Origin of the sequence: Metabacillus schmidteae (genome assembly GCF_903166545.1) — a bacterium.
GTDB lineage: Bacteria > Bacillota > Bacilli > Bacillales > Bacillaceae > Metabacillus > Metabacillus schmidteae.
The window spans coordinates 888,871-1,004,213 of record NZ_CAESCH010000001.1 but is presented as its reverse complement, the minus strand read 5'-3'; the positions used below and the strand labels follow the sequence as shown (position 1 = coordinate 1,004,213).

94 protein-coding genes, 1 tRNA gene, 6 rRNA genes and 2 pseudogenes (1 of these 103 running past the window's edge) are annotated in these 115,343 nt (G+C 37.1%); 28 read left to right on the top strand and 75 right to left on the bottom strand.

Going from position 1 to position 115,343, the window contains the following annotated elements; translation table 11 throughout:
* Positions 1 to 863, top strand: partial view of a Cof-type HAD-IIB family hydrolase gene (locus HWV59_RS04885; protein ID WP_407941537.1) — the 3' portion only. It extends 4 nt beyond the left edge of the window; the window shows 863 of its 867 coding nt (coding positions 5-867); its start codon lies off the left edge, out of view; its stop codon occupies positions 861 to 863.
* A 56-nt stretch (positions 864 to 919) separates the two neighbouring features.
* Here HWV59_RS04885 and HWV59_RS04880 read toward each other — a convergent pair whose 3' ends face one another.
* The 7 genes from HWV59_RS04880 to wrbA form a co-directional block, all read right to left on the bottom strand.
* Positions 920 to 1,789: a cation diffusion facilitator family transporter gene (locus tag HWV59_RS04880; protein WP_102228236.1), complete on the bottom strand. Its 870-nt coding sequence runs from the start codon at positions 1,787 to 1,789 to the stop codon at positions 920 to 922.
* A 416-nt stretch (positions 1,790 to 2,205) separates the two neighbouring features.
* Positions 2,206 to 2,949, bottom strand: coding sequence for a tryptophan-rich sensory protein (locus HWV59_RS04875; RefSeq protein WP_102228235.1), 744 nt, complete (start codon positions 2,947 to 2,949; stop codon positions 2,206 to 2,208).
* A 68-nt stretch (positions 2,950 to 3,017) separates the two neighbouring features.
* Positions 3,018 to 3,212: an IDEAL domain-containing protein gene (locus HWV59_RS04870; RefSeq protein WP_102228234.1), complete on the bottom strand. Its 195-nt coding sequence runs from the start codon at positions 3,210 to 3,212 to the stop codon at positions 3,018 to 3,020.
* A 127-nt stretch (positions 3,213 to 3,339) separates the two neighbouring features.
* Positions 3,340 to 3,825, bottom strand: coding sequence for a PCYCGC motif-containing (lipo)protein (locus HWV59_RS04865; protein ID WP_102228233.1), 486 nt, complete (start codon positions 3,823 to 3,825; stop codon positions 3,340 to 3,342).
* Between the two features lie 89 nt (positions 3,826 to 3,914).
* A complete protein-coding gene (locus HWV59_RS04860; RefSeq protein ID WP_102228232.1) occupies positions 3,915 to 4,670 on the bottom strand; it encodes a GTP cyclohydrolase II in 756 nt (251 codons plus the stop codon).
* A 57-nt stretch (positions 4,671 to 4,727) separates the two neighbouring features.
* Positions 4,728 to 5,579 (bottom strand): VOC family protein, encoded by an 852-nt coding sequence (locus HWV59_RS04855; protein ID WP_102228231.1) that lies wholly within the window; start codon positions 5,577 to 5,579, stop codon positions 4,728 to 4,730.
* A gap of 73 nt (positions 5,580 to 5,652) precedes the next feature.
* Positions 5,653 to 6,318, bottom strand: a complete 666-nt coding sequence (gene wrbA, locus HWV59_RS04850) for an NAD(P)H:quinone oxidoreductase (RefSeq protein ID WP_102228230.1) — start codon at positions 6,316 to 6,318, stop codon at positions 5,653 to 5,655.
* 225 nt (positions 6,319 to 6,543) lie between these two features.
* Here wrbA and crcB point away from each other — a divergent pair, with 225 nt between their 5' ends.
* From crcB to HWV59_RS04820, 6 genes are all read left to right on the top strand, one after another.
* Positions 6,544 to 6,918: a fluoride efflux transporter CrcB gene (gene crcB / locus HWV59_RS04845; protein WP_102228229.1), complete on the top strand. Its 375-nt coding sequence runs from the start codon at positions 6,544 to 6,546 to the stop codon at positions 6,916 to 6,918.
* Positions 6,915 to 7,283, top strand: coding sequence for a fluoride efflux transporter FluC (locus tag HWV59_RS04840; protein ID WP_102228228.1), 369 nt, complete (start codon positions 6,915 to 6,917; stop codon positions 7,281 to 7,283). The genes crcB and HWV59_RS04840 overlap by 4 nt, the downstream gene beginning before the upstream one ends.
* A gap of 157 nt (positions 7,284 to 7,440) precedes the next feature.
* A complete protein-coding gene (locus HWV59_RS04835) occupies positions 7,441 to 7,770 on the top strand; it encodes a four-helix bundle copper-binding protein (protein ID WP_102228227.1) in 330 nt (109 codons plus the stop codon).
* 187 nt (positions 7,771 to 7,957) lie between these two features.
* Entirely contained in the window at positions 7,958 to 8,281 is a 324-nt protein-coding gene (locus HWV59_RS04830; protein ID WP_102228226.1) for an ArsR/SmtB family transcription factor, read from the top strand.
* 72 nt (positions 8,282 to 8,353) lie between these two features.
* Positions 8,354 to 8,521, top strand: a complete 168-nt coding sequence (locus HWV59_RS04825) for a hypothetical protein (protein WP_175638211.1) — start codon at positions 8,354 to 8,356, stop codon at positions 8,519 to 8,521.
* A gap of 44 nt (positions 8,522 to 8,565) precedes the next feature.
* Entirely contained in the window at positions 8,566 to 8,961 is a 396-nt protein-coding gene (locus HWV59_RS04820) for an ArsI/CadI family heavy metal resistance metalloenzyme (protein ID WP_175638210.1), read from the top strand.
* Between the two features lie 60 nt (positions 8,962 to 9,021).
* Here the strand turns inward: HWV59_RS04820 and arsC are convergent, their stop codons facing one another.
* The 4 genes and pseudogenes from arsC to HWV59_RS04800 form a co-directional block, all read right to left on the bottom strand.
* Positions 9,022 to 9,441, bottom strand: coding sequence for an arsenate reductase (thioredoxin) (arsC, locus tag HWV59_RS04815; protein WP_102228224.1), 420 nt, complete (start codon positions 9,439 to 9,441; stop codon positions 9,022 to 9,024).
* Between the two features lie 24 nt (positions 9,442 to 9,465).
* Positions 9,466 to 10,764: an arsenic transporter gene (locus tag HWV59_RS04810; protein WP_175638209.1), complete on the bottom strand. Its 1,299-nt coding sequence runs from the start codon at positions 10,762 to 10,764 to the stop codon at positions 9,466 to 9,468.
* Positions 10,765 to 10,779: 15 nt separating this feature from the next.
* Entirely contained in the window at positions 10,780 to 11,112 is a 333-nt protein-coding gene (locus HWV59_RS04805) for an ArsR/SmtB family transcription factor (RefSeq protein ID WP_102228222.1), read from the bottom strand.
* A 119-nt stretch (positions 11,113 to 11,231) separates the two neighbouring features.
* Positions 11,232 to 11,870, bottom strand: a pseudogene (locus HWV59_RS04800) (SpoVR family protein); the annotation flags it as partial.
* 132 nt (positions 11,871 to 12,002) lie between these two features.
* Here HWV59_RS04800 and HWV59_RS04795 point away from each other — a divergent pair.
* Both HWV59_RS04795 and HWV59_RS04790 read left to right on the top strand, forming a co-directional pair.
* The gene (locus HWV59_RS04795; protein WP_175638208.1) at positions 12,003 to 12,332 is read left to right on the top strand and encodes a four-helix bundle copper-binding protein; all 330 of its coding nucleotides are present in this window, start codon (positions 12,003 to 12,005) and stop codon (positions 12,330 to 12,332) included.
* Positions 12,333 to 12,452: 120 nt separating this feature from the next.
* Entirely contained in the window at positions 12,453 to 12,905 is a 453-nt protein-coding gene (locus HWV59_RS04790; protein WP_217708436.1) for a DUF305 domain-containing protein, read from the top strand.
* Here HWV59_RS04790 and HWV59_RS27495 read toward each other — a convergent pair.
* Positions 12,835 to 13,167 carry an AbrB/MazE/SpoVT family DNA-binding domain-containing protein gene (locus HWV59_RS27495; RefSeq protein WP_175638207.1) on the bottom strand — a complete coding sequence of 111 codons (333 nt, stop codon included), beginning with the start codon at positions 13,165 to 13,167 and terminating at the stop codon, positions 12,835 to 12,837. The two genes, HWV59_RS04790 and HWV59_RS27495, sit on opposite strands and share 71 nt — an antisense overlap.
* Positions 13,168 to 13,322: 155 nt before the next feature.
* On the opposite strand from HWV59_RS27495, the gene HWV59_RS04780 reads away from it, so the two are divergent.
* Genes HWV59_RS04780 through HWV59_RS04770 form a run of 3 tightly spaced genes read left to right on the top strand, consistent with a single transcriptional unit; the run spans position 13,323 to position 16,342 of the window.
* The gene (locus HWV59_RS04780; protein WP_175638206.1) at positions 13,323 to 14,699 is read left to right on the top strand and encodes a sensor histidine kinase; all 1,377 of its coding nucleotides are present in this window, start codon (positions 13,323 to 13,325) and stop codon (positions 14,697 to 14,699) included.
* Complete coding sequence (locus HWV59_RS04775) at positions 14,699 to 15,385, top strand: response regulator transcription factor (RefSeq protein WP_175638205.1); 687 nt, start codon at positions 14,699 to 14,701, stop codon at positions 15,383 to 15,385. The genes HWV59_RS04780 and HWV59_RS04775 overlap by 1 nt, the downstream gene beginning before the upstream one ends.
* 21 nt (positions 15,386 to 15,406) lie before the next feature.
* The gene (locus tag HWV59_RS04770) at positions 15,407 to 16,342 is read left to right on the top strand and encodes a F510_1955 family glycosylhydrolase (RefSeq protein WP_175638204.1); all 936 of its coding nucleotides are present in this window, start codon (positions 15,407 to 15,409) and stop codon (positions 16,340 to 16,342) included.
* Positions 16,343 to 16,399: 57 nt separating this feature from the next.
* On the opposite strand, the gene HWV59_RS04765 is transcribed toward HWV59_RS04770, so the two are convergent.
* From HWV59_RS04765 to hmpA, 7 genes are all read right to left on the bottom strand, one after another.
* On the bottom strand, positions 16,400 to 16,984 hold the full coding sequence (locus HWV59_RS04765) for a DUF1541 domain-containing protein (protein ID WP_175638203.1): 585 nt from the start codon (positions 16,982 to 16,984) through the stop codon (positions 16,400 to 16,402).
* Between the two features lie 279 nt (positions 16,985 to 17,263).
* Positions 17,264 to 17,470, bottom strand: coding sequence for a copper chaperone CopZ (copZ, locus tag HWV59_RS04760; RefSeq protein ID WP_175638202.1), 207 nt, complete (start codon positions 17,468 to 17,470; stop codon positions 17,264 to 17,266).
* Positions 17,471 to 17,908: 438 nt separating this feature from the next.
* Positions 17,909 to 19,000, bottom strand: coding sequence for a stage II sporulation protein P (gene spoIIP, locus HWV59_RS04755; protein ID WP_235991665.1), 1,092 nt, complete (start codon positions 18,998 to 19,000; stop codon positions 17,909 to 17,911).
* Positions 19,001 to 19,155: 155 nt separating this feature from the next.
* The gene (locus HWV59_RS04750; protein WP_175638201.1) at positions 19,156 to 20,145 is read right to left on the bottom strand and encodes a stage II sporulation protein P; all 990 of its coding nucleotides are present in this window, start codon (positions 20,143 to 20,145) and stop codon (positions 19,156 to 19,158) included.
* A 571-nt stretch (positions 20,146 to 20,716) separates the two neighbouring features.
* On the bottom strand, positions 20,717 to 22,132 hold the full coding sequence (locus tag HWV59_RS04745; RefSeq protein ID WP_102228212.1) for a SpoVR family protein: 1,416 nt from the start codon (positions 22,130 to 22,132) through the stop codon (positions 20,717 to 20,719).
* Between the two features lie 77 nt (positions 22,133 to 22,209).
* Complete coding sequence (locus tag HWV59_RS04740; protein WP_328824188.1) at positions 22,210 to 22,584, bottom strand: YidH family protein; 375 nt, start codon at positions 22,582 to 22,584, stop codon at positions 22,210 to 22,212.
* Between the two features lie 146 nt (positions 22,585 to 22,730).
* Positions 22,731 to 23,957, bottom strand: coding sequence for an NO-inducible flavohemoprotein (gene hmpA / locus HWV59_RS04735; RefSeq protein WP_175638200.1), 1,227 nt, complete (start codon positions 23,955 to 23,957; stop codon positions 22,731 to 22,733).
* 254 nt (positions 23,958 to 24,211) lie between these two features.
* On the opposite strand from hmpA, the gene HWV59_RS04730 reads away from it, so the two are divergent.
* Entirely contained in the window at positions 24,212 to 24,652 is a 441-nt protein-coding gene (locus tag HWV59_RS04730) for an RrF2 family transcriptional regulator (protein WP_175638199.1), read from the top strand.
* 12 nt (positions 24,653 to 24,664) lie between these two features.
* On the opposite strand, the gene HWV59_RS04725 is transcribed toward HWV59_RS04730, so the two are convergent.
* Together HWV59_RS04725 and HWV59_RS04720 are read right to left on the bottom strand one after the other, a co-directional pair.
* Positions 24,665 to 25,012: a DUF3889 domain-containing protein gene (locus tag HWV59_RS04725; protein ID WP_102228209.1), complete on the bottom strand. Its 348-nt coding sequence runs from the start codon at positions 25,010 to 25,012 to the stop codon at positions 24,665 to 24,667.
* 74 nt (positions 25,013 to 25,086) lie between these two features.
* Positions 25,087 to 26,193: a M14 family zinc carboxypeptidase gene (locus tag HWV59_RS04720; RefSeq protein WP_235991796.1), complete on the bottom strand. Its 1,107-nt coding sequence runs from the start codon at positions 26,191 to 26,193 to the stop codon at positions 25,087 to 25,089.
* A gap of 37 nt (positions 26,194 to 26,230) precedes the next feature.
* Between HWV59_RS04720 and HWV59_RS04715 the strand changes: the two genes are divergently transcribed.
* Complete coding sequence (locus HWV59_RS04715) at positions 26,231 to 26,470, top strand: YhdB family protein (RefSeq protein ID WP_102228207.1); 240 nt, start codon at positions 26,231 to 26,233, stop codon at positions 26,468 to 26,470.
* 53 nt (positions 26,471 to 26,523) lie between these two features.
* Here the strand turns inward: HWV59_RS04715 and HWV59_RS04710 are convergent, their stop codons facing one another.
* The 8 genes and pseudogenes from HWV59_RS04710 to HWV59_RS04675 all read right to left on the bottom strand — a co-directional run bounded on the left by HWV59_RS04710 (position 26,524) and on the right by HWV59_RS04675 (position 34,295).
* A complete protein-coding gene (locus tag HWV59_RS04710; protein WP_102228206.1) occupies positions 26,524 to 27,051 on the bottom strand; it encodes an NADPH-dependent FMN reductase in 528 nt (175 codons plus the stop codon).
* A 20-nt stretch (positions 27,052 to 27,071) separates the two neighbouring features.
* The gene (locus tag HWV59_RS04705; protein ID WP_102228205.1) at positions 27,072 to 27,722 is read right to left on the bottom strand and encodes a response regulator; all 651 of its coding nucleotides are present in this window, start codon (positions 27,720 to 27,722) and stop codon (positions 27,072 to 27,074) included.
* Complete coding sequence (locus HWV59_RS04700) at positions 27,715 to 28,857, bottom strand: GAF domain-containing sensor histidine kinase (protein WP_102228204.1); 1,143 nt, start codon at positions 28,855 to 28,857, stop codon at positions 27,715 to 27,717. The genes HWV59_RS04705 and HWV59_RS04700 overlap by 8 nt, the downstream gene beginning before the upstream one ends.
* 142 nt (positions 28,858 to 28,999) lie before the next feature.
* Complete coding sequence (locus HWV59_RS04695) at positions 29,000 to 29,353, bottom strand: VOC family protein (RefSeq protein WP_102228203.1); 354 nt, start codon at positions 29,351 to 29,353, stop codon at positions 29,000 to 29,002.
* 57 nt (positions 29,354 to 29,410) lie between these two features.
* Positions 29,411 to 31,156, bottom strand: a complete 1,746-nt coding sequence (locus tag HWV59_RS04690) for a phospho-sugar mutase (RefSeq protein ID WP_102228202.1) — start codon at positions 31,154 to 31,156, stop codon at positions 29,411 to 29,413.
* Positions 31,157 to 31,512: 356 nt separating this feature from the next.
* The gene (locus HWV59_RS04685; RefSeq protein WP_102228201.1) at positions 31,513 to 33,051 is read right to left on the bottom strand and encodes a bifunctional GNAT family N-acetyltransferase/carbon-nitrogen hydrolase family protein; all 1,539 of its coding nucleotides are present in this window, start codon (positions 33,049 to 33,051) and stop codon (positions 31,513 to 31,515) included.
* 41 nt (positions 33,052 to 33,092) lie between these two features.
* Positions 33,093 to 33,751: pseudogene (locus HWV59_RS04680) on the bottom strand (HAD family hydrolase).
* A gap of 115 nt (positions 33,752 to 33,866) precedes the next feature.
* Entirely contained in the window at positions 33,867 to 34,295 is a 429-nt protein-coding gene (locus tag HWV59_RS04675; RefSeq protein ID WP_407941535.1) for a CBS domain-containing protein, read from the bottom strand.
* 243 nt (positions 34,296 to 34,538) lie between these two features.
* On the opposite strand from HWV59_RS04675, the gene HWV59_RS04670 reads away from it, so the two are divergent.
* Entirely contained in the window at positions 34,539 to 34,970 is a 432-nt protein-coding gene (locus HWV59_RS04670) for a disulfide oxidoreductase (RefSeq protein ID WP_175638197.1), read from the top strand.
* A 1-nt stretch (position 34,971) separates the two neighbouring features.
* On the top strand, positions 34,972 to 35,445 hold the full coding sequence (locus HWV59_RS04665) for a thioredoxin family protein (RefSeq protein WP_175638196.1): 474 nt from the start codon (positions 34,972 to 34,974) through the stop codon (positions 35,443 to 35,445).
* A 42-nt stretch (positions 35,446 to 35,487) separates the two neighbouring features.
* On the opposite strand, the gene HWV59_RS04660 is transcribed toward HWV59_RS04665, so the two are convergent.
* The gene (locus HWV59_RS04660) at positions 35,488 to 35,892 is read right to left on the bottom strand and encodes a DUF5365 family protein (RefSeq protein WP_175638195.1); all 405 of its coding nucleotides are present in this window, start codon (positions 35,890 to 35,892) and stop codon (positions 35,488 to 35,490) included.
* A 612-nt stretch (positions 35,893 to 36,504) separates the two neighbouring features.
* Between HWV59_RS04660 and HWV59_RS04655 the strand changes: the two genes are divergently transcribed.
* Entirely contained in the window at positions 36,505 to 37,425 is a 921-nt protein-coding gene (locus tag HWV59_RS04655; RefSeq protein WP_175639979.1) for an RluA family pseudouridine synthase, read from the top strand.
* 23 nt (positions 37,426 to 37,448) lie between these two features.
* On the opposite strand, the gene HWV59_RS04650 is transcribed toward HWV59_RS04655, so the two are convergent.
* Positions 37,449 to 38,027, bottom strand: coding sequence for a class D sortase (locus tag HWV59_RS04650; protein ID WP_175639978.1), 579 nt, complete (start codon positions 38,025 to 38,027; stop codon positions 37,449 to 37,451).
* Between the two features lie 266 nt (positions 38,028 to 38,293).
* On the opposite strand from HWV59_RS04650, the gene HWV59_RS04645 reads away from it, so the two are divergent.
* The 3 genes from HWV59_RS04645 to HWV59_RS04635 are packed head-to-tail and all read left to right on the top strand — an operon-like array spanning position 38,294 to position 39,605.
* A complete protein-coding gene (locus HWV59_RS04645) occupies positions 38,294 to 38,446 on the top strand; it encodes a hypothetical protein (protein ID WP_175638194.1) in 153 nt (50 codons plus the stop codon).
* A 24-nt stretch (positions 38,447 to 38,470) separates the two neighbouring features.
* On the top strand, positions 38,471 to 38,947 hold the full coding sequence (locus HWV59_RS04640; protein WP_175638193.1) for a cobalamin B12-binding domain-containing protein: 477 nt from the start codon (positions 38,471 to 38,473) through the stop codon (positions 38,945 to 38,947).
* 28 nt (positions 38,948 to 38,975) lie between these two features.
* Positions 38,976 to 39,605 (top strand): hypothetical protein, encoded by a 630-nt coding sequence (locus HWV59_RS04635; protein WP_175638192.1) that lies wholly within the window; start codon positions 38,976 to 38,978, stop codon positions 39,603 to 39,605.
* Here HWV59_RS04635 and HWV59_RS04630 read toward each other — a convergent pair.
* The 28 genes from HWV59_RS04630 to queG form a co-directional block, all read right to left on the bottom strand.
* Positions 39,576 to 43,169, bottom strand: a complete 3,594-nt coding sequence (locus tag HWV59_RS04630; RefSeq protein ID WP_175638191.1) for a CheR family methyltransferase — start codon at positions 43,167 to 43,169, stop codon at positions 39,576 to 39,578. The two genes, HWV59_RS04635 and HWV59_RS04630, sit on opposite strands and share 30 nt — an antisense overlap.
* A 321-nt stretch (positions 43,170 to 43,490) precedes the next feature.
* On the bottom strand, positions 43,491 to 45,554 hold the full coding sequence (locus tag HWV59_RS04625) for an ATP-binding protein (RefSeq protein WP_175638190.1): 2,064 nt from the start codon (positions 45,552 to 45,554) through the stop codon (positions 43,491 to 43,493).
* A 415-nt stretch (positions 45,555 to 45,969) separates the two neighbouring features.
* Entirely contained in the window at positions 45,970 to 47,013 is a 1,044-nt protein-coding gene (locus HWV59_RS04620) for a siderophore ABC transporter substrate-binding protein (protein ID WP_175638189.1), read from the bottom strand.
* Between the two features lie 218 nt (positions 47,014 to 47,231).
* A complete protein-coding gene (locus HWV59_RS04615; RefSeq protein ID WP_102228190.1) occupies positions 47,232 to 47,999 on the bottom strand; it encodes an iron ABC transporter ATP-binding protein in 768 nt (255 codons plus the stop codon).
* Complete coding sequence (locus tag HWV59_RS04610) at positions 47,996 to 48,949, bottom strand: iron chelate uptake ABC transporter family permease subunit (protein WP_175638188.1); 954 nt, start codon at positions 48,947 to 48,949, stop codon at positions 47,996 to 47,998. Before HWV59_RS04610 ends, HWV59_RS04615 begins: the two co-directional genes overlap by 4 nt.
* A complete protein-coding gene (locus HWV59_RS04605; RefSeq protein ID WP_102228188.1) occupies positions 48,939 to 49,892 on the bottom strand; it encodes an ABC transporter permease in 954 nt (317 codons plus the stop codon). Before HWV59_RS04605 ends, HWV59_RS04610 begins: the two co-directional genes overlap by 11 nt.
* Positions 49,893 to 50,279: 387 nt before the next feature.
* Positions 50,280 to 50,669 carry a ribbon-helix-helix protein, CopG family gene (locus tag HWV59_RS04600; RefSeq protein ID WP_175638187.1) on the bottom strand — a complete coding sequence of 130 codons (390 nt, stop codon included), beginning with the start codon at positions 50,667 to 50,669 and terminating at the stop codon, positions 50,280 to 50,282.
* A 284-nt stretch (positions 50,670 to 50,953) separates the two neighbouring features.
* Positions 50,954 to 51,946, bottom strand: coding sequence for an L-glyceraldehyde 3-phosphate reductase (gene mgrA / locus HWV59_RS04595; RefSeq protein ID WP_175638186.1), 993 nt, complete (start codon positions 51,944 to 51,946; stop codon positions 50,954 to 50,956).
* A gap of 140 nt (positions 51,947 to 52,086) precedes the next feature.
* Positions 52,087 to 52,911 (bottom strand): carbohydrate ABC transporter permease, encoded by an 825-nt coding sequence (locus HWV59_RS04590; RefSeq protein WP_175638185.1) that lies wholly within the window; start codon positions 52,909 to 52,911, stop codon positions 52,087 to 52,089.
* Entirely contained in the window at positions 52,904 to 53,773 is an 870-nt protein-coding gene (locus HWV59_RS04585) for a carbohydrate ABC transporter permease (RefSeq protein ID WP_407941611.1), read from the bottom strand. The genes HWV59_RS04590 and HWV59_RS04585 overlap by 8 nt, the downstream gene beginning before the upstream one ends.
* A gap of 160 nt (positions 53,774 to 53,933) precedes the next feature.
* Positions 53,934 to 55,229 carry an ABC transporter substrate-binding protein gene (locus HWV59_RS04580; protein ID WP_175638184.1) on the bottom strand — a complete coding sequence of 432 codons (1,296 nt, stop codon included), beginning with the start codon at positions 55,227 to 55,229 and terminating at the stop codon, positions 53,934 to 53,936.
* Between the two features lie 157 nt (positions 55,230 to 55,386).
* Positions 55,387 to 57,171, bottom strand: a complete 1,785-nt coding sequence (locus HWV59_RS04575; protein WP_321197442.1) for a cache domain-containing sensor histidine kinase — start codon at positions 57,169 to 57,171, stop codon at positions 55,387 to 55,389.
* 15 nt (positions 57,172 to 57,186) lie between these two features.
* Entirely contained in the window at positions 57,187 to 58,728 is a 1,542-nt protein-coding gene (locus HWV59_RS04570; protein ID WP_175638183.1) for a response regulator transcription factor, read from the bottom strand.
* A 418-nt stretch (positions 58,729 to 59,146) separates the two neighbouring features.
* A complete protein-coding gene (locus HWV59_RS04565) occupies positions 59,147 to 59,362 on the bottom strand; it encodes a hypothetical protein (protein ID WP_048718472.1) in 216 nt (71 codons plus the stop codon).
* Between the two features lie 551 nt (positions 59,363 to 59,913).
* Positions 59,914 to 61,182: an extracellular solute-binding protein gene (locus HWV59_RS04560; protein WP_048718471.1), complete on the bottom strand. Its 1,269-nt coding sequence runs from the start codon at positions 61,180 to 61,182 to the stop codon at positions 59,914 to 59,916.
* 21 nt (positions 61,183 to 61,203) lie between these two features.
* Positions 61,204 to 62,742, bottom strand: a complete 1,539-nt coding sequence (locus HWV59_RS04555; protein WP_031539428.1) for a response regulator transcription factor — start codon at positions 62,740 to 62,742, stop codon at positions 61,204 to 61,206.
* Positions 62,735 to 64,522: a cache domain-containing sensor histidine kinase gene (locus HWV59_RS04550; protein ID WP_102228180.1), complete on the bottom strand. Its 1,788-nt coding sequence runs from the start codon at positions 64,520 to 64,522 to the stop codon at positions 62,735 to 62,737. Before HWV59_RS04550 ends, HWV59_RS04555 begins: the two co-directional genes overlap by 8 nt.
* Positions 64,523 to 64,698: 176 nt before the next feature.
* Positions 64,699 to 67,875 carry a CBM35 domain-containing protein gene (locus HWV59_RS04545; RefSeq protein ID WP_102228179.1) on the bottom strand — a complete coding sequence of 1,059 codons (3,177 nt, stop codon included), beginning with the start codon at positions 67,873 to 67,875 and terminating at the stop codon, positions 64,699 to 64,701.
* A gap of 211 nt (positions 67,876 to 68,086) precedes the next feature.
* Positions 68,087 to 69,901, bottom strand: coding sequence for a glycoside hydrolase family 66 protein (locus HWV59_RS04540; RefSeq protein WP_031539434.1), 1,815 nt, complete (start codon positions 69,899 to 69,901; stop codon positions 68,087 to 68,089).
* Between the two features lie 118 nt (positions 69,902 to 70,019).
* Positions 70,020 to 70,868 (bottom strand): hypothetical protein, encoded by an 849-nt coding sequence (locus HWV59_RS04535; RefSeq protein ID WP_102228178.1) that lies wholly within the window; start codon positions 70,866 to 70,868, stop codon positions 70,020 to 70,022.
* Between the two features lie 106 nt (positions 70,869 to 70,974).
* Positions 70,975 to 73,518 carry a glycoside hydrolase family 31 protein gene (locus tag HWV59_RS04530; RefSeq protein ID WP_102228177.1) on the bottom strand — a complete coding sequence of 848 codons (2,544 nt, stop codon included), beginning with the start codon at positions 73,516 to 73,518 and terminating at the stop codon, positions 70,975 to 70,977.
* Positions 73,519 to 74,277: 759 nt separating this feature from the next.
* The gene (yhbH, locus tag HWV59_RS04525; protein WP_102228176.1) at positions 74,278 to 75,447 is read right to left on the bottom strand and encodes a sporulation protein YhbH; all 1,170 of its coding nucleotides are present in this window, start codon (positions 75,445 to 75,447) and stop codon (positions 74,278 to 74,280) included.
* A 277-nt stretch (positions 75,448 to 75,724) separates the two neighbouring features.
* Positions 75,725 to 75,883, bottom strand: coding sequence for a hypothetical protein (locus HWV59_RS04520; RefSeq protein ID WP_175638182.1), 159 nt, complete (start codon positions 75,881 to 75,883; stop codon positions 75,725 to 75,727).
* Between the two features lie 300 nt (positions 75,884 to 76,183).
* Positions 76,184 to 78,079 (bottom strand): PrkA family serine protein kinase, encoded by a 1,896-nt coding sequence (locus HWV59_RS04515; protein WP_102228175.1) that lies wholly within the window; start codon positions 78,077 to 78,079, stop codon positions 76,184 to 76,186.
* Between the two features lie 180 nt (positions 78,080 to 78,259).
* Positions 78,260 to 78,499 carry a hypothetical protein gene (locus tag HWV59_RS04510; protein WP_175638181.1) on the bottom strand — a complete coding sequence of 80 codons (240 nt, stop codon included), beginning with the start codon at positions 78,497 to 78,499 and terminating at the stop codon, positions 78,260 to 78,262.
* Positions 78,500 to 79,016: 517 nt separating this feature from the next.
* Positions 79,017 to 79,499, bottom strand: a complete 483-nt coding sequence (trmL, locus tag HWV59_RS04505; RefSeq protein ID WP_102228173.1) for a tRNA (uridine(34)/cytosine(34)/5-carboxymethylaminomethyluridine(34)-2'-O)-methyltransferase TrmL — start codon at positions 79,497 to 79,499, stop codon at positions 79,017 to 79,019.
* Positions 79,500 to 79,567: 68 nt separating this feature from the next.
* Positions 79,568 to 80,464: an amidase domain-containing protein gene (locus HWV59_RS04500; RefSeq protein WP_175638180.1), complete on the bottom strand. Its 897-nt coding sequence runs from the start codon at positions 80,462 to 80,464 to the stop codon at positions 79,568 to 79,570.
* 393 nt (positions 80,465 to 80,857) lie between these two features.
* On the bottom strand, positions 80,858 to 82,009 hold the full coding sequence (queG, locus tag HWV59_RS04495) for a tRNA epoxyqueuosine(34) reductase QueG (protein ID WP_175638179.1): 1,152 nt from the start codon (positions 82,007 to 82,009) through the stop codon (positions 80,858 to 80,860).
* Positions 82,010 to 82,100: 91 nt separating this feature from the next.
* Between queG and HWV59_RS04490 the strand changes: the two genes are divergently transcribed.
* On the top strand, positions 82,101 to 82,763 hold the full coding sequence (locus tag HWV59_RS04490; protein WP_175639977.1) for a B3/B4 domain-containing protein: 663 nt from the start codon (positions 82,101 to 82,103) through the stop codon (positions 82,761 to 82,763).
* Between the two features lie 110 nt (positions 82,764 to 82,873).
* Here the strand turns inward: HWV59_RS04490 and HWV59_RS04485 are convergent.
* Positions 82,874 to 82,947: transfer RNA gene (locus HWV59_RS04485), tRNA-Gly, on the bottom strand.
* Positions 82,948 to 83,260: 313 nt separating this feature from the next.
* On the opposite strand from HWV59_RS04485, the gene HWV59_RS04480 reads away from it, so the two are divergent.
* Positions 83,261 to 83,572 (top strand): hypothetical protein, encoded by a 312-nt coding sequence (locus tag HWV59_RS04480; protein ID WP_175638178.1) that lies wholly within the window; start codon positions 83,261 to 83,263, stop codon positions 83,570 to 83,572.
* A 68-nt stretch (positions 83,573 to 83,640) separates the two neighbouring features.
* Here HWV59_RS04480 and HWV59_RS04475 read toward each other — a convergent pair whose 3' ends face one another.
* Entirely contained in the window at positions 83,641 to 83,910 is a 270-nt protein-coding gene (locus HWV59_RS04475; RefSeq protein ID WP_102228169.1) for a hypothetical protein, read from the bottom strand.
* Between the two features lie 326 nt (positions 83,911 to 84,236).
* Here HWV59_RS04475 and HWV59_RS04470 point away from each other — a divergent pair, with 326 nt between their 5' ends.
* Positions 84,237 to 85,838: an MDR family MFS transporter gene (locus HWV59_RS04470; protein ID WP_175638177.1), complete on the top strand. Its 1,602-nt coding sequence runs from the start codon at positions 84,237 to 84,239 to the stop codon at positions 85,836 to 85,838.
* 91 nt (positions 85,839 to 85,929) lie between these two features.
* On the opposite strand, the gene HWV59_RS04465 is transcribed toward HWV59_RS04470, so the two are convergent.
* The gene (locus tag HWV59_RS04465; RefSeq protein ID WP_102228167.1) at positions 85,930 to 86,604 is read right to left on the bottom strand and encodes a hypothetical protein; all 675 of its coding nucleotides are present in this window, start codon (positions 86,602 to 86,604) and stop codon (positions 85,930 to 85,932) included.
* Positions 86,605 to 86,914: 310 nt separating this feature from the next.
* Positions 86,915 to 88,039: an ROK family transcriptional regulator gene (locus HWV59_RS04460; protein WP_102228166.1), complete on the bottom strand. Its 1,125-nt coding sequence runs from the start codon at positions 88,037 to 88,039 to the stop codon at positions 86,915 to 86,917.
* 223 nt (positions 88,040 to 88,262) lie between these two features.
* Here HWV59_RS04460 and HWV59_RS04455 point away from each other — a divergent pair, with 223 nt between their 5' ends.
* The 3 genes from HWV59_RS04455 to HWV59_RS04445 all read left to right on the top strand — a co-directional run bounded on the left by HWV59_RS04455 (position 88,263) and on the right by HWV59_RS04445 (position 92,059).
* On the top strand, positions 88,263 to 89,039 hold the full coding sequence (locus tag HWV59_RS04455; RefSeq protein ID WP_175638176.1) for an SDR family oxidoreductase: 777 nt from the start codon (positions 88,263 to 88,265) through the stop codon (positions 89,037 to 89,039).
* Positions 89,040 to 89,083: 44 nt separating this feature from the next.
* Positions 89,084 to 90,607 (top strand): FGGY-family carbohydrate kinase, encoded by a 1,524-nt coding sequence (locus tag HWV59_RS04450; RefSeq protein WP_175638175.1) that lies wholly within the window; start codon positions 89,084 to 89,086, stop codon positions 90,605 to 90,607.
* 105 nt (positions 90,608 to 90,712) lie between these two features.
* Positions 90,713 to 92,059 carry an MFS transporter gene (locus tag HWV59_RS04445; RefSeq protein WP_175638174.1) on the top strand — a complete coding sequence of 449 codons (1,347 nt, stop codon included), beginning with the start codon at positions 90,713 to 90,715 and terminating at the stop codon, positions 92,057 to 92,059.
* Positions 92,060 to 92,298: 239 nt separating this feature from the next.
* Here the strand turns inward: HWV59_RS04445 and HWV59_RS04440 are convergent, their stop codons facing one another.
* Positions 92,299 to 92,661 (bottom strand): group I truncated hemoglobin, encoded by a 363-nt coding sequence (locus HWV59_RS04440; RefSeq protein ID WP_175638173.1) that lies wholly within the window; start codon positions 92,659 to 92,661, stop codon positions 92,299 to 92,301.
* 167 nt (positions 92,662 to 92,828) lie between these two features.
* Between HWV59_RS04440 and HWV59_RS04435 the strand changes: the two genes are divergently transcribed.
* Positions 92,829 to 93,107 carry a hypothetical protein gene (locus HWV59_RS04435; RefSeq protein WP_175638172.1) on the top strand — a complete coding sequence of 93 codons (279 nt, stop codon included), beginning with the start codon at positions 92,829 to 92,831 and terminating at the stop codon, positions 93,105 to 93,107.
* Between the two features lie 349 nt (positions 93,108 to 93,456).
* Here the strand turns inward: HWV59_RS04435 and rrf (HWV59_RS04430) are convergent.
* From rrf (HWV59_RS04430) to HWV59_RS04410, 5 genes are all read right to left on the bottom strand, one after another.
* Positions 93,457 to 93,572: ribosomal RNA gene (gene rrf / locus HWV59_RS04430) — 5S ribosomal RNA — on the bottom strand.
* Between the two features lie 219 nt (positions 93,573 to 93,791).
* Positions 93,792 to 96,720: ribosomal RNA gene (locus tag HWV59_RS04425) — 23S ribosomal RNA — on the bottom strand.
* A 213-nt stretch (positions 96,721 to 96,933) separates the two neighbouring features.
* Positions 96,934 to 98,484 (bottom strand): 16S ribosomal RNA (locus HWV59_RS04420).
* Together the 16S, 23S and 5S rRNA genes form the textbook arrangement of a ribosomal RNA operon.
* A 405-nt stretch (positions 98,485 to 98,889) precedes the next feature.
* Complete coding sequence (locus HWV59_RS04415; RefSeq protein WP_175638171.1) at positions 98,890 to 99,675, bottom strand: SDR family oxidoreductase; 786 nt, start codon at positions 99,673 to 99,675, stop codon at positions 98,890 to 98,892.
* A 93-nt stretch (positions 99,676 to 99,768) separates the two neighbouring features.
* Entirely contained in the window at positions 99,769 to 100,506 is a 738-nt protein-coding gene (locus tag HWV59_RS04410) for an SDR family NAD(P)-dependent oxidoreductase (RefSeq protein ID WP_175638170.1), read from the bottom strand.
* A 150-nt stretch (positions 100,507 to 100,656) separates the two neighbouring features.
* Here HWV59_RS04410 and HWV59_RS04405 point away from each other — a divergent pair, with 150 nt between their 5' ends.
* On the top strand, positions 100,657 to 101,262 hold the full coding sequence (locus HWV59_RS04405; RefSeq protein ID WP_175638169.1) for a TetR/AcrR family transcriptional regulator: 606 nt from the start codon (positions 100,657 to 100,659) through the stop codon (positions 101,260 to 101,262).
* Positions 101,263 to 101,433: 171 nt separating this feature from the next.
* On the opposite strand, the gene HWV59_RS04400 is transcribed toward HWV59_RS04405, so the two are convergent.
* From HWV59_RS04400 to HWV59_RS04375, 6 genes are all read right to left on the bottom strand, one after another.
* A complete protein-coding gene (locus tag HWV59_RS04400) occupies positions 101,434 to 108,189 on the bottom strand; it encodes a 5'-nucleotidase C-terminal domain-containing protein (RefSeq protein WP_175638168.1) in 6,756 nt (2,251 codons plus the stop codon).
* A 1,078-nt stretch (positions 108,190 to 109,267) separates the two neighbouring features.
* A complete protein-coding gene (locus HWV59_RS04395) occupies positions 109,268 to 109,906 on the bottom strand; it encodes an NAD(P)H-binding protein (RefSeq protein ID WP_175638167.1) in 639 nt (212 codons plus the stop codon).
* A 166-nt stretch (positions 109,907 to 110,072) separates the two neighbouring features.
* Positions 110,073 to 110,222, bottom strand: coding sequence for a hypothetical protein (locus tag HWV59_RS04390; RefSeq protein WP_175638166.1), 150 nt, complete (start codon positions 110,220 to 110,222; stop codon positions 110,073 to 110,075).
* A gap of 221 nt (positions 110,223 to 110,443) precedes the next feature.
* Positions 110,444 to 110,559: ribosomal RNA gene (gene rrf / locus HWV59_RS04385) — 5S ribosomal RNA — on the bottom strand.
* 79 nt (positions 110,560 to 110,638) lie between these two features.
* Positions 110,639 to 113,567, bottom strand: a 23S ribosomal RNA gene (locus HWV59_RS04380).
* 213 nt (positions 113,568 to 113,780) lie between these two features.
* Positions 113,781 to 115,331: ribosomal RNA gene (locus tag HWV59_RS04375) — 16S ribosomal RNA — on the bottom strand.
* Positions 115,332 to 115,343 lie beyond the last annotated feature (12 nt).

Here is a 115,343-nt window from a genome sequence, read left to right as displayed (position 1 = left end):
TGATGAAAAAACTAATTGCAATAGACCTTGATGGAACTTTATTATCCTCCAACATTGACATTTCCAAAGAAAATGTCAAAGCTATTCAAGCAGCTCAAGAAGCTGGTCATATCGTGATGATTTGTTCCGGTCGTGCTCCAGAGGATATTAAAAATGTAATAAGCAAAACACCCCTTCAATGTCCAGTTGCAGGCAGTAACGGTACAATGGTTATTGCAGATGATAAGCTCTTAAGCCAAATTTCTATTCAAAAGGAAACTGTTCAACATGTTGCTACCATTCTGAATGAAAAACAATATCCTTTTAAACTTTATACAAACAAAGGCATTTTTGTTGCTTCTACTTGGTCTGAGCGTATGCTTTCTTTCTTAGAGAAAAACAAAGATGTACTGAACCATCTAACTGAAAAAGAATATAAGCTTATGACAGAGCAGCCAAAAGAAACGGATACTATTAAAATATTTGAAGATCTTGGGGATGTACTTAAGATTGAAGACATTACAGTTCAAAAGTTCTTTATTCCAACCATCTCCGGTAAAGATGAATTAATTGCAGCTCTAAACGTCACTGAAGGTATTTCTATCACAACCTCTGGTCCATTCAATATTGAGATCATGGACACGAACGGCCATAAAGGAAACGGAATCCGTGTGATGGCAGAATACTTTAATATCCCTATTGAAGACACAGTGGCAATCGGAGATAACTTTAATGATGTCCCAATGCTTGAAGCAGCCGGATTATCCGTTGCAATGGGAAATGGCGACCCTACGATCAAAAAAATGGCAGATGTCGTCACACTTACAAATAATGAGCATGGTGTTGCACATGCGATTGAAAAGTATGTTTTAGAAAAGAATTAAAAGAAAGGAGCTAACAAGCATGTTGTTAGCTCCTTTCTTTTATTAATGAGCCACTACTAGTTAGGCTCAACATGAACATGGACATCGTACACCCCGTAATCATTCCTCATGACTTTTTCAACCCGAGTAGCTATATCATGGGCTTCCGTTATATCAAGTTTAGAATTCACTAAGATCACAACATCTACCACTTCATTGTTTCCGTAACTTCTTGCTTTAATCTGCTTGATACCTTTCACACCATCAACTTTTCTTATTTGCTGGTCATAAACTTGTAATTTCTTCTCATCAAATCCATCTGATAATTCGTGTGAAGCTTGCATGAAAATATCAAATGCTGTTTTACAAATTATTATTCCTACCACAATAGCCGTAATCGTATCAATCCATGGCATGTTAAATTGAGACCCGAAGATTCCGATTGCAGTCCCTATACTTACCCATGCATCAGATATATTATCTTTTGCAGCTGCCATAACAGCCTTGCTATTAATTTTCATCGCTAACTTTTTATTATACAGATAGACTAGATACATAACGATTGCTGAAAAAATACCTACATAAGCTGCCAGTATATCAGGTGATTCATCTCTTCCTTGAACCAGCCCTGTACATGCATCAATTAAAACTTGTAGACCGACCGTTGCCATAATAAAAGATGCAACCATTGATGCAATTGTCTCACTTTTCCAATGACCATATCTATGATTTTCATCGGGAGGTCTTTGTGAAAGCTTTAATCCAATAAGTACAGCAATCGATGCGATAATATCTGTTGTATTATTTAAACCATCTGCTCTTAATGCAGCTGAATCACTCATATATCCAATAATCAATTTTAAGATAGACAGACAAATATAGGCGACGATACTTATGATTGCACCACGTTCCCCTAATTTAAGATCACTGTATTTTTGTTCTTCCACTTTTTAAGGCCTCCCACACTCATTTGCCTTGACTATAATATCAGAGAGAAAACGGGTGGGTCTAGAGCAATCTTTTTGTATGTATTTTACTTAATAAGTAGTGTACAACTAAGTTGAACTGAGGCAATTTATCGGCGGAGGGTAAACAAACTATTTTCCATAGGAAATATCAGGCTGTCGACAAAGTCGGTAGCCGTTTTTTATAATTACTAACCTATCAATATATGGTGTTGTTTCGCAACAGAAACCACCAAATATGCAACTGAAAAAGAAACAAAACCCCTTTTTCTTCAGATGAATTTTTGAAAAAGGAGTTTGTCTACACTCTGCTATTTCCCATAGGAAATATCTCTTTCGTCCGCTTGCATCCAGGCTTCAAAAAAAGCGAGTTGACACATACCATCAGCTCGCTTTCCTCACTTCCTTATTCTCTTTATTATCTGTATCACAATTCCAATAACAAGTATTACCACTGCCGCCATACTTGTTGTAACAATAGTTGGATAGTCACGCTGTTCCATCAAAATGGCGTTGTATGCCCAAATAAAAACTAGAGAATACGTGATATCATTTTGCGTTAACGTCAATATTACGCCAAGTACGGCTCCGCAAATCTGTATAACCATTGCCCATCCTTGTTCATTTATCCCAAACAACTGTTCAATACCGTTTGCTTCAAAAATAACAAATACATTGACAATGGTGGCTACTGAGATCCAGCCAATATAGATGGAAAATGGAAACCTCATAAACCAGGTTACATTATGCAAATGTTGAATGATTCTATAGATTATAATGAGTGTAAGTAAAATCCCGATCATTATGAAAATCGATATATTAAAGTATTCGTATTGAAACACAATTACCCATAAGCTATTAAGTATGGCATTTAAAAAGAACCAAACACCAATTTTTCGATAGTTCTCTTTTTGAACATCATTTGTAAAAAATTGACGAGCAACCCATATGATCAAAAGAAAATAAATCAATCCCCAAATAGCGAACGCATATCCAGCAGGTGTAAAAAGTGTAAAGACTTTGTCTGAAACTTCTCCTGTTGTTTGACCACCTATCGGCAATGCATTTGCTAAATAATTCACTGTTAAAACAATGATTATTCCAATGACATTTAACATCCTGTAAAAACGAAAAGAATTCAACAATGTTCTCCTTTCTAAAAAAGGAATAGATGGTTTGATATATTTTTGTTTTCGTGTTTACATCACAATTAAGAAATGTCTTTTAACTTTTCTGTTAACCGCAAAAATTCCATTTTGTTTTTATCTCGTAAGGATTGGTCAATTTTCTGTTGTATTTTCTCTTTTCGGAAATGCTGTATAGCATTGTCTATCACCATTTCAGCAACTAGAGTATCTATGACTTTTAATTCAGGTTGTGTTGAATCGAAACTATCCTTTTTCATAAAAATCATCTCCTTGACCCTTTTTATTAAATTAACCCTTTTTTACTGTATTCAAAACATAGACAAAAATAAAAACGCCTTACCTCCTTAAATACTAAGGAGGTAAGGCATTTTATTATAAATGGAATTAGATTTCCGGAGTTGGGGTTGGCTCAGCATAGCCCTCTTTGTACTTGTTATCGATTTTAGCTCGTATTTCTTTTATCGATTTACCTTCTTGATAATCCAAAATCGATTGTGCTGCTATTTCTAAGCAGACACCACATTTCGTCCCATGATCATCCCAAACGATCGCACCATTTTCTTTATTTTCATAGATGAAACAATCATAATTGCTTGTATGGTTCGCTGTTTCGCCACAACCGCAATAACAAGGCATATTTTCCAGTAATTCTCTGTGCCCGGCTGCTGCTTGATAGATTGTTTGCATATCTTCTGTTTTTTCAGATAAAAAAGCAGGTAAGACCTCTATACTCGACGTTTCCTCACGAATATCACTTACCACTTCATGTCCCTCATGTTGATCATGAGAAGCATCATGTCCACCAGGACTTGAACATGCTGTGAGGACTCCACCTAATAAGGCGAACACCATTATGTTCCTTTTTCGCATGAATTTACTCCTCTCAAAATATGACCTGTACAACAGATATTTTACCATAACAAAAAAGGACAGGTTAAAAAAATCTGTCCCTTTACATCTTAATCATTTGTACAGGTATTGTCATGACCGAAATGACCTGATCTCGTAATTTTCGTTTGCAAATATTTCTCGTTATACTCAGATCGATCGCCCCATAACGGTTTTCGTTCTGAAACATATAATCCTGATGCTTTTAATGCTTCCAGCTTTTTCGGGTTATTTGTAATGAGTGTGACTGGTTTTGAGCGCAATGCTTTCAATACATGTATTGCATCTTCATAATTTCTTGAATCATCAACAAAGCCCAGGTTTTCATTTGCTTCTACAGTATCATATCCATTTTCCTGAAGGATATAGGCCATCGCCTTACTAAATAAGCCGATCCCTCTCCCTTCATGATTGGCTAAATAAAATAAAGCACCTGTTCCATGGTCAACGATCATTTTCATTGATTGCTTTAATTGAAAACCGCAATCACATCGTTTACTCCCAAAAATATCACCTGTATGACAAATAGAATGCATTCTTATAAGTGCTTCTTCTTCATCTTTAAAGTCTCCATAAACTAAAACACTTGATTGCTGAAGCTCAGCTAAATTAATAGCAGATAGTTTATCAATAATCTTTTCATAGTTTTCTGTTACTTCATCACAATTTAACCAGCAGTACCAATGAAATTCAATTGTTTCTTCAAATAAATTTACAGGAAGTCGAATTGGCCCTACTAAATAGATTGCACTCTTTTGCGTTTTTATAAGCTGTATTTTATCTTGAAGCAAGGCTATGATATTTGATTTTAATTTTGTTTGTGTCAACTACGTCTTCCTCCTTTATGATCCTATTTTGTGTTAAGAGGAGACATTTTAATACGATCAATTAACGATGAGGTGGATTTTATTACCGGATGGATCCTTCGTTACATATATTTCTTGTTCTATTGCCACATTATAGCCTGATTCCTGCAGTCTTTGAGATGCGTTATCTCTTTCCTTTTCATTCGGGTACACGATTGTATAATCAATTAAACCAACACTTTTTTCTGAAGGCTGAGGAGCACCGATCCCATTCCAGACGTTTAATCCGATATGATGATGATATCCTCCTGAAGAAATAAACAACGCTTGATTTCCATAGTTGCACACAACTTCAAAACCAAGACCTTGGCAATAGAATTCCTTTATTTTTTCAAGCTCTGATACATGTAGATGAATATGCCCCATGATTGTGTCTTCAGGAAGTTTATTCCATTCACTCCGACCTTCTGCTAATAACCCATCAACATCAATCGGATCTGTTGACATTTCTACTTCACCATTATTCCACTTCCACTGTGATGGAGAACGGTCAACATATAGTTCAATACCATTGCCATCAGGATCTGCCAGATAAAGAGCTTCACTTACAAGATGATCAGATCCTCCTTGCAGGGGGTACTTTAGTTTCAACAGGTGTTTTAATACACTTCCCAGGTCAGAGCGTGATGGCAGTAATAATGCGAAATGATATAAGCCTGTTGTTCTCGGTTGTTTCGGAATCACATCATCTGGTTGTTCAATTTCTAACAGTGCCGTTTTTCCATCTGCTGTTAAAATGGCTCGTTTCTCTGATTTCTCAAGAATTTGAAATCCTAGTATATCTTGATAAAATGCTAAAGATCTTATTAAATCCAGTACTTTTAAGTTCAGCTTTGATACATATACGTTTGGCTTCCTATGAAAAGACATTATGTTCCTTCCCTTCAAAAAGGGACTACCCCGGACATCAACTCCGGGATAGTCCCCTATCAATTTAATTTACTTAATTTTGACTCTTTTTCACCATTTCTGCTACGGAAACTGTGCGTTTTGCCTGGTGTTTAACAGCAGCTTGAACATCTTCAATCATGTTGCCGTCCTGATCTACTGTTACACTTGTTCCATAAGGATTTCCACCGGCAGCAAATGTTACAGGATCTGTATAACCAGGTGCCGCTACTAGTGCTCCCCAGTGATACATTGTTGTGTAAAGTGATAAAATAGTTGCTTCCTGTCCACCATGAGGATTTTGAGCAGAAGCCATCGCACTTACAACTTTATTAACGAGCTTTCCGTTGAACCACAGACCACCTGTTGTATCCAGGAATGCTTTCATTTGAGATGGCATGTTACCAAAACGAGTTGGAACACTGAAGATAATCGCATCTGCCCACTCAAGGTCATCTAATGTTACTTCAGGGACATTACTCGTTTCTTCGTGATGCTTTTTCCAAACAGGATTAGATTCAATTGCAGATTGTGGAGCTGTTTCCGGTACCTTCAACACTTTTACCTCAGCACCAGCATCTTTTGCACCTTCCTCAGCCCATTGAGCTAATTGATAGTTTGTACCTGAAGAACTGTAATAAATAACGGCTAGTTTCACATTTGACATTTGTTCCATCTCCTTTTTCGGTTCTTTATTAAACAATCTAGATAAAAAACTCATATTACCCCACCTGACTCCATACTTAATTATACCCAAGCACTATAGTTATAAATCATATATATTTAAATAATTTATTCTTAATTCGAGATTTATTATATCTAAGTATTTTTCAATTGTCAACATTGGAACGGAGGTTCCTTGTCCCAAAATGGGACAGAGAACCTGTCCCTCCGTTCCACAATCTGTATAATGAGATATGAAGATATTTAGGGGGTTCCATATGTTATGATCTATGTTTTGGTTGGCATTGCCGGAGCTTTAGGAGCTATTTTAAGGTATGTAATTGGGATTTCATTATTTACAGAGAGTTCATTCCCTTATGCAACATTACTCATAAATTTAATTGGAAGTTTTCTATTAGCGTGGTTAACAACGAATCTATTTAGGAGAATCACAGTCCCACCAGATGTTGCAACTGCAATTGGAACAGGATTTGTAGGATCTTTTACAACTTTTTCAACACTTAGCATTGAAACCGTAGAACTGTTTCAAGATGGCGATTTTTTATTTGGCTTCCTTTATGTGCTTATAAGTTTTATTGGTGGATTAGCAATGAGCAGAATAGGGTTTCGTGTAAATAAGGAGGTAAAGCAGTCGTGACAGCTACACACATTTTATTGGTCGGGATTGGTGGTTTTCTTGGATCAATAGCTCGATATACAGTCAGTAAGCATCTAAACAATAAATCATCATGGATACTTCCGATAGGGACTCTTACAGTGAATTTACTAGGATCATTTCTTTTAGGCTTTATTAGTGGAGTTAAAGCAGATATCATGATTGTCCTTTTGTTCGGAACTGGGTTTATGGGAGCATTTACAACATTTTCTACCTTAAAGCTGGAAATGACACAAATGAATGTCAATAATCATAAAAAGGGTTTTTTTCTTTATACAGTCACAACCTATGTTATTGGTATTTTTCTCGCATATGTAGGTTATCTGATCGGTAATGTTTATCAGTGAATTCCATATTACTGATGAATGTTCCGGTTTCCCATATACAACGTTGTTTGCTGCTAGTTACCATGTGCAGATTTTAAGGAGTTTGATAAAGTACGTTTTTTCTAAAAAATGGACGGGTACTACTTATAATGTAAAGAAAATAAGGAGGTATTGTTCTATGTTAAACCAACAATATAAGGATTGTATTCAGGCATGCTTAGAATGTATGGAGGCTTGTAATACTTGTTATCATGCATGCCTTAAAGAAGAAGATGTCAAAATGATGGCAAACTGTATTCGTCTCGATCGGGAATGTGCTGATATTTGTAGTTTTGCAGTAAAAGCGATGCAATCTAATAGTCCTTTTGCTGAACAAATTTGTAAACTATGTGCTGATATATGTGAGGCATGTGGACAAGAGTGTCAGAAACATGAACATGATCATTGCAAAAATTGTGCTGAGTCTTGCTTTAAATGTGCAGAAGCATGCCGCAAAATGGCTTCGTAAGTAAGACAAGAGATAGGCTTAAAAAATTTAGTTTAAATGAAAAAAGTCACTGAAAATTCAGTGGCTTTTTATTACAGATTTAAATCCTTCACATTTTAGCTTATTCTTACATCAATTATTGACAAAAGAAAAATATGGATATATAGTTTAAATATCAAAAAAAATTGATATAGAAAAGGTGTACTTTATGAAACAGGAAATTAACTTCCAAGATGTGTCCTTAGAGAAAACCTTTGAAATGTATGAGGGAAAATTCAAAGCCATTGCTGATAAAAAGAGACTTCAAATTATGAACCTTCTTACACAAAAAGGTGAAATTAATGTTAATGATCTAGCTCCAATGGTAAACATGACACAATCAAAGTTGTCTTATCATTTAAAAATACTTTTGGATGCCAACCTCATTATAAGAGAAACCAGAGGTACATGGAATTATTACAAGCTTAATCTCGATGAAGTCAATCACCTATTATCAGCAGAGCTTTGTTGTCTATTTAGGCCTACTTGCTGATAAAATTTTTTCTTCATTATATCAATTTTTTTTGATTAATATATCAAAATAATTTGTTTTAGGAGGAAGATTATGTTTAATGATTATGAACTTTATATGCTTTCAAAATTAAAACAAAAGGAAATGAACGAATTAATTTCTTTTTCAATTCCTTTAACCAAAAAAGATAAAAGTAAAATAATTCATGATGTAGAAACTAAATCAATTGAAATGACCTGTTGTCAAACAGCTTGTTGTTAAATCCTAGAATTAATGACTAAATAGACTCTTAGGAGGAATGAAATATGAACATTCATATTGGTTTAAATGTAACAAATTTAGATGCTTCCCTTGCCTTTTATTCAAAGTTATTTGGTGCAAAACCGGCAAAAGTAAAACAAGATTATGTGAAGTTTATGTTAGAGGACCCGGGGTTAAACTTTACGCTACGACCAGTAGATCGTGTAGAGGGAAATCAAATTAATCATTTTGGTTTTCAAGTATTTAGTACAGATGAGTTAAAAAAACACAAAGAAAGGCTTGAAAAGGAAGGGTTTTTTTCACGTAATGAAAGTGATACAACATGTTGTTATGCTAGACAAGATAAATTTTGGATTACAGATCCTGATGGCCACGAATGGGAATTTTTCTTGACTAAAGAAGATACTGAAGTCGATACCATTGATACTTGTTGTGATTAATACTTACTTATCCGAAGAAGGGTATAAGAAAAGCCGCGAGAAGTCTCACGGCTTTTTATATTATTCTCCAGTTTTTGCGAAACGTTCAATTCTTTCTCCGATTTCATCACGTACACGCTGGAAGAACGTCCATTTTTCTTCATCTGTACCTTCTGCTTTTGCCGGATCATCAAATCCCCAGTGTACTCGTTTAATATGTGGAGGAGTCACAGGGCAATTGTCTGCTGCATGACCACAAAGGGTTACAACTAAATCAGCATTATTTAGAATTTCCGGATCAATTACATCTGAAGTTTGATTCGAAATATCAATTCCAGTCTCTTTCATTGCTTTAACTGCATTTGGATTTAAACCGTGTGCTTCTAAACCAGCACTTTTTACTTCCCACTCATTACCTAAGTGTTTTTTAGCCCATCCCTCTGCCATTTGGCTTCTGCAAGAATTTCCAGTACATAAGAAGTAGATTGTTTTTTTTGACATGTTAATAGCTCCTTTTTAAATAAATTAATGGATGATAAGTAACCAAGTATATAAACCAACAAGGGTAATAAATAATGTTGGGATGGTTAAGATAATTCCTGTTTTAAAGTACGTGCCCCAAGATATTTTTACACCTTTTAGCGATAAAACATGTAACCATAATAAAGTCGCTAGTGACCCTATTGGTGTAATTTTTGGTCCTAAATCAGAACCGATTACATTTGCATAAATAAGAGCTTCTCTTATTACACCTGTTGTATTCGTGTCAGAAATGGCAAGTGCATCAATCATAACCGTAGGCATATTGTTCATAATTGAAGATAAGATTGCCGCAATAAATCCCATTCCAACTGTTGCTGCAAACAACCCTTGGTCTGCTGTTACTTGGATTAAGTCGGCTAATACATTTGTTAACCCAACATTTCGCAAGCTGTAAACAACGACATACATTCCGATTGAGAAGAAGACAATTGCCCAAGGTGCACCTTTAATTACTGTTTTTGTGTTTACCACAGGACTTCTTTTCGCCATAACTAAAAAGAAGATAGCTACAATACCAGCGATGATAGATACTGGAATTCCGATGAACTCACTTGTAAAATATCCAACAAGTAATATACCCAAAACAATCCAAGACAATCTGAACATCTTTTCATCACGTATAGCTTCAACAGGTTTTTTTAACTGTGCTAAGTCATAGTTCCTAGGTATGCTTTTACGGAAAAAAAGAAATAAAACCAAAATACTTGCACCTAAAGAGAAAAAGTTCGGAATGATCATCCTAGATGCAAACTCCACAAACCCAATTCCAAAAAAGTCCGCTGAAACAATGTTCACTAAGTTACTTACTACTAACGGAAGAGATGTTGTATCTGCGATAAAACCACTTGCGATAATAAACGGAAACACCATTTTTTCGCTAAAGTTCAAGTTTCTTACCATCGCTAATACGATAGGTGTCAAAATTAAGGCAGCTCCATCATTTGCAAAGAATGCAGCTACTATAGCACCTAGAATACTTACATAGACAAACATTTTTATTCCGTTTCCTTTTGCAGCTCTTGCCATGTGCAGAGCCGACCATTCAAAAAAGCCAATTTCATCTAGTATTAGAGAAATTATGATAATAGCTATAAACGCTAAGGTCGCGTTCCAAACAATTGATGTTACATCGATTACATCTTTAAAATCTACAACACCTACTAGTAATGCTAATATGGCACCACCACATGCAGACCAGCCAATAGACAATCCTTTTGGTTGCCATATGACTAGTGTAAGTGTGAGTAAAAAGATGATGGATGCTAAAATTACTGATGTCATTTGTAAAATCCTCCATTATTCACACGAAATACGTAATCCTTGCTCCTCTAATTCTTTTATTCGATAATCTTGATTCGGAAGTTGTTCAAGTACGTTTTGAACAAACGGATATTCATCACTGTTTTTATTTAGGGAATAAATGATCCACTGCCCTCTTCGCGTTTCTTTCACAATTCCCGCATCCTTTAGTTTCCGAAGATGTTGACTAATGGCAGGCTGACTAGCTTTGAAAATTTCAACAAACTCACAAACGCAATAATCATTTGAATCTAACATTTTCACTATCGTCAATCTTGTTTTGTCACCTAGGAGTTTTAATATTGTCGCAGCTTTTTCTATTTCTAACATGTACAACACCTCCAATTGCATCTGTATATTAATATATAATGATTTGCTTATATATTCAATAGTTAAAAATATTCTTATTGAAAAATAAAAAAATCACTGCCGAAGCAGCGACTTTTTTATTATAAATACCTTCTCGACACACTCTTCCCATCATAAGAAAACAATACAGCTTTCCCCTCTAAAACACTTTCCATATGAACAGGTCTTCCCCATAATTGATAAATATATGGAAGAACCTTTTCTAAGTATTTCAAATCCAGTTCAATATCCTCGAACCAATGCTTTAAATACAGTTCATTATTTTTCAAATAGTCTCCGTCATTCACCGTAATATATGGGAATCCGCCATTTACTCTCATACTAACGAGCTGATCACGTACTGATTCCCAGCCCTTATCAACAATTTTATAATCTCGCCCTTGCTTTTGGAATAAATACATATCTTCACGCATCACAAGTTCTTTTGTTAAGTAATTGCGAATAAATGAAATATCAGACTCTACTTCACGGACTTCAAACATTTTTTCACGACCGGAGCCAGGTTTAGCACCGAACATTTTCATTTCTTCTGTAGGATTATCGTATCTTTCTTCAATATCTTCGAAAATTTTCAACCCTAAATAGTAAGGATTGATAGTTGTTTTTGATGGCTGCACAACACCTGCATTAAGCTTTGCGAATTCTACTGCTTCATCTGACGTTAAATCAAGTTCTCGGATAATACGTTGATGCCAGTACGAAGCCCAGCCTTCGTATCGCAGTGATGTTTTTTTAACGCTAATTTTGGTTTCATAAAATGTGCAGATTCTAAGGAGTTTAAGCAAATACGTTATTTTTAAAAACTCGACGGGTACTATCAATAATGTAAAAAAGATTAGGAGGTATTATTAATGTTAAATCAACAATATACAGAATGTATTCGGGCATGCTTAGAATGTATGGAGGCTTGTAATGCTTGTTATAATGCTTGCCTTAAAGAAGAAGATGTAGCAATGATGTCATACTGTATTCGCCTTGACAGAGAATGTGCGGATATTTGTAGTTTTGCAGCAAAAGCGATGCAATCAAATAGTCCTTTTGCTGAACAAATTTGTAAACTGTGTGCTGAAATATGTGAGGCATGTGGAAAAGAGTGTGAAAAACATGAGCAAGATCATTGTAAAAGGTGTGCTGAGTCTTGCTTTAGATGTGCAGATGTATGTCGCAAGATGGTTTCATAAACAGTACAAGAAGATATTGGATAAAAAAGTTTTATGAATATGGAGCAAAGCATAAATTGTTTTGCACTTTCATTTAAATTTTCAACAAACAAGTAAATAGTGTCGAAAGGAGTATATATCGTGAAACAATATCTTAAATTTGCTGGGATGATCATTACTTCAACTATCGTCATGTTTCTATTTAAATATTTAAGTACATACAGTCTTGATCATGTCTATTTTAGTGAATCAAGGCTGTATATGGCTCTGTTGATGGGAGCTACAATGAGTTTAATTATGTTAGGATTTATGTATCGTATGCTAAAAAACAGAAAAGTAAATATTAGTATTGCAGTTGTCAGTATTCTCGTTTTTTCTCTTTCGCTTTTCCTATTACGAAGTCAAACATTGGTGGATGATACCGACTATATGGAAGCCATGATTCCCCATCATTCTATTGCAATACTTACAAGTGAACGTGCTCAAATAACAGATCCGAGAGTTCGTGAATTGGCAGACGAAATCATAAAAGCTCAACGTAAAGAAATTGATGAAATGAAAAAATTAATTGAGGATCTTGAAGATGAAGAATAATTCTCCTATCTTCTTTGTTTATTATTGCGTTAAACTTCATTGCGGATGTTATTTTACAAATTCTTCTTATTTCAACAGGTATATGGAGTGTCCCCCTATTGCTGAGTATGCATTGATTTTCTTTTTCACATGCTTCTTTTGCCAAAATAATTTCCTTATTATCCAAAAAAATATAGATGTTGTCACCTGGTTCGAGATTTATATCTTTTCTGATACAATTTGGGAGATAGACTTGTCCCGATTTAGTTAACTTTAATTGCATTTACCACACCTCAATGCGAAGGTTTTTTTCATAATAATAAAAAATTATGGAGAAAGTTTGCATTTTAAGATAGTTCATTAAATACTCGTCAAATCTGCATATTTTCTCAACAATTCGCCATTACAATAATTAATTAAGGATAGTAGGTGTAGTTTATGAAAATTTCAATTAAACTTGGTTTTTGGTTTTTCATCTGTATTTTTATCATTGAAGCATCTTCTATGTTCTTCTTACATCGAAATGTTGTACATTCTCTTGTTAATGAAGAATTAGAAGCATTAAAATCACGTGGAAATAGCCACAGCGATGTAATAGAAATCTCTTACGATGAAGCCACTTTACAGCACATTAAAATAATGGAATCACAAACAGACACAGAGGTAGTTATAACTGACTATGTCGGAAAAATCATTACTTCATCTAAAACCTTAGACAAAAGTATGGACAAGATCCTAAAAAGGAATATGGCAGAACATATATTATCTAATAATGGTGTAATTATTCAATCTGACTTGCATGATGAACAATATATTTCTACTGTCTCTCCATTCAAAACCGAAAATGGAGATATTGGTTTTGTTTACATGTTCAAAAGTACGGAACAAATACAAAATGTTATTTCCCGTTTAAATGAACATTTTATTTTGGCTTCAGTCCTAATTTTATTTTTAATGTTGTTTACAATATTCTTCTTATCCAGAGCTCTAACAAAACCGTTGATTTCAATGAAGGAAGCAACAAGGAGAATGAGCAAAGGAGATTTTTCAGTTTCATTACCTAAGACTTCAAGTGATGAAATTGGAGAGTTATCTGATTCAATTCAGACCCTAGCAAACGACCTAAACTATTTAAGAAAAGAACGAAACGAGTTTTTGGCGGGTATCTCTCACGAACTCCGTACTCCTCTTACCTATATAAAGGGCTATACAGATATTGCAAGAAGGAACAACTTATCGGAGAAAGATCGGCTGAATTACCTAAATATTATTTATGAAGAATCTAACCATATAGATAACCTTTTAAAAGAACTATTTGATTTAGCAAAAATGGACCAAAATAATTTTTCAATTTCAAAGGAGAAAGTAAACATCTGCCTATTCATGCACTCCATATTTCGAAAAATGGAACCAGCTTTTGAAAGCAAAGGAGTAAAACTTGAATTTATTTGTAAAAAAAATGCTTATGTAAATATCGACCCTATTCGGTTTGAACAAGTCTTTTTAAATTTATTGGATAACGCTTTAAAATACTCCGATACCAATACATTGACTACAATTGAAATAAAAAATGAAGAGGATTCTATTAACATATTAGTAAAAGATCAAGGTTCAGGAATACCTACTGAGGATATACCGTATATATTTGACCGTCTATATAGAGTGGATAAATCGCGATCAAGGCTAACTGGAGGTTTTGGGCTTGGGTTGTCTATTGTGAAAGAAATAGTTGAAGCTCATTGTGGAATCATTTCGGTTGAAAGTCAATTAAATAGCGGAACATGCTTTAAGATTATATTAAAGGGGCTTGATTGATGAAAACAGTTCTGTTAATAGATGATGAGCAAAGAATGCTCGATTTACTATCTTTGTATATAGAACCTTATGGCTATAAGTGTTTTAAAAAGAATTCTGGTCATGAAGGCTTAGAATTTCTGAAACACCAAAATATTGATATTGTGATTTTGGATATTATGATGCCTGAAATGGACGGATGGACAACCTGTAAAAAAATAAGAGAGATTTCTGATGTACCAATCATCATGTTAACAGCAAGAAATGAAAAGGAAGATATCGTCAAAGGCTTAAAAAAAGGTGCTGATGATTACCTGGTCAAACCATTTAATGAAGAAGAGTTATTAGCACGTATCGATGCAATTATTAGAAGGTCAAGAAGAACCTTTAATTATGGAGACACCCTCCGATTCGAAGGTTTAATAATGAATCAATCAACATATCGGGTAACTTATCAAGAGAAGGAGATCGTACTCACACCTAAAGAGTTTGCATTACTTGGTTTGTTTCTGGAGAACCAAAATAAAGTATTTTCACGAGAACATTTACTTTCAACCGTATGGGGTCTAAAAGCTGAAACAGAAGATAGAACCATTGACTCACATATAAGAAATATGAGAGAAAAATTGCGGAAAGCATACTTCCCAGTAGAACAGTATCTAAAAACTGTTTGGGGAGTAGGCTACAAATGGATTTCAGTTAACTAAAAAATAAAAATAGGGGGCATTATGATAAAAAAGATATTCATATTTTTCCTAGCATGTATTTTACTAACTGCTTGTTCACAAGGAGAAAATGAACAGTCAACGAATGATGATACAGAAATTTACAAAGAAGTAAAAGATGAAAAAATTGAACACATACACGGTATTGGCTATGCAGGAAATAAAGACGAGTTGTATTTAGCTTCACATGAAGGATTATTAAGATATACAAAAAAAAAGTGGTTTAAAATCACAAAAAACAAACATGACTACATGGGTTTCCAAGCCACAGATGCTGGCTTCTATTCAAGTGGGCATCCTGAGCATGGTTCAGATTTAAAGAACCCTCTGGGGATTATAAAAAGCACTGATGACGGAAAAACAATAGATAAACTTGTTTTTTATGGTGAAACCGACTTTCATTATTTAGCAGCAGGCTATAATAGTCATATCATCTATGTAATCAATGAAGCAAAGAATTCAAAATTAAATGTTGGAATGTATTATTCTAATGATGAGGGTGAGAGTTGGACGCAAAGTAAAACACAAGGTCTTTCATTTAACTCCATTGGTAATATAGCCACTCATCCAACCAAAGCAAATATTGTGGGATTATCCACAGACCAAGGTTTATACGTTTCAATTAATAATGGGGATTCATTCACTCTAGTCTCAGACCCTCAACCAGTTATAAATGTTGAAATAAGGGAAAACTCTATTCTTTATTTTTCTTTAAAGGGAGATACATCGTCACTTATTAAATATGATTTAAACAATAATAGAGAAAAAACAATTCCTTTACCTGATGAAGTAAATGAAAATAATCCTGTATTGTATATTTCCTCTCACCCCGAAAATGAAGAAGTCATAACTATGGTTACACATAAAAATGATATATACCAAACAATTGACGATGGTCAATCTTGGATTACATTGTCGAGTAAAGGGCAGATAAATTAATAATACTATTAAAAGCCAAAAGAACTTGGGATTTACCCAAGTTCTTTTGGCTTTTAATCACTCATCTACTGGGGACAGTTCACTTTCAGTTACCCATTTATGGTTTTTCACTTCTTCCCCACCCGTTGTTGGAGTGTAGTCAACCATATAGACAGTCGTTTCTTCAACCGAGTCAATTACAGCTGATGCACCATTCATACCTTCCATATGATCAGCATTTAAAACAACTTCTTCACCTTGCTCAAATGGGGTATCCCCTGCACCTTCGATTTCCTCATGAATAACCCATTTATGATTTTCAACTCTATCTCCACCTGTTGTAGGAGTATAAGAAACAGTATACACTGCTGTATCATATGCTCCTACAATTGTTGCTTTTGCTCCTTTCATCCCTTCCATATGATCTGTCTCAATAATAGCTTGGCTCCCCACTTTATATGTAGGATTTTCTGCTTCTTTTAACCCTTCTGGAACTTCACCAGAACCTGAATGATTCATTTCAGAATGATCCATTTCCGAATTTTTTTCTGCACTCGTATTCATATCCTCATTATTTTCAGGTGTTTCTTCCGTATTACTAGCACATGCAGCTAATAAAAATACTAATAAACTTGTCAAGAAAACTAAATTCATTTTTTTCATTTTTCACTACTCCTTTTGGTACTTTATTTGTTATTAAAGATTACTTTGTATTTTCTTATTTATTGCCATCTATTAATTCAAAAATAACAAATGACTTTGCAGAAAATATGCATATTTTATATCAACTTTATTAAATCGTTATAAAATAAATAAAGCAGCAAGTTGAATTCCTTGCTGCTTTTGGTGTATTTTTCAAAGTTACCTATCCTTGATTGTATTTTGCAATCCATTATTTACGTATAGCTTTATTAATGAACAAATAAAGTGAATGAAAGGATTTTATTCTACGTCATACCCTTGATCATCAATCGTTTCCTTTATATCACTTATTCCAATTTCTGAAGAATTATATTCAATCTCTACTTCTCCATTCTTCAAATTTACTTTAACAGACTTCACACCCGCTAAATTACCAACACTTCCTTCTATTGAACTTACACAATGTCCACATGACATTCCTTTTACTTTTAATATTACATTTTCCATAATGAATTCTCTCCTTTTCTATACTTTTTCTTTTTATTTTCCTCTAAAAAACATACCTTAAACAAATATATCTCTTATGTTATATGTGTTATTAATTAAGACCAATATGTGATAGCATCAAGTATTCCCACCAGTATCATAAAGACTCCTGCACCCTTTTGAATTAAGGCACCAAATTTTCTCCCCTTCTTTAATAAAGCTCCACTTCCCCCTATTATCTTATTACAAATCTGTGCAGATCTTATGAAGAAGGTTTATTAACAAATAGATATTTTATTAGTTAATTAGATAATTGTTCCTTAAAAAGATAACCAATAGAAAAGATAAAACCAGTTAAAAAAAATTGAAATTGTAATTAAAGAAATACCAGTAATGTATATAGAGATTACACTTGAAGCAAATGTGAATAATAACCATTTTAATGATATTGTTAGTATTTTATCCATTTCCATTAACTTCTTTTGCTTCACTCGATTCCCAATAATACTCAGAAAAAACCTCTGTAAAAGCATCGACTGATCGGTACAGTTCATTTAGGTCATTATCGACTCCACCAATTTCAACAAGCATTGCTTTATTTGAAACATCTTGGTTATAAACACCGTTTCCTTCACTTTTTGTTTTGAGGAATACACCTCTACTTATACCTGGATAACTTGCCTCTAGTCTCTTATGTAGTTCTTTTGCTGTATCTAGATTTTCTAAATATTGATCGTGTTCCTTTCCAACTACAAAATATAACCTTGCGTAATTCTTTCCATTAATTTTTTTCGTTGTTAGATTTTTTCTGGCAGAATCACGATGGATATCAATAAAGTAGGTCAAATCATTTTCTTTATTCGACACCGCAGCCTCAACAAGATTACCAGACACAGCGTACGCTTTAGTAGACCTAATTCCTTTTTCATTCAAGGTTTTTGTCATGTTTGTCGTATCATGAACAGCACCAATACCGTTATTTATTAAGTTTTGACTCATTCGTTGTCCAAGTCCTATTACATTTGCTCTCTCATCATTACTTATTGCCTCATCTGGAATTTTCGCATCTTCCAGTAGAGGTAAAAATGATTCCCAACTATGTGTTTGATAAATATATACTGTATTCTTATTTGCAGGTGAAACCTGGATATCATTCTTAGGTGAATTATTTTCAATTTGTTTTAGTTTGTCCTCTGCTACTTTTCTTTCTTTTAATAATACCTCTGTTGGAGGAGAAGACTCATGTGGAAGAGTAGTTAAATCAGTCCCCTCTCCTGCAATGATGATTTCAGTATCATACAATCTTAATCCTGGCAGTTCATTACCAAAAAAAGTTCTAGCGTCAGAAGGTTTAATATTTGTAGCAAGCTGAATTGCCATATTAGATATGCTTGACAGAGTGAACAATTCATCTTTCTCTTTAGGGTAAAAATAATGATTTTCAGCTCTAAGAAAATGTGCAAAAATATCTTTACTGTCTAGATTAGTGATTGTCTTCTGTACGACAATTGAGTCAATTTTTAAATTTGTAAGAGTAATTAGTCCAACCATTAAATAAATGCTAAGCAATACAAATATGGCAAAAGCTAGATAAGTTGGTGTTTTTTGGGCCTTTTCATTTTTAGGACAACCCCTTTCTAGTACATAATATGAATTAGAAAGGTATTGGATGGCTAAAAAAATATTACAAATATTACAGACCCATATTAGTCATGAACTTTCTCCCAATAGTATTCACTTATGGCGTTTCCTAAAATATCGGCACTGCGATAAAGTTCTTCTAAATCATTTTCAACTCCACCTATTTCTACAATTACACTATTGGATAATAGATCTTGGTTATAGACGCCATTACCTTGAGACTTATCTTTTATTATGATTCCTCTAGAAAGACCAGGGTATCTTTTATCAATTAATTCATGAATACCATTTGTAAATTCTAGATTTTCTTTATAATTTGGATGTCCGCTCCCTATAACGAATGATATTTTACCTAGCGATTCTCCATTTATTTCAATTGTTGATTGTTCTTTTTGAAGTGAATCACGATGAATATCAAAAGCCATCTCTAAATCACGATTTTGACTCATTTCATTTAGAACAATTTCTCTGGACATTTGATAGGAACTATTAAACTTTAAATCGCGTTCGTTTAACATATTGACTGTATCGATTTGACTTACCTCATTCCAAATACCATTATGCCTTAGGGTGTCTCCTAATCTCTGCCCAACAAGTGTTATATTTAGCTGGGAGTGATAAGCACTTTCAGGAGCTGTTCCCTTTTTGAAGTAAGGCAAAAACGACTCTCTTGTATGAGAAAAATATATAAATACGACCTTTCTACCGAATGTATTGTGAAAGTTCTTACTCTTTACTTCTGGTCTTTTAATATCCTTTTCATTAAATGAATCAATCTTTTCTTGATTCATTTCAGCATCTTTTTGGAGTGCTTTTTCCTGTGGTACTAGCTCTTTTGATACTTCAAATCCACTAACATCATCTGGAGCAGATTTACTTTTAGAGATTATTTCTACATTAGTGTTTTTACCTTCATTATTACTAAAAACAGGGAACTTTTTATTTTTATTATCATCTTTTTCATATAGGTAAAGAATAGCTGCTAATAAACTTAAGAATAATGTAGCTACCGTAAATAATAAAACTTTTAATGTTTTGGTGCTTAGTTCATCCATCCTAACATCCTTATGTAAAAGTATTCTTTTCTATAATTTATATCGGATGCATTTGTAGAATTATTAATCATACTGGGCATTCCCTTTGATTATCAGCACTAAATTCATGTGTCTCATTTAAAAGGGGTATATCAAACACAAAGTGCGGTTTGCTTATTATTTTTACTTAACTCCATACATACTTCAAAAAAATACGCTCAAAAAAATGAATCCTATCCTCAACACCGGTTTCTAATTCATTTAATCGATCAAATGCTTTTATTATATGATAGCTACTATTTATAAATTGTTTTTCTTGAGCTTCTTTAATCAATTTCTTTGTATCTGATGAAAATTTAGTTTCGAGTTTAAAATCCGCTTAAAAATAGAGAAGATTCAATCTTCCGATAAAGTTGAGAACTTGCAATATCGAGGATAAATGTCAACAATATAAGTTGTCTTATTCAAGTGATCTGTTTGAAAACATTGAAGAATTAGTATTGTATTTCAGCTAAAACAAATGAAGTAAAAAGAAAGAGCCCCTACCAACAATTAATTAGAAATTAGTTGTTGGTAGGGGCTTACGTTCCCCTTACAAATATCTCCTCGACACACTCTTCCCATCATAAGAAAACAATACAGCTTTCCCCTCTAAAACACTTTCCATATGAACAGGTCTTCCCCATAATTGATAAATATATGGAAGAACCTTTTCTAAGTATTTCAAATCCAGTTCAATATCCTCGAACCAATGCTTTAAATACAGTTCATTATTTTTCAAATAGTCTCCGTCATTCACCGTAATATATGGGAATCCGCCATTTACTCTCATACTAACGAGCTGATCACGTACTGATTCCCAGCCCTTATCAACAATTTTATAATCTCTGCCCTGCTTTTGGAATAAGTACATATCTTCGCGCATGACGAGGTCTTTTGTTAAGTAATTGCGAATAAATGAAATATCAGACTCTACTTCACGGACTTCAAACATTTTTTCACGACCGGAGCCAGGTTTAGCACCGAACATTTTCATTTCTTCTGTAGGATTATCGTATCTTTCTTCAATATCTTCGAAAATTTTCAACCCTAAATAGTAAGGATTGATAGTTGTTTTTGATGGCTGCACAACACCTGCATTAAGCTTTGCGAATTCTACTGCTTCATCTGACGTTAAATCAAGTTCTCGGATAATACGTTGATGCCAGTACGAAGCCCAGCCTTCATTCATGATTTTCGTTTCAAGCTGTGGCCAGAAATAGAGCATCTCTTCCCGCATCATCGTTAAAATATCACGTTGCCAATCTTCTAATTCACGGCTGTATTCTTCAATAAACAACAAAATATCTTTCTCAGGTGACGGTGGAAGTTTCTTTTTCTTCTTTTTTATTGGCTTTGGTCCAGCTTTTTTATCAAGATTCCAAAGGTCATCATAAGGTGTTACCTTTTGTTCTTCTGCTTCTTCCTCAAATTCTATATCATCAATCGTCCAAGAAAGTTTTGGACGAACTAGCGAAGGATCGATATGTTCCTGTATGGAAAGAACGGCATCTAAAAAGGTTTCTACTTCTTGCCTGCCATGAATGATTTCATACTGCTTAATTCGCTCTGCTGTCGCAGACATACTCTCAACCATTTCCCGCTTTGTATTGCTAAATCGTGAATTATTCTTAAAAAAGTCACAATGTGCTAAAACGTGAGCGACAATCAATTTATTTTGAATTAAGGAATTTGTATCTAATAAAAACGCGTAACAAGGATCTGAGTTAATGACAAGCTCATAAATCTTGCTCAACCCCAAATCATATTGCAGCTTCATTTTATGAAATTGCTTACCAAAGCTCCAGTGTGAAAACCTTGTAGGCATACCATATGCTCCAAATGTATAAATAATATCAGCGGGGCATATTTCATATCTCATTGGGTAAAAATCCAGACCGAATCCTTTCGCAACCTCAGTAATTTCACTAATTGCATATTCTAAAGCCTTTTGATCAGCCGCTTTCATGGTCTCCCCCCTAAAGCAAATCTTACAATAATGTATGAGCCTTAGTTGAAAAACATGCTAACCGTTCGTATAGGGACTTACATTAACAAAAAATAAATACCGAAAATAAATGCAATTACGATCACAAAGATTCCAAGTGTAATAACCGTTATTTTTGGGGTTCTGAACGTTTGATCATTAATCGATTTGTATTTCCTGAAATAAGCAATGGTCGCCATGATGATCGTTAAAATTCCTACCCCAACTGAGGATATGCCAATAATATTGGCTAAATAATCACTAACCTGTGAAAGGTTCGGCTCCATATTTTCATGTAGATTTGAAACAAGAAATCCAACCCCGATAATGGCAATCGCTGTTCGAATCCACGCTAAGAATGTGCGCTCATTTGCCAGGTGTTGTTGAATATATTTTGAATCAATCGTTGTGTGCTTATCATCCATTTTCTCCATCTGCCCACCTAACTTTACTATGGTATTAGCACAATATTAGTTGAATGGTTTATCTATTCCCTTTCTCGAAAAAATTAATCTATAATCAAATCCACTCAACAAAAAAACCACTCCCTAAAAAGGGTAAGTGGCTCTAAAGTCTTTATTTACGCTTCCTGATATTGCTTCAATTCGATTGATGGACCGAAAAATTCATAGTTGATATGTTCCGTTTGCACTCCTAGTTTTTGAAGATTTCCTATGACACTTCCCATAAACGCTACTGGACCACATACATAGAAGGTAGCATCCTTTTCTATAACAAGCTGTTCAAGTTTTTGTATATCTAAGTATCCTTCAAAATCGAAATTATTTTCTTCTCGATCAGACACTGCCGGCTGTTCAAAGATCACATATTTCTTTGCATTTGTCATCGATTTAATCGTTTCATTCACTTCACTACCGAAAGCTTGGATATCTCCATCCTTTGCAGCTTGGATAAATGTTACCAAGCGATCCGGCTGGTTATCAGACACTGTTTTTAACATGCTAAGCATTGGCGTAATTCCAACTCCACCACTAATAAGGTAAAGTGGTGAATTTGCTTCATCATGAAGAACAAAATCACCTGCAGGGGCAGTAATTTCTACTTCATCTCCAACATTTACTGAATCATGAAGATAATTTGATACTTTCCCATTTTGATCAATGTTTTCTCCTGCTTCTCTTTTAACAGAAATACGTAATGTGTTTTTACCTGCAGAATCAGAAAGACTATATTGTCGGTTTAGTAAATACTCTTCACCTGGAATTGACAATCTTACAGTAATATATTGACCTGCTTGATAAATTGGAGCCGGGTGCCCATCAGTAGCTTCGAGATAGAATGATGTAATAACAGAGCTCTCTTTTTCTTTTTTTACAACTTTAAATGACTTGAACTCTTCCCAAGCCTCAAGCTTTGCTTTGTTATACATTTCTTCTTCAACATCGATAAATACTTGAGCTATGACTTGATATGCTTCTCCCCAAGCTTCAATGATATCTGGTGTCGCCGCATCTCCTAATACTTCTTTAATTGCCTTTAATAAATATTCTCCTACAATAGGATAATGTTCTTTTTTCACATTTAAGCTTCTATGCTTATGCGCAATTTGTTTTACAGCAGGCAATAAGACTTCCAACTGATCAATATATGTAGCTGCTGCATAAACAGTATTGGCTAAAGCGGTTTGCTGACGACCTTGTTTTTGATTTGCATGGTTAAAAATATTTAATAATTCAGGGTATGCTTCGAACAGACTTTTGTAAAAATAAGATGTTATTTCCACTCCGCGCTCAGCTAAAATTGGTGCTGTTGATTTAACGATTTCAATTGTTTTATTAGATAACATCTATTCCAGCTCCTAAAGAAGTATTTTGAATACATCTTTATGATAGTGAACCTTCAGGTTGAAAGCAATATATTAAATACATCTTTAAAAAAGATGTCACATTTTCCTACAATAATAACTAAATCTTACACTTCTTATGTTAAGATAGGTCTAAAGTTACTTTTTTAATTAGGTTCTTTTCTATATTATTGTAGCTTTTAACAGCGTCTATAAAAATAATCTAGTTTCAATAATCTTAATGTGAGGTATGTTTTATGCGTCTAACCCTTTATACAGACTACTCCTTACGAGTCTTAGTATATCTTGCCACAAAACCTAAAGAAGAACTTTCAAATATTAAAGAAATTGCAGAGGTCTATAATATTTCAAAAAACCATTTAATGAAGGTTACATATGAGCTTGGAAAGATGAATGTCATTGAAACAATTCGCGGTCGAAACGGAGGAATTCGTTTAGCACTGCCACCTGAGGAAATAAATATCGGGAACATTGTCAGAAAAACAGAGGAAGATTTCCATATTGTTGAATGCTTTGATCAAGAAAACAATCAATGTATTATCTCTCCTGTTTGCGGATTAAAACACGTACTAAATAAAGCATTGCAGGCATATTTAGATGTTCTAGATCAGTATACATTGGCTGACTTAACAAAAAACCAATCTGCTTTGCTTGATTATTTCCTTATGAATAAATAAGAAGGCAACTCCCTAAAGGTTGCCTTCTTCTCTCATTTCCGAAATATTTACTGTAATTAACTGCCCTGTTTTTGGATTAAATACTACATCAACTTTAACAATAAATGGTTTATTATTCTGTTTTCCCTTCACATGAAAAACATCTTTTGACTCTTCTTCATTAACAGTTTCTCTTCCACCATACTTGTAGTCAACCAGTTCAGCATCAGGATATTTTTCTTTTACAGAAGAGATGGCAATTTTGCTCCACTTTTTGTAATCAATTTCTTGAACATTTTGTTCCCCATAAGCTTTCATTCCTGCCGTAAAAATAATGGATAGAGCAATTAGCGCGAAAAAAACTTTCGATAATGACTTCATTTAGACAGACCTCCATGACCATTTTCTATAAATTAATCTGCCCCGACATTTCGTCCGTATTCTTCTAAAAATAATTATTTTTTATATAGAATCTCCTTCTTGGCATATTCACATAAAATAAACCCTATTTCCTTATTACGCTTCCATTCCTCATGAAACACTTCCAAAGGAGGATTTGTGTCCTCAACAAGATAACTAAGTTCGATCGTTACTGCTGGTCTCTCATATGTTTGAATAAACCAATCCGTGTATCCCCCGCCAGTTGCATTAAAAGGTGGATAGGATATATCATAGCCTGTTTTTTCAGATATTTTTTCAATAAGTGCGTAATCCCGCTGAAGATGTTCAAAAGAATTAAAATAATACCAATAAAGCTCACGACCTGAAGTATGATAAGCTGCGGCTGTAAGGGGATCTATTGTTTTTGTAAAAAGTGCCAAGGCTCTTGATTCCTTTGATTCTAAAGGCTTTTCCCCCTTAAAATGAGAATATGATGCATAAGGTGTATCTCCTTCAATGTCGTCCCATCCAGCTGGATACTGTCTATTTAAATCAACACCTAAGCCATTTGCTTTCCATCTCGAAAAATCTGCATTTCCTTCATTCAAATCAATATAGATTTCCTGTAACAGGAAGGGAAATGAGCTTATCCCTTTTTGTTGAATCGTCACTCCATCAGGATTCACCATTGGAATAAACCAAATGGCAACATCATCTAAAATTTCAGGATTATGCGCAGAAAAAGGCTTGGCATTTTTATAGGCACTGGCATATTGATTAATCATTTCCATGATGATGTGTGTTGATAGCCATTCACGACCATGATGGCTGCCTGTAATAAGGACTGTTTTCTCTCCGCGCCCAATTTTTACGGCAAGAAGATCTCGTCCAAACTCCGACTTTCCAAATGTTCTTACCTCCAGGTCGTACTCATTTGCAATTGAAAGCAGATCCTTTTTCATGCGTTTATATGTATACATTTGCTGCTCGTATTCCTTCGCTTGTCCACTATGTTCAAATACTACTAAGAAAATGAGCAATATAAGAAAACATTTCTTCATTGGTTCATCCTTTTTTATTTTTAGGTTACCGTTTCTAACGGTTTTTATGTGGGTAAAGACTACCATTCCAATCATGACAACAACACCAAGTTTTGCACAGTAAAAATAAAGATAAAACACATACAATAATCATATCTCCTTAAGGGAGGGAAAAAAGATGAACAATGTTGATTATGACAAAGCATTATATTACACACATCGTTCACAGTGGGATAACTTACTTATCTTAATGGTTCGAACAAAGGATGATTTTTTATCAAAAAAAATAGAGCATTTCTTACATGCCTATAATTTTGAACATGACTATAAAGAAGTCGAAAAACAATTGTATTCCCTTTTGCGATATATCGATCATGCCGTTGAAGAGGAACCACTTGCAATAGAGGCGATTCACTAAGAAAAAAAGACTGACCAAGGATAGTATGCACCATACCTATCCTTGGTCAGTCTTTATTGTTGAATTTTTTGAATGGCTTCTGTGTAAACCGTTAATTCTTTAACTAATTGATCAATGAGTAAGGCTGATTCCGAATGTAACCCTTTTAGTTCATAGTCAAAGCAATTGGGATCAAGTACGACTTGTTTCGGGATCGTGTGAGCATATAATCCCCGCATGACCGTTCTCATGTTGTTTAATGCATTAATTCCGCCTTTTCCCCCGCCTGCTACAGCTACCAGTCCTACTGGTTTATGGGAAAAATGTTCACTGCTTAAAAAGTCCAGTGCATTTTTTAACGCGCCACTCATTGCATTATGATACTCAGGTGATAATAAAAGAATGGCATCCGCTTCTTTGACCAATTTCCGTAATTCTTGGACATATTGATGTTTTGAAACTGACTCTTCCCCATTGAATAGCGGAAATTCTTTTTCGCTTAAATCAAAGTGGTTTGCTTTATAGACATTTGCTATATAAGAGGCAGCCATTTTTGTTCTCCCGGATTTTCTTGGACCTCCATTTATAATAAGTAAGTTCATTTTTACATTCTCCTTGTGTTTTAAGATTCTACATATCCATTTTTCACCGCATAGATAGCTGCTTGTGTACGATCAGACAGCTGGAGTTTGGATAGGATATTTGATATATGTGTTTTCACCGTTTTTTCTGTGATAAATAACGCACTTGCTATTTCTTTATTGCTTTTCCCTTTTGCCAGCTCATTTAAAACTTCTTTTTCCCGCTTCGTTAATTCATCTATTTTCGTTTGAGACGGAATTGTTGCTGGTGTAGATAGATGAGCCATGACATGTGAGGTAACCTTCGGGTGAAGCTTGCTTTGTCCTTGCAGGACGTCTCTTATTGTTTGAACAAGATCATCAGGCTCTATATCCTTCAACTGATATCCCGAAGCTCCTGCCCGCAATGCAGGAATAACATGATCCTGATCTCCATAGCTTGTTAAAATGATGATTTTAACTGTTGCATTCGTTTCCCTTATTGCCTTTGTAGCCATCACGCCATCCATTTCAGGCATCGATAAATCCATTAAGACAACATCCGGATTTAGTTCTGCAGCCAGCTTTACGGCTTCTTTTCCATTTGTCGCTTCGCCAATAATCTCAATATCCTTTTGTGTTTTCAAAAAGAAAAGTAAGCCTCTTCGCACAACATGATGATCATCAGCGATCAACACTTTTATGTTAGTCATTATTATCCCCCTTTTTTAGTGGAATCGTAATTTCAATGTTAGTTCCTTTCCCTGAAATACTTTTCAACTTAAAAATTCCATCCAAACGTTCAACACGTTCTTTCATTCCTTTTAACCCTAAAGACGGAATGGCGACATTTTCATCATAATTAAACCCAATTCCATCATCTTCTATGGTCATTTTCACATGAACATCCGTTTTAGAAAGTGATACATGTACCTTGGTTGTTTCTGCGTGTTTTTTACAATTATTCAGCGCCTCTTGACCTATTCGCCAAAGCTCTTCTTCGATATATTGAGGTAACCTGCAAACCCCCTCAATATCACAGGATATGTTAAGGCCAAGCACATTTCCATAGTTTATAATTGCTGTTGCTATACCATCTTCTAATCCTTGTGGTCGAAGCTGCCATATTAGTCCCTTCATCTCGTTCAATGCTTCCTGGGAAAGCTCCTGCATATAGGTTAGCATTTCTTTCACTTCTACCTGGTCCGTCATTTCTTTTGTCCCTCTAGCTGTTAACATGATCGAAAACAGCAGCTGATTTACGGAATCATGTAAATCCTGCGCAAGTCTGTTTCTTTCTTTTATCAAAGCATGAGTCCTTGCCTTTTCAACTAACTGAATTCGTTTTATCGCGGTTCCGATTTGAAAGGCGACAGACTCCAACAAGGCAAGCTCTCCCTCTGTAAATTGTTTTTTATTTGGAGATGCAACATTCAGCAGTCCGAAATTTTCCTTACCTGCTCGGAGTGGTACTGTTGCATGATGGGTAATTCCGCTCGTCTCTCCCCAATTATGTTCGATCGCCTCTTCAATTCGCTTACATGAAATAATATTAATCGCCTTTTTTAGTCGTCCGGCCTGGTATCTATCAACACACCAACAGCCGCCTTCACACATTGGCTTCTTTTGGCTCCATGTTAACCCTGCAGGCAAACCATGATCAGCTGCTAACTTGTAATGCCCTTTTTCATCTATTAGAAAAACCCATCCCGTAGAAAGATCTGTGACATGAAGTAATTCCTTTAACACATCATTTAACATATCTTTTATATCTGTAGCTTCATTTAACTTTTCAGCAATGATTTTCAGCGTATTTAACTCATGTATCCGTTTGTCGTTTTCAGTCATTTCCTTTTCACCCTATTCTTCTTATTATTTATTATACCAACAGCTCTTTCCTTACGAACTTCTCTTTCTGACTGAATTTTTCTACGACTTTGGGAGTAGATGTCTTTTTGGGCAAAAAAAATAGCCTTAAGCTATTTACCAATTAACATTGGCAGATCATAAGTACATTTCCATCCGGATCTTTAAAATTAAACCAGTGATTATGTTCAATTTCAGTTATGATGGTAACTTCTTTATTCTTGAGATAGTTGTAAGCCTCTTTAATATCCTGTGTATTAAAATGACATGCTGGATGTTTATAAACGGCGTCTTCCGAAAAAATTTTACTATCTAAAACAATGTTTGTGCCATTGTTCATTGGCAAAATATAAAGGTGTTCAAAAAGGATTTCATGATCCTTTGGAAAGTTAAATACGCGACAGTACCAATCTCTAGCTTTTTCTATATTCGAAACAGGAATAAATATGGTTCCAATTTCATGTTGAATCGGGTTCATAACGTCACTCCTTTACCTAGATAAAAAGCGGACAAATTCATTGTCCGCTTCTGTCTATTACTTCGTTAATTCTGCAATTAATTCATTTACTTTTTCCATAACGCCTGATTCTAATGTAGATAGTTCTTGTTCACTTTGTTCAAGTGTGTCACTTTTCACACCGAAATAGAACTTTGCTTTCGGTTCAGTTCCGGAAGGTCTTACACAGAACCATGAATCATCTTCCAAGATGTATTTTAGGACATTTGAGCCAGGTAAATCGATTTTAGATGTTGTGTCTGCCACGACATCTTGACGTTCACTGCTCTTATAATCCTCAATTGACACAATCTTTTTACCTGCTACATCTTTTGGCGGGTTTGTTCTAAAAGACTGAAGAATGCTTTGAATTTGCTCTGCGCCTTCTTTTCCTTTTAACGTTAGAGACTGTAGTCCTTCTTTGTAATAGCCATACTCTTTAAAGATTTCGAGTAAGCCCTGGTACAATGTCAGACCTTTCTTTTTATAATAGGCAGCAACTTCAACTGATAATAATGCAGCCTGTACAGCATCTTTATCGCGAGCAAAATCACCAATCAGGTAGCCATAGCTTTCTTCATAACCAAATTGGAATTGGTACTGTCCTGTGCGTTCATATTCATTGATTTTTTCACCAATAAATTTGAATCCTGTTAATGTATCAATTGTATCAAGGCCGAATGATGTTGCAATGTCTCTACCAATCTCAGAGGTAACGATTGTTTTTAAAACAACACCATTACTAGGCAGTGTTCCTTTTTCCTTTTTCTCTGATAATAGATAATGCAGAAGTAATGCACCTGTTTGGTTTCCAGTTAAAACAACATATTCACCATCATTGTTTTTTACAGCGACACCAAGTCTGTCTGCATCGGGATCTGTTCCAATTAGGACATCAGCATCTACTGCTTTTCCATCACGGATTGCTAGCGTGAATGCGTCATGTTCTTCCGGATTCGGAGATTTAACAGTTGAGAAGTTTGGATCTGGCAACTCCTGTTCTTTTACCACTGTTACATGTTTATACCCCAGTGCTTCTAAACCGCGACGAACCGGTTTATTCGCTGTCCCATGTAATGGTGTGAACACAACCTTCAGATCAACTTCTTGTGATAGTGAAGGATTTACTGAAATTGTCGTTAGTTTTTCTGTATAAGCTTGGTCGATTTCCTCGCCAATCATTTTGATTAGACCTTGTGCTTTTAATTCTGTTTCATCCTTAACGGCAATTTCAAGCTCATCTTCTACTTGGTTAACATAGGAGATTACAGTGTCTGCTGCAGCTGGTGGTAATTGCCCGCCATCTTCACCATACACTTTATATCCATTATATTCTGGTGGATTATGACTAGCTGTTATGACAATACCTGAAAATGCATTAAGAAAACGTACTGCAAATGATAATTCAGGAGTTGGGCGTAATTCTTCAAATACATATGTTTGAATGCCATGAGAAGCTAATGTTTTTGCGGCTTCCATCGCAAATTCAGGTGATTTATGACGAGAATCGTAAGCAATCGCGACTCCTCGTTTTTTTGCTTCATCACCAAAAGAATCTATGTAAGTTGCTAAACCTTCAGATGCTTTTCGGATTGTATATATATTCATACGGTTGGTACCTGGCCCGATTTCACCACGCATCCCACCTGTTCCAAACTCTAGTTCTTTATAGAAGCAATCTTCTAAAGCCTTTTCATTTCCTTCTAAGTTCGTTAAAAGAGTTCGTAGTTCTTGATCTAAATCTTGTTTTTGATTCCAACGTTGATAGCCTTTTTCCCAGCTCATTTTTACCTCCTAGGAGTTATACTAAAATTTCATCTTAATTTTAGCATATTATAGTACTTTCCACATAATTGAATTTCTACAAATTCCGCGCAATCTATGTAAAATAAAAGTTTACGTTATTTCAGAACAATTTATCGTGGCAGAGTAACAAAAAATGGCTGGTAAATTTGTTTTATTACTATATTTTCTTTTTCGACAAAATTATTTTTGAGCTGAAAATCTTTTTAGTTTGCATCTATTAATATCACCGTGTTACCCGCTGTCGAAAGGTATTTACAGACTGGTCTCTTTTTTTACCATACGATGACAATCAAAAAAGGCCAACTCAGTTTTAACCCTGAGTTGGCTTTTCTATCTTATTTCTTATATTGGATTGAATAAATATCCTTCCTGCGATCCTTTAGTTGATTCACTGTCCCTGATTGGCGCTGGCGTCTTAGAATTTCGAGGTCAACATCACCAATGATCACCATTTCAATATTCGGGTTGCATTCTCCAACGATTCCATCTCTAGCAAATTCAAAATCAGATGGTGCAAAGATTGCCGATTGTGCGTATTGAATATCCATATTTTTTGTTTGCGGTAGATTTCCTACGGTTCCGGCAATCACAGTGTAGATTTGATTTTCTACTGCACGGGCCTGTGCACAGTAGCGAACTCGCAGGTAGCCTTGACGGTCTTCTGTACAAAAAGGAGTAAAGATAATTTTTGCGCCTTTATCGGTTGCAATTCTCGCTAGTTCAGGAAATTCGATATCGTAACAAATTTGAATCGCAATTTTTCCACAGTCCGTATTAAAGACCTTCACCTGATCACCGCGGCTAATTCCCCACCATTTTCGTTCATTCGGTGTGATATGAAGTTTATACTGCTTCTCAATCGTTCCGTCACGTCTAAACAAATACGCAATATTATAAATTCGTCCTTCTTCCTCAACGACATGTGAACCACCGATAATATTCACATTATATCTGACCGCAAGCTCTGTAAATAATTCGATATATTCCTCTGTAAATTCAGTTAAACGCTGAATCGCTTTACTTGGTACTTTTTCATCTAAAAATGACATGAGCTGTGTAGTGAAAATTTCCGGAAAAACCGCAAAATCAGAGCCTGCATCTGAGGCAACATCTGTGTAATATTCAACCTGCTTTGAAAACTCCTCAAACGAGCTAATTTGTTTCATCCTATATTGCACAACACAAATTCGAACAGGATTGGATGTTTTATAAAATCGTTTTGTATTCGGTTGGTAATCAACATTATTCCACTCCATCAATGTTGCGTACTGATAGGAAGCTACATCATCTGAAAGATAGTTTGGATTTATTCTCATTAGGGTAAATTCATTTAAAAGCTGAAACGATAATACAGGGTCATAAATTTTATGTAAAGATACCTGTTGAACATATTCTCTCGCAGATAGTTCGTCAGCATATTTATAATAATTTGGGATTCTTCCGCCAATAATAATACTTTTTAAATTTAACCTTCTTGCCAGGTCCTTTCTTGCTTCATAAAGACGATGACCTATTTTCATACGACGATAATCAGGATGAACCATTACTTCGATTCCATACATATTATATCCATCCGGATCATGATTTGTAATATAACCTTTATCTGTAATGTCATCCCATGTATGACGATCATCATACTCATCAAAATTTAATAAGAGGCTTGAGCATGATCCAATGATTTTCCCTTCAAACTCAGCACAAAATTGACCTTCCGGAAAGTGATCAAGGTGGCTTTCCAAATGTTCTCTTTTCCATGGCTCCATCCCTGGAAAACATTTTGATTGAAGATCAATAATGGCGTCAATATCGCTTTCCAGGATATTGCGAATAATCATTTTCTTCTCAAACTTCGTTAAATCTAGTTTCTCAGACATAATGGTTCTCCTTTAAGCAGTAATTGTTACGTTTATACCCCTTATTCCTTATTCAGAAACATAAGTAATTCCTTAAGCTCCATTTCTGCCATTGATTCTACACGATGATCTACTTCACAAAACTCCAGTTCCTTTGTCACTGAATTAGGCACAGTGACACATTTCATCCCGGCTCTTTTCGCAGCCAGAGCACCATTTGCCGAATCCTCAAAAGCAATGCACTCCTCAGGCTTCACACCTAAGCATTTTGCTGCTTCGATATATAATGCAGGATCAGGCTTTACAAATTCAACATGATCGGATGTGCGAATACATTCAAAACGATCTAATAAGTTTAGTCTACTTAAATGTGTTGAAACCCATTCATAATTTGAGCTTGAGGCAAGCCCTACCTTCAAGCCAAGTTCTTTTGCCGCATCTAAGTATTCAACGACTCCCGGTCTTGCTTTTTCTTGTTGTATTCTTTTGTCAAAACGCTTTTTTCAACCACCTTTAATTCAGTGCGGTTTATTTTTCTTTGAGCTTGTTCCTCTAAATATGTATAAGGGTTAAAATCAGACTTTGTTCCAATCAATTTTCCCCAAATCTCTAATGGTAATTCACAATCATGTTCACGGAAAATTTCACTTAATACTTCATATTCATGTGTTTCTGTATCAAGGATGAGCCCATCGAAATCAAAAATAACTGCTTTAATCATAAAAGGTACAACTCCTCTTTAAATGTCTGTATATGTATAATATATAAAGGAACTTCGTTAATATTTCAAATTCATAAAAAAGAGGTCTGACATGATTGTCAAACCTCTAGAGAAATTAATGTGTTTTATTTTGTTCGGAAATATTTGTTAAAGCATGACCAGCTGCCTGATCAGACATTTGGTTTGTAGCTAAGTCACCTAATGCTACTATACCAACCAACTGATTGTTTTCAACAATCGGCAGACGACGAATTTGGTGCTGTGCCATCACTTTTGCTGCTTCAGCAGCTGACATATTCGCATGTCCTGAAACAAGGTTAGTTGACATCACTTGTGATACAGGTGTATTGCTGTCAAGTCCTTCTGCTGTTGAACGAAGTGTAATATCACGGTCCGTAATAATACCTCGTAATTGACCATTATCAACAACCGGAATAGAACCAACATTATTTTGACTCATAAGCTCTGCTGCTTCTTTAATTGATTGTGAAGAAGAAACAGTCGCTACACCTGTTGTCATGCAATCTTGAATAGTATTCAACATAATCCTCCCCTTTCGATTATAGTATGAGAAAGGCATGTGGCATTTATTATTAGTAAAATTTTATTGGGATAAATGAGGGTTGTCATTACAGAAAATATAAAAACAACCATTTAAAAAACACCATCAAATTTCCAATTTTCAAATTTTGTTCAAAAACATAGAAATTTCAACATGTATTCTTTTACAGCCAAAACGCTTGCGATTATAATTTAAGAGTATCTATAAATATAAATGAGGGATGTTATGTCAAGCTCAAATGAAAAAAAGATGGAGAATTTGCTTTCAATAGGATGGGCTGCAGCCTTTATCTCCACATTAGGAAGCCTTTATTTTTCAGAAATTCTTCAATATGCGCCTTGTGAACTATGCTGGTATCAACGTATTTTCATGTATCCTCTCGTTATCATCCTAGGTATAGGAGTTTTTAAAAAAGATTATAAAATTGCCATTTATTCACTTGTACTTTCTGCCATTGGAGGATGCATTTCAATATATCATTATGGTGTACAAAAAATTGATTTTTTAGGAGAAAATTCTGTCTCTTGCGGAATTGTACCATGTACCGGGGAATACATAAATTGGTTAGGCTTTATAACGATTCCATTTTTAGCGTTATTTGGATTTACCATTGTCTTTATCACAAGTTTTTTAATCTTAAGGAAAGCAGGTAAGTAAGATGAAGAAATTACTCATTTTCGGAGCCATTATTATTGTTCTTTTTGGTGGACTAGCCTTTGTAACAACTTACCAGAACAAACAGCAAGCTGAAGGAAATGTATATGGTAAAAGTGATCTTAAACCCGCTACAGTTGATCAGCTTAATGATCCTAATTACCAAAATATTATCCTTCCTGATGAACTCGAAACAAAACTGGACAACAAAGAAGATACGATCGTTTATTTCTTTAGTCCGGAATGCAGTCATTGTAAAGCAACAACACCTGTTTTAATGCCTGTTGCGGAAGATTTAGATGTAGAAATCGATCAATTTAATTTATTGGAATATGAAGATGCCTGGAATCAATATGCCATCACAGGCACACCAACACTTGTCCACTTTCAAGATGGAAAAGAAGTAGCACGAGTTGAAGGTGGAAATACAGATGAAGAGTCACTCCGTTCTCTATTAAATGAATGGACAGCTGAATAATAAACAAAGAAGGACAGTTCAATTAGGAACTGTCCTTCTTCATTAGATCATATAAGAATTTGCCGGTCTGATAAATTGACTAAATTGCCCTTCCTGACATTCAGCATCTTTAAACTGCGAAAATGTTAGCGGAAAAAAATAACCATAATCATTTAAGTTTTGTGTATTACGTTCAAACATCTCTTTATACTCATATTCATATTTTCCTTCATGGAGTAATTCCAGCACAGCGATTAAAGCTTGAAGACTAGAGATAATTTGAAAGGCATCCTTCAAATTTGCATTATACATTTTATCAGAAGCCTGTGGCTGAAGCACGTTCAATTCCTTTAATTCTACAATTTTATCATCCGGGAAAAATTTCGGGAAAATCACAGTATACAATTGATCAACTAACTCAGTGATATGATTTTCCTGTTCGTTCGTCGATGCCACAACTACCTTCATTTTATCACCTTTCTCTTTCCTTCTATATTAACTTCATTAAGCATAACACAGGACATTTCAAGATTGCAGAGGTAAGTGTTACCGGAACTAGATTGTACATCCAATCGATGTTATGTATACTTTTGTTATTAATTGTTGTTATTATTACTTTTAATCGTAAAAATTGTTCGTTCTATTGCGCTCCAGACACTTGCTTTCCGCGGGGAGGAAGCTGAGCCTCCTCGTCTTCGCCTGCGGGGTCTCAGTCTTTTCTCTCCTTCCCGCAGGAGTCAAGTGTCTTCCGCTCCATTCCACTATCGTTTTTTAATTAGTGATCTAAGAAACAATCATTACGATAACAGCATTATTTATTTGGTTCAAACAAAGTATAAGGAATACTTTTTCCAATTTCTTAATACTAAACAAATTTGGTTGATTGGAGCGGAAGGTGCGAGACTCCTGTGGGAGTAGCGGGACAGGTGAGACCCCACAGGGCTTTGCCCGAGGAGGCTCACCCCCGCCCCACGGAAAGCGAGCAACCTGTAGCGGAAATCAACCAGCACAATACTAGTTTCTTGCCAATAATATTTAAAGAAATCAGATTTACAAAATAAGAATTCAGTAAGGAATGATATACCCTTGAAACGTGTAGGTGAATGGCTTGAGATAAATATTCCGAAGGATTGGGCATATGCGACAGTTTTTTCTATACTATCCAGTAAACTTGGCGCATCTAAATCTCTTATCCAAAGATGGAATCAAGCTTCTGCCATTAAAAAAAATAACTCAATCGCTGATGTTAACCATAAACTAGAACATAATGACCGATTATATTTACATTTATTCAAAAAAGAAGATTATGGAGTTTTACCTGAAAATACCACAGTGGACATCCTTTACGAAGATGATCATTTACTCATCGTCAATAAACCGCCTGGGATGGATACACATCCAAATGAACCCAACCAAAAGGGCACCCTGGCAAATGCGATTGCTTTTTATTATCAGCTAAATGGATTACAAATTCGCGTTAGACATATTCATCGCCTTGACCGAGATACATCAGGTGCTGTTATCTTTGCAAAACATGATCTTGCTCAGTCCATTTTAGATCAGGATTTACAAGTAAAAAAGATAAAAAGAACGTATCTTGCGATCATAAAAGGAAAACTTTCCAAATTAACCGGAACCATCGATAAACCAATTGGCCGTGATCGGCATCATGCGACACGCAGAAGGGTTTCTCCCAATGGTCAAAAAGCCATTACTCATTACAAGGTTGAAAGATATGACCCGAAAACAAATCTATCAATATTGTCATTACAGCTAGACACCGGACGAACACATCAAATTAGGGTGCATCTAAGTTCGATGAACCATCCAATTATTGGTGATACCCTCTATGGCGGAAGCAAGGATCTTATCAAAAGACAGGCATTACATGCAAAAAGCATTGCCCTTTCACACCCTTTAACACATGAGAAGGTTGAAGTAGAAGCATCCATACCTGCGGATATCCTTGCCATAATAAAAAGCAAACAATCCAGACCTTAAAGGTGCTGGATTGTTCGCTTTACTTAGACATCTTTCTTTTTCGCATAAATAATATACCTTTGCGGAGCATTTCCCACAAAGCTAAAAGGATAGCATGTTGTTAGTAGAAGCTCTTCCTTCTCATTTTGGAGTGTGATAATACTTAGATCATCTGCCTCTACGATCTTCGTATCAATAATCTCATATTCAAAATCTCCATATGGTAGTTTGATTTCTAATTTGTCACCAAGTTCCAGCTCTCCTGCTCTACGAAACACTGTATCTCTGTGACCGGATAAGACAATTTGTCCATTTTCGTTAGGATAGTAACTGCCTTTATAGTGACCAACACCTTTTTCCAAATCATCAGGATCAGTTCCTTCTACAATCGGGAGATCTGCCTCTAATTTCGGTATATGTAAAATGCCGGCAGCTTCGCCTATTGGCGGTTTAAATGTTCCATCTTCTTCTTTATATACCTCTTTATCAGGTGGCGACTTTACGATGGCTTGGGCTTCTGCTAAGGAGTTAGATGTTTGCATTTTTGTATCGACAATTTCCCACACTGCGTAGCCTACAATACAAAGTCCGACGATAATAAACAGATAGGAAAGCTTTTTCATAACCCAACCACGCTTTCTATTAATTTCATACATACAATTATATCACAGACATCATTTTCTTCATGACAGAAGTTACTAGATATACCCGTTTGTTTGTTAATTTTTTGTAAATCCCCTTAGATATGCAATTTCCTTCTTAAACAAACGTTTAATTAAGGGAATTTTGGGGTATGAACTAGTAGGATATTTAGCGTGTTAAAGGATGCAGTAATTTTCATAGATGAGTATAATAGAAGGTAGATGAGACCAAAAGGGGAATGCCTTCTATGAATGATCTATCAAAGAAGCTAGCTCAGCTATTATTGTCTGGCGATACAGTTAGTTCCTACAAATTAGTTGAAAGCCTATTATATGAAGGTTTTACTTCACTTTATATCTATGAAAATGTAATTAAAGAAGCCATGTATTACATCGGATAACTGTGGGAAATAGATGAAATTAGTGTGGCTGATGAACATCTGGCAACAGGTACAGCTGACTACGTATTAACAAAGCTTCAATTCCATGTAGAACCGGACAAGCAGCAAAGTGAAAAGAAGAATCAAGCCATGATATTTTGTGTTGAAGGAGAGGAACATTATATCGGGGCTAAAATGGCTGCCTCTGTATTTAAAGAATATGATTGGGATGTTCGGTATTTTGGACCTAATTTACCCTTGCAACATGACATCTATTATGCAAATAAATCGAAGCCTGATATCATTTGTATTTCCGTTACCGTCTCCCACCACCTTCAACTGCTACCTGAATATATACAGGTATTGGAATCATTGCAGCAAAACTTTACCATCATTGTTGGAAGTAGATTATCTGATAAGTATAATCTGGAAAAATTCACAACTAAGCAAACAAAGATCATTAAGGATTTATCAGAGCTGACTTCAATCAATACAAATGATGTTGTTCACTCTATACCATAAACAATTGAAGATATGGAGGACCAACAACATGTTTGCTCTAGAAAATATACCGGTTCCTGTTTTTATTCTTGATACAGACTTTAATATACTGGATTGTTCATCTATTTCCAAAACACTTTTTTCTAAAAGGAGAAATTTCTTAGATATAGTAGATGTTGATAGTAGAAACAAAGTGCATTATTTTCTATCTACAAAAGAGAAGAAAAAATTCGAAGCGAATATCATAACAGCACAAGATGAGTTAGAGCCTTTTGAAATATATGTCACTCAAAACCGTGAAAACTATTTATATATTGTTTGTATCCCTCTTAAAGAGGATTTTAAAAAAGTCAGTCACCAAGTCCATTTGCTCCGTGAGCAATTAATGGTGACTGACAGAGAAAGACTGGAACAACATGAAAGGAAAGAAATTATTACCTTGTTTCAGCCCTTTTTAACAGATTCAGATCTTTATAATTTAATTAGTTCTTCCGACAATATGAAGGAACTGCCAAGGAAATTAGAGAAGATCCAGGATTTACTAAGCCTTATTCGACCGGACATTATTGAAAGTGGTAAAAGCGTCCACTATGAGGTTATTATTGATGAACTAAATGAGCTTCGCTCTTCCATTGACTTTTATATTACTTTATTGCCCCTTTTGGATCGCTTCGACTGAATTGGATAAAGGTAACGTAATTTCAACTGTTGTTCCTTTATCCTGTTCACTAGAAAATATAAGCTTCCCATTATGACTTTCAATAATTTTAAAGCTAACCATTAATCCTAAACCTGTTCCTTTTTCTTTCGTCGTAAAAAATGGTTCCCCCATCTTTTCAAGCTGTTCTTGAGGTATGCCTTTTCCTTGATCTTGGAATCTTAAGAGAACTCGATCATGATCAAGCTTCTTCGCCTCAATTTTCAGTTTGCCTGTACGACCTTCCATTGCCTCAATTCCATTTTTCACTATATTTATAAACACTTGTTTTAGTTCATTTTCAATTCCTCTAACCGTAAAGCTCATTGGGTCTATGAAGGTTTCGATTGTAACATCATTTAAGATCGCCTGTGTTTCCCAGATTTTCGATATATCTTGAATAATTTTATTGATATTCACATCTTTAAATTCAGCTGTTTTCTGTCTTGATAGGACAAGGAATTCATTGATGATTTCCTCAAGCCGAATAAACTCTGTCATCATCACTTCTGCATATTCTTTACTATATGTATTTGTTTGAATCATCAACTGAAGAAATCCACGGAGTGATGTTAATGGATTTCGAATTTCATGTGCAATTCCTGCTGCTAGCTGACCAATACCAGAAAGCATTTCAGATTTAATCAGCATTTGTTCAGAACTTTTTCTGCTGGTAACATCCTCACCTACAAGTAAAATTTGCACTACGTCATTTTCTTCATTTTCAACGGGTATTAGAGTAAGGTGCTCCCATTTCTCTTTCCCGTCTTTTCCATTATAAGACAGCTCACCAGTCCATTTCTCTCCGGCACGAACTTTTTTCCAATGCTGTGCAAAATCACTTTCTTTATAGTACTCGGAATAAATATCTTTTATTTTACGCCCGATAATTTGTTGAACATCTAAACCAAGTTGTTCAGCAAATTTACTGTTAGCATATTCAATCGTACCTTGAAAATCTGTAAAGACTGTATAGGCAGGTCCAAGTTCAATTGCCTTCATGCTCAATTGCAATTCGCGGTTTACTTTCTTAATATTAGAAATATCAACAAACGTAATGACGATACCGTCGATTAGATTCTCATTTGTTCGATATGGCATAATTTTGATGCTGTACCACTTTCCATCCTTTGAGGGTAATTCCTTAATAATCGACTTTGTTGTCAGTACCACATCCTCTATATCTCTTATAAACAGATCATAATCAAGACGATGTGAAATATGATAAATTGGTCTTCCTATATCACGGTCTATGAGGTGGAAAATTTTCATAGCTTCAGGTGTGTAGAGTTTAATATCGAGGTTTTTATTCAAGAAAATCGTAGCGATATTTGTATTAATGAGAAGGTTATCCATATCATTATTTAAATTGGTTAACTCTTTGATTTTCTTTTCATACTCGGTATTAACTGTTATAAGCTCTTCATTTACTGATTGCATCTCTTCATTTGTGCTTTGCAATTCTTCGTTGGCAGCAATCAACTCTTCATTCGTTGATTGCAGTTCTTCATTCGATGTTTCAAGCTCCTCTATTGTTGTCTGCAGACTTTGTTTTGTATAATAAAGCTCCTGCTCAAGATCAAATATTCTCTGGTTATAAACGGAGTCATGGTCAAACATCAATGCGTCTGCTTTAAACTCTGTTGAAGAATCCGGCTTTTTCACTTCTATAAATAGTGAAATATAACCCTTTCCTGCACTCTCTAAAGGCTTTACGATTAACTTGACCTGTTTGTTCTCATTTTTATTAATAAGGAGGTTTTTATAGTTAATCTCTTTAAGTTCCTCTCTTGCCTTTTTAATGGCTGTCCCAATTGCGACTGATAAATTCGTTGGAACCATATTGAAGATATTATAGTTCACTTTTCCCTTTGGTAGATTTAAATACTCACCTGCATTCCCAGAGACTAATAGAACCTCATTATGCTCATTAATGACAATACACGGCGGTAATATTTCATCCATTAATGAAAAATATAGTTCATCCGGGTGTTGAAATTGATTCAATTCACGAAGATGATCCAAATTTCTTCTATCCTTCCTTTGTTCATTAGGTGATTCTTTAGGAGTAAGAAAAGCTTGAGAGACGTGCTGACTATCAGACATTTCATTGGTGAAAATCTTCCATTTATTATTAACAGAAGTAAACAAAGTTGATAGCTTACCAATTGTTTCACTCGGTCCTAAAAATAAATAGCCTTTCTCCTTTAATGCAAAATGGAAAAGAGATAATACTTTTTGCTGAAGCTCTGCTTGAAAATAGATCATAACATTTCTACAGCTCACCATATCTAAATTGACAAACGGTGAATCCTTTGTCATGTTATGAGGAGCAAAGACAATTTTATGCCTAATTTCCCTTTTAACTTGATAATCACTATCATCTTTATCAAAATATTTTACTAATAAATGTTTTGGTATGGTTGAGACAATTTGCTCTGAATAGCAGCCTTGACTGGCAAATTTCACTGAATCACGATCAATATCTGTCGCAAAAATCTGGAGATCCATATCACATCCTCTTTTTTCTATTTCATCATGAAATAAAATTGCGAGAGAATAGGCTTCTTGACCTAATGAACAACCTGCTACCCATATTCTAATTTTATTCCTTCCTATATGAATATTCTCATCGATCATTTTTGGAATAAGATATTGTTGTAGATAGTTGAATGCTTCTGTGTCTCTAAAAAAGTGAGTTACTCCAATAAGTAAATCTTCTTGTAAAAACCGGATCTCCATCGGATTTTCTAATAAATAATTTTTATAAGCCTCAAGAGTGAGTAATGGTTCATCAAGTAAACTCATGCGTCTTTCAATTCTTCTTAATACTGTATTTATTTTATACATTGAAAAATCGATTCCACTTTTTTTATGAATCATCATTAACACTTGCTTTAAATGATTATCAGTAAAATTAATTGGCTTTGATGTGATATAGTGACTAATTTGTTCTGGCATTGACTTAGGATCTAGTATGTAATCTCCTATCCCTGATTTTATTGCACTTTCAGGCATATCCTTAAACTTTGCTGTTTCATTTTGAATAAGACATAATCCACCTTTTTCATGTATATCATTAAGCCCTTTCGTTCCATCTGTTCCTTTTCCGGATAAAATGATACCAATTGCTTTTTTTTCTGCATAAGTTGCAATAGATGATAAAAATACATTTATAGGGTAATGGACAGGTTTTTTATCCGCATATTCTTCTAAATGAATAAATCCTTGTTCATTAATGGTTATGTAATGATTTGGCGGACATAAATATACAGTTTTTTCTTTAAGCCGTAGACCTTCTTCAGCTAAAATGATTTTCATACTGGTAGATTTCGCAAGTAATTCCGGCATAAAGCTTTTATACTTCGATGATAGGTGTTGGACAACAACAAACGCTGCATCAATAAGAGGATTCATACTCTGAAAAAAATGTTCGATCGCTTCAAGTCCTCCAGCTGAGGCACCGATTCCTACCACATAAGGAACTTCAGATGCAGATTTCGTAAGCTTTATTTCAATTTGTTGGCCTTCTTGTGCATGTGACATCCAGTATCCTCCCTTAAACATTGCCCAATAAATCTATTCGACAAATGCTAGTAATTTCCTGTTAGTTTGATAGGAATAAATTGCTTGTAGATTAATTTAGTAGATTAAGTATTTTTACCCAAATTATTTTATCTCGAACAATATTTGATATTTTTATGATATCAGTTATCATTTGGTGTTGGAATAATTATGCAAATCATTTTCCTTAAATAAAATCAGTATTTTATATACTACAATTACATTTTTCTTATACTTTAATTCTTTGATTGCTTTCTTAAGATAAAATAAAAAGGAGCGAATCTCGCTCCTTTTTATTTTAAATTATTCGTGATGTTCGATCGGCAGGATAATTTTCACTGTTGTTCCCTTCCCAAGTTCACTTGTGAAGAGGATTTTCCCTTTATGATTTTGAACAATTTTATAACTAATCATTAACCCCAACCCACTCCCTTTTTCTTTATTGGAGTAATAGGGTTCACCGAGCTTAGCAATCCTGTCTTGCGCTATTCCGACCCCATGATCTTTTACTGAAATATAAATAGATTTTTCATCTTCCATTCCTATCACGATGTGTATTGTACCACCATTTGGCATTGCTTCAATTGCATTACTAATGATATTCTGATATACCTGTTTTAGTTGATTTTCATCACAAACGATTTCTACATTTGCCTGTGGATCAAATTCAAAGTTGATATCAAATAACTGACTTACATCTTCAGTGGCCTGTAAAACTTCAGACATCATGTCAATAACATTATGATGATTCAGTTGAATACCAAGATGAGAATTAGCAAGAATCAGTATTTCATTTATAAAATCCTCTATCTGTCCCAGTTCAGACAAAATAAGCTCTTTAAATGGAGAAATTTCATTATGATTTAACTGCATAAACCCTTTAACACTTGTCAATGGATTCCGTATTTCATGAGCGATGCTTGCTGCCAACTGGCTAACAGCAGACAGCTTGTCCCATTTCCTTATTAAATCCTCATTCAGCTTGGCATCTGTGATATCTTCAGCTACACCTGCTAGTCGATATACTCTACCTTCTTTATTTAAAATCGGTACAATTCGATTCCGTATCCAACGAATGGTACCATCCGTATGAATGAGTCTATATTCAAATTCAATATTTTTACTGATATTTTGAAAATTCTCTAATGTATTGTCTCGATCTTCAGGCAGAATCGTATTTATCCACAATGTGCTATCTTCATAAAATTCTTTACATGTTCTCCCGGAAATCTCTTCCCAAGCAGAACTCATAAACAATATCTCGTTTTTTTCTACTTCAAATATCCAGAATGCTTCTTTAATATTATTCGTAATTTGCTGAAACCGCTCCTGACTCTCCCTTAATTCTGTATACACCTGTAATCGTTCAATTTCAAAGCCTACCCACTGTGTCATAAGCTGTAAAAACTCTAGATCAGAGTTGGAAATGGCACGAAATGTTTGATCTTTTGAGAAAAAGCAAAACGTTCCATAAAAAGCATTATTAACAAATATAGGTGCTCCAATATATTCATTGAACATCGTTGATTGATTTTTATAAGCTGATTGTTTGATATGAACAGGTTCCAGGCTTGCCATTATGTTACCCGCACAAAAATCATTGAGCGGGAGAAGGTCTCCAGCTTTATTGAGACTTGATGACTTAGTCATCATCTGAAGGATTTTATACTCTTCCCCGGTAATCTTTGAAATATGTCCATCTGATAAATGAAAACGATCACACCCAATTTTAAGAAGCCTGTTTAATTTGTCATCAAAGGTTAGACTATTATTGCTCGTGACTTCATAAAGTGTGCGAATTGATTGTTCATTCATTGTTCTTTCAAGTAAATCTGTTCTAAGCTCTATTTCAGTTTTTATCCAGTTGCTTAAATCTATTAATGTTTGTAACTCAGCTTCTGTGAGTGTGCGTGGCTCCACATCTATAATACAAACAGTTCCTATGATGTTATGATGCTTTGTAATGATTGGTGCTCCTGCGTAAAATCGAATATGATGTTGGACAACTAACGGATTATGCTTAAATCGCGGGTCTTGTAATGTGTCTTCAATGACCAGTGGTTCTCCATCTATTACTACATACTGACAAATTGATTCCTCTCGTTTTGTCGATCGTTCATTTAATAAGTCTCCTGTTAGGCCTACACAGGATTTAAACCATTGCAAATCCTCTGTGAGTAGTGATATAAGAGAAATTGGCACTTGAAATATTCGACTGGCCAATTCGGTAATGCGGTCAAATGATTGTTCAGTTGGAGTATGGATCAAATTAAGACTATATAATTCTTTTAATCTCTTCTCTTCTTTTTCTAAAAAAGAGGAGTCTTTATCTTTGAATATTTCCTCTAGCTTAAAAATAGAAACCACTCCAAGCGTTTTTTCACATTATACCATATGGAATATAATGGTGGAACAGAAGTTCGGCTTGTTTGCGAAAACTAATTGGTTTCTGTAAGTTGTTTCTCAAACTTTGTTTTTTGTAATTTGTATTGTGCATGGTTGATTGAAGCTCCAGGTTGCTCGCTTTCCGCGGGGTGGGCGGTGAGCCTCCTCGACGCTCTGCGTCTGTGGGGTCTCACCTGTCCCACTACTTCCCGCAGGAGTCTCACACCTTCCGCTTCAATCAACCTAAATTAGTTTTAGATATAGATGCCTTTTAGAATGTGTTCTTTTGAAATAGTATCCTAACTTAACAGCATACTATAATTTATGTGATAGAAAAAAAGGACTGCCTTAGTAAGTTTTCACTAACTTCTAGACAGTCCCTTTAACAAATCTATTATTATTTTAATTCTGCTAATACTTCTTCAATTTTTGCAAGTTCAGCTTGTAAACCGCCACCGCCTAGGTACCAAAGTGGACCATCTAGGTATACGATTTTTTCATTTGTATAAGCGTCTGTTTTCTTGATGATGTCATTTTCCATATCAGTTTCAATTTTTGAGTCGCCGCCAACTGCTGCTGTACGGTCAATGACGAATAATACTTGTGGATTGATTTCTAAAATTGCTTCGAATCCGAAATTAGAACCGTGGGAAGTAGATTCGATATCGTCTGTCGCTGGGTTGAAACCATAAACGTCATAAATGTAACCATAACGAGATTCTTTTGCGAAACCTGATAATTTACCTTCGTTGTACATTGTTACTAATGATGTTTCATAGTTTCCAGCTAAAGCTTTGATTTCTTCTAAAGCTGAATCAATTTTACCAACGTATTCTTCAGCTTCCTCTTCCTTACCAAACATTTTTGCTGCTAAATCTACAGACGATAAGAATGTGTTCCAGTAGTCATTATCAGAAGTACCAATAAATACAACAGGAGCGATTTCTTTTAATTCTTCATAGAATGCTGATTGACGACCAGAGATGAAGATGACATCAGGAGCCATTTCAGCAAGGTCTTCTAGTAAAGGTTCTTTTAGACCACCAACATTTGTATACTCATCAGAAGCATATTTTTCCAGGTGTGCCGGCAGGCTTGAATCTTGTGCAACCCCTTCAATTCCTTCAACACCTAATGCATCTAATGTATCTAAGAAACCATAATCGAATACAGCAATTTTTTCAGGCATTTTTTCAAATTCTACATCGTCAAAATTAATTAATGCTTCTTCACCTTCAACTGAAGCAACTGTTGGAGCTACTGTCATTGGATAAGTAGGACCTTCCCCAGAAGCTGTTTCTTCTGCTTGATCTTCAGCCGCAGGTGTTTCCGTTGATTCTTTTTTAGCAGGTTCTGTTGAAGCCCCTTCGTTAGAACCACATGCAGCAAGTAATAGAACCATAGCTGCTAACAACGCGATAAATAAGTTCGTTTTTTTCATTTGTCTTACTCTCCCTCTTTTATGTAATTTTATTGTTAATGATAATCATTATCACTGATAACGATTATCATTATGCTCTATTAAACTTGGTAAGTCAATAGCTTTTTATCTAATATTTTATATTTTTTTCAAAATTATTAAAAAAATAACATTTTTTAAGAGCCTGTGCCTAGAGAAATAGCGATATCTCTAGGCATATCTCTATTGCATTTTATGCCTTACGTATGTGAATTAAAATAGACACAAATTCGGCATCCATTTTGCTCTTGGATTGGAATATCCATATCATAAATGTCACGTAATGCATCAGAATTAATGATTTCATGGGTTGGCCCGTTTTTCATAAGCTTGCCATTTTTCAACGCAACGATACGATCTGAATAAACAGAGGCAAAGTTAATATCATGCAACACAATGACAACGGTTTTTCCGAGTTCATCCACGAGTTTACGTAGAATTTTCATGATTTGAACAGAGTGTTTCATATCAAGGTTATTTAAAGGCTCATCAAGCAAGACATAATCCGTATCCTGTGCAATGACCATCGCAATAAAGGCACGTTGTTTTTGTCCACCTGATAATTCATCTAGAAATTTGTCCTGCATATCTGCTAGATTCATATAATCAATTGCTTGGTCAACGAATTTTTCATCTTCAGCTGTTAATCGGCCTTTTGAATACGGATAGCGGCCAAATGCCACAAGCTCACGCACAGTTAATCGGACATTAAGGTAGTTTGCCTGCTTCAAAATGGACACCCTCTTCGCAAATTCAGAAGACTTCCACTTTTTCACATTATTTTTATCAAGTAATACTTCACCTGTATCTGCCTCTAATAAACGACTCACCATAGAAAGAAGTGTTGACTTACCAGCACCATTCGGTCCAATAAACGATGTAATAGTCCCCGGCTCGATTGTGACAGTAACATCTTCTACAACAGGTTTTTTACCAAATTGTTTTGTTAATCCTTTGATTTCAATCATCCTGCTGCCCTACTTTCCTTTAGTAATAGATAAATAAAATAAATACCGCCAATAAAGTTAATAATGACACTTAATGTTGTACGCAGCTCAAATATATGCTCGACAAGGAAATTACCGCCGACCAATGCAATAATACTGATTAAACTTGCACCCAATATGTGAATGGAATGTTTATATGTCACCAAATATTGATAAGAGAGATTGGCAACGATTAATCCAAAAAATGTAATAGGTCCAACCAGCGCTGTCGATGTGGCAATTAAAACAGATGATAAAATTAAGATTCTCATTACCATACCGTCATAGTTAATTCCAAGGTTCATCGCATTTTCGCGGCCAAGTGACATAACATCAAGCTTACCCATAATAAGGTAGCCATAAAGAAATGCAAAGAATAAGATACCAATGGAAATATATAATAACTCCGCTTTTACGTTTGTAAAAGTCGCGAACAACCGGCTTTGCAGACTTAAATATTCAACTGGATCTATTAGTACTTGCAGAAAAGTAACAAAGCTCCCCATAAGAGTTCCAATAATCATCCCGATTAATAGTAGAAGATAAATTGGGTGCTTATCCGCTCTAAACAAAAATCGATATAAAATCATGGCAAATAACACCATAGCCAAAATGGCTGCACCAAAGTTTAAGTATTTATTTAACACCCAAACAGACATCGATCCTGCAAAGAAGTAGATTAATGTTTGTACGACTTGATACATCGAATCAAGCCCCATAACAGAAGGTGTTAAAATTCGATTATGTGTAATAGTCTGAAACACGACAGTCGAATAAGCAATTGCAATTCCAGTGACAATCATGGCTGAAACTCGGAGCATGCGCCTTGGAAAGGCATAATCGAACCCGCCCTTAATGTCATAAAAGCCATAAAGCAAAATACATACAATGGCAATTGCTGCTAATATAATTAGTTTTGTCCTATTTCGCATATGCTCTCCCCCTAAGTAGCATTGTTAAGAAGATCGCACTGCCTATTACTGCCACTGTTACATTAACTGGAATCTCATATGGATGAATAATGATCCGTCCTAGAATGTCACATATTAATAAGAAGACAACCCCTAACACCGCTGTATGTGGTATGGTTTTACGTAAGTTATCCCCTAAGTAAAGAGATACAATATTTGGTACAATCAGCCCTAAAAACGGAATTACACCAACTGTGAGGACAACTGTTGTCGAAATAATAGCAACAAGGACTAACCCAAGATTAAGTACCAGCTTATAACTTAAGCCCAGATTCTTCGCAAAGTCTTCCCCCATTCCGGCTACTGTGAACTTATTCGCATAAAGATACGCTAAAATAACAGCAGGAATACTAACATATAAAAGCTCATAACGGCCGGAAATAATCAAGGTAAAGCTCCCCATAAGCCAAGAAGAGATATTTTGCAAAAGATCAGCTTCATATCCAAAGAAGGTCGTAATGGAAGACAAAATATTTCCATACATAATTCCAATCAACGGAACGAAAATAGCATCTTTAAATTTAACCCGATCTAATATTTGCATAAAAACGAGTGTTCCTGCCAAAGCAAATGCAAAACTAAAGATAACCTGCTGTGTATAAGTAACATTTGGTAAAAATAGCATTGAAATTAAAATACCTAGTTTTGCTGCATCTAATGTTCCGGCAGTTGTTGGTGATACAAACTTATTTCGACTTAAAGACTGCATAATTAAGCCGGCAATACTCATTCCTGCCCCCGCTAATATAATTGCAATTAATCGCGGTACTCGACTTATAAGGAAGATTTGTGTTTCATCTGAATCCCAATTTAGTAAATCAAGCGGTGTGATATCAATTGCTCCGATAAATAGCGAGATAAAAGACAGGACAATTGCTGCAATTCCTAACATCCATAATCTCATGTAAAACCCTCATAACATGTTTATTCTCAGTACAATAATTGAAACCAATTATTATTCCAAGTTGAATTCTATTAGAAAAACCTGGCTAAGCCTTATTTTTCCTTATACTATCATCATTAAAATCTTAGACTTTTAGATAATAGTAAATTATGTACGATTATATGATAATCATTATCATCGTATAACAAAAAAAAAAACCTTGTTTCGGCTAGCTTTTTTCTCGTTGAGATTGATTATCAATCACATTAATTAATGTATCACAAAAAATAATGTGAGAAAAGAGGCATATTTCAAATTATGGAATTTATCTAAATTTATTCACAATTCCTTCATAAATAAAAAGGAGGTTCAAACATATTGAATGTTTAAGTTCCTATTTGTTTGAACCTATAATGTTTTAATAAGATCACGAATAGCTTCAGAGACATCCAATTGATGTTCCTGGCAGTGGTTCGTGATCTTACGATATGTATCTTCATCTAATCTTACATGAACAGAATGTAAATACTTATCAGAATCTAGTTTTTTCGGCCTTCCTCTTGTGATCTTTCTTTTACCGATTCCGTCTTTCCATACATTTATGATGACATATCCGTGTTTTTGAACCCAATGATCACAATCATATTCTTTCCACATCGTTTTGGCTCTTTGAAGGAATTCAAGTTTGAAGGTTTCCAGCTCCTCTCCCTGAAGTCCCTTCATGATCGCTTTTTCCATTGCCTTATGTTCGTTAAATTGCAGAAATTGTTCGTATGATTTGAAGGTTAGTTCTTTCATTGTTCCGCTCCCGTAATATATTTTCTATCTATTGAAATAATAAGTGTTTTGAAAATAGTTGTAAAATCTTTTAAGGATTTAACTCCTTTGAAGAAGAAGAGAATCTATATTGGTCCTTATGAAAGACATTTCACTTTTCCCTTTCCTTCCAAATGTTTTTCACACTACTAATGATGAATATTTGAGCCCCGCAGGCGAAGCTGAGCAACTTAAACAAACGTTTAATTAAATAAAATAAAAAAGAAATCTGCCTATTAATAAGCTGATTTCCCAAGGTATTTAGCTTACCCTTCTAGAATTCTCTCAATCTCAGACAGTTCTTCTTTTGTGAATTCCAAGTTATTGAGTGCTGCGACATTTTCTTCTATTTGACTTACTTTGCTTGCTCCAATTAATGCGGAAGTTACTCTGCCTTCACGCAGGATCCAGGCTAAAGCCATTTGTGCCAGGTTTTGACCGCGGTTTTGAGCAATTTCATTTAGTTGCTTTACTTTACTAATGACATCCTCTGTTACTCGCTCTTCACTTAAAAATGTATTTGCTTTGGCAGCTCTTGAATCTGATGGAATTCCGGAAAGATATTTATTTGTTAATAATCCTTGTTCTAATGGACAGAATGCAATAGACCCCACTCCGTTTTCATGCAACACATCCTGCAATCCATTTTCAATCCAGCGGTCGAACATTGAATATCGTGGTTGGTGGATTAACAGTGGTGTTCCAAGGTCATTTAGTATGTTTACAGCTTCAGCTGTTTGCTCAGCATTATAGCTGGAAATCCCTACATATAATGCTTTCCCTTGACGGACAATTTGATCAAGGGCTCCCATTGTTTCTTCAAGTGGTGTATTTGGGTCTGGTCGATGTGAATAAAAGATATCAACATAATCAAGACCCATTCTTTTGAGACTTTGATCAAGACTTGCGATTAAGTATTTCTTAGATCCCCATTCACCATAAGGTCCATCCCACATATGATAGCCAGCCTTTGTTGAAATGACAAGTTCATCACGATATGGTGCAAAATCAGTTTTAAGGATCTTCCCGAACATTTCTTCAGCACTTCCTGGAGGCGGACCATAGTTATTTGCTAAATCAAAATGAGTGATTCCTAGATCAAATGCTCTCTGCAGCATGGCTCTTCCGTTTTCAAACGAATCACCCCCGCCAAAGTTGTGCCATAATCCTAGTGAAATAGCAGGCAGCAGTAGCCCTGATCTTCCTACACGATTATATTTCATTTCTTTATAACGCCCCTCATTTGCCTTGTATGTCATCCTTATGTATCCCCTTTCAATTTACTAATTCCATTTTACTTCATAACCTATATTTTTTCATATTCAAAGAGTTAAAGATTACTGAAAAAAGAGCCTGGAAAGCCAAGCTCCTCTCGATGATCGATAATACCTCGTTATTCTTACTTCACAGACCCCATCATTCCTGCAACAAAGTGCTTTTGCATGATGAAGAATATGATGGCTGCCGGTAGTGTGGCGATTACAATAGCTGTCATAATGACTCCAAAGTCAGGTGAATAACCTGAACCAAGATTAGAAATGAGCAATGGGATTGTCTGGTTTTCCGGTGATTGTAAGACAACAAGCGGCCATAAATAGTTATTCCAGCTGCCCATGAATGTAATAATGGCAGCAGCCGCATAGGTTGTTTTCATCGTCGGAACATAAATTCGGAAAAACACACCTAATTCACTTAGCCCGTCAATACGACCTGCTTCAAGAATGTCCTTCGGGAACATTTTTGTACTTTGACGAAAGAAAAAGATGAGAAAAGCTGTTGTTATAGAAGGTAAAACAGCTGCTGTTAGTGTATCGATTCCCATGAAAGGAGCTGTTTGAGAAACATTACCGAACATCCGAAATAAAGGAACCATTAATGCTGCGAACGGAATCATCATGGAAAGTAGTAAAATATTGAACACAACATCCTTTGCTTTACTTTTAAAAATCTCAAACCCATATCCTGCTAGAGAAGCAATCAGTAAAGAAAGAAGAGTAGTTGTAATTGAAATTTTGGCCGAGTTCACTAGAGCCGGTACAAGGTCAACGGTATTTAATAGATTCTGAAAGTTCTCTAGTAAATGGCCGCCTGGTAATAATCTTCCTTGTGTAACGTCAACAGATTTGTTCGTAGCACTCACAATCATCCATATAAATGGGAATACAGAGACGATTGTCGCTAACGCCAAGAATACATAGCTTATAATTCGCTTCAGTTTAGCCATTTCGATCACCTGCCACCTTGAATTGAATGATAGAGAAGATTACAATCATGATTACAATCGCATAGGAAACTGTTGCTGCATACCCAAAATCCGGAGTGTATTTAAAGGATAAATTGTAAATATATTGAGAGATAGTCATCGTCGCATTACCAGGACCACCTTTTGTAATGTTCATGACTTCATCAAATAACTGTAATGTACCAATTGTTGATGTAATCGATGTAAAGAGAATAATCGGCTTTAGCATCGGAATCGTAATTTTAAAGAATTGTTGAAATGAAGAGGCTCCATCAATTTTTGCTGCCTCATAAATGGATGAATCAATATTTTGTAAAGCGGATAAATAGAAGATCATATTGTATCCGGTCCAGCGCCACGTAATCGCAATTACGATGGCTATTTTCGCCCATAGCGGATCTGTCAGCCATTGAATAGGTGCATCGATAACAGAAATCTTCATGAGAAACATATTAATGATGCCATCTGTACCAAATAAATATTTAAACACAACTGAGTATGCAACAAGTGAGGTTACACACGGTAAAAAGATGGCTGTTCGAAAGAATCCTTTCATTTTTAACGTTTTATCATTTAATAGGACTGAAATAAATAATGCTAATAGAATCATTAATGGAACTTGAATGATAAGATAAAAAACGGTATTTTTTACGGCGGTAAGAAATACCGGGTCCTTCAGCAATCGAATATAATTATCAAAACCTATAAAAGTCAAATTAGTGCCGGCACCTGATTGAAAGGACAATACTAAGGCTTGAAGCATAGGGTAAAAATAAAACAACACAATCATCAATGTAGCAACTGCTATAAAGGACCACCCAATAACCGCGTTTTTTAATCGAATATTCCTTCTGGGTTTTATCACTGAAACAGATTGGGTTTGAGTCGTTTTTGTCGGAATCAACTATATTCACTCCTTAACAATCAAAATAGTGGAAAAGCCTTAGGCTCTCGCCTTAAACTTCATGATTCAAGTAGGGGAGTTCCTAAGGCTTATTTAGACATTATTTGAGTTGTGCTTCTGCCTGCGCTTGTGCATCTTCCAGTACTTGATCAATATCTTTACCATTCAGGTAATTTTGCATTTCGACAACTAAAATATCCTCGATTGCGTATGTGTGTAGACCATAGTTGATTTGAGGTATGTCTTCCATCCATGTTGATAAATCAGAGATCGTCGTTTGGCCGCCGAAATATTCATCAGCTGCCTTGTAAGCTTCACCTTCAGTAGCAGGAATATATGTCCCAATAGCCCCAATTTCAGTAACTAAGTCTTGGTAGAAATCAACATTTGACCCAAATGTTTTTAAAAGGAAATCAGCTGCTTTTTCTTTACCAGGTACATCAAGTACATACCATGAGCTGCCACCTAAGTTGGATGCATTGACAGAGCTATCCATACCTGGAATTCGTGGGATTGGAGCAATGGCCCATTTACCTGATTGTGATGCTTCTGCTTTTACAGATGCAGTAATCCAGTTTCCTGTAGGGATTGATGCTACTTCTCCTCCGTTAAATCCTTCTAACAATTGATTCCAATCTGAAATTGGTCGTGCAATGTCCGCTTCAATAAGTTTCTTATATACTTCAAATGATTTCTTTAAAGCTTCATTACCAGCTAATTGCGGTGTCACACCATCTTCTTCTGTAAACCAAGTGCCTGCTGATTGAACCATGATCCGAATGATTCCCATATCGTTAGGATCAAGAGATAACATATATTTTCCTGTTTTTTCTTTTACTGCTTTACCAATTTCAACGTATTTATCCCAATCAATATTTTGAAGATCATCTAATGTGTAACCTGCTTCTTCTAAATAATCCGTTCTTATATATAATCCTGTAACACCTGAGTCAAACGGAATACCATAATTTTTTCCATCCAGACTTGTTGGTTCAAGTTTGTAAGGAGCAAAATCTTCTGTTTTAAAAGACCCAGTTAACTCATGAAAAGCATCCGGGTAGGCTTGAAGAAAGCCTTGTGCACGGAAATCTTCAATTAATACAATATTCGGCAATCCTTTGGTCGTACCGGAGCTTAGACTTGTGTTTAGCTTTTGAACAACATCATCTTGCGCATTTTCAATAATGTTAATTTTAAAGTCCGGATTTTCAGCTTGATATGTCTCTGCTGCTATATTCATTGCCTTGACGTTAAAATTCGGATCCCATGTCCAAATTGTTAACTCATTTGGATCAGATGAACCACTTGATTCCGTTTGGGCCTGTTCATTCGATCCTGATGAACATGCAGTTAAAAACAAGATACTAACTAAAAATAATGCAAATACCTTCTTCATACTTGTACCCCCATCTCTTTAGTTTTATGTAAGCGTTATCAACCTTACACCCTTATGGTACCATCCCAATAGATTTTTTCTGTAGGAAGATATTTTTCTAAACTTGTGATTTTTTTGTTTGTTGTATGCGCTTTCATAGAAAATATTTGTCATTTCTTTAGATATTTGGAAATTTTTCATCCTCATTAAGAGGAATTCGGATTTTTACACTTGTTCCTTTTCCAAGTTCACTTGTAATCTCAACTCCACACGTTTCTCCATAGACCAGCTGCAGACGCTCATGTACATTTCTTACACCAATGCCGGTAAAATGCTGCTGCTTTCGTTTCGTCTTAGGGAGGTTGTTCTCAGGTGAAATCTCCATCCCATCACCGTTATCCATCACTTCACATACTAGCGTATGATCTTTCTTCCAAATCATTAGATTAATAAAACCATCCGTTTTAGAGGTGAATCCATGAAAAAAAGCATTTTCTACAAAAGGCTGTAATATAAGCTTTGGAATATGATACTGTTCACATTCAGGTGAAATGAAATAATTTACTTTAATTCGATCACCATACCGCATTTGATTAATGAAAACATACGCTTTTAAATTGTCTACTTCCTGTTTAACCGTAATTGTTTCACTAACATTTCCTAACGTATTTTGCAGCAGAGAAATGAGTGAATGGATCGTTTCTTCTGCCTCAGCCTTTCCTCCCTGCTGAACCATAAATTTAATGGAAGTGAGGGTATTATATAGGAAATGCGGATTTATTTGTTGCTGTAAGGCAGCAAGTTCAGCGTGGCGTTTTTCCTTTTGGAATTGGACAAGCTTCACAAGGTATTCCTGCAATTCATCCAGCATCGCATTAAAAGCCAAACCTATTTGTCTCGTTTCATATGTGCCTGTTACGGAAACATACTGGTCAAAGTTGTACTTCGACGTATTTTCAATCTGCCTTACTAGAGTTGATAAAGAATTCGTTACTCTTCTCGTGACAAGAAAAACAATCACAAGCGCAACTACTACAATTCCTATTAATAGTAAAACAATTTGCTTCTTGTTAAATAAACCGCTTATTGCTGTTTTCTTATCTATTAAATTGACTAAGTATAAATCAAGTGAAGGAAGATAGTTTGTAAAAATAATATGATCCTCCCCCTGAATTTCGCCTATCTCGTATTTCTTTGGTTGATTCGAATTTAAATAGGTTACTAGCTCTTCTGCTTTTTGGCCAACTAAAGACGATTGATTACTAGAAACAATGTCCCCGGATTTATTTATCACAAATACGTCATTTCCCGCGCTTGTAAAACTACTATAAAATGTTTTAAATTCACTTTCCTGAATGACAAAATACATAGTGCCATATACATTTCTTGAAATACGATCCTGCAATGCCTTTGACACAACGATAAATTGATCGTCAACTGTTTCAGAACGTTGGTTTTCCCTTTGTCCAAATTGATAGATTAACCGATTAGGGTTCTTTAACGTATTTTTTGTCAGCTGATTTGTTCTCAATTCTTCAAATGTAATTGGCCAATACGTGCGGCTTGTCGAGTAATTAAAGCCATTTACTCCTGTGATCATGATTTCTACCCCATACGCTTCCAATGGTGATTTGATTCGGTTAATCTGTTGATTCATATTATAAATCGACTCCATTTTTTGCGCATTTGTTTGCTCTTTGGTCAGCATGCTCTTAATAGCGCCACTTTGTGAGATATTGTTGGAGGCAATAACTGTTGCATAATGAAAATCCTCAAAATTCTCTTTCACCTGGTCCATCACTTTTGCATTTGTAATACTGAACTTATCAATAAAAAATTTCTCAGACATCCTAAAGGTTGTCCACGTCATGATGACTGATACAGAAACAATAGTGATAACGGTTACAATAAACATAATAAAAAATAATCCATTCTGTTTGAAATGGTTATGAAGTCCTTTCACAATTCCTCACATCTCCTATTTCATATATTGTGTTCTTCTATATTGACTAGGAGATACTCCCTTTACTTTTTTAAACACTTTACAAAAATAGCTATGGTCTGAGTAGCCAACCCTGCCACTTATCTCTGCAATCGGCAGCGTATCATGGATTAATAGCTTTGTTGCTTCCTCAATTCGTACTTTATTTAAATATTCATTAAATCCCTCGCGATTATTAGATGAAAAATAGCTTGATAAATACGTAGGGTTAAAATGAAAATGGTTTGCTACATCGGTAAGGGTAAGTGGTTCTGCATAATGCTTCTGGATATATCCCAACAACATTTTCATATTTGACTTAGATGAATGATGGTTATTTTCGTGAATGGCTTTTTTGACTTCTGAAAGGAATTGATGCATAAGTTCCACAACCTCTCCTGCTGAACCCGCTTCATCGATTGAAGTAAAATACTTAAATTTTTCATTCTCCAATTCATTTACATCATAACCCATATTATTGAGGAGAACCGTTATCGTAAATATAATGTTTTCATGGAAAGATTTATATTCAAACACGTCCGTTGTAAAAAAAGTCGAAAACTCTGTTATATATTTCTGTAAATAATCAAAGACAATTTCAAAGCGCTCATGCTTAAATTCATTTGTAAACCAGTCCAAATTAAACGAGGGGATTTTAACAGCCTCAGTCGGCATTGTTTCTTGATACAATACGTTTTCTTCCGGAAAATAAAAACGATAATTCAGCATAGACTTTATCTCATTTTTATACACGTTGCCCACCTCATAAAAATCAGTAAAACCTTTGCTTATGGCAAAACAAGCTTCATTCTCATTATTCGCTATCTGTTTAGAAAGATCTAGAACTTTAATAAACTCTTTATCTTTTAAGTTGATAAGAAACACAATGACATGTGGTTCACCATGAAAACTGTAATGCACAGCATCTTCCAGTTGATCATTAAAAACGGAGATAAGCTTATCTTTAAAATATTCATCTCCTTTAGTAGGAAGATCTACTGCCAATAAATAAAAAGTAGAATGCGGAAAAACTTCTGAAATCAAATTAGGATCAGATGTATCCTGATAGCCTGAAAGTAACCGATCCATTAAGTAAGTAACTGAAATAGAGAAATCCTTGTTCTTTATAGATTTCTGTGAAACCGGTATCTTGCTTACAGCTGTTTTTAATACCTTTAATAGACCTTCAGCATCGAGTTTTGGCTTTAAAATATAGTCAACAACACCATGCTGGAAAGTTGATCGAACATAATCAAATTCTGCAAAACTGCTCAGAATAATGATTTGAATATGAGGATATTTTGCCTTCACAATTCTTGTCAGTTCTTCCCCATCCATTATTGGCATCACAATATCAGTTAATATAATATGCGGGTTTGTCCGCTCAATTAATTCAAGTGCTTCTTGTCCATTTGATGCTTCACCGATTACTTGAAAACCTTCCTTCTCCCAGTTAATATAATGCTTTATCCCTTGTCTTATTAAGTTTTCATCATCGACAATAAGTGTTCGATATAGTTCTACAGATTTCACATTCATCCCTCCCCATAAGAGACAATCAGTTAAGTGAATATAGTTCTCATTTTATTATACACTCTTATTAGAAGAGACGAATGACAAAATATGCATCCATTTTCGAGCCCCTGAAAGAAACTCCATTTGAATGTTTAGTAAAGGCTGTTTTTGCATACTTTGTTGTTTTTAATTCAGTGCTATAGGTGAAAATTAGTTTCGTTCCATTGCGCTCCAGACACACGATGCACCGGGGAGGAAGCTGAGCCTTCTCGTCTTCGCCTGCAGGGTTCTCAGCCTTTCCTCTACTTCCCGCAGGAGTCGGGTGTCTGGAGCTATATTTCACTATGAAGTTAAAATCGTATGTAAAAGCAACAATCTTTGCGAAAACAACCTTAATAAATAAAAGGGTTAGAGTGCTTTTATGCGACTCTAACCCTTTTTATTATTTTTCAATTTTAACAGACCATTTTCCATCTGCAGTAATAACTAGTCCATAATATCCATCCGTTGACAGTGAGTACCTTTGCGAACCTTGATACGCTCCAATTTCATTTACCATTAAATCAGAACCATTTAGCAAGACTGCAAAGTTACTTGATCCAGAGATTAAAGGTAAACTTATGATTGCCACTTGTAGTATTGAAAAATACGACATCATCACCAGTGCCTTCTAAAGTCGTAGGGGCTTCAGCAATATCAAGTCGAGGAGTTTGATAGATGCTAAAATTCCATTTTCCACCTGCGGTGACGTTTAGATAATAATTACCATCAGCAGGAATCACAGCAACTGTTTTCCCTTTGTAATTTCCTATCGTATTAACTAATAGTTCCATGTCATTTCCAGTTTCATCTTGAAGATGTACTGCAAAGTTGGCCCCACCAGTATGAGAACCTTCAAAAATTGCCCAACCAGCTTTAAGTGTAATTACTTCAGTCGCAGTATCACCTGAACCACTTACAGGAACCTTTGATTCTTCAAATACTTTTTTTGCCTGTTCTTTTTCTGCAATTCTTACGTCTAACTTTCTTATAAAACACTAAAGTATTACGTTGGGGCTTTTGTTTAAGCATACATTTTTATTTTCAACTTTCCTAAAGAAACTTTTCATCACTTGGAAAACATTTACTTTTTGCTTGAGGATATAAAAGAGGAACTTCAGGTGTGAATCCCCATTTGAATTCACGTCTGAAGTAATATGATTAACCTTCTTACCCATCAAGAGCGAGTAATTTATCTATTTCCATTGCGGCTTTTTTTAAACCTCCTTCAACACTGACTTGTTCATAGAATATTTGCCTCAAATAGTTTGTATAGATTTCATTTATCTGTTCCCACTCGGGGACTTGTGGCCTTAAATGGGCTTGATCTATGCTCGCAATATAGCTTTTATAATAAGGATACTTATCAAGGATTCCTGAAAATGGAACATGGCGGTTTGTCGGCAACAAGCCTGCTTGTAATAATAGCTTTTGAGGTGTTTCTGTTGTCATCCATTTCATAAAGGTCCATGCAGCTTCACGGTGTTTTGTACCCTTTGTCATCACAATATTTTCCCCACCTAAAATCGAAGAAGATTCTCCATTACCGGGAAAAGGAGCTGAAATTGTTTGTTTATTAATCAAGGCCAGCTCATCATTGGGTTGAACACTATAAAACCAAGGGCCTTCATCTATCATAAAATAATTGCCGCTTCGAATATTTTGCCATGTCTCAGGATAACCGCTCACAATCTGTTTTGGAAGATTAGAATTTCGATATAATTCAACAAGCTTTTTAACGGCTTTAATACTACCCTCACTATCTAAATAACCAGTTGCTCTTGTATAGTTTGGATCTGTTAATTTACCACCGAGTCCATAAAAATAAGGCAAACTTCCCCATGTATGAACATTTAGCATGCCGATCTTTAAGTTATTCTCTTCAACAATCTGAATGAATTCTTCCATTTTTCCAGGTGGAGTTTTCAAGCCAATATCCCTTAATACTTGTCGGTTATAAATAGCAACCTTTGTATTTGTATTTAATGGCAAACCATAATAACGTCCTTCAAATACATTTGATTTTAACGGTGCATCATAAAAACGATTCTTTAATTCATCAAAATCATCAAATCTACTAACAGGATATAAAAGTTTCAGGTCAGCAAATTTAGGCATCCATGTAATATCCATTCTTATAATATCCGGGGTGCTATTAACGGATGCTCTGCTAATAAGAGATGACATTAATTGTTTATTATATGCTTGACGGACAGGCTTTACATCGATTTCAGGATGTTCTTGTTCAAATAATGGAATCACTTCATTTTCAAATATCTTTGTTTCCTGTTCACTATACGTATGCCAAATTTCAATTTTTTCATTCACTTGATCTTCTGCTATTTTGGCAGGGCTGCGTTCATCAATAATGGTTTGATTTGTGCAACCGATCATAACGCCCAATAAGGCAAACCATAAAATTAATTGGAATTGACGCATTTTGCATTCCCTTCCTCTTTCTTACTTTTGATGCTGCATTCTAAAATCTCCTGGGGATGAGCCTGTTACTTTTTTAAACAGCTTGCTAAAGTATTTCACATCATTAAAACCAGCATTCCCTGCTACTTCATAAACTTTTAGAGAAGTATGAACCAATAGTTCTCTAGCTTTTTTTATTCGAAGGTCAATTACATAATCAATAAAGTTTTGCCCTAGAAATCGTTTGAACAAGATACTGAAATAATTTCTGCTTATATGAATATGATCGGCAACATGTTGAAGCGTCAATTCCTGTGTATAATGTTTATGAATAAAATCAAGGGCTTTATCTATTAACTCATTATCTGTATTTGACTTCATTTTCTGGTCTGTAATATATTGGTCACATGCTTCGAATCCCTTTAAGAGATATTCATTCAGATCATTCAGTGACTCGGATCTTTCAATTTCTGAGCATCGATCAATTAAAAATGAGTACTCTATCCGCTCCATAAATAGTGTTGTTAAAATGTCACATGCCTCTTTCTTAATGTCAGTAGGTGTCATTTGTTCACTTCGCCATTGTTTGAGCCTCTCATCCAGGAAGATAGGAACGTTCTCTACATCAATATTAGTAAGAAGTTCTTTCAATTCCTGCAGGCTTAAAGGATGAACGAATTCTTCCACAGGATGTTTATAAACAAAAATATTGGTATGTTGATAAAAAAAATGCCTTTGACTTGCTAAAATGCTTCGTTCATATCCAGTAACTAGGTCTTTACAGTCTGTTACAACTTCATATCCAAAAGAAAAGCTGACTTTTGCTTCTTTTTCAACTTTCTCTTTTAACCTATGAATGTCCGTAAGTGGATTACATGTATTATTAATAAAGAATAAAAGTTCACTTTCCCCTATTTGAATACTAATCCCCTCTTCTCTATACTTATAAAAGCGTTCTTGGATTTCTTCGAAAATAAGACTTTTAAATAAAAAGCCATATTCTTCTTCTACCTTGTCAATTTGCTTCATTTTTAAACAAACCACAATAAAAGGAGTTTGAAATATATCAACTAAATGACCAATATTGGTTTCTCTATGTTTTTGAAGCAAAACCCGCTTTACTTCCTGCTCAATTTTTTTTCTTTCCCGAAAATGATTTGTCCGTTCTACAGAATCTAACTTTTTCTTAATCGTTTGTTCTTCAACAATTTTTTTTACGCATTTTTGAATGGTCTTGCAAAACGATTCCGGTTCAAGAGTCGGTTTTAATATATAATCCATTGCACCATGAGTCAGACCTTCCCGTGCGTAATCAAATTCATTATAACTGCTTACTAATACGACCTTTAACATTGGATTTATCTTTAGCGCTTTTTTCATTAATGTTAGACCATCCATTACCGGCATTTTAATATCCGTAATAAGGATATCAACTTGGTCCACAGCCTCTATTGCTTCTAACGCTTGCTTTCCATTAGAAAAATCACCAATTAAAAAAAGGTTTTCTTGTTCCCAGTTAATGGAGGACTTTAATCCAAATCTAATAATCGGTTCATCATCAACAATCATAACTTTATACATGATCTCCACCTCTAGTTTTCGACCTCAATATAAGTCTCACAATTGTGCCTTCTTGACTACTTTCAAGTTCCACTTTTGAGTCTTTATGAAAATAGAGTTTCACAGAATCATAGACATGCCTTAACCCGATTCCAACAAATGAATTTGTACGATTCGTTGCTTGTTGGAGCTTTTTTAAGGCATCTATTTCAAATCCTATTCCATTGTCTCGAATTTCTATTTCTACTCCGTCTGTGATGTTTCGTCCAATAATAGAAATGGTCCCTTTTTTATCTGTAGGTACAATACCATGAAAAATAGCGTTTTCGACAATGGGCTGTATAATCATTCTTGGAATAAGAAAATCTTCCACTCCTCTTTCAAACTGCGTTTTCAAAATGAAATTTTGTTCGTACCGAATTTGTAGAATCACCATGAACTTCTTTACAATTTCAAGTTCTTCGTTAATCGTTACGAACGTTCCTGTTTTCCCCATGTTTGCTTCCAACAGACTGGATAATGCTGATAAAGCAGCATTTGTACGCTCTGTTTGGTTGAATTTAACTAACCATCGGATCGTACTTAATGTATTGAATAGAAAATGAGGGTTAATTCGATGTTTAATTGCCCGTAACTCAGCTTCTTGTTTTTGAAACTGTTCTTCCTTTACCTGTTTTACCAGTTGTTCAACCTGGTTGATCATCCGATTAAACTGGATGCTCATCATGCCAATTTCATCAATTGATTTAACATTTGTTCGTACATTAAAGTTTCCTTTTCCGACTAATTTCATTTGACGTGTTAAGACGTTAACTGGCTCTGTAACTCGTTTAGCTATTAATATGCCAATAAAGATTGACAGAATTCCAAATAAGATTGAAGCTAAGATAGTGATCCTTTGAATAGTCGTCAATTCACCTGTAATTTCGCTGATTGGTACCACACCTACAATGGACCAACCATTTGCCATTTCCTGTTTAACCCCATAATAAGGAATATCTTCTTTATATTGAAATTCTAGTTCATCACTTAAGATATGCTTACGTAACGCTTTGTTTTGAACTGGGTTATTAATATTCTGCAAATTACTATCAATCATAATCATACCTGTGTCATCGACAACAAAAAAACGTCCTGTTTTTCCTAACTTTAATTGATTGATTTTATCAAGGATGGCATTTCCATCTAAGCAAACTTGTATATATGCAATATTTTCAAGATTATTGAAGTCTTTCATTACTCTGCTGATCGATAATACAAGCTCAGTATTTTCTCCTGCTCCGGTAAATTTATCATATTGAAGCCCTTGCCATACCAATTCTCCGTCTTTTTGAACAGAATCTTTTACCCAGCTAAGCTCTTGAAGGTTGACTTGTGATAATTTATATGGAGAAAATGTCCCGCTACCCCAGCTAACTCCCTCATCCTTTAAGATATAAATAATCCTTACAAATGAACTAGAATAAATATTGGAATTTAAAAATGAGGTTATATACTCTTGATTTGCTTCAAATTCAGATATTGGTAGATTTTCATTGGAATTTTGCTTAACAATTTCCTGGATTCGTTCATTACTATAAATAAGATTAGACATATCGCTGCCTGTTGAAATAATATAGTTCAGAGAATCTGCGGCTTGCCTGGCAATTTGTAAAGAGGATTCCCTAACATTTTCTTTTACAATATTTGATGCAGCATAATAAAAAAAGAAACTAGTAGAAACAGTTGGGATTAAACAAACAATTAGAATGACAACAATGACCTTTGTTGCAAAACGTTTTTTTAATAGTTTATAAATCATCGCTTATACCCTCATTAATATTTGTCCTACACTTCATTTATCTCAATTTTACGATTATTTAGACTCAATAACAATCTTGGTCCAACATTTTACCTGATGAATGTAAAATGATTCTCTGATTAAGGGAAATGAAAAGTAGAGCAATGAAACGAAATCAGTTTCACTGCTCTACTAAGCTAGAACTTTATTTGGATTTTCTTCTCTTCATTTGTTGGTATATTTAAAAATACGTTGTTTTGTTCATCATAGAAATAAACTTCCACTTTCTCTCTTACTTCCTCAAAACTGTTTACTTTTTTATATGTTTTATTTTCTGTTTGTATTTTTCTAGGCATCTTTTGTATTGGAAGCTTTACTAGATGAGAAAAATGCTTTGCCTCATTTTGATTATCCTGTTTACGAGTTAATTCAATTTTATTCCTATTTTTTTCTATGTTGAAATAATGATTGTGATAAGCTGATTTCAGCTCGATATTATCGATTGTCAGCTTACCGTCAGACTGTGAACTGGCGATATTGCCAATTTTCAAGACATCCCCTTCAGATACTTCTATATCAGGGATAATCACTTTTTTCATATCTTCAGACTCTGGAACTTCTACTTTTTCTATCGTTCCATTTTTTTCAATATAAAGAAATGCTTCATTAAATTGACCGCTTCGTTTCATGTTAGCTGTTAATTCATAAGTACCAGCCTGTGGTACAACATACTGCCAAAGATCGGATTCAAATGCTTTTTCATTCATTCTCGAAATTTGGACAACTCCATCTTCAATTGACTGATTAACCATATTACTGCGGCTCCAGTGGGCAAAGCCTGCTTTAAAATCTCCATTTAATAGAATCGATTGTTTTTCTTGATCTTTTGCTTCACCTAATGTAATAGAATCCAGATTAAAGTTACCAGCAGCATTCTGAATTTGTACTAAATTGGTTCCTTCTTGAAGGACTATTTCTGTTCTTGCTTCCTTCCATTTCCCATTGGTTGGATTCAATTTCACTTGTTTTGAATTCGTATTTTCACCAGTGCTTACTTCCCTCACTCCTATCATTGCCTCACTTGCTTTACTAGCAGAATAGTCTATTTTTAAGTTATACACGCCTGATTTTGGTGCACTAATCGCATATGTTACACTTTCATCTTTCTCATTAATGCCATTTAAGTAACCAAACCCAGCGTGCCCAATTTGCTCATTAGCAAATTCTATTCCTTTACTATACGAAGCTGCTTCTGCTTCGTATACGTTCTCAGTCGTTGTCGGGATTACTTTTAATACAACACTATCATGTGGTTCAAGTGTAACGGAATGTGATGTTTGTATACCTAAATCCTTATGGGCCCATACATCACGAACATGGCCATTTTCAATTCCTAGCTCTTCTTTAAAATTAAAGTTAAACGATTTACTCTCATCATTGCGATTAAACAATCCAACTACCCAAGAACCGTCTGGAAGCTGACCTACCCAACGTTGGCTGTCACGGCTAGAATTAGACTCCCCATAATGTTTAGCGCTTTCATAAATTGGTTTTCCAACCAGTCCCACCTTATTAAACTCAATGAGCTCAGGATTTTGATAGTATTTATAGTTAGCTCCAATCGTATCATACTGATCTGAAATAGCGATCGGTGAGCCGGCAAGTGTATACAATGACAAAGTTGTTTTCTTTTCATGATCTGCATATAGACCAGTGAATGTATTCAATCGAAGGAAGTCACCATCCAATATCATGCTCGAACGGCCGCCGATATCAGAGAAGCCTGTAAAGCCTTGGAAGGAATTTGCCCATTGTGACCAACCTGGTCTCCACTCTTGACGTCTGCCGCTAATATGATCCCAGCCACCTGTAAACGTGTCTTCATTAATACGAATCATGTCACCATATTTTTGTTCAAGTTCACCGTGATTTATAAGATGTGGCATGACAAGACTTAGGAGAACATTGTTTTCTTTAGATGCTTCTGACATCCACTTTAATGATTTTTCATACAGTTTTCTGTCATGAGCTTGCCCGACTGTCCCTATATTAGCATCTGTTCCTGTTTCATACCATGACAGGAAATCAACTCTCAGAAAATCAGCGCCCTGTTCAGCAAAAAAGTCAATGTATCCCTTAATATATTTTTCTGCATCAGGATGATTCACATCCACCCAATAAAGTGAACGCTCATTCCCCTGACCACCGTTGAATCGATCACCATCTGTCGGGTCATCCGGATCACCTTGATCAATCAAATCCACGACATATGTCGGTCCACCAGGATTATTTTCAGTTCCTATGACAATATATTTATCAGGATTATTTACAACCTCAGGGCTAATCCATAACGGATTGTAGTAAATGCCAAAGTCCATTCCTTTTTCCTTTAAGTAGGCTCCCCAGAACTTCCAAGTATGACCATCCGGATATTTTTCAGATGGATATTGGAACGGCTCATTTTCCTCGTTGTCCTCTTCCGGCTTTTCACCTGTCTTATATAGCTCAACATTATCTAGCTGGAAAGAACTGTGATCTCCTTTTGCATCAATATTGAATTCAACAGTTAACTGTCCATTCGTCACCTCTGCTTTCAATTTGAAAAGCCCGTAACGTGCTTTCCCATATTCATCTGTCAGCCCGTCATTTAATTCAACAACTTGTTCAGGAGCTGGTTCGTTTTCTTCTGTAGTATTGTAGTTTTTCAGCTTCATAGTTGCAGTACTTGTTCCATCAACAAAGTTTTGAACATCGTTAGGAAACTTCACTCGCGCTGTTAAAGTATAATTTCCATTTTCAAGCCCTTCTATTGTTTGAGAAACCTTAGCAGTATGTGGTTCCGGTCCATACACCCATAATTTAGAGCCTTCATATGCATCATTTGCATCAACTCCGTACATTGCATCTGTTTCGACTTTCCACCCTACGTCAACACCCTCTTCAAAGTCACCATTTAGAAGGATTCCTAGCTCGAATTCTTCCTCCGTCCCATCCATATTCATTGGATTGGTCATCCATTTATCATTATGACTTACAACATAGCCATTTTTATTAAGCAAAGTTGCACCTTCAATCCAACCATCAGTTGAAACCATGTCATAGCCGTAAGGTAGGAAGTTTTTAGCCATCCAATCAATATTTTCCTTCAACCGTTTCTCAGGCATAAATGTATTTTTCGTCCACTGATGTTCATATGTCATAAAATACATCGGTCCTGCCCCTTGCCTTGTATATGGGCTGTCCTGTGCAGAAGCAGTTCCTGTTAGTGCTGTTGTTAATGCCATCGTAGAAAGAATAGAAAAAGCACTGATCTTGTAAAATAACCCTTTCTTTCTTTCCCTACTCTTTTTCTTGCTTCTATTGTGTTTACTCAATGAAATAACCTCCCCATTCTTAAGAATAGCTGATGATTTTCATTATCCAGGAAAGCACTATCATTTTAAATCGCTTATATTACAAAATTTGTGTCTTATATACCGTTTCTTCATTGAAGAACAAAAAAAGGTGTCATATCTTCCTGTTTAAATATTTTCATCGGAAGATATGACACCTTTAGTCCACTTTTTGGGACTGTCCCCAAAAACATTATTCGTACTCCACTACAACCATGTCCCAGTATTTTAGACTCGGCAGGGTAAATGTTACTTTCCCATTTTCCTGTTTAAAAGTAAGTGAGTTAGGTAAACCATTCTCAATATCCGGTGAAGCAAGCCAAACTTTTTTTATAGCTTTAGTCTCTTCAAGCTCAACAGTTAACTTTTGACGATCTTGAGGCTGTGCTTGACTTGCATTTGTATCACGCCACTCTAGTGTTGTAGCATCTACAAAGTTAATAAAGTGTATAACTTTTTTATTTGCTTTTTGTTTTGCAAAGCTCCATACTTTTCCTTGTTCCGGTTGAGAAGAGAAAAGAACCCAATCAGGTGAATGAACCGCAAGTGAAGCCTCATGCATGTTATCACGAAGCAAGTTTTCATAGGCAACTAAAAAATCATAATAGGTAATAAGGCTACTTTGCAAAGATTGATCCATTTTAAAGTTATTATGAGGAAAATATTCTTTTGAAAGCATATGCTCCCCTAATTCTAAATGAGCACCTCCCGATGCAAAGATGACACTGTTAGCTAATAAAATACCCGGCGTATTAAATTCTCCAATTTGATTGGAAGATTCATAGTTCATATATGCTGCTAACACTGTATTTTTAGTCCCCTTAGAATCGGAATTATTCTCATCAATAATTTGTTTTAAATCACCGTAATATTTAAAATGATCCCATACCTCTGTATATAAAAAGTCAATTGGCGAGCTTACAATTTGTTTTTGACCGTACTGGTTTACCGCATTCATAACAATACGTTTATCCTGTGCTTCATTTTTTATACGTTGTAAAAACGGAAGAAAGGTTTCATCGATTGCAACCTGATTTCCATCAAAATCATAGACCTCGCCTCTAGGACCAAGCTGGTCAATATGCCATCCATCGAATGGAAGAGCTTCATATACACGTTTTTGTTGGTCAATGAGATAGTTCTGCCAATCAGAATTTCCTGGGTTTACTAGAAATACGTCACTTTTCCATTCATCTGGTAGTGGGTGATAATCATGTTCATTTTTCTGTTGATCCTTAAATAAACGCCATTCTTTATTCACACCATCCTTTTCTGCTTCAGAAAAAGCACCATACAAAAGGTTATATGCCATCGTTGTCATGTTGCGATCATGAGCAAGCTGAATATAATTTTTGATCGTTTCGAGATAGATTGGACGATTAGCAATATCCTCCCAATTTGCTGCTGCGCCATTGTTTTCTACTTTAAGTGGTTGATGATGCTTAAAATGCCAATCATAAAATTGTAAACCATTGATGTGATAGCGGTTCAGTTGGGAAATGACAGAATCCATTTTCTCCATAGATTGGTCTTGAAAGTTTGATAAAAACCCGTAGCGAGGAAATTGGGACCAATCACTTGAAACATCAACTGCAATCGTATGATCCTCTTGTATTGAATCAGATGTATACTGAACATGGACGAAATACCCTTTAAAATCCTCTTTTGGCGGCTGCCATTCCCAGTGTACTTCTTTACTATTTTCCGCTACTTTTACTTCTAGTTTCGAAATAACGTTATCTAAATGGTAATATGTAATGGTTAGAATTCCTTCTGTTAGTCCTTTTTTCAATTGAGCATTAAATTTCACCGTGTCATCATAATGATAGGCTGCTTTATCAGTTGAAATTGTTTTAATAATGTTTGAATGTTTTGGTATAATTTCAGATGAATCCTCTTTGTGGTCTTGATTAGGAGATGAATTGGAGTACGTCGTCAAACCTATTATTATTAATAATAAAAAAATAATAGATAAGAAAATTAATAGATACTTTTTTTTTGATAACATAAAATCTAACTCCTCATTTTTACACAACTTTCTTATTATTAAAGGGAACTAACGATCAAATTAGTCCCTTTTTTGGATGCTATATTTGTTTATGTTTTGTTGTTAATAGGCGATATATTTATTTCTTCCAACTATAATCGGCATCAATTATTTTTTCAATTGGATGTCCGCTCTCTGACAACTCTTCAATCACACACCCTAAGTATAAATCCGCTTGCCAAAGTCCATTTTCCGGTATATCAATTGTAATTGTATATGTTCCAGGCCCATAAACATTCGTGATCGTATCATATACTTTTTGACCCTCATAAGGTTTACCATCTTCTTGAGGTAATGTTCCCTCAGGGTATACATAGCTCGAAAAGCTGATTACAACAGGGTCCATACCTTCTAGAATGGTAAATGTCGCTGTTCCATTTTCAACACTAGAATGAAAAAGTTGATCTAGTGGTCGCTGAAGATCTGTATAATCTGTCTTTTCTTTCACAGTTATGGATTCACTCCATAATTCTCCTTTTCCAGGATGTCCTGGACGTTGATAGGCTTTGAAAATATAATTTCCTGGTTTATTTGGATCTAGAGCATAACTTAATTCTTTCGTTTCCCCAGGGTTTAAAGGGGCAACACTTCCGGAATAAACCAATTCACTATTTTTAGGGTTTCCTTTTGCAGACCAGTAGACCTCATATTTTACTTCACCTTGCATGGCTCTTGAATCTTGTCCATTTTTTATGGTAGCAGAAATACAGGAACAATTTTCATTTTGATCAATAAATGATAGTGAACTTCTATCCCATTCAGCCCTACCATTAATTTCAGATAGTTTTTGTTCTTTCTGGACACTGACATTTTCGACTTGCTCAGGTTTTATTTGTTTAGCCAATGCCTGATTAATAGGTTGAATAAATGATATGGTCAGTAATGCTGTTACAATAAATCCTGAAGTAAATTTATTCCCCTTTTTCATTCTGATTCCCCTTTTCGATAATTTTAATGAAAAGATAAAATTGACCATTAATGCTGACAAGAAGGAACGATTCTTTCGTCCCTTCTTTCCCTCTCTTATATCTTGATTAACGAATTTGTACTTTCTTCTTCTCATCAGCAGGGATACTTACATAAAGAACTTTCGCATTTTCATCATAAAAGAATGTGTTTGGTTTCCCTTGAGTTTCTTCGATTGATCCAACTGGTTTGTATTTATTTTTACCTGCTTGGATTTTTGAAGGTTTTTCTGTATTGTTTAATTTTAATGTGTATTGCTGTACCTTTGAGTCAGAGTATTTTTTAACCTTTTGTTTTTGTTTAAATGTAATATGGTTTGGTTTTTGTTCTACCTCGAACTCTGTAATGTTATATTCACCAGTTTTGTAGTCTTCTGTTGCACCATCATCTTCATAGAATGAATATGTTGCCTCTTCTTCTAAATATGTGTCAAGCACTAGATTTGTAAGTGGCTTTTCATCTGTATATTGCTGTACTTCACGTGTTGGGATGATTGACTCATTTTTCACAAAGATTGGCATATGATCAAGTGGTGCATCAACTGTAATCGTTTGTCCGCCTTCATATTCTTTTCCAGTCCAATAGTCTGTCCACTTTACGTCTTTTGGTAAATAAACTTCACGAGAAGTTTGACCTTGTTTCACAACGGGTGCTAGCATCATCGAATCACCGAACATGTACTGATCACTTATATCATTTGTTTTCTCATCATTTTGGAATTGGTAGACTAGCGGTTGTTGAACCGGTTTACCAGTATCTGCTGCTTCTTTAAATTGATTATATAAGTATGGTAATAATTTATAGCGCATTTCAATGTATTTCTTACTGATTGCCTCAACTTCTGGACCAAATGCCCATGGTTCTTGACCTTGTTTAATTTCTGCTTTTGCATCACTATCATAGTGAATACGAGAAAACGGCAAGAATGCTCCTACCTCAATCCATCGAGCGAATAATTCTGCATCTGGGCGAGCTGCAAAACCACCAATATCATTTCCTACAAATGCGACCCCTGACATTCCAACGTTCATATTCATTGGTAGTGACATTTCTAAGTGTTCCCAGTTACTAACGTTATCACCTGTCCATAATGCAGCATAGCGTTGTGTACCTGCATACATATCACGAGTTAAAACGAATGGACGAGTGCCTGGTTTATGCATTTTAAACGCATCATAAGTAGCTTCTGCTTCATCATGGCCATATAAGTTATGGTACTCAGTATGAAGAATTTTGTTGTCTTCATATCCAAAATACGTATCTAGCGGTAATGTATGAGCATGTCTGTCATCATCAATGAAAACAGCTGGTTCATTCATATCATTCCAAATCCCATCAATTCCTGCATTTAATAGCACATCATGATGTTTAGCCCACCAATCACGTACCTCTTGTTTAGAGAAATCAGGGAAAGCAGAATCACCAGGCCATACTGGTCCAATGTAGTTCGAGCCATCTGGATTTTTCGCCCAGAAGTCTTTACTCGTTCCTTCTTGATAAATGCTGTAATTCTCATCTTGCTTAACAGCTGGATCATTAATCGCAATTGCATGGAATCCTTCCATCTCTTTTAATTTCGTTAATGCATCCTTATATTGTTGGTTCCATGTAAACACTCGATAGCCATCCATATAATCAATATCAAAGTGCATTGTATCTAGTGGGATATTCTTTTCTCGATAAGTTTTTGCAACATTCAGAATTTCATCCGCGGTATATCCCCACTTACTTTGATGCAACCCTAATGACCATTTTGCTGGAACATCCATTTTACCTGTTAATTCAGTATAACGATCAATTACATCACCAATTTCCGGACCATATGCAAAATAGTATGTTAATTTTCCGCCGTTTGCATAGAAGTAGTAATAGTCATCAGACTCACTTGCCATCTCGTAGTATGAACGATGTGTATTATCAAAGAAAATTCCATATGCTTTTTTATCTTTTAATCCGATGAAAAAGGGAATAGATGTATATACATACTTAGTATCTTTAGTGTATGCATAAGCATCCGTATTCCATAAACCTATGCTATCCCCGCGTTTATTGACTTCTAATCCAGTTTGCTCACCAAAACCATAAAAGTCTTCGTTTTCATTCGTTTTCTTAAACACATAAGGTTTGCCATTTTCATAACCTGAAGTTGCACCTTGGTTTAAATAATCTTCGTTAATGACATTTCCTTCTTTATCAAGGAATTTCACTCCGAATTGCTTTAAGTTAATTTTAACCGTAATTTCATCTGTTTTGATTGTGTATTCATCTGCGCTACCGTTTGCACTAAATGGCACACGTTTCCATTCACTTTCTTTTTTCTCAATTCCTCTTGATTCGAATTCCTCTTCGCCTTTTTCTACAACAGAAACTTTCACAAGATCTTTGTCAAATATACGAATATAACCTTCGTATGAACCAAGATCAAATTTGACTCCATTTGAGAGTTCTGTTACTCCTTGAACCGTTAACTTCTGAAGATTTTCCTTCTGTAGAGGAGTATCTGCCTCAGGTTGTGTAACGGCTAGTGCGCTTGGTACGCCCGCTGAAAAACTTACTGTTGCTGCTAGTGAGAGCCCAGCTAATACTCTTAATGATTTTTTCGATAATACCATGTCTTCACCTCGTAAAAAATAGTTTGTAAGATTACGGTAAAATCTTAGCGAACATTGAAATATTCTGTCAACTAACTGTTTTATGAAATATGGGAGTAGGGACATTTGCTCACAGCCATTGATAGGAGAGGTGTGAAAACGCACACTTTTTCCTTGAAAACGTTTGTGAAAAAACTTTCAAAATGGAGCATAATATCTAGTTTTTATCAATTGTAAATAAAATTAATAAGAAAGGACTAATTTTCTCAATATTCTAAATTCAATATGTTTTTACTATTATTTTTGTTCATAATAAATCTCAAGGAACTGCTTATATTCTTTCAAGATTCTTTAAGAAGTATCCATTCAGCAACATTGAAACGACTGACTATTAATTTCTGAATGTTGTTGTACACGAAATGGGAAATATTATAAATTCAGAGGATAAAACACTATTTAAAAATAACTCTATCTCTTGTAGCTTTTTTATCCCGGAAGTCGAATTAGTTCAGAAAAGCCATTTTACTTTACCGCTTAAAGAAGAGTAATTGTCCAATTAAATATCCCTTATTAATCAAATATCACAGAATATTGTTCCCTTTTAGGGTTAATTCAAGTGCTTTACCATAGGCTGAAGAACAAATGGTTCCTACTCTTTCTCCTTTTGAAAAAGTTCCGCTTCCGAAACGATTTTTTATCAATATTCCCCATCAATCCTGCTCATCGAATACAATGATTTTCCACAAAGAAGAAGCCCCAATATTATTTGAGGCTTACTTGTTAAGCATACAGTTTATTTTCATCTTTTCTAAAGAAACTTTTCATCGCTTGGAAAACATCTGCTTTTTGTTTGAGGATATAATAGCGGAAATTCTCATCATTAATATTTTTATATGCGGACATTAGGGTTGAGTGACGATTGTATTGGTTTACTTCACCATAGCCAAAGATATTTGAAACCTTCATGAGTTCTCCAACAAGTTTGACACAACGTGCGTTATCAGAAGTTAAATTATCACCATCTGAAAAATGGAAAGGATAAATATTATATCTTGATGGATTATATTTCTCTTCAATAATCTCAAGCGCTTTTCGGTAAGCTGAAGAACAAATGGTCCCGCCGCTTTCTCCTTTTGAAAAGAAATCCTCTTCCGAAACAACTTTCGCTTCCGTATGATGAGCAATAAATTCAATGTCAACCTTTTCATACTTTGTGCGCAGGAATCTTGTCATCCAGAAGAAAAAGCTTCGAGCCATATATTTTTCCCAAAGGCCCATCGATCCGCTTGTATCCATCATCGCAATAACAACGGCTTTAGACTCAGGCTTCACCACTTCATTCCAAGTTTTAAATTTTAAGTCCTCAGGATAAATTGGATGAAATTTAGATTTTCCAGCCATCGCATTACGTTTATAGGCGGAAAGCATTGTCCGTTTTTTATCAACATTGCCCATTAACCCGGTACGTCTAATATCATTAAATTCGATATTTTCAATGACAATATTGTCTCGCTCTTTTTGTTTTAAATTCGGAAGCTCCAGCTCTTTAAAAAGGGCAGCCTCCAATTCTAATATGGAAACCTCAGCTTCATAGTAATCATCTCCAGCCTGGTCTCCTGCACCCTGACCTTTACCAGGACCCTTCGCATCTGCTTGTGATCCATCTCTCGCTACAACATCACCGACCTGACTCTCTCCATCGCCTTGGCCAACATGCTTATTTTTATCATAGTTATATCGGATTTTGTATTCGTCCAATGAACGAATCGGGATTTTCACAACATCCTTCCCATTTGACATAATGATACTTTCTTCTGTGATGAGATCTGGAAGGTTGTTACGAATCGCTTCTTGTACTTTTTCTTGATGGCGTGTTTGATCATCATGGCCTTTGCGATGGAGGGTCCAATCTTCTTGTGAAACAACAAAGTTTTGTTCTTGACTAGACATATTAACAGTTCCCCCTCCAATAATTTTTTGAGATTTTCTACTAGTTGCTTGTTGTTTTTTTGTTTTAAAAGTGTCACATTTTTCAAACCATCAGCATACATTAACGTGGATGAATAAAAAAGGAAGTACTAGCTCCACCGATTTCTGTGGATTACTCTATCCTATGCGAAAGATTTAATTTATTGACAAATAATTTAGAAAATAAAACGGTAATCTTAAAAAATAAGACAAGTCCCCAGGTCTATGTTGGACAAGGTAAAAAAGAGAGCCTCATTTATTAGTTTGAGCTCTCTTTTTTGGTGGAATCATATTGAATCGGATCAGGAATTTCCCCATTTTCTTTTACTTGTTGATTCGTTTTCATTACTTCCATCATCTTTGATTGTACTTTTAGATCTTTTAGGTTCCGTACCGTTGTGTTTACAACTTTTTTCATGAACGATCACCTCTAGTGTGTAAATACCCGCTTGTCTTAAAGGTGAAACGTGTACTCAAATGTAGATATCGACCATCACGTTGGTTTTTTCAATCATTGAGAGGAATTTATCAACCATGAATGGACTTTTATCCTCCAGTGAGCTATATTTCAACCACACCGCTTACTTTATCAACCACTATAGATCATATTTCAACCATTCTCATCCATACTTCAGCCATTGGACATTTCCAACCTCACCCTTTGAAAAAAGAAAAGCTGACAATAGAATGCCAGCCGCAGGGGAGGTTTTGGACATTTTTATCTATTTAATAAGCTTCCTACATAGCGTAGTAAATCATTTGCAGACGTTGAATTGTAACCATGCTCATCAATGAGGCGTGCGACAACTTCATTGATTTTCTTAAGCTGTTGCTCGTCTGGCGTTTTTGATGATGTTGTAATTTTCACCACATCTTTTAGATCTGCAAATAGTTTCTTTTGAATCGCTTCACGTAAGCGCTCATGTGAGTTGTAGTCAAATCTTTTTCCTTTTCTAGCATAAGCTGAAATTCGGATTAAAATTTCTTCACGGAATGCTTTTTTCGCATTTTCAGAAATACCGATTTGCTCCTCGATGGATCTCATTAATTTTTCATCCGGATTCATTTCTTCACCAGTTAATGGATCACGAAGTTTATTTTTATTACAGTACGCTTCTACATTATCTAAATAATTGTCCATAAGCGTTTTAGCAGATTCTTCATATGAATAAACAAACGCTTTTTGAACTTCTTTTTTCGCCATTTCATCATAAAGCTGACGAGCTACGGAAATGAAGTTTAAATATCTTTCACGATCTTCATTTGAAATAGACGCATGCTGATCAAGACCTTCTTTTAATGCTCGTAATACATCAAGGGCATTAATAGATGGAACTTCTTTACGAATGATCGTAGATGAAATACGGTTAATGACATAACGCGGGTCGATACCGGACATACCCTCATCATTGTATTCCTTTCTAAGCTCATTCACATCAACAGAATTAAAGCCTTCTACACTTTCACCATCATACAATCTCATTTTCTTCACAAGATCGATATCTCCACGCTTTGGTTCTTTTAAGCGAGTTAGGATTGTGAACATGGCAGCCACTTTTAATGTATGTGGAGCAATATGAACATCTGATACATCACTTTCAGAGATCATTTTTTCATAAATGCGCTCTTCTTCTGTGACCTTCAAATTGTATGGAACAGGCATAACGATAATCCGCGAATGAAGGGCTTCATTCTTTTTATTCGATATAAACGAGCGATACTCCGTTTCATTCGTATGAGCCACGATAAGCTCATCAGCTGAAATTAACGCAAATCGACCTGCTTTGAAATTACCTTCCTGTGTAAGAGATAGTAAATGCCATAAAAACTTCTCATCACATTTTAACATCTCCTGGAATTCCATCATCCCGCGGTTCGCTTTATTTAGCTCCCCATCAAAACGGTAGGCACGAGGATCTGACTCTGAACCATATTCTGCAATTGTTGAGAAGTCAATGCTTCCTGTTAGATCGGCAATATCCTGTGATTTTGGATCTGATGGGCTGAAGGTACCGATCCCAGTTCGCTTATCTTCTGAAAGGAACACACGCTCCACTCGAACATCTTCAATACGGCCGCCATATTCTTGCTCTAATCTCATCACATTTAATGGTGATAAGTTTCCTTCAATTCGAATTCCATACTCTTCATGAAAATCCTCACGTAAATGATGCGGAATTAAATGAAGTGGATCTTCATGCATCGGACAGCCTTTAATCGCATACACTGCACCGCGATCTGTTAAAGAATAAGTTTCTAACCCTCTTTTTAACATCGTCACCAATGTTGACTTACCACCACTTACCGGACCCATTAAGAGCAAAATCCGCTTTCTAACATCTAATCGTTTAGCGGCAGGATGGAAATATTCCTCCACTAATCTTTCTAGAGCATCTTCTAATCCATATAACTGATGATCAAAAAACTTATACTTACGTTTCCCATCAACCTCTTCAATTCCAGCATCTTTTATCATATTGTAAACCCTGGAATGTGCTGATTGGGCAACCCATGGTTTTTCTTTTACAATATCTAAATACTCCACGAAGGTTCCTTCCCACTTTAAGCGCTGTTCATCTTCCCTGTACTTTTCAATTTTTTTTAAGATATCCATAAGGACCTCCTTCATCATTGGTCGTACTTGTGACTAACTCGTGCAGTTTAATACACTTTATGCGAGGATGTCCTTTAACATTCTTCATTGGACGGAAAAAGGTTGAATCTTTTTCAGTAACTGAACGAATTTATATTGTTGATCATCTCTTGGGAAGGACATTTTATTGGTCTTGGTTCTTTATTTGTCTTTCATCCGACTGATGAAAGACATTTCGTTTGGTGTGGTTCCTTCTTTTTGTCTTTCATCCACCTCATGAAGGACATTTCCTTGATCTCGTTCACCTTTTTGTCTTTCATCTACCTTATGAAAGACATTTCCTTTGATTTCGTTCCTCTTTTGTCTTTCATCCACCTTATGAAGGACATTTCGCTTGGTCTCGTTCTTCTTTTTGTCTTTCATCCACCTTATGAAGGACATTTCCTTTGATCTCGTTCTTTTTTTGTCTTTCATCCACCTTATGAAGGACATTTCCTTTGATCTCGTTCCTTTTTTTGTCTTTCATCCACCTGATGAAAGACATTTCCTTTGATCTCGTTCGCCTTTTTGTCTTTCATCCACATGACGAAGGACATTTCGTTTGGTCTGGTTCCTACTTTCGTCTTTCTTCCCCATCATGAAGGACATTACAAAGATTTTATAAATTCCTTAATGAAAAAATTGGATACGCATTCACATCAACTTCTGATTAGGTTATAATAATAGGAGCTATAGAGGGAAACTATACATAATAGGTATCCTTAACTTTGAATAATTCAAGGGGGTAAACCGATGGGTTTCATTCTTATTCTAGGTGTTAGCTTAGCATTCCTTACAGCCATCTTTACAGCTGGTTACGAGTCTAAGCCGGGCGTAAAAAAATAATGAACAAAAATAGGGAGATTCACTTGTCTGATCTTTTAAAAGATCAGACAAATGAATCTCCCTTGTTTTTTTCTTACGTAAGACCAGGATAGTTTTGTTGTCTTAATGCTTCATAAATTAAGATGGCTGCCGTATTTGACAAATTTAAGGAACGAACTTTGTCTGTCATTGGAAGACGCAGGCATTTGTCCATGTTTGCTTGGATTAAATCCTTTGGCAAGCCTGTTGTTTCTCTTCCGAATACAAAGAAATAATCTTTTTCTACATCACTGTAATCAAACGTTGTATGTGGCTGTTGGCCGAATTTTGTTAAGAAGAAAAATTCGCCTGATGCGTATTTTTCAAATAATTCATCAAGTGAATCATGGTACACAACATTCACATATTCCCAATAATCCAAACCAGCTCTTTTTAACATTTTATCATCTGTTGAAAAGCCGAGTGGACGGATTAGATGTAATGTTGTATTTGTTGCAGCACAAGAACGTGCAATATTCCCAGTATTTGCTGGAATCTCTGGTTGATATAGTACGACATGTAAAGCCAATTTCTTCACCTCATCTATTTCTGTAAAAAACGGGGGTTCTCCCCTTTTAATTTATTCCACTAGACATTATACCATTGTTACTTCGAACTCGTATCATCGAGAATCCGAAAAAATATATATTTGATATTTGGTGTGTAGGCGGTTGAGTCTTCGTAAGCCCAATAGCGCATTCTGCTATTATAAGTTTGTGCATTTACTAATGGCATATTCTCTCCATCCTTCGCAACAACAAATGTTGTATGGTCATAGCGTCCATCACCTTGAAAGTCATAGCAAATAACATCTCCAGGCATTAGCTGTTCTGGAGATGAAACGGTTTCTGCTCTTAAACCTGTTGTGGAATTAGACAAGAACGTTTTCATGGAATGGGCAACAGTCCAGCTGTAGCTCCAGTTATTGGATTGCATCCACCATCCATTTGAGCGATTCGGATAGCCTCTCATCTTAGCCCCGCCAGCATGTAAGCATTGAGAAATAAAGTTCGTACAGTTTACATCAAAGTTTTTATATTGGGAATTTGAACTATTCCACCATCGCTCGGCATATTGTACAGCCGCCATTCGGTCGTACATAAAATCTGATTCATTCTTTCTCAGTTCATCAGATAAAGGAGTATTCGAAATGTCCCTATCTCCTTCAGATGTTACCAACTGATCATCTACAAGCTCATCTTGATAGAAGCTTGCTTTTCGATATTCGATTCGTTCTTCCAAGTAAAAGTAATCCTTCTGCTTATGTAACCATTTATTGTGACAAGCGTATATAGCTTCTTTTAATTGGTCGGTTCTATTATCAAGATTTATAATTTGAATCTTTGAGTTTCCTTTGATTATTTCTGTTTTTCTTTTTTGAGCAGATTGCAGTTTTCTCTCTATGGCTTGGAGTTCTTGATCGTTTCTTTCATTTTTAATATGTTTGGCGTTTATGAGCATTTGTAGTTTTGCTTCATTTATTTCAGTGAGTTGTTGTTTCATTTTCGTCACCACCATATTCTGTATTTATTACAGGATATGAAGGGACGGTTTGAAAATAGTCGTGTTTCTTTTAGAAAGAGTGTTTTCGCATACTTTGGTTTTAAAAAACAGTGTTATAGATAAGAATTAGTTCGTTCCATTGCGCTCCAGACACTCCATGCGCCGGGGAGGAAGCTGAGCCTCCCTCGGCTTCGCCTGTGGGGTCTCAGCCTTTCCTCTACTTCCCGCAGGAGTCGAGTGTCTTCCGCTCCATTCCACTATAAAGTAAAAATAATATTCAAAAGCAATAAACACTACCAAAAATTGAACCCTTTTAAAACAAACAAGTCAATACAGTAAAATATCAAAAAATAAAAAAGGCAGAACATCTACAACATCAGTAGAATTCCACCTTTATATTTCCGCTTTTTCAGCTAAAAAAGACAAGCCTTTTTCAATTTCATGTTTTACCTCGTCATCCTGTTCTTTTTCAAGCGCCTTTCTTAGTTCAGGTTCCATTCTGATCTCACCAATTTTTCCAATCGCCCATGCTGCGGTTCCTCTTAAAACAGGTCTTGAATCCTTGTGCATGACTTGGACTAAGTCATCAAGAGCTGTTGTATCTTTATAATGAGCAAGTGCCAGGATAGCATTTCGCTGCAGAGGTTTCTTTCCTCGCCAAGATCCGGAGATATGACCGAACTTTTCCTTGAATTCGCGGTTACTAATTGTTAATAACGGCTTTAGCTTTGGTTTCGCAATTTCAGGATCGGGCTCCATTTCTTCATGAAAATGAAAATCCTTCCCCTTATTTACTGGGCAGATCGTTTGACACGTATCACAGCCATAAATTCGGTTACCGATTTTTGTTCGGTATTGTTCTGGGAGAAATCCTTTTGTTTGAGTGAGAAAAGCAATACACTTTGAAGAATCAAGCTGCCCACCTTGGACAAGTGCTCCTGTTGGACAAATATCCAAACATTTTGTACAGCTACCACATTGATCTTCTATCGGTTGATCTGGTGGAAATGGGATATTCGTGATCATTTCTCCTAAATAGATATAAGAACCAAATTCAGGTGTAATAATTGAACAGTTTTTTCCGCTCCAGCCAATTCCTGCTCTTTCCGCCACAGCGCGATCAGAAAGTTCGCCTGTATCAACCATGGATTTCATCTGGGCATCAGGTAGCTTTTCTTTTAAAAAAGCTTCTAATTTAGCCAGACGATCACGTAACACATCATGATAATCCTGTCCCCATGAAGCACGGCAAAAAATTCCCCGTCGGTCTTCCTTGGTACTTCTGGGCGCATTTTTCATTTTGGAAGGATAGGCCAAGGCAATGGAAATAATTGAGCTTGCCTTTGATAGAAGTTTAATTGGATTTACACGTTTTTCAATGTCAGGTTCTTCAAATCCTGATTGATAGCCGAGCTCCTGTTGTGTCACTAAACGCTGTTTTAGCTCTTCAAACATATCTGCCGTTGTAAACCCGATTTTATCAATTCCGATCTGCTTACTGTATTCGATGACTTCTTTTTTCAGTTGATCTATTGCTTTGTTCATTGCCTTCCCCCCTTTTTATAAGACTTATTTACAGAAACATCCACACACACTATGGTAAAATAACTAGACTATGTTGTGGAGGTATAAAATGATGGAAATTACAGTTCAAGACGAATTAAAGCAACTCATTCCTGATTTTAAAGTAGGTATTGTGCACTATCAAAATATCCAGGTAGGAAACTCCCCACAAATGTTAAAGGGGAGATTACAGTTATTTCAAGAATCTCTTTTCTTTGATTATGAAGATAAAAAAGTCACCGAGATTCCTGCGATTACAGAATGGAGAGAAGTTTTCAAAACAATCGGTACAGATCCCAATCGATATCGTCCATCCAACGAGGCATTATATCGCCGCGTTCAAAAACAGCATTTTCTCCATCCTGTTAATTCTGCGGTAGATTTAAATAATTTTTTATCACTACAGTATTGCATTCCATTAGGAATTTATGATTTAGACAAGCTTTCAGGTGAAGTAAAAATAAAAATCGGATCTGAAGAAGATTCCTATATAGCTATTAACGAACGGGAAATTCAGTTAACGAAAAAACTAGTATCAGCTGATAGCGAAAGTGCTTTTGGTAGTCCTTATGTTGATTCAAAAAGATCTGCAGTTTCTAACTCTACGAAAAACGCACTCCACATCGTTTACTTACAACCATCCATGCAGCACAGTGAAGCTGATCAACTACTACAAGCATTGTCGAATATGTTTACACAAATACATGGCGGCACAGCTTCTTATCAAATCGTATAAAACAAAGAAGGAACTCTTAAACATGTTGGGTTCCTTTTTCAGGGTAAAATTAAAAAACGCAATGCATCGTTTATCTAAGAAACGAGACACTGCGTTGTAACCAATATGTATGGAGCGGGTGAAGGGAATCGAACCCTCATCATCAGCTTGGAAGGCTGAGGTTTTACCACTAAACTACACCCGCAAAACATGTTATTAATTATACCAGATACTTTTTCAAAATTCAACATATTTTTTAAAAATCTTTGTCGAATTAAGTCGACATGAGTCGTAAAAAGTTACTTTATTAGTATATAACCCCAACCGGGATTTTTCAAGTGGTTTTTTATAATTTATTACCTTTTCCATTCGTTTTATTCATTTTTTCTTTCTACAAATTCAGACACCTTTAATCATCCAACTAAGACTGTTGCCCATTCTTCCTCAACATATTCCCCATTTTCCCGATCTTTACATATAGTACAGAGTAAATCAAAACATTTGGGAAGGATGGTAGCATGAGATATAGAACTGATCGCTTTGGATTTGGTGGAGGCTTTGGAAGCCCTGGTTATAATTATCCGGGAGCAGGGTACGGCTATCCTGGTGCAGAGTATGGTTACCCAGGTGCTGGTTTCGGTGGTGGCGGCTATCCTGGCACAGGTTACGGCTATGGTCCAGGTTTTGGACCAGGCTTTGGTGGTCCCGGTTATGGTTATGGATTTAATCCACTTACAACTGGTCTATTAGGCTTTGGGGCAGGTCTTCTTGGCGGAGCTGTTCTTAATAATAATGATGGTCCATTTCGTGGTTACTATTACTACGGATAATTCATAAAGAATAAACTATTGGAGACGCTTGATTTTACTTCTAAAGCAAGCGTTTCTCCTTCGTTTCGTTAAAAGAATTGAAACATCCCTAAAATAGCTGCCCCTATACTAATTCCCGTCCCGATAATCCATTTAATTAACTGTAGATGGCTTTGAGAGATTCTACTATCAATTTCTTCTTGTGATGCAATCTTTTTTTCCATGAGTATCTTGTCCACTACGACTCTTACATCATTTTCATCCAGATGATTTGAGTGAAACTTTTCAAAATGTGCAAGCTGTTGTTCCAATTCAATGATTCTCTGTTCGAGTTCACGCAGCTTATCCGTTTCCTCCATATTCACCATCCTTCTTTACCTTTTATATTTATATATATTCTAATAGTAGAAAAAAGAGTAAGCTCGTGTAGCTATTCTCAAAAATTTTATTCATTTCATAAAAATAATAGTTGACTTCATGAACAATCTTTTCTAGTATCGGTATTCAAGGGTTATGAAAATTGGTTCTTTTACTAAAATTGCGTAAGTATTATGATGCATACATACTTATTTGGAAAAACTGAATCTATGAGCATCTCTACATGATTTAGGAAGAACTATAACCGTTACATCTAAGTCATTATACTTCATTTTTTTATCATTTAAGGGGAAATAGGAGGAATGTTATGGAACATTTGGAAAACAGACAAAAGGTTCTGATTATGATTGCCATCATGTCTGCGATGTTTTTTGCTGCCGTGAATATGACAATTGTTGGAACAGCTTTGCCAAAAATCGTCTCGCAAATCGGAGGTATGGAGTACTTTGACTGGGTTTTCACAGTCTATATGTTAACTTCAACGATAACTGCGATGTTAGTTGGTAAGCTATCGGATATTTATGGAAGGAAAATCTTCATTTTAATTGGGATTGGCATTTTTATGATCGGCGCATTTTTATGCGGTACTTCTGAAGATATTATTCAACTTATTATGTATCGTGGTCTTCAAGGATTCGGCGGCGGTATGATCATGTCTTCTGCGTTTACAACCGTCGGCGACCTATTCAGCCCTCGTGAACGTGGAAAATGGCAGGGATTACTAGGTGCAGTGTTTGGATTATCAAGTTTATTCGGACCAACTCTTGGTGGTTATATTGTTGATAATTTCGACTGGCATTGGATTTTTTGGGTGTTCCTGCCAATTGGTATTTTTGCTTTTGCTTTAATCTTAAAACTATATCCTTCACAAAAAGCGAAAGAAAAAGAACCAATCGATTTTCTCGGCTCCATTACGTTAACCATTACAATTGTTTCATTATTGCTGGGCTTTACATGGGCCGGAGATAAATTTGAATGGGCATCTTTTCAAATTATAGGCTTATTTTCTATCACAATTATCTCCTTACTTGCCTTTATCTTTATTGAATTAAAAGTAAAAAGTCCTGTCCTGCCACTTTATCTTTTTAAAAACAGTATTTTCACCGTCTCGAATGTAGCAGGAATGCTTATGGGTATGGGAATGTTTGGAACAATTATGTATGTTCCCTTTTATGTTCAAGGTGTACAAGGAGAATCAGCAACAGTTTCCGGTCTAGTTGAGATGGTCATGACAATATCAATGGTTAGCTCTAGTATTCTTGTTGGAAACTTAATTACAAAAACAGGAAAATATAAAATTTTTGCTTTACTCGGTCTCATCATCATGGCAGTTGGCTTAATTTTGAATTCCACATTAGAGGTGGAATCTTCATTAACAAGATTGATTCTCCAGCTAATCGTAGTTGGAATAGGTCTTGGTGTAAACATGCCTGTCTTTAACATCACTGTTCAAAATGCGGTAAGTCACAAGTACCTTGGTGTCGCAACATCTGCTATGCAAACATTTAGACAAATCGGCGGAACAGTTGGTGTTGCACTACTTGGTTCAGTAATGGGAAATAAGATGGCAAATGAGCTATCTTCTACCTCACAAGTAGAAAATGCTCCAACTCCACCGCCGGAAATGGCTGAAACGATGGCACAGCTGCAAAATCCGCAGGTATTAATGGATTCTGAGAAACTACAAAGCATCCAGTCACAATTACCAGCTGAGGCTGTACCATACTTCGAACAGTTTATTCAAGTCTTAAAAGAAGCGTTAAACACATCACTAACAACTGTATTTACTGTTAGTGCGGGAATCATTGGTCTAGCCTTTATTGTGACGCTATTCTTAAAGGAAATTCCGCTGAGAACTACAAATAATGATGAGGAAGAAAATCATCAAGTAGAGGTCGAAGGACAATAACTAGTAAAAAAGGATGTGCTTGATGCATGTCCTTTTTTGCAAATCGATTAAAAAGGGTCTGACAAAAGTCAGACCCTTTTCTCATATATAGTTATTCCTCACTTATCTCTGCTTCAACTTCTGCATTTGCAGCTTCAGCTTTTTCAAGTTCCACCTGAAGTTCAGCCTCAGTTTTCACTTCTTCCTCTTCCTCTGTCTCATTGAACACCTGGTTCCAATCCTCTTTAGGATCAAACATTCCCTCTTCCAGTGTGTAATCATTTAAAATGACATGAAGTTCAAGAAGTGTCTTGTAAACTCGATAAATATTTTTCTGACTTTCTACGGGACTTGAAGCTTGGTTAATCTGTATTAAAACTTCTAATAAATCTTGGCTTATAGAATCATTGGCTTGTTCAGGTAAAAGCTCATCAATTTCTATTGCCTTCTGATGCAGCTCTTCCTTTACACTATTTGTCACCCAACTATCTGAATAATTATCTTGAGGTCCATTTTTTCTTGCATTTTTAAAGTAGGCACCGTTGACGATTGCTTGGAAATAATCGAATTGATCGGCTACTAGTTTCTTGGCATCTTCTTGGTTCAATGCCTCCCCAACTGGTTCAGTTGCTTCGGTCTCCCCGTCTACCTCAGCCATCGTCTCCACTTCCGCAGCAGTTGAATCTCGAGCAGCTAATTCACCATTATCTTTAGAAGGATTTAGTAAATACAAACTAACACCAATTATTATGATAGCAATAGATCCTAGTATGATTTTATTTCTCAATTTTTGACATCCTTTCTAATGACCCTTTGTATATCGTAATACATTTGGAAGAAAAATCAACTGTTTTGCAGAAAAGTTGCGTTAGTTGTAAGATTTAATTAGAAAAGCGCAAGCGCCTTGGTCAGCCTAGGGCAAATAAGCCGCTCAGGAATAGAAGACGTTCTTTGTCTTCAATTCCTGAGTGGCTTATGACCTCGAGGCAATCAATAACGCGACGTCCTGTGCTTCGGGGCTAGGCGCTGGAGCTAGACACCAATTTTATATTTTCTGAACGTACAAAAAAAGACCTCAACTAATGTTGAAGTCTCAATTATATCGCACTCAAAAACCCCTTAATAAACGGAATTGCTGCACCTATTGGAACTCCATTTTCCGGTGAACGGCTAATATGGATGAACGGGTCTTTACTTGGAAAAGCTGTTTTTTCATTGATTATTTCATGCAAAAGATCTATATCACTCTGTTGTAAATAAGGTGAAATATGCCCACCTAGAATAAATTCTCTGTTAATGACAAGATGAATATTATTGATAGAGTAGGCAAGATGGTCTAAAAAGGCGTTCCACCTTTCCACAAAGGAAGGTGAACCTGAACGAAGTTGTTGAAAGAAACCATCTAAAGATTCATCTTCTTCTAAAAGTGCGTTAACTGAGCAGTAAGTCTCCATACATCCTTTTTTCCCGCAATAACACTCCGGACCATTGGGATCTATCGTCATATGTTCAACTGTACCGCTATGGCCCTCTTTCCCCATCTCAATTTGCCCATTCATAATAATTGCTCCACCGAGATGCATTCCGATTGATAAATAGACTGCGTCTCCAATATCATTTCTCATCCACAGCTCTGCTGTTGCAGCTCCCTTAGCATCATGTACAAACATGCATGGATAATCAAGATATTGCGAAATAACCTCAATATTTACACCGGTAGAGTTTAAGATTTTTCCATACGTAATACTTTGTCCATCTATTGAAGTAAGGGCTTGAACAGCAAAACCAATACCGAGTACCTGTTCTTTCTCTACATTAAGATCAGCAATAAAGGATTGGACAGCATAGCTTAATGCATTGTAATAGCTCTCTTCATTCGAGTACGTAAGCGGCAGTTCTGTTTTCTGACATGTACCGCCTAGTAAATCTATCGCTAATATTCTTACTTTCTTCTTTTGAATTTCCACACCAATGCTGACCCGGGCCTGAGGACATATCGCATAGGCAGTTGCTCGTCTTCCGACTGAAGATTCAAACTGTCCATTTTTTTCAATTAACTTTTCCTTTTCTAACCTAACAAGATTTTGGGTGACTGTTGGTAAACTCAAATGAAGTTGATTCGCAATTTCTTGTTTTGAAAGCTTTCCATTTTGATAGATAAGATGATAGATCGATGAATAATTGCTTCTTTTCACATCTTTAAGTGTGATGCTCTGATCCATAAGAATACCCCATTATATAAAACATTTTTATAAAAACACTTCACTTTTAATGCTTAAAATATATCACAAAAACTCCTCCAAAAACAACTTTGGCAAGAAACTTCTTGCCATTTGTTTATTTTGTTCCTGTTGACTATGACAGGAAAAGGATATATTATATAAATTAATTTTATAAAGTGTTTTTACAAAATATATTTATGTAAGTTTGAGAGGAGTAATAATAATGGGTATTATCGAAAAAATGCGATTAGATGGAAAGAAAATTTTTGTTACGGGTGGTGCAAGAGGTATTGGTAAAAGTGTTGCAACAGCTTTTGCTGAAGCAGGAGCAGATTTAGCGATCGTTGACTTAGATATAGATGAAGCAAAGAAGACAGCTGAAGAGCTGGAAAAAAACAATAAAATTAAAGCGATTGCAATTCAAGCAGATGTAACAAAACAGGAAGACGTTGACAATATGATTGAAGTCATCCTTGATACGTTCGGTCGTTTAGATGTTGCCTTCTGTAACGCAGGAATTTGTATGAACATTCCAGCAGAAGAGATGACATTGGATCAGTGGAAAAAAGTCATTGATATTAACTTAACTGGTGTATTTTTAACAGCACAAGCAGCAGGAAAAGTCATGTTAAAGCAAGGTGGCGGTTCAATTATTAATACGGCTTCTATGTCCGGCCATATTGTGAATGTGCCACAGCCGCAATGCTCTTACAATGCTTCTAAAGCAGGTGTTATCCAGCTAACAAAATCACTGGCGGTTGAATGGGCAACTAGAGGGGTACGGGGGAATTGCATTAGCCCCGGCTATATCGGAACTGAGCTTACATTGAATTCTCCTAGCCTACAACCATTAATCCAACAGTGGAATGAAATGGCACCGCTTAAACGTATGGGTAAACCTGAAGAACTTCAATCAATCTGTGTGTATCTTGCCGGTGACACAAGCAGCTTTACAACAGGTTCTGACTTTGTGATAGATGGAGCTTTTACTGCTATTTAATAGACTAATAGAATGTGATTTTTTTGTTATAAAGGAGACTAACTATGAACTACCTACTCGGAACAGATATCGGAACATCTGGTACCAAAACGATCTTAATGGACACAGATGGCAACCTCATTGCGCAGGACTTACAAGAATATGATGTCTTGACTCCAAAGCCTTTATGGGCTGAGCAATGGCCTGATGTATGGCTTCAAGCGGCCAAAGCTTCAATTAAACATACAGTTCAAAAGTCAGGAATTCCAGCCGAAAAAATTCACGGAATTGCAATTAGCGGTCTTTATGGAGGTTCCGGGATTCCACTTGATGAACAAATGGAGCCTGTTCGTCCATGTATGATCTGGATGGATCGCCGGGCAGAGGCAGAAACAAAGTGGGTCTTAGATACGATCGGAGAAGAAAAACTGCTGGAAATCACCCATAATGGCGCTGATCCTTACTATGGATATACAAAAATATTATGGATGAAAAACAACGAACCGGAAAACTGGAAGAAAACCAAGCTCTTTCTCCCACCAAATGATTATGTCATTTATAAGCTAACTGGTGAAGTTGCTATTGATTATTCCTCTGCAGGAAATATCGGCGGCATTTTCGATATGAACAATAGAACATGGTCAAAAGAAATGATGGATAAAATGGGAATTCCTCTATCTATGATGCCGGAGAAGATCGTAGAATCAACGGATATTGTTGGCGGATTAACGAAAGAAGCTGCAGCAGAGCTCGGTTTATCTGAAGGAATGCCGGTTATCGCAAGCGGAATTGACTGTGGTGCCGCAAATATCGGTCTCGGTGTCTTTGAATCCGGTATTTACGCAGCAGCGATCGGAACCTCCATGTGTGCAGCATTAATTTCTGACAAACCTGTAAAAGGAAAAGATTTGATCGTTTGGCCTTACCTTTATGATGCAAAAAACTTATCTTACTATTTTGCAGGCGGAGCAACAGCAGGAGCAATTGTGAAATGGTTCCGTCAAACCATGTGTCAATTTGAAATTGAGCAGGAAAAAGCCGGTGGAAAAAATGCCTATGATGTGCTAAATGAACAAGCAGCGAACATTCCGGCTGGCAGCGAGGGATTAATTGTCCTTCCATACTTTATGGGAGAAAGAAGCCCTATTTGGGATTCAGATGCAAAAGGAACCATTGTCGGACTTTCCCTAGCTCATTCAAAGGCTCATATTTATCGGGCATTTTTAGAAGCTGTTGCATTTTCACTCCGTGATGCCATGGAAGCAACCGGTGAAGAACTAGGCGAATATATCCTGCTTGCAGGTGGTGTCACCAAGTCAACACTATGGAGACAAATCTTCGCAGATGTGACCGGTTACCCCGTTGTTTGTCCTGTCCATGATGTTGAAGCAAATATGGGAGATGTCATGCTGGCCGGAATTGGTACAGGACTTCTAAACTATGAAGACGTGAAGCAATGGCAGGTTTTAGATGAAAAAATTATGCCTAATGAGGAGAATCACAAAAAATATAATGACTATTATAAAGTTTACAAATCAGTTTATAACAATTTAAAGCAAGATATGAAAACGTTGACAGCTCTCTCTTAAATGAATAGAGCTAAACCTTGTAGTTGATTGCAGCGAAAACAGAACCTCTTGCTGCAATCAACAGCTAAGTATAAAAGAAATTACCAATAAAGGGATGTGATTTCCATGAAAAATTGGACAAAAAGAATCGGATATGGTGTTGGGGATTTAGGCTGTAACCTGGTTTTCAGCACAATGGCTTCTTATTTAATGTTTTTTTATACAGATGTCTTCGGTATCACTGCTGCAGCTGCAGGCACACTCATGCTAGTAACAAAAATTATTGATGCCTTAACAGATACAGGCATGGGAATCTTGGTTGACCGAACAAACACGAGATGGGGACAAGGTAGACCTTACTTTTTAATCGGAGCTCTTCCATTTGCAATCTTTACGGTGATGACATTTATTGTTCCTGATTTCAGTGCGAATGGAAAACTCATTTGGGCTTATGTTACGTATACTTTGCTATGTACAGCATATACAGTTGTCAATATTCCTTTAAATACAATTGTTCCAAGATTAACTTCAGATCTTCATGAACGCAACTGGTTAGTATCAACCAGAATGATTTGCGCATTAATTGGAACCGCTTTAGTAATGTCGATTACTATGCCGTTAGTAGAGTTCTTCGGACAGGGTGATACACAAAAAGGATTTCTAATTACAATGACACTCTACGGTATATTAGCGATGATATTGTTTGTGTATACCTTTATGAGCACAAAAGAAGTTATTCCGCCATCAATTCAACCTGGCAAAACATCTATTAAAGACGATTTAAAAGGATTGACAGGTCAAACGTTTATTTTCTTAATCTTAAATTTCCTTTACTTTGCTCTTTTTGTTATTAGAAATACGACTGTCATTTATTATTTCACATATAATCTGGGACGTACTGATTGGCTGACATTCGTAGGACTATTCGGAATTTTATCCGGATTGCCGATGCTGTTTTTATTACCATGGCTTCAAAAGATCATGCCAAAGAAAAACGTTCTGCTATTAAGTACTGCCATCTATATTATTGGAGACCTAATGATTTATTTCGGAAAATCATCTGCTGTACTGCTCGTTGCAGGTCTAGCCGTTACCGGTCTTGGCATTTATGGAATCTTTGGTACGACATTCGCGATCCAGCCGGATGTTATTGATTATTCTGAGTACAAGAAAAACAGAAGTATATCCGGTATGATTGCAGCTTTCCAAGGCTTCTTCGTAAAAGGAAGCATGGGACTTGCAAGCGCATTTATTGGTTTCCTTTTAAGTATGGGTGGATATGTTCCAAATGCTGCCCAAACACCAACTGCCCTTCAATTTATTGAAATCAGCTTTATTTGGACACCATTGGTGATTTGTGCGCTTATCATCATATCTACATTGTTCTATAAGCTTGACGGTCAGCGAAAAGAAATGAGTGAAGAACTCGAACGACGCCGTGGATTGTCAGAACAGAATGTGGTTAATCTTTAAGGCTTATTCTAAATGCAAATGGTAAAAACCTTAGTCTGTTTATCAACCATAAAATCTTATAATTTCGGATAGTAAAACAAATGACGGGTCACTGATTTAGTAACAGTGACCCGTCATTTTGCCTAGTCAGAACTCTGATCCACCCTATATAAAAATAATTCATTAACAGTTTTAGGTAATAATTTATTAGGTCATTTGTAAGATAGCCTCATTACGATAAATCTCTAAGTAACTACTGTTTATTTGTAAATTATGTTATCCCTTAAGGATCCTACTTTTTCTAATGCAACCTTGATATCTAATTCCTCCACACCGAAATGAGAAAGAGCATCGTGTAGGTGTTTGACTATACTATCAAAATGATCTGGTTGAATATTTAATCCTTGATGTGCTTTTTCCATAGAATTACCTGAGTATTGATTAGGACCACCTAAAGCAAAACTTATAAATTTTGTCTGATGTTTATGTTGCTTTTTCATGTCAATATTCTTGAAAAAATGGTTAACTGTGTCATCTTTCAATACCAATTCTGAGTAAAAGTAATCCACTACCTTAGCGATAGCCTCTACTCCTCCGACCTTTTCGTAAATGGTTTGAGTCATATTCTCTTATTCTCCATTCTCATTGAGATTTTCCGACATTAAAATTATTTGTAAATGCTCCCAATTTTATCATTTTCATTTATAAAAAAAGAAATATATATCTCTACTTTCCTTTTTCCGCTTCTTATTAGGCAATGTATTAATCTCACAAGGGGATCCCCACAACTATGGCACTGAAGAGCTTAACTTCAGTGTTCAGATTTCGGCTTGCGATAAGCGGCGAATCTCCGCGTCAACTTGTTCGTTCAGATCCTCATGTGCCAACTGCGCGCTCATTAGTAGGGTGTTATGTTAATTTATCTTCGATTATGAAGATTTATCAACGATTATTTCATTTTATCTTCGATTTTCAGCAACTTATCTTCGATTATTTTAATTTATCTACTATTCTACAAAATTCATCAAAAATCTACATATCAGGTAAACTTCATATCATACAAAAATGACCAGTATCTCTACTGATCTTTTCCCTCTTCTTACTTGGCAACGTCCTACTCTCACAGGGGGAAACCCCCAACTACCATCGGCGCTGAGAGCTTAACTTCCGTGTTCGGATTTCGGCTTGCGATAAGCGGCGAATCTCCGCGTCAGCTTGTTCGTTCAGATCCTCATGTGCCAACTGCGCACATTCCGGTCTTCTCTTTCGGCGCTTCCTTGATCTTCTTGCTTCTCCCAAGCCTCAGGCTAGTAGATGTATTTTGTCTCTACCTCTTTACGGGAAAACCTTCGGTTTTTTATAACTATTTAATTAAAACAAAAAAGACCAGTATCTCTACTGATCTTTTTCCTCTTCTTACTTGGCGACGTCCTACTCTCACAGGGGGAAACCCCCAACTACCATCGGCGCTGAAGAGCTTAACTTCCGTGTTCGGCATGGGAACGGGTGTGACCTCTTCGCCATCATCACCAAATAATATAGTTTACGGCTTCCGATGAACTTCACATTTCTGCGTCATCTCACTCGTCAACATCCTCACGTACTGAAGTACGCTCCGGTGTCTCCTCATTCGATTCCTTGAACTGTTCGTTCCTCGAAACCCTATTACTATTAACTTAGTATTAAAGAATACATATTCCTTCAAAACTAGATAACGATTCACAATTCAATTCACTAAGCCTACGCTTTTTATTTGGTTAAGTCCTCGATCGATTAGTATCAGTCAGCTCCACACGTCACCGCGCTTCCACCTCTGACCTATCAACCTGATCATCTTTCAGGGATCTTACTCACTAATGTGATGGGAAATCTCATCTTGAGGGGGGCTTCATGCTTAGATGCTTTCAGCACTTATCCCTTCCGCACATAGCTACCCAGCTATGCCTTTGGCAAGACAACTGGTACACCAGCGGTGCGTCCATCCCGGTCCTCTCGTACTAAGGACAGCTCCTCTCAAATTTCCTACGCCCACGACGGATAGGGACCGAACTGTCTCACGACGTTCTGAACCCAGCTCGCGTACCGCTTTAATGGGCGAACAGCCCAACCCTTGGGACCGACTACAGCCCCAGGATGCGATGAGCCGACATCGAGGTGCCAAACCTCCCCGTCGATGTGGACTCTTGGGGGAGATAAGCCTGTTATCCCCGGGGTAGCTTTTATCCGTTGAGCGATGGCCCTTCCATGCGGAACCACCGGATCACTAAGCCCGACTTTCGTCCCTGCTCGACTTGTAGGTCTCGCAGTCAAGCTCCCTTGTGCCTTTACACTCTACGAATGATTTCCAACCATTCTGAGGGAACCTTTGGGCGCCTCCGTTACATTTTAGGAGGCGACCGCCCCAGTCAAACTGCCCACCTGACACTGTCTCCCAGCCCGATCAGGGCTGTGGGTTAGAATTTCAATACAGCCAGGGTAGTATCCCACCGACGCCTCCACCGAAGCTAGCGCTCCGGCTTCTCAGGCTCCTACCTATCCTGTACAAGCTGTACCAAAATTCAATATCAGGCTACAGTAAAGCTCCACGGGGTCTTTCCGTCCTGTCGCGGGTAACCTGCATCTTCACAGGTACTATAATTTCACCGAGTCTCTCGTTGAGACAGTGCCCAGATCGTTACGCCTTTCGTGCGGGTCGGAACTTACCCGACAAGGAATTTCGCTACCTTAGGACCGTTATAGTTACGGCCGCCGTTTACTGGGGCTTCGGTTCAAAGCTTCGCTTGCGCTAACCTCTCCCCTTAACCTTCCAGCACCGGGCAGGCGTCAGCCCCTATACTTCGCCTTGCGGCTTCGCAGAGACCTGTGTTTTTGCTAAACAGTCGCCTGGGCCTATTCACTGCGGCTTTTCCGGGCTATTCACCCTAAAAAGCACCCCTTCTCCCGAAGTTACGGGGTCATTTTGCCGAGTTCCTTAACGAGAGTTCTCTCGCTCACCTTAGGATTCTCTCCTCGCCTACCTGTGTCGGTTTGCGGTACGGGCACCTCTCACCTCGCTAGAGGCTTTTCTTGGCAGTGTGGAATCAGGAACTTCGGTACTATAGTTCCCTCGCCATCACAGCTCAGCTTATGTGACAACGGGATTTGCCTCGTTGTCAGCCTAACTGCTTGGACGCGCTAATCCAACAGCGCGCTTACCCTATCCTTCTGCGTCCCCCCATTGCTCAAACGGTGAGGAGGTGGTACAGGAATTTCAACCTGTTGGCCATCGCCTACGCCTTTCGGCCTCGGCTTAGGTCCCGACTAACCCTGAGCGGACGAGCCTTCCTCAGGAAACCTTAGGCATTCGGTGGAGGGGATTCTCACCCCTCTTTCGCTACTCATACCGGCATTCTCACTTCTAAGCGCTCCACGAGTCCTTCCGGTCTCGCTTCACAGCCCTTAGAACGCTCTCCTACCATTGTTCGTAAGAACAATCCACAGCTTCGGTGATACGTTTAGCCCCGGTACATTTTCGGCGCAGAGTCACTCGACCAGTGAGCTATTACGCACTCTTTAAATGGTGGCTGCTTCTAAGCCAACATCCTGGTTGTCTAAGCAACTCCACATCCTTTTCCACTTAACGTATACTTTGGGACCTTAGCTGGTGGTCTGGGCTGTTTCCCTCTTGACTACGGATCTTATCACTCGCAGTCTGACTCCTGAACATAAGTCTTTGGCATTCGGAGTTTGACTGAATTCGGTAACCCGATGGGGGCCCCTAGTCCAATCAGTGCTCTACCTCCAAGACTCTCATTTCAAGGCTAGCCCTAAAGCTATTTCGGAGAGAACCAGCTATCTCCAAGTTCGATTGGAATTTCTCCGCTACCCACACCTCATCCCCGCACTTTTCAACGTGCGTGGGTTCGGGCCTCCATTCAGTGTTACCTGAACTTCACCCTGGACATGGGTAGATCACCTGGTTTCGGGTCTACGACCACGTACTCTTTCGCCCTATTCAGACTCGCTTTCGCTGCGGCTCCGTCTTATCAACTTAACCTTGCACGGGATCGTAACTCGCCGGTTCATTCTACAAAAGGCACGCCATTACCCATTAACGGGCTTTGACTACTTGTAGGCACACGGTTTCAGGATCTCTTTCACTCCCCTTCCGGGGTGCTTTTCACCTTTCCCTCACGGTACTGGTTCACTATCGGTCACTAGGGAGTATTTAGCCTTGGGAGATGGTCCTCCCTGCTTCCGACGGGATTTCACGTGTCCCGCCGTACTCAGGATCCACTCTGGAGGGAACGAAGTTTCAACTACAGGGTTGTTACCTTCTTTGACGGGCCTTTCCAGACCTCTTCATTTACTCCGTTCCTTTGTAACTCCGTATAGAGTGTCCTACAACCCCAAGAGGCAAGCCTCTTGGTTTGGGCTAATTCCGTTTCGCTCGCCGCTACTCAGGAAATCGCGTTTGCTTTCTCTTCCTCCGGGTACTTAGATGTTTCAGTTCCCCGGGTCTGCCTTTATTACCCTATGTATTCAGGTAAAAATACTACTCCATTACGAGCAGTGGGTTCCCCCATTCGGAAATCTCCGGATCAAAGCTTACTTACAGCTCCCCGAAGCATATCGGTGTTAGTACCGTCCTTCATCGGCTCCTAGTGCCAAGGCATCCACCGTGCGCCCTTACTAACTTAACCTTCGACATCGAAGATGTCATTTACTTCATTAATAAGAGAATCACTAAACTAAGCGTTTAAACTCAGTGAATTACTTGAATTGTTATCGTTATCTAGTTTTCAAGGAACATAAAGCACAGGATATTCATATCCTATGTGTTTTATTACATATATTGAAAGATCTAATGATCTCTCAAAACTAAACAAAATACCAAGCGTACCTCATATCCTTAGAAAGGAGGTGATCCAGCCGCACCTTCCGATACGGCTACCTTGTTACGACTTCACCCCAATCATCTGTCCCACCTTAGGCGGCTGGCTCCTTACGGTTACCCCACCGACTTCGGGTGTTACAAACTCTCGTGGTGTGACGGGCGGTGTGTACAAGGCCCGGGAACGTATTCACCGCGGCATGCTGATCCGCGATTACTAGCGATTCCGGCTTCATGCAGGCGAGTTGCAGCCTGCAATCCGAACTGAGAATGGTTTTATGGGATTGGCTTGACTTCGCAGTCTTGCAGCCCTTTGTACCATCCATTGTAGCACGTGTGTAGCCCAGGTCATAAGGGGCATGATGATTTGACGTCATCCCCACCTTCCTCCGGTTTGTCACCGGCAGTCACCTTAGAGTGCCCAACTGAATGCTGGCAACTAAGATCAAGGGTTGCGCTCGTTGCGGGACTTAACCCAACATCTCACGACACGAGCTGACGACAACCATGCACCACCTGTCACTTCGTCCCCCGAAGGGGAACCTTCTATCTCTAGAAGTAGCGAAGGATGTCAAGACCTGGTAAGGTTCTTCGCGTTGCTTCGAATTAAACCACATGCTCCACCGCTTGTGCGAGCCCCCGTCAATTCCTTTGAGTTTCAGTCTTGCGACCGTACTCCCCAGGCGGAGTGCTTAATGCGTTTGCTGCAGCACTAAAGGGCGGAAACCCTCTAACACTTAGCACTCATCGTTTACGGCGTGGACTACCAGGGTATCTAATCCTGTTCGCTCCCCACGCTTTCGCGCCTCAGCGTCAGTTACAGACCAGAGAGTCGCCTTCGCCACTGGTGTTCCTCCACATCTCTACGCATTTCACCGCTACACGTGGAATTCCACTCTCCTCTTCTGCACTCAAGTTCCCCAGTTTCCAATGACCCTCCACGGTTGAGCCGTGGGCTTTCACATCAGACTTAAGAAACCGCCTGCGCGCGCTTTACGCCCAATAATTCCGGACAACGCTTGCCACCTACGTATTACCGCGGCTGCTGGCACGTAGTTAGCCGTGGCTTTCTGGTTAGGTACCGTCAAGGTACCAGCAGTTACTCTGGTACTTGTTCTTCCCTAACAACAGAACTTTACGACCCGAAGGCCTTCATCGTTCACGCGGCGTTGCTCCGTCAGACTTTCGTCCATTGCGGAAGATTCCCTACTGCTGCCTCCCGTAGGAGTCTGGGCCGTGTCTCAGTCCCAGTGTGGCCGATCACCCTCTCAGGTCGGCTACGCATCGTCGCCTTGGTGAGCCGTTACCTCACCAACTAGCTAATGCGCCGCGGGTCCATCTGTAAGTGACAGCTAGACGCCGTCTTTCAATTTCGAACCATGCGGTTCGAAATGTTATCCGGTATTAGCTCCGGTTTCCCGGAGTTATCCCAATCTTACAGGCAGGTTACCCACGTGTTACTCACCCGTCCGCCGCTAATCGTTGGGAGCAAGCTCCCTCAGATTCGCTCGACTTGCATGTATTAGGCACGCCGCCAGCGTTCGTCCTGAGCCAGGATCAAACTCTCCAATAAAGTGTTTGATGTAGCTCATAATAAAATTTTGTACTATATAGTACGTTTTTTTGTTAATCGAAATTAACGTTGGCACGCTTGGTTTTGTTTAGTTTTCAAAGATCATTTATTAGTCAGTAGCGACTAGGTATTTATCATACCACCTACAGTTTATGAAGTCAACAACATTTTTTAAAAAGTATTATGTTAAAATATTATTTCTTCATGCCTTTTGTGGCAGAACCTAATAATAACTGATATGCAATTTATAGTCAAGGTTATTTTTTAATAGTTTTTAAGAGTGAGAAGTGTTTCTAATTAAATGAACATCCTAATCCTCTTTTTATATTCAGATACGTTACTACTAGCAAGTGTAATTTATAACATCAAAAAAAGCACGGAATACCCATGCTTTTTTTCTACCTATCAATATTTATATGATTGTCCACCGTCAATTGGAATAACCGTTGCATTGATAAAGTTCGCTTGGTCAGATAGAAGGAAAGCTACCAGGTACCCTACTTCTTCAGGTTTACCAAAACGTTTCATTGGGTTTGGTTCCACAAACTGTTTCCCCACTTCTTCCCAATTGTCAGGATCAATTTGTTTTAAAGAACCCTCAACCATCGGTGTCATAATCGCACCTGGTGCAATCGCTTTGATACTAATTCCAAATTGACCATATTCGATTCCGGAGTTTTTCGTTAAGCCAACAACTCCGTGTTTGCTTGCTGCATATCCAGATTGATTTCCTACTCCGCGGATACCACCGACAGATGCTGTATTCACAATTGAACCAAAGCCTTGCTCTTTCATCACTTTAAGAACATATTTCATTCCATAAAATACACCATTTAAGTTGATTGCAACAACTTTTTGAAATTCATCAATTCCATAATCTTCTGTTAAGTTTTGTTTTCCTTCAATCCCTGCATTGTTAAAGAAACTATCGATTTTACCAAACTTCTCTTTTGTTTCATTTACATAGCTTTCTACAGCCTTTTCATCTGAAACATCAGCAGTGATAAGTAACACTTCTGCATTCGGTGCAACTTCAGCTATTTTTGATTTTGTTTCTTCTAGTGATGCAGAGTTCAAATCAACTAGAGAAAGTTTTGCTCCTTCTTTTGCGATTTGTAAAGCAGAGGCTTGACCTAAGCCTGATCCTGCACCTGTAATTAAGACGACTTTTTCTTCAAAACGATTGTTCATTAAATGTTCCTCCTTGTTATTACGATTTAATAGGTGAAAGTAACCTATTACCCTTTAAAAATTATGTGCAAAATAGAAGTTTCTTATTTATAATTATTGCGCAGTATACCCACCATCAACTGTTAACGTATTACCTGTCATATAGGATGAATCATCAGACGCCAAGAATAATACGGCTTTTGCCATTTCTTCAGCTTGTCCTAAACGTTTCATTGGTGTTACTGCCGCTAATGCCTGTTTGCTTTCTTCCGGAATAATTGGAGTATCAATGAAACCTGGGCATAATGCGTTAACACGAATGTTTTGTTCAGCATATTCAAGCGCTAGTGAGCGTGTTAAGTTAACAACTCCCCCCTTTGCAGCGTTATATGCCGCTGAACCAGGTGATCCAACCAAGCCGTACATAGATGCAGTATTAACGATTGTACCCTCTCCAGTTTTTAACATTTCACGAATAGATTCACGGGCTACTAAAAATACACCATCTAAATCAACGTTTACCGTGTTTCTCCATTCTGAATACTCTAACTGATGTGAAGGTTGAACTCGGCCAATACCGGCATTATTGAAAACAATATCTACTTTTCCGAACGCTTCAACTGTTTGTTTAAAAACATTAACAACCTCTTCTTCACTTGTAATATTTGCTTTGATAAAAAGAGCTTTGCGATGAAGCGCTTTCAATTCACTTTCAAAAGCCTTTCCCTTTTCTTCATTTAAATCTACTAATACGACCTTTGCTCCCTCTGAAACAAATAAACGTGCTGTCGCAGCTCCGATACCAGATGCACCACCAGTAATCACTGCTACTTTGTCTTGTAATTTACCCATTTTACATCCTCCTACTTATAAATCTTTCATATTTTGTGTACAATTTAATTCTACTCCTATGTTTACTCATAAAAAATCATTAAGATTTTATGAAGTGTCTACTACTTAGACATTTCTCATCAATCTGTCTAATTTGAGCGAGGTTTTTTCATGGATAACGAACAAAACACACCATCTCAACGACAAAATCGAACAAAAACACATCTGAAGAAAGCATTAATTGATCTCATAAAAAAGCAAGGATATCACTCTGTGACAGTTAAGGATATCGTCGATTATGCAGCTTACAATCGCAGCACCTTTTATGTCCATTACCAGGATAAAATCGAGTTAGCAGAAGATTTACTCCTATCTATGCTTCAAGGGTTAGAATTAGCAGTTGGAAAACCATATATACCCGGTCAGAAACATTATACAGACAACCTAAAAGCACCATCCTTCCATATTGTTTCCTATATATATGAAAATAGGGATTTTTTCGAGCTAATTAACTACGATGATACAATTCCAGGTTTACATACACGATTTCCTCAAACGATTTTAAAAATCTATAAAGAGCAGTTTGTTTTTGAAACAATCGACAATATTCCAGTTAACATGGATTATTTTAAGCGTTATGCAGCATACGGCTTTTACGGACTTCTTCATAATTGGATTGGGAATGGGTTTGCCGAAACAGAAGAGGAGTTTATTCGGGAAGTTATTGATTTAACGAAGACACATATTTATTCGTTTAAGTTTGTAGGGAGGAAATAGACTCTGCACATAGAGTAAAACTGCTGATAGGCAATTCAGCAATATGAGAGAAACATTGCATATCATGGATGTAATACCCAACACTATTAATACCAGTGACCCCAATTATTCACTTTATTGATTGAAGAAAGGCGTGCATCAAGTGCCACGCCTTTCTTTTCATATTACATATTATTGTCTGATCGTATGTTTTCTCTTAACGAAGTATAAAATTCCACCAGCTAGAACTACCATGATTCCTATTAGGATAAGATTAAAGTTGTTTGTTGCTGTATTTGGAAGTTCGTGATCATCTTGTGATGTTTGGTTTTCACCTGGGTTCTCGCCTGGGTTCTCACCTGGGTTCTCGCTTGGGTTTTCACCTGGGTTCTCGCCTGGGTTTTCACCTGGATTTTCACCTGGATTTTCACCTGGGTTCTCGCCTGGGTTTTCACCTGGATTTTCGCCTGGGTTCTCGCCTGGGTTCTCGCCTGGGTTTTCACCTGGATTTTCGCCTGGGTTTTCACCTGGGTTCTCGCCTGGGTTTTCACCTGGATTTTCACCTGGATTTTCACCTGGATTTTCGCCTGGGTTCTCGCCTGGGTTTTCACCTGGATTTTCGCCTGGGTTTTCACCTGGGTTCTCGCCTGGGTTTTCACCTGGGTTCTCGCCTGGGTTTTCATCATTTACATCTACAATTCTACCTTCAACTTCTGCTGGGATCGTTTTTAAGCTTACTAGATGATCTCTGAAGTTTTCCCAATCTGATAGACCTAAGTCTGTTACACGTCCTTCTTCGTATGCTTTCGCAAAGACGTCATAGCCATCTCCACCTTTTGCTGTGAAAGCATTTGTTGCGACTGTGTAAGTCTCTTCATCCTGAACTTCTACATATTCACCACTTGCATTTACATATTTTACAGATACGACACGTTCTCCTGCTGGTTTCGTAGAATCAAATTCCACCTTACCGCCGGCTACATGTAAAAAGCCGCCATTTTCCGCAGGGTATTGACTGAAGCTGGTTTCAAATGCTTCTTTCAACTCAGCACCTGTTAGATCCATCGTTGCTAATGTATTAGCGAATGGCAGAACAGTAATTACTTCTCCAACAGTGATTGGGCCAGCATTTATTGCTGAACGGATGCCACCGCCGTTTTGTAAGGCCATTATGACATTTTCCCCAGTGAATGATTTTGCTTTTTCAAGCATTCCATCTGTAATTAAGTTCCCTAAGATTGTTTCGTTCTTACGTACACTTGGTTTTGTATTATCCCCATCTGTTCGCGGGTTTTCCAATTCAACTTCTGTTGTTACACCAATTTCTTCCTGTGCTACTTGATCTACCTGCTCTTTGTAAGGAGCTAGAATGTCCGCTGCTTCCTGGTCAGCTTCTTGGTCTTTAATTGGAATTAATTGACCAGTTTGCGCTACGACTACACCATCTTTATCAAATTCAACATTAAGTGAACCTAGGTTACTATTGGCATTTCCTGTTTGTACAATAACCGTTGGTGTCTCGTCTTCTTCAATGACTGTTGGTTCAGTTAATGCTGTATGACTGTGTCCACCAACAATAATATCAATTCCTTCTACTTCTTTAGCCAAGGTTAAATCGTTATCAATTGCTGCATTATCATCATAACCAATATGAGTTAGCGCAATAATCTTATTAACACCTTGTGCTTCAAAGTCTTTAACAGCTTTTTCAGCTTCTTCAAGATAGTTTTGGAAGGCAATTGTTCCTGGACTAGAAATATCTTGTGTTTCTTCTGTTGTTAAACCGAAGATACCAACCTTTTCACCGTTTACTTCTTTAATGATGCCATTATAAATTTGTCCGTTTTCAGCATCAGCTTTAACTGAGTTATTGAATACACCATTGAATTTTTCATCCGGTGAGAAATCAACGTTTGCACTTACAAACGGGAATTGTGCACCTTGGATAAATTGTACTAATTTCTCATGACCTGCAGCTGATGAACCTAAATCAAATTCATGGTTACCAAATGTCATTGCATCAAAGCCCATTAAGTTCATTAAAGCTAAGTCTGCTTCGCCCTGGAATTCGTTAAAGTACAATGTACCAGTGAATGCATCACCTGCGTGTAAAAGCAGAGAATTTGGATCTTTAGCTCTTTCCTCTTTTACAGCCGTAACTGTTTTAGGCATGTTGTCTAAAGATGCGTGTGTATCATTTGTGTGAAGCACTGTTAAATCAAAGTTGTCCTCTACAATTCGACCTTCAACTTCTGTTGGGATTGATTCTAAGCTCACTAGGTGGTCTCTGAAGTTTTCCCAATCTGATAAACCTAAGTCTGTTACACGTCCTTCTTCATATGCTTTCGCAAAGACATCATAACCGTCTCCGCCCTTTGCTGTGAAAGCATTTGTTGCGATTGTGTAAGACTCTTCGTCTTGAACTTCTACATATTCATCATTTTCATTTAGATATTTTACAGAAACTACACGTTCTCCTGCTGGTTTCGTAGAATCAAATTCCACTTTACCACCGGCTACATGTAAGAAGCCGCCATTTTCCGCTGGGTATTGACTGAAGCTGATTTCAAATGCTTCTTTCAACTCAGCACCTGTTAAATCCATCGTTGCTAAAGTATTAGCGAATGGAAGAACAGTAATTACTTCCCCAACAGTGATTGGGCCAGCATCAATTGCTGAACGGATACCACCGCCGTTTTGTAAGGCCATAATAACATCTTCGCCAGTAAATGATTTTGCTTTTTCAAGCATTCCATCTGTAATTAAGTTTCCTAAAATTGTTTCATTTTTACGTACACTTGGTTTTGTATTATCACCATTTGTACGCGGGTTTTCCAATTCTACGTCAGTTGTTACACCAATTTCTTCTTGTGCTACTTGATCTACCTGCTCTTTGTAAGGAGCTAGAATGTCCGCTGCTTCCTGGTCAGCTTCTTGGTCTTTAATTGGAATTAATTGACCTTTTTGTGCTACAACTACACCAGCTTTATCAAATTCCACATTAAGTGAACCTAGGTTACTATTGGCATTTCCTGTTTGTACAATAACCGTTGGTGTCCCGTCTTCTTCAATTACTGTTGGTTCAGTTAATGTTGTATGACTATGTCCTCCAACAATTACATCAATGCCTTCTACTTCTTTTGCTAGAGTTAAATCATTATCGATTTCGGCATTATCATCATAACCGATATGAGTTAATGCAATAATCTTATTTACACCTTGTGATTCAAAGTCTTTAACTGCTTTTTCAGCTTCTTCTAGATAGTTTTCAAAAGCAATTGATCCTGGACTAGAAATAGCTTCTGTTTCTTCTGTTGTTAAACCGAAGATACCAACCTTTTCACCGTTTACTTCTTTAATGATACCATTGTAAATTTGTCCACTTTCAGCATCAGCTGTAACTGAGTTATTGAATACACCATTGAATTTTTCATCCGGTGAGAAATCAACGTTTGCACTTACAAACGGGAATTGTGCACCTTGGATAAATTCTACTAATTTCTCATGACCTGCAGCTGATGAACCTAGATCGAATTCATGATTACCAAATGTCATTGCATCAAAGCCCATTAAATTCATTAGGGCTAGATCTGCTTCACCTTGGAATTCGTTAAAGTACAATGTACCAGTGAATGCGTCACCTGCATGTAAAAGCAGTGAATTTGGATCTTTAGCTCTTTCCTCTTTTACAGCCGTAACTGTTTTAGGCATATTGTCTAAAGATCCGTGTGTATCATTTGTGTGAAGAACAGTTAAATCAAAATTGTCTTTTTCTTTGTTCTTTAGATCAACCTGAATCATAACAGGGTCATGATCAGATGCTTGTCCCTGAGCCTCTGTATAGTTCGCATTAATATGGATCATATCAGCCACTGTGCTATTTACAAGATTATTTGTAACAAGAATATGATCAAGTACTTGGTTATTACCTTGGAAGAAATAAGAGAAACGGTCGTTTGCCGGAACTTTATCCACCATATTTGTTAACTCGTTACCCTTAAGGATTTCGAATGTTTTCGTAAACTCAAAATCATTCATATCCCCAGCAAGTACAACATTTAAATCTGGATTTTCTGCAAGTCCTTCATCAATAAAATCATTAATTGCTTGAGCTAATCCATGTCTTTCCGCTTCTGAACTTAAACTTGGAGGTTGATTAGATCCCCATAATGATTGATCTCCACCTTTAGAGTTTAAGTGTGTCCCAATGACAACAACTCGCTCACCTTGGAACTCAAATTCAGCAGCAATTGGTTTACGTGTATTAGGGAATTTAGCTGGATCAATCACACCTGGGTTAAGTGTTAAATTTCCATCTTCACTCCATCCATTTGCTTGAGTGCCAGTACCTTTTGTTCCTTCAACTAATGTAACGCGTTCAGGATTATAAAGATAACCTACACGAATATTACCACCAGGTGCTCCACCATTATCATTATTTACAGGTGCCACATCCGTCCACTCGTAAGCTGGACCACCAGCACCTTTGATTGCTTCAATTAAGCGTTTATAGCTTTCTGACGCATCCGTATTACCTGAATTAGTTTCCCCATCATTGTCTTGTACTTCTACTAAAGTAATAACGTCTGGAGATTTCATATTTTCTACAAATGTTTTTGCAATTCTCTCCACTTTCTCATCTGGTGTATTTGATTTATTGTTTGAGAAGTTTTCGATATTGTATGATGCAACAGTTAATTTATCTGCAGCAGGTTCAATATGAGTTACTTCAGGCTCGATGTTAGATTCTATTACTTTAGGTAATGTATCTTTGTTGGTTAAAAGTTGAAATCCTGTACTAGAGTAAGAAATAACCCCTACAACATCACCATCAAACGTATCACCTGATTTAAAGTTATTTCCTACATTATCTAAAAATATTTTTTCCGGATTATAATCATCTGCAGCAATATTTAAACCGCCTTGATTATTCAACTCATTGTTTGTCGTGCTTTCAACAATGATTGGAACATCACTTGAGTAAGGAGGTCCCACAACTTTTGCATTTGGGAATGAAACTCGCATAAATTCTACAGATTCCCAGAAATCAATCCCATCTTCTGCTGGATCAAATGATTTCATTTCATCATTATCAATTACTTTGTTTGGAGGGATGATGTCTTTACCAACTACTAATGGCTCCGGTAACTCAGCTGTTCCTGTTTTTGTAACTACACTTGCGCCAATTTCAGTTTTAGATAGGTTCGCACCGCCGCCATATTCTTGTACAGTACCGTCAACTGATACTTTATCACCAACAGTAAGACCATGAGAAGATTTGTATACTTGAATGGCTTCAGATGTTGTAAGATCATCATCTGCGTTTTCGTCTTGAATGACAAAAGTTGATCCGCTAACAACATGTGTTACAACACCAGTAATCCCATCAACTGAAGAACCAGTATATTGTGATTCATGCCCTTTTCCTTGAATATCACGAATTTTCACGCCTTCAGTATTTAAAATTGTGTACGAAAAGCTGAATACTTCGCTTACTTCTTCTCCATTTACAGCAATGGCTTTAATCGTTGTTTCTCCAGTATTTAATGCAATTGGTTCAACATATTTTGTACTTTCTACAGTTGGTTCTGTACCATCTGTTGTGTAATAAATCTCGGCACTTTCAATACCAGATTTCAGTTCGATTTTTGTGCCTGCTGGTACTGTGCCTTGAGTTTGTTCAGAATAAACTGCTGGTTTGTTTACTAAATCATAGCTTTCAAGACCGAAAGTCTTTAGATGATATCCATCATTATCAATCGATCCAATTCCTGTTAAATGAACTTTGTCACCTTCTTTATAGTGTTTCATCAGTTCATCATAATTAGAGCCTGTACGATTATCATGGATAACTCGGACCTTTTCACCTGATTTTGTCTCGGCCTGGAAAGTAGCAGTTCCATAGCTATCACTTTCAACATCAGTAATTGTAATATTTTCCAATTTAAGCAATTCTCCTTGAGTCTCTTCGTTTATAGCTGTTGGTGCTATAACTTGAGCTGCTGGAAGGCTGTTTCCAGAGGAAATAATCTCTAAACTAGTTGGTTCAATCTCTAGTTCTTTATTATAGGTTTTTAACTCACCAGTAATTTTTACTTTGTCCCCAGGTTGAACGTCTTTCGGGCTACTGAAAACGAACATTCCTGCTGTATCATCCTGCATATAGAAAGTATCATAACCCCAAAGTCCATTCTTTGTTGTAGCAATACCTTCAATCGTTACTGTTTGACCTACTTCAGCATCACGAGCTTCTGCAACTGAAATGGCTTCAACTGGCGCTTCAGGTTCAGTTGGCTCTTCTGGTTCAGTTGGGGTTTCAGGTTCAGTTGGTTCCTCTTCAGATTGGTGCTTCCCAAGATTAGAAAAAGTATCTTTTCCTAAATTCGTCCATTCCTTAGTAGGATCAAATTCATCATCAATTACTTTATCTCCTACTAAAATATTATTATTTCTAACTAGTGATACATCTGCAAGGGAATTTGTCACTGATCCAACTTGTCCAATTGAATCAACAACAGTTCCATTTTTCTTAAGTACGATTTGATCGTTACCATTGAAATTGATCACTTGTTTGCTTTTATCTAAATGATCAGCTACAGCAACAATTGCAGAATCTGCATCTTGACGGGAAATAACGTATGTATCACCTGCCGCAACCTTACCCTCTAATGCTAAAACCTTATCTGTCGTCGTTATTCCTGTTGTTGCACTTCCACCATTATTATAGAGTTCAAGAGTATATCCACTTAAATCGATCTCTGCACCTGTACCATTGTATAGCTCAATTGCTTTGTTAACACTAGATCCTTCAATATATTCTGAGATAATTAGGTCAGTAGCTACTCCAGTTTCAGCCTTTACAATCGTATTAGCAGCAGGTGCAAATAAGCCTACAAGTAAAACAAGCACCATGACAATACTGGCACTCTTCTTATGCCATCTCTTCATGTTTCTCCTCCTTATTGCAACTTTTTAGGGAAATTTGCTGTTGAAACGGTTTATTTTGTCAACTTTAATACAAGGGTTTCTAGACTTTACTTAAACATATGATTTCTAAAAAAAATGTCTGAACGAATGAATATACTAATCAACAAGCCTTGCGATAATTTGATCCACCTCATTTTTGTAAGTTTGGTTTAAGATTATCTATCCAAGAAAATTTAGAGAAACCGCTTCAAAATAATTATATAATTACTCGACAAACTCTTCCCTATCAAAATTTTATCCTCCTACTATTAACCTAGTATTAATTAATTGTAAAAAAATGACGAAATATCGACTTATAGTATTGATAGATTTGTTTATTGTAAAGGGATTAATTATCATTTGAGATGCTTTCTAAACTAAAAATTTTTCTGAATCATTTCTACTACGTGATTTATTTTTGAGAGATTTTACCTATAATAGATAGTTCTAATCATCTATCTCATTTTATTAATGAGTTCAAACTGAATTTCTTCATAAAACTCTTTTCTTGATTACAATAAAACTAGCATGCAAAGCTAGCGTAGTTTTCTACACGATAAAAGAAGATGATCTCTTATTAACCTAAGATCACCTTCTATGGAAATGAGCATGAACTTTTTTAAAGTTTATACTTCATTATCTACACTTCTCCATCATAATAAATGTTTTTCAAATCTAAGAGTTGTTCTACTGTAAAATAAATTAATACATCCAGCGACCTCTCAACTGACTTAAACAGCTGAGTTTTTCTTAAGAATCCATTGCATCACCTCCTACCTAACATCCCTTATATTGGATTAATTCTATCAACCGTAAAAAGCGATTTCACGTAAGTTGTTAGTTATCATTACCTATTTTTATAAATTAAGATAGATATTCACCGACTATTTAGCTACACGGAAGAAAGTCAGTGTGTATTTTTTGTGGAAAATGCAGATTTATGTAAATAGAAAAAGACCAGAAATACTGGTCTCTAAGACATTAAAAGGGGTATTAAAATGTGGTAATCTCTATAATATTGTATAATTGAACCTTGAATCCTCAGCCTTTCCTTAATTCCTTAATGTGAGATAAAAGGCGCTTTATGGATATACTTTGGACTTTCTATTTGCTGAATAATAAAAGAAGCTATATCTTGATTGGTAATTTTCGTTCCAGGCATGTCTGTCAGGCTTTCCTTTATTTTACTTGTATGTAAGCTATCTTTTACAAATGGCAATCGAATCAGTGTCCACTGTATTTGTTTATCATTGCACAAAATTTCCCATTCTACCTTTTTATCTTCCATCATTTTTGGAAACAACAGCTCAAACAGCTTGGCGCCAAAACGATTAAACAGACTTTTTTTGTCACCACTAATCGTTAGAGAACCACCAGAAACACCTATATAACGAGTAATATTTAAATCTTTCATTACGTCAAAAATATTTTGGGTTAATTTACTATACATGGGTTTCTCTTTAGGTGGTTGGCCAAATGTATTAATAATGATTTTACAATCTTTAAGCATATCTCGAATGGTATCTATATTTTGCATTTGCCCTCCAACAATTTCCATTTTGTTATCTTTGTACAATAATTTTTCTGGATTCCTTACAAGCATACGTACATAATAGCCTCGCTGTATGGCCCTCTTTGCAATATGGCGCCCTACTGTTCCCGTCCCTCCGATAATTCCTATCTTATAAGAATGATCCATAAGTTACCTCCAATTTCATATGATAATAGGTATACGATCCATTTATAGAGGTTTCCTAATATTTACTTTTTCATAGAATTTAAGTATTAGCCGCAATTAATCTAGGAGAATCTTTAGGAGATGTTGATTTACCTTCATTTCCTATGAGTGATTTTCCTCATATTTATTATTCTTCACCAGCAGTTATATCAAGATTCAATCCACTCGGAATATCTCGTCCAGTATGTAAAGATTCCGTAGATTCACTATGCATGGCTACAGTTTTTTGTCTCTCAATTTCACCATCAATTTCTTTAACAGTCAGTAAAGATTGCATTTCCCAGCTTTTCAGAATACCAACATAGAGTTAAGTTAATTTATCTTCGATTATGAAGATTTATCAACGATTATTTCATTTTATCTTCGATTTACAGCAATTTATCTTCGATTATTTTAATTTATCTACTATTCTACAAAATTCATCAAAAATCTACATATCAGGTAAACTCCATATACAAAAAAAAGACCAGTATCTCTACTGATCTTTTTCCTCTTCTTACTTGGCAACGTCCTACTCTCACAGGGGGAAACCCCCAACTACCATCGGCGCTGAAGAGCTTAACTTCCGTGTTCGGCATGGGAACGGGTGTGACCTCTTCGCCATCATCACCAAATAATATAAAGTTTGAAGGCATGTTCCTTCAAAACTAGATAACGATTCACAATTTAATTCACTAAGCTTACGCTTTTTATTAGGTTAAGTCCTCGATCGATTAGTATCAGTCAGCTCCACACGTCACCGCGCTTCCACCTCTGACCTATCAACCTGATCATCTTTCAGGGATCTTACTCACTAGTGTGATGGGAAATCTCATCTTGAGGGGGGCTTCATGCTTAGATGCTTTCAGCACTTATCCCTTCCGCACATAGCTACCCAGCTATGCCTTTGGCAAGACAACTGGTACACCAGCGGTGCGTCCATCCCGGTCCTCTCGTACTAAGGACAGCTCCTCTCAAATTTCCTACGCCCACGACGGATAGGGACCGAACTGTCTCACGACGTTCTGAACCCAGCTCGCGTACCGCTTTAATGGGCGAACAGCCCAACCCTTGGGACCGACTACAGCCCCAGGATGCGATGAGCCGACATCGAGGTGCCAAACCTCCCCGTCGATGTGGACTCTTGGGGGAGATAAGCCTGTTATCCCCGGGGTAGCTTTTATCCGTTGAGCGATGGCCCTTCCATGCGGAACCACCGGATCACTAAGCCCGACTTTCGTCCCTGCTCGACTTGTAGGTCTCGCAGTCAAGCTCCCTTGTGCCTTTACACTCTACGAATGATTTCCAACCATTCTGAGGGACCCTTTGGGCGCCTCCGTTACATTTTAGGAGGCGACCGCCCCAGTCAAACTGCCCACCTGACACTGTCTCCCAGCCCGATCAGGGCTGTGGGTTAGAATTTCAATACAGCCAGGGTAGTATCCCACCGACGCCTCCACCGAAGCTAGCGCTCCGGCTTCTCAGGCTCCTACCTATCCTGTACAAGCTGTACCAAAATTCAATATCAGGCTACAGTAAAGCTCCACGGGGTCTTTCCGTCCTGTCGCGGGTAACCTGCATCTTCACAGGTACTATAATTTCACCGAGTCTCTCGTTGAGACAGTGCCCAGATCGTTACGCCTTTCGTGCGGGTCGGAACTTACCCGACAAGGAATTTCGCTACCTTAGGACCGTTATAGTTACGGCCGCCGTTTACTGGGGCTTCGGTTCAAAGCTTCGCTTGCGCTAACCTCTCCCCTTAACCTTCCAGCACCGGGCAGGCGTCAGCCCCTATACTTCGCCTTGCGGCTTCGCAGAGACCTGTGTTTTTGCTAAACAGTCGCCTGGGCCTATTCACTGCGGCTTTTCCGGGCTATTCACCCTAAAAAGCACCCCTTCTCCCGAAGTTACGGGGTCATTTTGCCGAGTTCCTTAACGAGAGTTCTCTCGCTCACCTTAGGATTCTCTCCTCGCCTACCTGTGTCGGTTTGCGGTACGGGCACCTCTCACCTCGCTAGAGGCTTTTCTTGGCAGTGTGGAATCAGGAACTTCGGTACTATAGTTCCCTCGCCATCACAGCTCAGCTTATGTGACAACGGGATTTGCCTCGTTGTCAGCCTAACTGCTTGGACGCGCTAATCCAACAGCGCGCTTACCCTATCCTTCTGCGTCCCCCCATTGCTCAAACGGTGAGGAGGTGGTACAGGAATTTCAACCTGTTGGCCATCGCCTACGCCTTTCGGCCTCGGCTTAGGTCCCGACTAACCCTGAGCGGACGAGCCTTCCTCAGGAAACCTTAGGCATTCGGTGGAGGGGATTCTCACCCCTCTTTCGCTACTCATACCGGCATTCTCACTTCTAAGCGCTCCACGAGTCCTTCCGGTCTCGCTTCACAGCCCTTAGAACGCTCTCCTACCATTGTTCGTAAGAACAATCCACAGCTTCGGTGATACGTTTAGCCCCGGTACATTTTCGGCGCAGAGTCACTCGACCAGTGAGCTATTACGCACTCTTTAAATGGTGGCTGCTTCTAAGCCAACATCCTGGTTGTCTAAGCAACTCCACATCCTTTTCCACTTAACGTATACTTTGGGACCTTAGCTGGTGGTCTGGGCTGTTTCCCTCTTGACTACGGATCTTATCACTCGCAGTCTGACTCCTGAACATAAGTCTTTGGCATTCGGAGTTTGACTGAATTCGGTAACCCGATGGGGGCCCCTAGTCCAATCAGTGCTCTACCTCCAAGACTCTCATTTCAAGGCTAGCCCTAAAGCTATTTCGGAGAGAACCAGCTATCTCCAAGTTCGATTGGAATTTCTCCGCTACCCACACCTCATCCCCGCACTTTTCAACGTGCGTGGGTTCGGGCCTCCATTCAGTGTTACCTGAACTTCACCCTGGACATGGGTAGATCACCTGGTTTCGGGTCTACGACCACGTACTCTTTCGCCCTATTCAGACTCGCTTTCGCTGCGGCTCCGTCTTATCAACTTAACCTTGCACGGGATCGTAACTCGCCGGTTCATTCTACAAAAGGCACGCCATTACCCATTAACGGGCTTTGACTACTTGTAGGCACACGGTTTCAGGATCTCTTTCACTCCCCTTCCGGGGTGCTTTTCACCTTTCCCTCACGGTACTGGTTCACTATCGGTCACTAGGGAGTATTTAGCCTTGGGAGATGGTCCTCCCTGCTTCCGACGGGATTTCACGTGTCCCGCCGTACTCAGGATCCACTCTGGAGGGAACGAAGTTTCAACTACAGGGTTGTTACCTTCTTTGACGGGCCTTTCCAGACCTCTTCATTTACTCCGTTCCTTTGTAACTCCGTATAGAGTGTCCTACAACCCCAAGAGGCAAGCCTCTTGGTTTGGGCTAATTCCGTTTCGCTCGCCGCTACTCAGGAAATCGCGTTTGCTTTCTCTTCCTCCGGGTACTTAGATGTTTCAGTTCCCCGGGTCTGCCTTTATTACCCTATGTATTCAGGTAAAAATACTACTCCATTACGAGCAGTGGGTTCCCCCATTCGGAAATCTCCGGATCAAAGCTTACTTACAGCTCCCCGAAGCATATCGGTGTTAGTACCGTCCTTCATCGGCTCCTAGTGCCAAGGCATCCACCGTGCGCCCTTACTAACTTAACCTTCGACATCGAAGATGTCATTTACTTCATTAATAAGAGAATCACTAAACTAAGCGTTTAAACTCAGTGAATTACTTGAATTGTTATCGTTATCTAGTTTTCAAGGAACATAAAGCACAGGATATTTATATCCTATGTGTTTTATTACTTATATTGAAAGATCCAATGATCTCTCAAAACTAAACAAAATACCAAGCGTACCTCATATCCTTAGAAAGGAGGTGATCCAGCCGCACCTTCCGATACGGCTACCTTGTTACGACTTCACCCCAATCATCTGTCCCACCTTAGGCGGCTGGCTCCTTACGGTTACCCCACCGACTTCGGGTGTTACAAACTCTCGTGGTGTGACGGGCGGTGTGTACAAGGCCCGGGAACGTATTCACCGCGGCATGCTGATCCGCGATTACTAGCGATTCCGGCTTCATGCAGGCGAGTTGCAGCCTGCAATCCGAACTGAGAATGGTTTTATGGGATTGGCTTGACTTCGCAGTCTTGCAGCCCTTTGTACCATCCATTGTAGCACGTGTGTAGCCCAGGTCATAAGGGGCATGATGATTTGACGTCATCCCCACCTTCCTCCGGTTTGTCACCGGCAGTCACCTTAGAGTGCCCAACTGAATGCTGGCAACTAAGATCAAGGGTTGCGCTCGTTGCGGGACTTAACCCAACATCTCACGACACGAGCTGACGACAACCATGCACCACCTGTCACTTCGTCCCCCGAAGGGGAACCTTCTATCTCTAGAAGTAGCGAAGGATGTCAAGACCTGGTAAGGTTCTTCGCGTTGCTTCGAATTAAACCACATGCTCCACCGCTTGTGCGGGCCCCCGTCAATTCCTTTGAGTTTCAGTCTTGCGACCGTACTCCCCAGGCGGAGTGCTTAATGCGTTTGCTGCAGCACTAAAGGGCGGAAACCCTCTAACACTTAGCACTCATCGTTTACGGCGTGGACTACCAGGGTATCTAATCCTGTTCGCTCCCCACGCTTTCGCGCCTCAGCGTCAGTTACAGACCAGAGAGTCGCCTTCGCCACTGGTGTTCCTCCACATCTCTACGCATTTCACCGCTACACGTGGAATTCCACTCTCCTCTTCTGCACTCAAGTTCCCCAGTTTCCAATGACCCTCCACGGTTGAGCCGTGGGCTTTCACATCAGACTTAAGAAACCGCCTGCGCGCGCTTTACGCCCAATAATTCCGGACAACGCTTGCCACCTACGTATTACCGCGGCTGCTGGCACGTAGTTAGCCGTGGCTTTCTGGTTAGGTACCGTCAAGGTACCAGCAGTTACTCTGGTACTTGTTCTTCCCTAACAACAGAACTTTACGACCCGAAGGCCTTCATCGTTCACGCGGCGTTGCTCCGTCAGACTTTCGTCCATTGCGGAAGATTCCCTACTGCTGCCTCCCGTAGGAGTCTGGGCCGTGTCTCAGTCCCAGTGTGGCCGATCACCCTCTCAGGTCGGCTACGCATCGTCGCCTTGGTGAGCCGTTACCTCACCAACTAGCTAATGCGCCGCGGGTCCATCTGTAAGTGACAGCTAGACGCCGTCTTTCAATTCCGAACCATGCGGTTCGAAATGTTATCCGGTATTAGCTCCGGTTTCCCGGAGTTATCCCAATCTTACAGGCAGGTTACCCACGTGTTACTCACCCGTCCGCCGCTAATCGTTGGGAGCAAGCTCCCTCAGATTCGCTCGACTTGCATGTATTAGGCACGCCGCCAGCGTTCGTCCTGAGCCAGGATCAAACTCTCCAATAAAGTGTTTGATGT

Bases quoted from the DNA above. Each gene is read 5' to 3' on its own strand.
- wrbA (WP_102228230.1), bottom strand. From the start codon at position 6,318: ATGAGTTTTTTATCTAGATTGTTTAATAAAGAACCGAAAAAGGAGATG.
- HWV59_RS04825 (WP_175638211.1), top strand. From the start codon at position 8,354: ATGTTTAATGATTATGAACTTTATATGCTTTCAAAATTAAAACAAAAG.
- HWV59_RS04390 (WP_175638166.1), bottom strand. From the start codon at position 110,222: ATGCAATCTTTACTGACTGTTAAAGAAATTGATGGTGAAATTGAGAGA.
- HWV59_RS04775 (WP_175638205.1), top strand. From the start codon at position 14,699: ATGAAAACAGTTCTGTTAATAGATGATGAGCAAAGAATGCTCGATTTA.
- HWV59_RS04570 (WP_175638183.1), bottom strand. From the start codon at position 58,728: ATGAATGTGAAATCTGTAGAACTATATCGAACACTTATTGTCGATGAT.
- HWV59_RS04660 (WP_175638195.1), bottom strand. From the start codon at position 35,892: ATGAAGGTAGTTGTGGCATCGACGAACGAACAGGAAAATCATATCACT.
- HWV59_RS04690 (WP_102228202.1), bottom strand. From the start codon at position 31,156: ATGAGCTGGGAAAAAGGCTATCAACGTTGGAATCAAAAACAAGATTTA.
- HWV59_RS04700 (WP_102228204.1), bottom strand. From the start codon at position 28,857: ATGACTGAAAACGACAAACGGATACATGAGTTAAATACGCTGAAAATC.
- HWV59_RS04820 (WP_175638210.1), top strand. From the start codon at position 8,566: ATGAACATTCATATTGGTTTAAATGTAACAAATTTAGATGCTTCCCTT.
- HWV59_RS04730 (WP_175638199.1), top strand. From the start codon at position 24,212: ATGCGTCTAACCCTTTATACAGACTACTCCTTACGAGTCTTAGTATAT.
- HWV59_RS04635 (WP_175638192.1), top strand. From the start codon at position 38,976: ATGTTTGCTCTAGAAAATATACCGGTTCCTGTTTTTATTCTTGATACA.
- spoIIP (WP_235991665.1), bottom strand. From the start codon at position 19,000: ATGGTTGGACTAATTACTCTTACAAATTTAAAAATTGACTCAATTGTC.
- HWV59_RS04550 (WP_102228180.1), bottom strand. From the start codon at position 64,522: ATGATTTATAAACTATTAAAAAAACGTTTTGCAACAAAGGTCATTGTT.
- HWV59_RS04740 (WP_328824188.1), bottom strand. From the start codon at position 22,584: ATGGAGAAAATGGATGATAAGCACACAACGATTGATTCAAAATATATT.
- copZ (WP_175638202.1), bottom strand. From the start codon at position 17,470: ATGGAAAATGTAATATTAAAAGTAAAAGGAATGTCATGTGGACATTGT.
- HWV59_RS04435 (WP_175638172.1), top strand. From the start codon at position 92,829: ATGGCACTGAAGAGCTTAACTTCAGTGTTCAGATTTCGGCTTGCGATA.
- HWV59_RS04470 (WP_175638177.1), top strand. From the start codon at position 84,237: ATGGAACATTTGGAAAACAGACAAAAGGTTCTGATTATGATTGCCATC.
- HWV59_RS04510 (WP_175638181.1), bottom strand. From the start codon at position 78,499: ATGTCCTTCATAAGGTGGATGAAAGACAAAAAGAAGAACGAGACCAAG.
- HWV59_RS04600 (WP_175638187.1), bottom strand. From the start codon at position 50,669: ATGAAAGAACTAACCTTCAAATCATACGAACAATTTCTGCAATTTAAC.
- HWV59_RS27495 (WP_175638207.1), bottom strand. From the start codon at position 13,167: ATGCAATTAAAGTTAACTAAATCGGGACAAGTCTATCTCCCAAATTGT.
- HWV59_RS04405 (WP_175638169.1), top strand. From the start codon at position 100,657: ATGGATAACGAACAAAACACACCATCTCAACGACAAAATCGAACAAAA.
- hmpA (WP_175638200.1), bottom strand. From the start codon at position 23,957: ATGTTATCTAATAAAACAATTGAAATCGTTAAATCAACAGCACCAATT.
- HWV59_RS04490 (WP_175639977.1), top strand. From the start codon at position 82,101: ATGGAAATTACAGTTCAAGACGAATTAAAGCAACTCATTCCTGATTTT.
- queG (WP_175638179.1), bottom strand. From the start codon at position 82,009: ATGAACAAAGCAATAGATCAACTGAAAAAAGAAGTCATCGAATACAGT.
- HWV59_RS04830 (WP_102228226.1), top strand. From the start codon at position 7,958: ATGAAACAGGAAATTAACTTCCAAGATGTGTCCTTAGAGAAAACCTTT.
- HWV59_RS04555 (WP_031539428.1), bottom strand. From the start codon at position 62,742: ATGTATAAAGTTATGATTGTTGATGATGAACCGATTATTAGATTTGGA.
- HWV59_RS04520 (WP_175638182.1), bottom strand. From the start codon at position 75,883: ATGAAAAAAGTTGTAAACACAACGGTACGGAACCTAAAAGATCTAAAA.
- HWV59_RS04705 (WP_102228205.1), bottom strand. From the start codon at position 27,722: ATGACTAACATAAAAGTGTTGATCGCTGATGATCATCATGTTGTGCGA.
- HWV59_RS04400 (WP_175638168.1), bottom strand. From the start codon at position 108,189: ATGAAGAGATGGCATAAGAAGAGTGCCAGTATTGTCATGGTGCTTGTT.
- HWV59_RS04565 (WP_048718472.1), bottom strand. From the start codon at position 59,362: ATGATGTCGTATTTTTCAATACTACAAGTGGCAATCATAAGTTTACCT.
- HWV59_RS04500 (WP_175638180.1), bottom strand. From the start codon at position 80,464: ATGAAACAACAACTCACTGAAATAAATGAAGCAAAACTACAAATGCTC.
- HWV59_RS04685 (WP_102228201.1), bottom strand. From the start codon at position 33,051: ATGTCTGAGAAACTAGATTTAACGAAGTTTGAGAAGAAAATGATTATT.
- HWV59_RS04560 (WP_048718471.1), bottom strand. From the start codon at position 61,182: ATGCGTCAATTCCAATTAATTTTATGGTTTGCCTTATTGGGCGTTATG.
- yhbH (WP_102228176.1), bottom strand. From the start codon at position 75,447: ATGTCTAGTCAAGAACAAAACTTTGTTGTTTCACAAGAAGATTGGACC.
- HWV59_RS04460 (WP_102228166.1), bottom strand. From the start codon at position 88,039: ATGGATCAGAGCATCACACTTAAAGATGTGAAAAGAAGCAATTATTCA.
- HWV59_RS04870 (WP_102228234.1), bottom strand. From the start codon at position 3,212: ATGAAAAAGGATAGTTTCGATTCAACACAACCTGAATTAAAAGTCATA.
- HWV59_RS04440 (WP_175638173.1), bottom strand. From the start codon at position 92,661: ATGACTCAAACCATTTACGAAAAGGTCGGAGGAGTAGAGGCTATCGCT.
- HWV59_RS04395 (WP_175638167.1), bottom strand. From the start codon at position 109,906: ATGGATCATTCTTATAAGATAGGAATTATCGGAGGGACGGGAACAGTA.
- HWV59_RS04710 (WP_102228206.1), bottom strand. From the start codon at position 27,051: ATGAACTTACTTATTATAAATGGAGGTCCAAGAAAATCCGGGAGAACA.
- HWV59_RS04605 (WP_102228188.1), bottom strand. From the start codon at position 49,892: ATGAGATTATGGATGTTAGGAATTGCAGCAATTGTCCTGTCTTTTATC.
- HWV59_RS04670 (WP_175638197.1), top strand. From the start codon at position 34,539: ATGTCAAGCTCAAATGAAAAAAAGATGGAGAATTTGCTTTCAATAGGA.
- HWV59_RS04590 (WP_175638185.1), bottom strand. From the start codon at position 52,911: ATGGCTAAACTGAAGCGAATTATAAGCTATGTATTCTTGGCGTTAGCG.
- HWV59_RS04645 (WP_175638194.1), top strand. From the start codon at position 38,294: ATGAATGATCTATCAAAGAAGCTAGCTCAGCTATTATTGTCTGGCGAT.
- HWV59_RS04725 (WP_102228209.1), bottom strand. From the start codon at position 25,012: ATGAAGTCATTATCGAAAGTTTTTTTCGCGCTAATTGCTCTATCCATT.
- HWV59_RS04455 (WP_175638176.1), top strand. From the start codon at position 88,263: ATGGGTATTATCGAAAAAATGCGATTAGATGGAAAGAAAATTTTTGTT.
- crcB (WP_102228229.1), top strand. From the start codon at position 6,544: ATGATCTATGTTTTGGTTGGCATTGCCGGAGCTTTAGGAGCTATTTTA.
- HWV59_RS04695 (WP_102228203.1), bottom strand. From the start codon at position 29,353: ATGAACCCGATTCAACATGAAATTGGAACCATATTTATTCCTGTTTCG.
- HWV59_RS04530 (WP_102228177.1), bottom strand. From the start codon at position 73,518: ATGGTATTATCGAAAAAATCATTAAGAGTATTAGCTGGGCTCTCACTA.
- HWV59_RS04445 (WP_175638174.1), top strand. From the start codon at position 90,713: ATGAAAAATTGGACAAAAAGAATCGGATATGGTGTTGGGGATTTAGGC.
- HWV59_RS04795 (WP_175638208.1), top strand. From the start codon at position 12,003: ATGTTAAATCAACAATATACAGAATGTATTCGGGCATGCTTAGAATGT.
- HWV59_RS04480 (WP_175638178.1), top strand. From the start codon at position 83,261: ATGAGATATAGAACTGATCGCTTTGGATTTGGTGGAGGCTTTGGAAGC.
- HWV59_RS04855 (WP_102228231.1), bottom strand. From the start codon at position 5,579: ATGTCTTTTCATAGGAAGCCAAACGTATATGTATCAAAGCTGAACTTA.
- arsC (WP_102228224.1), bottom strand. From the start codon at position 9,441: ATGTCAAAAAAAACAATCTACTTCTTATGTACTGGAAATTCTTGCAGA.
- HWV59_RS04415 (WP_175638171.1), bottom strand. From the start codon at position 99,675: ATGAACAATCGTTTTGAAGAAAAAGTCGTCTTAATTACAGGTGCAGGA.
- HWV59_RS04515 (WP_102228175.1), bottom strand. From the start codon at position 78,079: ATGGATATCTTAAAAAAAATTGAAAAGTACAGGGAAGATGAACAGCGC.
- HWV59_RS04805 (WP_102228222.1), bottom strand. From the start codon at position 11,112: ATGTTAGAAATAGAAAAAGCTGCGACAATATTAAAACTCCTAGGTGAC.
- HWV59_RS04535 (WP_102228178.1), bottom strand. From the start codon at position 70,868: ATGAAAAAGGGGAATAAATTTACTTCAGGATTTATTGTAACAGCATTA.
- HWV59_RS04770 (WP_175638204.1), top strand. From the start codon at position 15,407: ATGATAAAAAAGATATTCATATTTTTCCTAGCATGTATTTTACTAACT.
- HWV59_RS04610 (WP_175638188.1), bottom strand. From the start codon at position 48,949: ATGCGAAATAGGACAAAACTAATTATATTAGCAGCAATTGCCATTGTA.
- HWV59_RS04675 (WP_407941535.1), bottom strand. From the start codon at position 34,295: ATGTTGAATACTATTCAAGATTGCATGACAACAGGTGTAGCGACTGTT.
- HWV59_RS04665 (WP_175638196.1), top strand. From the start codon at position 34,972: ATGAAGAAATTACTCATTTTCGGAGCCATTATTATTGTTCTTTTTGGT.
- HWV59_RS04765 (WP_175638203.1), bottom strand. From the start codon at position 16,984: ATGAAAAAAATGAATTTAGTTTTCTTGACAAGTTTATTAGTATTTTTA.
- HWV59_RS04580 (WP_175638184.1), bottom strand. From the start codon at position 55,229: ATGAAGAAGGTATTTGCATTATTTTTAGTTAGTATCTTGTTTTTAACT.
- HWV59_RS04715 (WP_102228207.1), top strand. From the start codon at position 26,231: ATGAACAATGTTGATTATGACAAAGCATTATATTACACACATCGTTCA.
- mgrA (WP_175638186.1), bottom strand. From the start codon at position 51,946: ATGACATACAAGGCAAATGAGGGGCGTTATAAAGAAATGAAATATAAT.
- HWV59_RS04650 (WP_175639978.1), bottom strand. From the start codon at position 38,027: ATGAAAAAGCTTTCCTATCTGTTTATTATCGTCGGACTTTGTATTGTA.
- HWV59_RS04810 (WP_175638209.1), bottom strand. From the start codon at position 10,764: ATGACATCAGTAATTTTAGCATCCATCATCTTTTTACTCACACTTACA.
- HWV59_RS04780 (WP_175638206.1), top strand. From the start codon at position 13,323: ATGAAAATTTCAATTAAACTTGGTTTTTGGTTTTTCATCTGTATTTTT.
- HWV59_RS04865 (WP_102228233.1), bottom strand. From the start codon at position 3,825: ATGCGAAAAAGGAACATAATGGTGTTCGCCTTATTAGGTGGAGTCCTC.
- HWV59_RS04835 (WP_102228227.1), top strand. From the start codon at position 7,441: ATGTTAAACCAACAATATAAGGATTGTATTCAGGCATGCTTAGAATGT.
- HWV59_RS04750 (WP_175638201.1), bottom strand. From the start codon at position 20,145: ATGGATGAACTAAGCACCAAAACATTAAAAGTTTTATTATTTACGGTA.
- HWV59_RS04540 (WP_031539434.1), bottom strand. From the start codon at position 69,901: ATGTTATCAAAAAAAAAGTATCTATTAATTTTCTTATCTATTATTTTT.
- HWV59_RS04410 (WP_175638170.1), bottom strand. From the start codon at position 100,506: ATGGGTAAATTACAAGACAAAGTAGCAGTGATTACTGGTGGTGCATCT.
- HWV59_RS04630 (WP_175638191.1), bottom strand. From the start codon at position 43,169: ATGTCACATGCACAAGAAGGCCAACAAATTGAAATAAAGCTTACGAAA.
- HWV59_RS04620 (WP_175638189.1), bottom strand. From the start codon at position 47,013: ATGAAAAAAACGAACTTATTTATCGCGTTGTTAGCAGCTATGGTTCTA.
- HWV59_RS04475 (WP_102228169.1), bottom strand. From the start codon at position 83,910: ATGGAGGAAACGGATAAGCTGCGTGAACTCGAACAGAGAATCATTGAA.
- HWV59_RS04615 (WP_102228190.1), bottom strand. From the start codon at position 47,999: ATGATTGAAATCAAAGGATTAACAAAACAATTTGGTAAAAAACCTGTT.
- HWV59_RS04745 (WP_102228212.1), bottom strand. From the start codon at position 22,132: ATGAAAGCGGCTGATCAAAAGGCTTTAGAATATGCAATTAGTGAAATT.
- HWV59_RS04450 (WP_175638175.1), top strand. From the start codon at position 89,084: ATGAACTACCTACTCGGAACAGATATCGGAACATCTGGTACCAAAACG.